Here is a 114,609-nt window from a genome sequence, read left to right as displayed (position 1 = left end):
TCCTACCCGCTGGACTCCACCCGCCGGCACGTCGCCCCCGGCGCGCTCGCCGACTTCCTCACCGAGCGGGCCGCCGACGCCTACGCCGAACTGCTGCGCGCCCGCGGCGGCGACCTCGGCTCGCTCGGCCTGGTGCCCGGACCGCTCGGCCGGGGCGCGCTGGACAACGCGCTGCGCGCCGCCGTGCTGTCCCGGCTGCCCGGGACGCCGTTCCTGCCGCACCCGGCGCCGGTCGAGGAGGGCACCCCGGCGTTGCGGCCCCGGGACGCGACCCTGCTGGAGGGCGCGGACGGATCGGTGGTCGAGGCGCTGGCACCGATCTTCCCCGGCCTGCTGCCGGCCGGTCTGGAACGCCGCACCGAGCTGCGGGTGCTGAACGTGCGCCGGGTCCCGCTCGCCGAGGTGGTCGACCAGCTGGGCGGCCTGGACCGGGAGCCGGCCTGGTGGCGCAACCTGTACGCGGCGCTCGGCGGCGCCGACCCGGAGGCGCTCGGCGCGCTGCCGGTGCCGCTCGCCGACGGGCGGACGGTGACCGGGCCGCGCCGGGTCCTGCTGCCCTCGGACGCCGCCGACTGGGCGGCCTTCCCCGGCTACCCGGAGGCGCTGGCCGACGCGCTCGCGGTGCTCGACCTGCGGCTCGCCCACCCGGAGGCCGCCCACCCGCTGCTGGCCAAGCTGGGCGCCGGTGCGGCCACCCCCGCCGGGGTGCTGGACACGCCCGAGGTGCGGGCCGCCGTCCTGCGCTCCTACGAGCTGGCCGAGGACGACCCGGACGCCGCCGCCGACCTCGCCGAGGCCGTCCTGGCGCTCGTCCGGGCGGCCGCCCCGGCCCCCGGCGAGCACCCGTGGCTGGCCCGGCTGGCCCTGCTCGACGACGAGGGCGAGCCCGCCCGGGCCGGTGAACTCCTGCTGCCCGACAGCCCGTTCGCCGCGCTGGCGCGCGAGGACGACGCCGCCTGGGTGGACGACGAACTGCTGGAGCGCTGGGGCCCCGAGGTGCTCGCCGCGGTCGGCGTGCTCGCCGGGTTCGTGCTGGTCCGGGCCGAGGACGTGGTGCTCGACCCGGACGACCTGGAGCGGCTCGACCCCACCGCGCCCGCCGACCGGGCGGCCGGCGGCCACCCCACCGGGCTGATCGACGAGGCACCGGACGGCCTGGCCGACTGGGCCGAGGACGCGCTGGAGGCCCTGCACGCCGATGACGCGGACGCGATCGGCGTGCCGCCGGTCGCCGCCGAGCTGCTCGCCGTCCGCGACCTGGACCTGGTGGACGACGACGCCTGGCCGCAGGCGCTGGCCACGCTGGCCCGCCCGCCGTACCGGGACGCCGTGGTCACCCCCGTGCGCACCCTGCTGCCGGACGGCTCGTACACCGACCTGCCGCCGTACACCGCCTGGTGGCTGCGCGACCACCCGGTGCTGGACGGCCGCGAGCCCGCCGGGCTGCGCGCGGCCGGTGCGGACCCGCTGCTGCGCGGTCTCTACGACGAGGCCCGCACCACCCTGGACGAGCAGTTCCTGCACGCGCTGGGCGTGCGCACCACGCTGACCGCACTGCTCGCCGAGCCGCACGGTCCCGACGAGGTGCTGGACCGGCTCACCGATCCGGACGCCGAGATCGGGCACCGCCAGCTGCACGGCATCCTCAGCGCGCTGGCCCGGGTCGGCACGGACCGGATCGAGGCGCTGGACGTGGTCAGGGCGGTCCCGCCGATGGACCGCGCCACCGGGCGGAGGCCGGACCGGACCGTGGTGGTGGACGCCACCGAGGCCGTCGTCGCGGACGCCCCCGACCTGGTCGAGCTGCTGCACGACCACCCGTTGCTGCCGGTCGCCCCGGCACTGGCGGCGGACCTCGCCGAGCGGCTGCACGTCTCGCTGGCCAGCGAGGTGGCCGGCGGGCGGGTGCTCTCCGAGGGCGCGCTGCACCGGGTGCCGGCGGTGGTGCGGGAGCTGCTGCCCGGCTGCCCGGTGGCGTACGAGGAGCACGAGGAGCTGCTGGTGGTGGGGCCGGACGGGGAGGAGGCGGCCGTCGACTGGCGTTGGGACGGCGCGGCGGACACCCCGGAGGCGCCGTACGACCCGGAGTCGGCCGAGGAGGCCGACGAGGACGACGAGTTCGAGCTGCCACCGGTGCCCGGGCTGCTGCACGCGGCGACCCCGGAGGGCCTGGCCGCGGGCCTGGCCTGGTCGGTGGGGCAGTGGCACCGCCGGTTCGAGGTGCTGGCCGCGCTGAGCGAGCCGGACCGGGCCTACGAGCTGTCCGCGGCGCGGGACTACGAGGGCTGACGGGGCGGCGGGGCCGGGCGCGGCGAGGAGCGTGCGTCCGGTCCCGGCCTCCGGTCCGTCCGGATCCCGTCGGTCAGGAGCGGGAGCCGGAGCGGGTCCGGCCGCGGGCGATCATCCGCAGGTAGAGCGCCAGGGTGCTCAGTACCCAGGTGGCGGTGAGCACCGCCGCCACCGCCTTGGTCAGCAGCGGACCGGCTTCGACGCGCGCGAGCGCACCGGCCCCCACCAGCAGCCCGGCCAGCAGCCCGGTGACCAGCAGTCCGCCCAGGAAGGCCGCGAAGGCCTCCAGTTCCCCGCCCCTGCGCCCCATCGCGGTACCCCCCGTCGTCCGAACCCCTCCGGTTCGTGGCTCAATCATCGAGCCGGCGCCGCATGATCCGCCAGACCACTTCCAGGACCAGTCCGGCGGTCACCGCGATGCCCACCCCGATCCACGGGTCCCGGGTGCCGGACAGCGAGAGCTGGAAGAAGTCGGAGAGCCACGGCACGGTCATCACCAGCGTGAAGCAGCCGCACATGGTGGCGATCAGCAGCACCCGCCACCAGTTGTAGGGGCGGGCGACGATCGCCAGCACCCAGATGGCGACCAGGAACAGCGTCAGGGTGGCCACGCTGGTGTCCGACTCGAGGTCGGTGGCGTGGTCGGCCCGGGCGAGCGCGTACGCGGTGAAGGTCGCCGTACCGGCGATGATGCCGCCCGGGACCGCCAGCCGCAGCACCCGGCGCACGAAGCCGGTGCGGGCGCGCTCGTTGTTGGGCGCGAGCGCCAGGAAGAAGGCCGGGACCCCGATCGTCAGGGTGGACAGCACGGTGGAGTGCCGGGGCAGGAACGGGTACGGCGAGTGGGTGAAGATCACCAGCAGTGCCAGCAGCACCGAGTAGACCGTCTTGACCAGGAACAGCCCGGCCACCCGCTCGATGTTGCCGATCACCCGGCGGCCCTCGGCGACCACCGAGGGCATCACCGCGAAGGAGTTGTTCAGCAGCACGATCTGGGCGACCGCCTTGGTCGCGTCGCTGCCGCTGCCCATCGCCACGCCGATGTCCGCGTCCTTGAGCGCCAGCACGTCGTTGACGCCGTCGCCGGTCATCGCCACGGTGTGCCCGCGCGACTGCAGCGCGCCGACCAGTTCGCGCTTCTGCTGCGGGGTGACCCGGCCGAAGACGGTGGTGCGCTCGGCGAGGTCGGCCAGCGCCTCCGGCTCGCCGGGCAGGGTGCGGGCGTCCACCGGGTGGTCGGCGCCGGGCAGCCCGAGGTGGGCGGCGACCGCGCCGACCGAGACGGCCGCGTCACCGGAGATCACCTTCGCCTCGACCTGCTGGCTCTCGAAGTAGCGCAGGGTGTCGGCGGCGTCCTCGCGCAGCCGCTGCTGGAGCACCACCAGGGCGAGCGGGCGCAGTCCGGCGGCCGGGTCCGGGGCGTCCAGCGGGACGGGCGTGCGGCCGAGCAGCAGGACCCGCAGGCCCTGGGCGCCCAGCTCGTCGACCTCGGCCAGGGCCGGGTGGCCGGCCGGCAGCAGGACGTCCGGCGCGCCGAGCAGCCAGCTGGCCTCGCCGCCGCGCGGCTCCAGCAGCTGGACCCCGCTCCACTTGCGGGCGGAGGAGAACGGCATCGCCTCGATCACCCGCCAGCCGCCCCGGGCCCCCGGGGCGCCCCGGCCGGCCTCCGGGCCGTCGCCGTCCGGGGACCGCGGGCCGCCGACCGCGGCGTCCCGGCCGTCGCCGTAGGCGTCGATGACGGCCTGCATGGACGCGTTGGGGCGGGCGTCGGCCCCGGCCATCACCGCCAGTGCCTGTTCGACGGTCTCCTCGAGGGTGCCCCGGTCGTCCAGCCTGCCGCGCTCGTCGGTGGCCCCGGCGTCCCCGCCGTCCGCGTCGGCTCCGAGGATCCGCAGGTCCACCAGGTCCATGCCGCCCTCGGTGAGGGTGCCGGTCTTGTCCAGGCAGACGGTGCTCACCCGGGCCAGGCCCTCGATCGCGGGCAGCTCCTGGACCAGGCACTGCTTGCGGCCCAGCCGGATCACCCCGATCGCGAACGCCACCGAGGTCAGCAGCACCAGGCCCTCGGGCACCATCGGCACGATCCCGGCGATCATCCGGCGGACCGCCTCGCGCCAGTCGCGGCCCTCCACGGCCAGCTGGCTGATGATCAGACCGACCGCGGTCGGGACCAGCAGCCAGGTGATGAACCGCAGGATGCTGTCGATGCCGCTGCGCAGCTCCGACTTCACCAGCGTGAACCGGCTGGCCTCCTCGGCCAGCTGCGCCGCGTACGCCTCGCGGCCGACCTTGGTGGCGGTGAAGGTGCCCGCGCCGGCCACCACGAAGCTGCCGGACATCACCTGGTCGCCGGGCTGCTTGAGGACCGGGTCGGGCTCGCCGGTGAGCAGCGACTCGTCGATCTCCAGACCGTCCGCCTCGGTGACCTCGCCGTCGACGATCACCTTGTCGCCGATGCCCAGCAACACGGTGTCGTCCAGCACGATCTCGCCGACGGCGATCTGTTCGACGGTGCCGTCCCGGCGGACCTGGGGTCTGGCCTCGCCGATCAGCGCGAGGCTGTCCAGGGTCTTCTTGGCCCGCAGCTCCTGGATGATGCCGATCGCCGTGTTGGCGACGATGACCAGTCCGAAGAGACCGTCCTGGATCGGGCCGACGACCAGGATGATCGCGAACATCACGCCGATGATCGCGTTGAAGCGGGTGAAGACGTTGGCCCGGACGATCTCCTTGGTGGAGCGGCTGGAGCGGACCGGTACGTCGTTGACGTCGCCCCGGGCGACCCGTTCGGCCACCTCGGCGGCGGTGAGCCCGCCGCGTCGGCCGGGCAGCAGCCCGAGCGGGTGGGCGCCGTCGGGCCTCTGCCCGTCGGGCTTCTCCCCGGTGGCCGGGGCCGCGGTCGGCCGGTCCTCGGCGGGCTGCGCAGGCTGCGTCATGGCACCGACTCTACGGGTGCCTTATGTCCGATGCGTGCTACTAAAGGACTATTCAGTCCGACTGGGTGGCAGGGCCCCCGCCGTTCCCCCCGGGGGCCGTGCGCGGCGCCCGCTCGGCCGCCTCCGCGGTGCCCGTCGGGCCCGTCGCCCCGGCCTCGGCGGCCCGGCTCCGGGCGATGGCGTCCCGGCGGGCCCGGCAGTACCAGAGGCCGATCAGACCGAGGCCGCCGCCGGCCAGGCAGATCCACGGCCAGTTGCCGTGGCCGTGGTCGGAGAGGGTCCCCCAGAAGGGGAGCAGGACGACGAACGCCACGAACCAGAGCACCGTCCCGCCGCCGACGATCGCGACGTCATTGGCCTCCAGCGGAGGTGGAGCGGGGTGCGTCGGCGTCTTGGGCATGGGCCCTAGGGTACGGGTGCGGCGGGCGTTCGATCGATTTCCTGCGCGGACTGTCCGGGGACGTTCCGGTCCCCTTCTGTCTACGCGCGAAGATAGCGAACGGGCGACAGCGGAACTCATACTTGTCATTCCGGTTGTTCGGGGCACGTCCAGGACATCGTGCTTCGTGCCCGTCCGACCGGATCGCCCGGCCACAGTCGCCCGGGCGGCTCCCCCTCTCTCCTCCGCCCCCACAGAGGACGCAGCATGCCCGTGGCCCAGCCGACCACCGAGTCGCCCGAGCCCGCCCAGCCCGACGCGCCGAAGCCCCCGACCGGCGCCCTGGACCGCTACTTCCGGATCGGCGAGCGCGGCTCCACCCTGCCGCGCGAGATCCGCGGCGGCATCGCCACCTTCTTCACCATGGCCTACATCCTGGTGCTGAACCCGATCATCCTGGCCAGCGCCACCGACATGACCGGCGCCCACCTGGACAACACCCAGCTGGTCACCGCCACCGCGCTCACCGCGGGTCTGACCACGCTGCTCATGGGTGTGATCGGCAACGTCCCGATCGGCCTGGCCGCCGGCCTCGGCGTCAACACCATCGTCGCCCTCCAGCTCGCGCCCAAGATGACCTGGCCGGATGCGATGGGCATGGTGGTGCTGGCCGGCTTCGCGATCATGATCCTGGTCGCCACCGGCCTGCGCGAGCGGGTGATGAACGCCGTCCCGCTCGGGCTGCGCAAGGGCATCGCCATCGGCATCGGCCTGTTCATCAGCCTGGTCGGCCTGGTCGACGCCGGCTTCGTCACCCGGATGCCCGACGCCGCCCACACCACCGTGCCGCTCCAGCTCGGCACCGGCGGCCACCTGCTCGGCTGGCCGGTCCTGGTCTTCGTGCTCGGCCTGCTGCTGACCCTGGTCCTGATCGTCCGCAAGGTGCCCGGCGCGATCCTGGTCTCCATCGCGGTGATGACCGTCGTCGCCGTGGTCATCGACAAGCTCGCCGACCTGCCCGACAGCGCCTGGGGCCTGACCGTCCCGGCCTGGCCCGGCAGCCCGGTCGCCAAGCCCGACTTCGGCCTGGTCGGCGAGGTCAGCCTGTTCGGCGGCTTCGGGAAGGTCGGCGTCCTGACCGGCGTCCTGTTCGTCTTCACCGTCCTGATGTCCTGCTTCTTCGACGCGATGGGCACCATCCTCGGCGTGGCCGACGAGGCCCACCTGCTGGACGCGAAGGGCGACCTGCCGGGCATCAACAAGGTGCTGATGATCGACGGCATCGCCACCGCGGCGGGCGGCGCGACCTCCTCCTCCGCGAACACCTGCTTCGTCGAGTCCACCGCGGGCGTCGGCGAGGGCGCCCGGACCGGCTTCGCCTCGATCGTCACCGGCGCCCTCTTCATGGTGGCGCTGTTCTTCTCCCCGCTCGCCAAGATGGTCCCCGCCCAGGCCGCCACCCCCGCCCTGGTCGCCGTCGGCTTCCTGATCCTGGCCAACTCGATCAAGGAGATCGACTGGGCCGACTACACGATCGCGATCCCGGCGTTCCTGACCATCGTGATGATGCCGTTCACCTACAGCATCACCAACGGCATCGGCTTCGGCTTCATCGCCTTCTGCGTGCTGCGCCTCGCCGCCGGCCGGGGCCGGGAGGTGCCGGTCGCGATGTACGCGGTGTCGGCGGTCTTCGCGTTCTACTACCTGATGCCCGCCCTCGGCCTGCTCTGAGGCCGGACGCCGCTTGGTCCCGGGCCCTCCCCGCACTGCGGGGAGGGCCCTCGGCTTTCCGTCCCCCCGGCCCCCCGGACCGGCCGGGGGGGCGAAGGTACGGACGCCGGAGAACCGGCCGGGGGGGGGCGACGGCGGTGCTCCCGTGCCGGAGCGGCGTGGAGCCCGCGGCCGCTTCCGGGTCCCGGGGCGGTCAGTCGGTCGGATCGGTCATGGGACGTGATTCTGCAGGTCACGCCCGCCCCTTGGTCGGGCGGGGCGGGGCGGGGCGGGCGCGGTGGGCGGAGGTCAGTGGACGCAGTACTCGTTGCCCTCCGGGTCCTGCATGACCACCCAGGAGCCGCCCGGTTCGGCGACCTCGCGCAGGGTGGTGGCGCCGAGGGACTCCAGGCGGGCGACGGTGGCGGCGCGGGCGTCCGGGCCGGGGTGGAGATCGAGGTGGAGGCGGTTCTTGCCCTGCTTCGGTTCGGGGACGCGCTGGAAGAGGATGCGGCGGCCGAGCCCGGTGCCGGAGGCGGGGTCGTGCGGGTCCTCGGGGTGGCGGACGGCGGCGAGGGTGAGCCAGGCGTGGCGGCCGTCGACCTCGGTGACCTGGGCCGGGGTGACCGCGTCGGCCGACAGCAGGTTGCCGATCAGCGTGCTGTGGTCCTCGACGGTGTAGTCCAGTGCGGCGCCCCAGAAGGCGGCCTGGCGGTGCGGGTCGGCGGCGTCGATGACGAGCTTCCAGTGCATGGGCATGTAACCAGTTATAGGGGTTGCCGGGCACCGGGGACAATAAGGGGCGTCAAGAGGCTCGCGGTGTAGCGGAGTTGACCGGGGGCATACTCCGGGCGAGACGGGGGAGGGGAGCGGTTCGATGGTGCGACAGGATCCGCCGACGGGGGTCGAGGCCCAGCTGCTGCCGGAGCTGTTCCGGACGGCCGACCGGGCGTCGATCGCGGGCCAGCAGGAGACGCTGCGCTGGTACCGGGGGCTCATCTCGATGCTGGTGGTCGCGGCGGTGGTCGGCTCGCTGCCCGGGCCGGACGACAAGGGGGCCGCCGATATCACGCCGCTGTTCTCGGTGGTGGCGTTCCTGGTGGCCGGGTACTTCTGGTCCCGGCTGCGCCGGGGCAATCCGCAGGCGCGGTGGTACGAGGCGCGGGCGGCGGCCGAGTCGGTGAAGACGCTGGCCTGGAAGTACTCGGTGCGGGCCCGCCCGTTCGAGGGCGAGGCGGAGTCGGCGGACGTCGACCGGGTCTACCTGCTCCAGCTGGAGGACGTGCTGCGGGCCTTCGAGGACCCGGCGATCGTGCCGCCGGACGCGGTCGCCGAGATCACCCCGGAGATGCGGCGGGTGCGGGCGGAGTCGCTGACCTCGCGCCGCACGCTCTACCTGCGCACCCGGGTGGAGGGGCAGCGGACGTGGTACCGCTCGCGCGCCGAGTCCTGCGAGTCGCAGGCGGTCACCTGGGGGCTGGCCGTCGCGGCGCTGATCATCGTCGGTGCGGCGGCGGCGATCGCGCAGGCGACCGGGGCGCTGCAGGTGCACGTCTTCGGGGCCACCTCGGCGGCGGCCGCGTCGGTGATCGCCTGGACCCAGCTGAAGCAGCTCCGCCCGCTGGCGGCCGCGTACCAGCTGGCGGCGCGGGAGCTGGAGAACGTCGGCAACCAGCTCTCCGACCTCGACCTGCGCGGGCCGGACGCCGAGCGGGGCTGGGCCCGGCTGGCGGCGGAGGCGGAGGACGCGGTGTCGCGCGAGCACACCACCTGGCGGGCCAAGCGGGCCTTCCCGCGCTGATCGGGGCCTGTCGGCGCCGGGCGGGGCGGGCGGGTGGTCCGGTGTCGCGCTCAGGCGTCCAGGGGTGCTAGTCCGAACGGGTGGCCGGCCGGGTCGATCAGCACCTTGAGCGTGCGCCCGTGCTGGTAGGTGGGCTCGGTCGCGCCCAGGGCCAGCGCGCGGGCGGTGGCCTCCTCCAGGTCGTCGACGTAGAAGTCCAGGTGGAAGTGCTTGCCGCCGTCCGGCTCGACCCAGGGCTCCGGCCGGTACCCGTTGACCCGCCCGAAGCCGAGCGGGCTGCCGCCCTCCGGGTTGTCCAGGATGGCGAACTGCTCGTCCACGTGCCGGGTCTCCCACCCGAGCAGCTCGCCGTAGAAGGCGGCCAGTGCGACCGGGTCGGCACAGTCGATGGTGACCATGGCGAGGCGGGCGAAGCCGGTGTCGGCCTGCGCGGCCTGCTCGGCGGCGACGTCGGTCATGTCTGCTCGGCCCTTCTGCTGAGGGGTGGTGCGGCGCCGGGGGTCCGCGTGGACCGGGCCCCACGATCCAGCATCGCACCGGGAGTCATCGGGGGCACGGCCAGAGATGTGGGGCGAATCGGTCTGGAACGTTCCGGATCGCTACAGAATCGGCACTTCTCGGGCATCGGACCACCAATGCTTAGTTGTATAAACTTTTGATCCAATCGAGGGATTGTTGGTTACGGGGGGTTTCTCGATGGCAATCGAACTGCCCGACGAAGTCGCGACGCTGCTGAACTTCATCGGCATCCGCTGGCCTTCGGTCAACGAGGACAGGGTCCGCGAATTCGGCGAGCACATCAAGGAGTTCGCCAAGGGCCTGGAAGAGGTGCACGCGGACTCGACCGCGACGGTCCATCAGCTCGGCGGCGCCTACGAGGGCGCGTCCTACCAGGCGCTGGCCGCCAAGTGGGCCCTGATGTCCGACAAGCACTTCAACGAGGTCGTCCAGGCGGCGCACGTGGTCGCGCAGGCGATGGACATCGCCGCCGACGCGATCGTTGCGATGAAGCTGGAGGCGCTCGGCGAACTCATCGTCCTGGCCGCCACCTTCGTCGCCGCCCAGGCCGCCGCGGTGGCGACGGCCGGGCTGGCGGAGGTCGGCGCGATCGCGGCCCAGCAGGCCGCGCGCAAGCTGATGTCCTACCTGGCGCACCAGCTGGAGGAGTACATCGTCGCCCAGGTGGTGGAGGCCGCGCTCAACCCACTGATCGAGGTCGTCGCGGAGGCGGTGTCCGGGCTGGTCTTCGAGGCGGCCGAGGCCGCGGTCGACGGCGGCTCGGTCGGCGCCGCGTTCAAGATCGATCCGGCCGCGGTGGAGGCGCACGCCCGCGCCCTGCACGAGCAGGCGGAGAAGGTCGCCCAGCACGCCCAGGTCTTCGGCGCCCGGGTGTCGGCGGTGAACTTCGAGTGAGCGATCCCACCGTCAAGGCGCTCAAGAACGTCGCGACCAAGCTCGGCAAGACCCTGTCGGACGACATGGGCAAGGCCGCGAAGAAGATGTACAAGCAGGCGGGCGACAACCTCAACAAGACCGCCAAGCACCACAAGGACAACGACCACCACACCGCCGACGACTTCGACGGCAAGGCCAAGGACAAGGCCGCCGAACCGCCCAAGACCGGTAGCGGCGCGGGCGGTGACGGGGCGAAGCCGGCGCCCCGGAAGTACTACATCCACGACGACGGCCGGGTCCAGGAGATCAAGGACGGCAAGCTGGTCGACCTGCAGAACCCGGACGCGTCCCTCAAGACCGTCCTGGACGGGACCAACGTCAAGGACCCGACCAAGGCGGAGCTGGACAAGTACCACAACGCGAAGAAGTACAAGAAGTCCGACACGGACGACGAGGGGAAGCAGAAGCAGGACGAGAAGGTCGTCAGCCAGCGGATCGACAAGCCGGACGAACTCTCCCGGGCGGTGGAGGAGGTCCGGCGGGCGCAGGGCGACTACGGCGGCAAGAACTACGCCTCGCTCCGGTACCGGGACGAGAAGGGCGAGTTCATCCTGGTCGGCCGGAGCGACTACAACCGGAGCCACTCGGAGCGCTCGATCGGGAAGCCGCTGCTCGGGGACAAGGCGGGCAACGTCCGGGAGCTCTACACCGAGCGGGAGCCCTGCCAGGCGGGCCCGAACTGCCAGCGTTGGCTGGGCCGGCACTTCGAGTCCCAGAACCCCGACCTGAAGGTCACCCACGGCGTCGCCTACGACAACAAGATCCCGGCGAACGACCGGGACTGGGCGCACAAGGCCTACCTGAAACAGCTCGAGCAGGACCACGCCGCAGGGCAGCACGGTGGCACGATGGGCAGCAAGGACTTCGACGCGCAGGGGCAGCAGGACAAGACGGCCTCGGCCGCGAAGAAGAAGGCCAAGGGTCTGTGACGGCCGGGAACGAAGGATGGACGAGGTGCTGGTAGGGATTGAGTGGCCCGTGGTCGTGGAGCGGGCCACGCCCGGCGACCTGCTGCGGTTCCGCCCCGAGGTGGCGGCGCGGATCTGGCCCGAGGGCGACGGCGCGCGCTTCGTGACCGAGATCGGGATCCCGTTCTCCAACGGGCTCTTCCGGATCCTGGAGGAGTTCGCGGACCGGGACCCGGCCACCCCGGCCCACGCCTTCGAGACCTGGGACTCCTCACCGGTCGACACGGAACACGGCCGGCTGCAGCCGCTGGGCAGCCTCTTCCAGGCGACGGTGTACGCGCACCTCGGCGACGGCACGATCTGGGTCTCGGACCCGGACGCCGAGATCGAGTACGAGCTGGTCCACGGGGACGTCTCCTCCCTGAGCTACCTCGTCTACAAGTTCGAGGTCGAGCGTCCGGGCCCCGACGAGCGCCCGGACCCCAACGACTGGGCCGCGGTCGAGGAGATCGTCCGGGAGGGCATGGAGCGCTGGGACGCGCTGCCGTTCAAGAGCGAGTTCTGGGCGATGTTCCTCGACACCTGGGCCACCCTGTGAGCGGGGGCCGGTAGGTGCTGGTGCCGATCGACTGGCGGGCGGTCGAGCGGGGCCTGCCGCCGGGTTCGATGCTGCGGTTCCGGCCCGAGGTGGCGGCCGAGCTCTGGTCCGGGGACGCGGACGCCGTGCGCTTCGTGACCGAGATCGGGGTGCCGTTCTCCAACGGGCTGTTCCGGATCCTGGAGGAGCTCGCGGACCGGCGTCCGGACAACCCGGACTGGGCGTTCGCCCGGCCGTTGACCGACTCGCTGGTCGAGACGGAACACGGGCGGCTGCGGCAGCTGGGTGAGCTGTACGGAGGGTTCGTCTTCCTCAACCTCGACGACGGGACGATCTGGGTCTGCGACCCGGACGCCGACGAGGAGTACGAGCTGATCCACCGGGACATCTCCTCGCTGTCCTACCTGGTGTACAAGATCGAAGTGGAGAAGCCGACGCCCGAGGAGCGGCCGACGCCCTACGACTGGGTCAACGCCGAGGAATGCGTCCGGGAGGGCATGGAGCGCTGGGACGAGGTGCCGTTCGGGGACGGCACGCAGTTCTGGAACGTCTTCATGGACTCCTCGTACCACATGACATGAGAGGGCCGGTTCGAACGTGAACGCGGACAGGGACGACGAGCTGGCGGCGGCGCTGCTGGCGCACTTCGGGCCGCGCGGGCTGCGGGCCCTGCCGATCGCGCCGGCCGGGCCGTTGCGGCATCCGGGGCTTCCGGTGCAGGTCGGGCCGTACTTCCGGGCGGCGGAGGAGGACGATCCGCTGTCGGTGGGGGAGTGGGCCGGGGCGGACGCCGGGCCGGCGGCGGCGCAGTTGCGGATCGGGACGGACGGCGGGGCCGAGCTGTACTTCGCGCCGGACCGGTCGGTCCGGGCGGTACTGCCGGGGGCCGAGCCGCTGGACCTGCCGGTGAGCGGCAGCGCGGCGGCGTTCGCGGCGGGACTGCTGCTGCTCGACCGGCTGCTGCCGGCGGTCGCCGGGGTGGACCGGCCGGACCTGGCGCTGGCGGCCTACCGGGAGCTGCGGCAGGGCCTGCTGGCCGCGGACCCGACCGCCTTCGACGACCGCGAGGGCTGGTGGCCGCGGGTGCTGGACGACCTGCGGCGGCCGTTGAACATCGACTCCTCGGCGGCGTTCGAGGTGGTGGACGGGCAGGGCGCGAAGCGGATCGTCACCGAGGTGGGCGGCCCCGGTCTGCTGCACCCCGAGGAGGCGCTCTGGCACCGGCTGCGGGCCGAGGGCGTGGAGGCCGAGCAGGTCGTCCGGGTGTACTGCGAGCTGGAGCCGTGCATGATGCCCGGCCACTACTGCGCGCGCTGGCTGGCGCGGGAGTTCCCGCAGGCGGAGTTCACCCACAGCTTCGACTACGGCGACACGGCCGAGTCCCGGGAGAGCGGGATCAAGGCACTGATGATCAGCGTGGCCGAGCGGCGAGGCTGAGCCGGGCACGGAGTTCGACGGGGCCGCACGGCAGTACGGCGGCACGGCAGCACGGGGAGAGGGAAGCAGGACATGGCGGGGAGCGGGCCGCGGATGCCGCGGCTGGGGGCGGGCCGCAGGCCGGCCGGGATGGCGTTGCTGGGCTGGCTGGACGACCCGCGGGCGCCGCGGCTGTGCCGGGTCGCCGGGCCGCCCGGGTCCGGCAAGTCGCACCTGCTGGCCTGGCTGGTGCGCGGCTGCACCGGGGCCGACACTCCGGGCGGGCGGCGGATCCACGCGGTGCTGCCCGCCGCCGGTGCCACCGTGCGGACGGCCGTCTGGTCGCTGGGGCAACAGCTCGACCTGGTCGCGCACGCCCCGGGCCCGCTGGTCGCGGCGATCGCGGCCGACGGCCGGCCGACCGTGCTCTGCGTGCCCGGGCTGGACCTGGCGGAGGACCCGGCCGCCCTGGTGACCGAGCTGCTCGACCCGCTGCTGCGGCTGCCCGGGGTGCGGCTGGTGGTCGGGGCGGCGACGAACGGCCCGGCCGCCCGGTCGTTCACCGCCGTGCCCGCCCCGGCCGTGCTGGACCTCGGCGAGCCGCAGTGGACGGACGCCGCGCGGTTCGCCGCCTGGGCGGTGGAGCGGGGCGGCGACCCGGCCGCCTACCCGCTGCCCGGACCGGTCCTCGGCGAGCCCGCCGTCCCGCCCGCCCCGTTGCCGCCGCCGCCCGGGACCGAGCTCCGCTCGCTCGGCGAGGAGGCCCTGTCGGCGCTCTGGACGACGGTGGCGGCGGACCCCGGCCCGCTGGCCGCCGACCCGCTGCTCTACGCGCTCGCCCGCCCCGTCCCGGTGACCGCGGCGGTCGAGCGGCGGGACGACGCGCTGGCCAGGGCCTGGCGGGCCGCCGGGCCGGCGGTGATCGAGGAGCCGGACCCGGCGGTGCGGGCGGCGGTGCTGCGCACCCGGCTGTTGGGCGGGGACACCGCCGCCGCGGCGGCCGCGGCCGTGCTGGCGCAGCTGCCCGGGCCCTGGGCCGGGCGCTGGGCCCGCTGGGAGGGCGTCGACCGGGACTGGCCGGGACCGGCGGTGGCACTCGCGGCCGGCGCGGGGCCGTACGCGGGGCAGGTGCTGGTGGCCGGTCCGACCGGTTCGGTGCGGAGCTTCGACGCCGCCACCGGCCGTCGCGTGGGCGCGCTGGTGGTGCCCTCGCCGCGCCCGCTGCGGGGGCTGGCGGTGACGGCGGGCGGTTCCGCGGTGCTGCTCGATGCCTGGGGGCGGCCGGAGCTGGTGGTGCCGGCCGAGCCCCGGCCGGGCCTGGAACCGTACGGGCTGACGGCGGCGCTGGACGCGGTGGGCGCGGCCGCCGGGGACCTGAGCGCGGTGGCGGCGGTCGGCGGTCTGGCGGACTCCGCGCCGGCCCTCGGCGACGCGGCCGGCGCGGTGCACTGGTTCGAGGACGGCAAGGTGCTGAGCGAGCGGCTGCACCACGGGCCGGTGACGGCCCTGGCCGGTACCGCGCTGGGCGGCGGGCCGCTGTCCGATCCGGAGATCCCGCTGCTGGTGAGCGGTGGTTTCGACGGCGCGGTGCGGCTCTGGGGGCCGCGTTCGGCGCCGATGCCCGAGCCGTCCGACCGCCGGGGCTGTCCGGTGACGGCGGTGGCGGCCGGGGCGACGGCGGCCGGTCCGGTGGTGGCGGCGGCCTGGTCGGACGGCTTCGTCCGGGTGCGGGACCTGGGGACGGGCGGGGTGCTGGACCTGCGGACCGGCTCGGAGGTGTGGTCGCTGGTGCTGGCCGGCACGCTGCTGGTGCTGGGCATGCCGGACGGTCTCGCGGCGGTGGACACCCGGCGCTGACCCGCTCTCGTCCCGCGCCCGTTCCCCGCGCGCCCACCCCGCTCTCGTCCCGCGCGGGCACCCCGTCCGCAACCTCGCGCGCGTACCCCGGTCGGGAGGCCGTGATGCGGGCGAACGGAAACCAATTTTCTTTAGCGAGAGTAATGACGTAAGCTAAACACCATGCCCGAGATGTCCGAGCAGGACCTCGCAGCCATCAGTCAGCTGCGATCGTCCGCCATGCGCCTCTCCCGTCGACTGCGTCACCAGCGGGTCGAGGAGTCGCTCAGCCCCACCGAGATCGGGGTGCTGGGCACCCTCGCCCGGTGCGGGAAGGCCACACCGGGCGAGCTCGCCCGGAAGGAGCACGTGCAGCCGCCCTCGATGACCAGGATCGTCGCGATGCTGGAGGAGAAGGGCCTGGTGCGGCGCGAGCCGCACCCGGAGGACCGCCGTCAGGTGGTCGTCAGCAGTACCGAGGAGGCCGAGACGATCCTGGCGGAGTCCCGCAGCCGCCGGAACGCCTGGCTCGCCGAACTCGCCGAGGGACTCGACGAGGAGGAGTGGGCGAAGCTCCGCGAGGCCGCGCCCGTGCTCTACAAGCTCGCACACCTCTAGGCAGATCGATTCCGGTAGCCGCCGGAGGACGAAGGAGAAACGCATTACCGCAGGACCCAGGACAGACACCAGGAGCGCGACGGCCGGAGCACCGGCCGCCGCGCCGCGAGGGGAGACCACTGTGACACCGCCGGCCGCCGCCACCGCAGCCGCCACCCGTACCCGGACCGACGAGCAGACCACCGACACCGCCGCGGCGAGCGCCGCGGCCGCCGAGACCCAGGCACCCGCCCCCACGGGGCTGCCGGGCAACGGCGACGACGACCCCGACGAACGCACCGCGGCGGAGGATCCCGCCGCTCCCGGCCGCAGCCGCGCGGCCACGTCCCCGAGGACGGCGGACTCGCCGACCGGAGCCCGGTTCACCAGGCCCGGGGGGATGTTCAGCTCACTGAGCGTTCGCAACTACCGCTACTACTTCGCCGGCCAGGTGGTGTCCAACACCGGGACCTGGATGCAGCGCATCGCCCAGGACTGGCTGGTCCTGAGCCTCACCGGCAGCCCGCTCGCGGTCGGCATCACCACCGCGATGCAGTTCCTGCCGATGCTGCTGCTCGGTCTCTTCGGCGGAGTGCTCGCCGACCGGCTGCCCAAGCGCAAGCTGCTGATCGCCACCCAGGGCGCGATGGGCCTGCTGGCCGCCGGCCTCGCCGTGCTGACCGTGGCCGGCGTCGTGACGCCGTACTACGTCTACGCGTTCGCGCTGCTGCTCGGCCTGGTCACCGTGGTCGACAACCCGGCCCGGCAGGCCTTCGTCTCCGAGATGGTCGGCCCGAAGCACCTCGCCAACGCCGTCAGCCTGAACGCCGCCAACTTCCAGACCGCCCGGCTGGTCGGACCCGCCGTCGCGGGCCTGCTGATCGCCGCGGTCGGCAGCGGCTGGGCGTTCGCGGTGAACGCGCTGTCCTTCGCCGCCGTCATCGGCGGACTGCTCGCCATGCGCGGGAGCGAACTGCGCCCGACCGAGCCGATCGCCCGGGAGAAGGGCCAGCTGCGGGAGGGGCTGCGGTACGTCAAGGAACGGCCGGAGCTGTTCTGGCCGATGGTGCTGGCCGGCTTCATCGGCACCTTCGGGTTCAACTTCCCGACCCTGCTGTCCGGTTTCGCCACGGAGTTCCACGTCGGCGCCGGGCAGTACGGCCTGCTGAACACCGCGATGGCGGTCGGTTCGCTGGCCGGTGCCCTGATCGCGGCCCGCCGGGGCGCGCCCAGGCTGCGCAGGCTCGTCGCCGCCGCCCTCGGCTTCGGCGCGCTGGAGGTGCTGGCGGCGTTCGCGCCCGGCTACTGGACCTTCGCGCTGCTGCTCACCCTGATCGGGGTGTTCGGGCTGAGCTTCAACACCTCGGTCAACGCCGCTCTGCAGCTGGGCACCGAGCCGGCGATGCGGGGCCGGGTGATGGGCCTGCTGGTGCTGGTCTTCACCGGCGGCACGCCGATCGGGGCGCCGATCGTGGGCTGGGTCACCGCCTCGTACGGGCCCCGGCTCGGGCTGCTGGCCTGCGGCCTGGTCTCGGCACTGGCGGCCACCGCGGTCGGCCTGGTGCTGGCCCGCAGCGCCGAGCTGCGGCTGCGGCTGGACCTGCACCCGGGGCGGGGCGGCCGCGTCGTCGCCCTGGTGCCGCGGACGCCCGTCGGCGTCACGCCGGAGCTGGCCACCGCCTGCTGACGACGGACCGGACCCGCTGACGGCGGGTCGGCCCCCGCTGACAGCGGATCGGCCCCGGAGCGCCAGGACGGCGCTCCGGGGCCGACGGCCGTTCCGGAGCCGGACCGGCGGCCCGTTCCGGAGCCGGACCGCCGATCCGGGTCAGAGCCGGATCGCCAGGATCTGCCCCTGCCAGAGCCCGGCCGGCTGCTCGACCTCGAAGGACTCGGTCTCGGTGAAGCCGAGCGCCCGGTACTGGCCGACCAGCTTGCGGTCGCCGCCCGCGAAGCAGTCCACCCGCAGCAGGCCGATGCCGCGCCGGCGCGCCTCGTCGAGGGCGTCGGCGATCAGCGCGGCGCCGATGCCGGAGCCCTTGCGGGACCGGTCGGTCACCAGGTTCCGGATGTACAGCTCGGGCTCGTCCACCGGGGTGGCGCACTCGGGCCGCTCCTCGGACAGCACGCAGGAGCCGACGGTGCGGCCCTCGTCGTCGACCGCGAGCCGGATCAGGAACGGCTCGCGGCCGTACTTGCCGATGCGCTCGACCCGGGCCGGGGTGCCGCTGAACGAGTGGTCGCCCCACTGGCGGGTACGGCCCTGGGCGGTCAGCCACTCCACGGCGCCGTCGAGCAGGGACAGGATGTCGGGGATGTCTTCGGGACCCCCGTTGCGGATCTTCATGGAAAACCGTTCTAGTCCAAACCGTCGCCCGGTGGAAGATGTCCCCATGAGGCTCTTCGTGGCGGTGCTGCCTCCGGTGGAGGCGTTGCAGGACCTGGTCGACGCGGTGGCGCCGGTGCGCGGGCTGCCCGGGGCGGACCGGCTGCGCTGGACGGCGGTCGAGGGCTGGCACCTGACCCTGGCGTTCCTCGGCGAGGTGCCGGAGGACCGGGTGCCGGAGCTGTCGGCCGGTCTGGCGGCGGTGGCGGCGGTGAATCCGGCGCACCCGTTGCGGCTGGCCGGGGCCGGCCGGTTCGGCGACAAGGTGCTCTGGGCCGGGGTGGAGGGGCGGGTGTGGGCACTGCGCGGGCTGGCCGAGGCGGTGGCCGGGGCCACCGCGGAGGTGGCGGGCGAGGCGGACGCGTTCAGCTTCCACCCCCATCTGACGCTGGCCAGGGCGGGGTCCTCACGGGGGCAGCGGCGCGCGGTGCAGCGGGCGGCCGCGGCGGAGCTGGACGGGCTGGCGCAGGCCCTGGAGGGGTACCGCGGGCCGGACTGGGAGGCCGCCGAGCTGCACCTGATGCAGAGCGAGCAGGGCGGCGGCTTCGCCCACTACGGCTCACTGGCCTCCTGGCCGCTGGCCCGCTGGGAGGGCTGAGCGGGCCGGTCCCTCGGTCGGGCCGGTGCTCCGGTCGGGCCGGTGCCTCGGCCGGGTCGGTGCTGCGGTCGGGCCGGTGCTCCGGTCAGGGCCAGATCCGCATGGCGTCCGCCGCGACCCGTTCCAGTTCGGCGCGGGTCGCGCCGTCGCGAGCGCGCTGCGACATGCCCTGGACCACGGCCGCGGTGAACTGCGCCAGGGCCGCCGGGTCCGTCCCGGCGGGCTCGTGACCGGCCGCGACGTCGGCGCGGATCAGTGATTCCAGGGCGCGGACATTGGCGTTGCGCATGTCCCGGACGGCCCCGGTCACCTCGGGCGAGGTGCAGTTGACCGTCGAGCTGATCAGCAGACAGCCCCACGGGTGGTCGGGGTCGGTCGCCATGGCGGCGGCCTCGCGCAGCATCCGGGCCACCCCGGCCCGGGCGGTGGGCTCCTCGGCGAGCGCGCGGGTCGCGTAGGCGCCGTGGCCCTCCCGGTACCGGTCGACCACCTCGCCGAAGAGGGCGCTCTTGTCGCCGAAGGCCGCGTAGAGGCTCGGCGGGCGGATGCCCATCGCGGTGGTGAGGTCGGCGACCGAGGTCGCCTCGTAGCCGCGTTCCCAGAACAGCCGCAGGGCCTGCTCCAGGGCGGCCTCGCGGTCGAAGGAGCGCGGGCGGCCGCGCTTCGCAGGGGTGGTGGCCATGCGCCGATTCTATATCGCCCACTACAGAAACCGTGCTACGGTCATTTCATTAGCGATCACTACAGAAATGGGTGCCGCCGGACCGGCGGCACCCGGAAGAAGGGGGCGGTCATGTCGAGGTTGACCGGGCGGACGGCGCTGGTGACGGGCGGCAGCCGGGGCATCGGGCGGGGCATCGCCGAGCGGCTGGCACGGGAGGGCGCGCTGGTCGCGGTGCACGGGCGGGACCCGGAGGCGGCCGGGCGGACGGCGAAGGAGATCGAGCGTGACGGCGGCCGGGCCTTCGCGGTCGCCGCCGAACTCGGTGTGCCCGGGGACGCCGAGGCGCTCTGGGCGGCCTTCGACGCCGGGCTGGCCGGGTACGACGGCGGCCACGGGCTGGACATCCTGGTGAACAACGCCGGGATCGGGCAGCCGGGGCGGATCCACGAGGTGGACGAGGCCGCCTACGACCGGGTCTTCGCCGTCAACACCCGGGCGCCGTTCTTCGTCGTCCGGCACGGCCTGGACCGGCTGCGCGACGGCGGGCGGATCGTGAACGTCTCCTCGGGCGTGACCCGGGTGGCGTTCCCGGAGGCCGTCGCCTACGCGATGACCAAGGGGGCGCTGAACACCCTGACGCTGACCCTCGCCCAGGAGCTGGGGCCGCGCGGGATCACCGTCAACGCGGTGCTGCCGGGCATCGTGGCCACCGACATCAATCCCTGGCTGGCGGATCCGTCGGCGCGGGCGCGGGCGTCCTCGTACTCGGTGTTCGACCGGGTCGCCGAGCCGGGCGACGTGGCGGACGTGGTGGCCTTCCTGGCCTCGGACGACGCCCGCTGGGTCACCGGCCAGAACCTCGACGCCAGCGGCGGATCCAACCTCGGCGTCTGAGCGCGGAGCGTGCGGGGGTACGCTCGTTGACCGTGGATCCCAAGACTCGCATGCGAATCGTGACCGGCGCGCTCGTCCTGCTGCTGGTGATCGTGCTGGCCAGTTCGCTGGTCGGCCGGTAGCAGCCGGGGCCGGCGGAACGGAGAAGGGCCACCGCCCGGAGGCGGTGGCCCTTCACACGTGCGGGTGCGGTCGGCCGGGACTGCCCGGCCGTGCAGCCGGTGCGGTCGGTCAGAGCCGCTCGACCACGTAGTCGATGCAGACCGTGAGCGCCTCGACGTCGGCCGGCTCGATCGCCGGGAACATCGCGACCCGCAGCTGGTTGCGGCCGAGCTTGCGGTACGGCTCGGTGTCGACGATGCCGTTGGCACGCAGCGCCTTGGCGACGGCGGCGGCGTCCACCGAGTCGTCGAAGTCGATCGTGCCGACGACCTGGGAGCGCTCGGCCGGGTTCGCCACGAACGGGTTGGCGAACGAGGACTTCTCGGCCCAGCCGTACAGCCGGGACGAGGAATCAGCCGTACGGGCGACGGCCCAGTCGAGCCCGCCGTTGCCGTTCATCCATTCCAGCTGGTCGGCCAGCAGGAAGAGGGTGGCGATGGACGGGGTGTTGTACGTCTGGTCCTTCGACGAGTTGTCGATCGCCGTCGGCAGGTCGAAGAACGGCGGGACGTACCGGCCGGAGCCGGCGATCTCGGCGGCGCGCTCCAGGGCGGCCGGGGAGAACGACGCCAGCCACAGCCCGCCCTCGGAGGCGAAGGACTTCTGCGGGGCGAAGTAGTAGACGTCGGTCTCGGTGATGTCCACCGGCAGGCCGCCGGCGCCCGAGGTGGCGTCGACCAGCACCAGCGAACCCTGGTCGGCACCGGCCGGGCGGGCGATCGGCATCGCGACGCCGGTGGAGGTCTCGTTGTGGGTGAGTCCGTAGACGTCCACCCCGGCCTCGGCGACCGGCAGCGGGTGGGTGCCCGGGGCGGTCTTGATCACGCTCGGCTCGGCGAGCCAGGGCGCGGCCTTCACGGAGGAGGCGAACTTGGAGGAGAACTCGCCGAAGTCGAGGTGCTGGGACTTCTCGCGTACCAGGCCGAAGGCCGCGATGTCCCAGAAGGCGGTGGACCCGCCGTTGCCGAGTACCACCTGGTATCCCTCGGGGAGGGAGAACAGGCTGCTCACGCCCTCGCGCACGCGCTTGACCAGGTTCTTCACCGGGGCCTGGCGGTGGGAGGTGCCGAGCAGGGAGGTCTCGGTGGCGGCGAGGGCACTCAGGGCCTCGGGGCGCACCTTGGAGGGGCCACAGCCGAAACGGCCGTCGGCGGGCTTGATGTCAGCGGGGATCTGGATCTGAGCCACGCGCCGCAGCCTACCGGCCGGGGCGCCCGCGGTTCGACGCCCGTCCGCCCGCTGAGATGCCCCGCACCCGCCCGCGAGCTGCGGAAACAGCGGGTCCGGTTCGGTATCCGGACCCGCTGTCGGGGGAGTGGCGACGGCGGTGTCAGCCGGCGATGGCCTCGAAGCCCTCGATGTCGCGGGGGCTGCGCGGGCCGGGGCCGATGTAGCGCGCGGCGGGGCGCACGAGGCGGCCGGTGCGCTTCTGCTCCAGGATGTGCGCCGACCAGCCGGCGGTCCGGGCGCAGGTGAACATCGAGGTGAACATGTGCGCCGGGACCTCGGCGAAGTCCAGCATGATGGCGGCCCAGAACTCGACGTTGGTGGCCAGCACGCGGTCGGGGCGGCGGTTGTGCAGCTCCTCCAGCGCGGCCTTCTCCAGCGCCTCGGCGACCTCGAAGCGCGGCGCGCCGAGCTCCTTGGCGGTGCGGCGCAGCACGCGGGCGCGCGGGTCCTCGGCGCGGTAGACGCGGTGGCCGAAGCCCATCAGGCGCTCGCCCTTGTCCAGGGCGTTCTTGACCCAGGCGGTCGCGTCGCCGGTGCGCTCGATCTCCTCGATCATGCCGAGCACGCGGGACGGGGCGCCGCCGTGCAGCGGGCCGGACATCGCGCCGACGGCGCCGGACAGGGCGGCCGCGACGTCGGCACCGGTGGAGGCGATGACGCGGGCGGTGAACGTGGAGGCGTTCATGCCGTGCTCGGCGGCGGAGGTCCAGTAGGCGTCGATGGCCTTGACGTGCTTCGGGTCCGGCTCGCCGCGCCAGCGGATCATGAACCGCTCGACCACGGTCTCGGCCTTGTCGATCTCGCTCTGCGGGACCATCGGCAGGCCCTGGCCGCGGGCGGACTGGGCGACGTAGGACAGCGCCATCACGGCGGCGCGGGCGAGGTCGTCGCGGGCCTGCTCGGCGTCGATGTCCAGGAGCGGCTTGAGGCCCCAGACCGGGGCGAGCATGGCGAGGGCGGACTGCACGTCGACCCGGATGTCGCCGGAGTGGACGGGGATCGGGAACGGCTCGGCGGCCGGCAGGCCGGGGTTGAACTTGCCGTCGACCAGCAGGCCCCAGACGTGACCGAAGGAGACATTGCCAACCAGGTCGTCGATGTCGACGCCTCGGTACCGCAGGGCGCCGCCTTCACGGTCGGGTTCGGCGATCTCGCTCTCGAAAGCGACGACGCCTTCGAGCCCGGGTACGAAGTCGGACATGCACGGCTCCTTCAGTTCTGCGATCGGCGGGCCTCCGTGGTGGGGAGGCACACCAGTGACCGAATGGTGGTTGGCACTCGGTGCCAGGGTGACAGGCACGGGGTGCATTGCGCCATACACCACCATGGTGATGTTTCCCGAGGGCCCGCTTGACTTTTCGCCCGAGGGCCGGTCGTGCCCGGGAAATCTCCGGAACCAAGGGTGCGGTTCAGGACAAATCACCGTACGACGGGCGGTCAAGCGGTGGCGAGTCACCTTATCTCCCACCGGGGTTTGTCCGGAGGTAGCGGTGCCGGTTGCTTGTCGTACGGGATGATGTTGACGTGCAGACCCCGGACCGCGCCCAGTCGACGCCCCTGCCCCCCGCCACCCGGATCCCGGCCGACGAGGCCCGACCCGGGCCGGACCTCGCCGTGATGCGCAAGCACTACACGCACGAGGGACTGGCCGAGGAGGACCTCGCCGCCGAGCCGATGGGCCAGTTCACGCGGTGGTTCCACGACGCGGACGACGCCGGGGTGGTGGAGCCCAACGCGATGGTGCTCTCCACTGCCGACGCCCAGGGGCGGCCCAGCTCGCGCACCGTGCTGCTCAAGGGGTTCGACGCCCGCGGCTTTGTCTTCTTCACCAACTACGGCTCCCGCAAGGGCACCGAGCTCGCGGCCAACCCGTACGCGGCGCTGCTCTTCCCGTGGGTCGCGCTGGCCCGCCAGGTGATCGTCCAGGGCCCGGTGGAGAAGGTCGGCCGGGACGAGACCGCCGCCTACTTCCGCACCCGCCCGCACGGCTCCCAACTCGGCGCCTGGGCCAGCGAGCAGTCCAGCCCGGTCGCCTCGCGGGAGGTGCTGGAGCAGCGCTACGCGGACCTCGAGCGGCGCTACCCGGAGGGCGAGGGCGTGCCGGTGCCGCCCTTCTGGGGCGGCTACCGGGTGGTGCCGGAGAGCGTGGAGTTCTGGCAGGGGCGGGAGAACCGGCTGCACGACCGGCTGCGCTACCTCGCCGACCCGGCTGCCCCGGCGGGCTGGCGGGTGGAGCGGCTCTGCCCGTGAGTCCGGCCGGGCGGTGCCCCCGAGTCCGGTCGACCCTGCCCGGGGAGCGGGCCGGGCCGTGCCCGCGGGGCCGGTCCGTCCGCGTCCGCGCCGTCGGTCCCGGGCCGCACCCGCACGCCCCCGACCAGGCCCGTAGCCCCGCGGGGTCGCACTTGTGACGACACCACTACACCTTCCTCCGCCCACCGGCTGACCTTGTGTCAGCCCGCCAGTAAGGTGGGGTCGTTCACCGGCAAGGTGGGGGGTTTTCTGGGTGCGGCCGTACTTCTTCTTCAGCTACGCGCGGCGGGACCACCTGGCCGGGGGTGCCTTCGTCGACCAGTTCTTCACCGACCTGCGGGACGAACTGGCCCGGATCGAGCCCGAGGCCGGACCGGGCGAACTCGCCTACCGGGACACCGAACGGCTGCGGATCGGCGACGACTGGGAGCGGCAGCTCTCCCGGATGCTCGGCGCCAGCCGCACCATGGTCGCCCTCTACTCGCCCGCCTACTTCGCCAGCCCCTACTGCGGCAAGGAGTGGACGGCCTTCGACGGCCGGACGCGGCGCCACGAGGAGCAGACCGGGGAGAGCGTCCCGGCCCTCATCCCCGTCCTGTGGGAGCCGCCGCCCGAGGACCTGCCCGCCGAGGTCCGGCGGATCCAGTACATGCAGCACGACTTCGGCGCCGAGTACGCCACCGGCGGGCTGCGCCACCTGCTGCGGACCGACCCGCAGGGCACCGCGTACCGCAAGGTGGTGCGGGTGATCGCCGAGCGGATCCGGGAGGCCGCCTCCTGGCGGGTCGCCGAGCTGCGCGACCTCGACCTCGGGCAGGTGGAGGGCTGCTTCCCGGTGGAGGAGGCCGCCCCGGTCGCCGCCCGCAGCAGCCTGGTCCGGCTCTTCGTCGCCGCCCGGCGGGCCGGCGACCCGCCCGCGGTCGTGGGCGGGGCCGGCGCGGTCAACGGCGACCGGTTCCCGGCGCAGCGCTCCGAGGCGGACAGCGTGCGGACCGACCGGGCCGCCGCGGGCGGCGACCTCGCCGACGGCCGTCCCGGCGGCCCGGACGGGCCCTACCAGGGCGGGTGGTACGGCGCGCACCCCCGCGACTGGGCGCCCTACCACCCGCCCCGGCTGCCCTCGTTGGCGGTCCAGGCCCAGCAGGTGATCACCCGGGCCGGGCACAGCACCAGCCTGGAGACCGTCGGCCCGGACCTCGCCGACGCGCTCGACCGGGCCCGGGAGAACAACGAGGTCAGCGTCCTGCTGGTGGACCCGTGGGCGGCCGGCGCCGAGCCCTTCCGGCAGGCGCTGCGCGACTTCGACCGGCAGAACCACCCGGTCACCGCCGTGCTGCTGCCCGACAGCACCGACGACCCGCCGGCCGGTCCGGCGCGCGCCCGGCTCTGGGAGGGGGTGCGCGAGGTGTTCGCGCGCACCTGGTTGCACCGGTCCGGTCCCGAGCCGCTCTTTCGCATCCACATCCGGCGGGAACGATTCGAGCGTGAGCTGCTCTCGACCGTGACCGTCGCCCAGAACCGCCTGCTCGACCAGCTGGACGACGACCCGGTCGCCGCCCGGGCCCAGTTCGGGCTCGGTCCGGACCCGCGACCGATGCCCGGCCTCACCATCCCGGCCTGGCCGCCCGTACCGCCGGAACCGCCCGCTTCCCCGGGCCCGCCCCTCCCGCGCCCGGGCAACGCCCCCGGAACGGGGAACACTCCCGGGGCGGGCGCCGGGGCCGGAGGCGCGCCGGGGCCGAGGGGCGCCCTGCGCGAGGAGACCGTGCCCCTGACCAACCGGGCGCCCAGTGAAGGAGAAGCGGACCGATGAGCGTTGAGCACGCCGCCCTCGCGGACCACGGGTCCGCGGCCCTCGCGACCCCCGGCACCGGCACGGTCGTCACCTTCTACTCCTTCAAGGGCGGCACCGGCCGCACCATGGCGCTCGCCAACCTGGGCTGGATCCTGGCCAGCCAGGGACTGCGCGTGCTGGTGGTGGACTGGGACCTCGAAGCCCCAGGCCTGCACCGCTACTACCACCCGCTGCTGGTCGACCCCGAACTCCACGGCACCGACGGGCTGATCGACATGCTCCGGGCCTACGTCGACGAGGCGCTGCCCGGACCGGACCGCCGCGGCCCGGGCCCCGACCCCCGGGAATGGCTGTCCGCGCCCGGCCGGCTCGAGCAGTACCTGTGCGGCCTGGCCCTCGACCTCCCCGACGGCGGCAAGCTCGACCTGATGCCCGCCGGCCGGCAGAACGCCGCCTACTCGGCCGCCGTCACCAGCTTCAACTGGCGCAGCTTCTACACCCGCGCCGACATCCGCGGCGCCGAGTTCCTGTACGCGCTGCGCGAGCAGTGGACCGGCAACTACGACTACGTGCTGATCGACAGCCGGACCGGGGTCAGCGACACCTCGGGCATCTGCACCGTGCTGATGCCCGACACCGTCGTCGACTGCTTCACCCTCGGCGCCCAGAGCATCCGCGGCGGCGTCGACGCGGCCCGCGCCATCGTCGACGCCGACGAGCGCGAGATCCGGGTGCTGCCCGTCCCGATGCGGGTCGAGGACGCCGAACGGGCCGGACTCGCCGCCGGGCGCGACCTCGCCCACGACGCCTTCGACCCCTACCTCGAGCGCTGGCTGAGCCCCGAACGACGGGCGGGGTACTGGCGCGACGTCGAGGTGCCGTACAAGCCGTTCTACGCCTACGAGGAGGTGCCGGCCACCATCGTCGACCGGCCGCAGCAGGGCCGCAGCCTGCTCGCCGCCTTCGAACGGCTGGCCGCCTGGCTCACCGACGGCCGGGTCAGCGCCCTGCGCCCGCTGCCCGACCTGGCCCGGCGCCGCCTCTACGCCGCCTACCTGCGCACCGGCCGCACCCGCTCCCGCCAGGTGCACGTGAGCTACGCCCCCAAGGACCGGGTGTGGGCCGAGTGGATCTCCGAGACCCTGCGCGGCTTCGGCTACCTGGTCAGCCTGCACAGCGCCGCCGTCCCGCTCGACCCGGGACCGGTGCACGCCGCCGCGCTGCCCGAGACCGCCGGACCGCTGGACGGCGACGGCCGGCTGCTCGCCCTGCTCACCCCCGAGTACACCGCCCTGCCGCGCGCCCGGGAGATCTGGCGCCGGCTCACCGGCCAGGCGCCGGTCGGCGACTCCGGCGGCCTGCTCGCGGTGCGGATCGGCGGGGCGGAGGGCATGGAGCCGCCGCAGTTCGCCGGACACCGGGCGCTGGACCTCGCGCTCGGCTCGGCGGAGCAGGCCGAGGCCCAGCTGTTCGAGCTGATCGGACCCGCACCCGGCGCCGGACGCTGGATGGAGACCGCCGGGACCGGCGAGACCACCGTGCCGCACCCGGCCCGGTTCCCGGACGGCCGCCCCCCGGTGCAGGAACTGCCGCCCCGGCTGCCGACCTTCACCGGCCGGATGCGCCTGCTGGAGGCCGTCCGCGACGGCTTCACCGCGGACAGCGACGCCGCGCCCGTCCAGGTGCTCTACGGCATCGGCGGGGTCGGCAAGTCCCAGGCCGCGATCGAGTACGCGCACCGCTTCGCGGCCGGCTACGACGTGCTGTGGTGGGTCCCGGCCCAGCAGCCCGCGGTGATCCCGCAGAAGCTCGCCGAACTCGCCCCCGGCCTCGGCCTGGAGACCGACGGCGACGTCACCAGGACGGCCCGCGCCGTCCTCGACGCGCTCGCCAGCGGCCGGCCGTACCACCGCTGGCTGCTGCTCTTCGACAACGCCGAGGACCCGGAGCTGCTGGACCCCTGGCTGCCCGCCGCCGGCCCGGGCGGCCACGTCCTGGTCACCTCCCGGGACCGGCGCTGGGCCCGCCGCCCGGGCCGCACCGAGGTCGAGGTGTTCGACCGGGCCGAGAGCGTCGAACTCGTCCGGCACTTCAACAGCGGGGTGGAGCGAGCCGACGCCGAACGGATCGCCGAGCTCCTCGGCGACCTGCCGCTCGCCGTCGGCCAGGCCGCCGCCTGGCTGCAGGAGACGCCGATGCCGGCCGCGACGTACGCGGACCTGCTGGACGAGACGCTGACCGACATCCTCGACCGCTCGGTGCGGGGGACGCCGGTGGCGGTGGCGGCGGAGGAGGAGGCCGACGACGGGGGCGGCCCGGCGGGACGCGGTGCTGCCGCGGAGGGCCTCAATGCCACCGCCACGGCAGCCACCTGGCGGATCGCCGGGTCCGACCTGCGGAGGATCAACGCTCCCGCCGCCCGTCTGCTCGAAGTCTGCGGCTTCCTCGGCCCCGAGGCCATCCCGATCCCCATCCTGTACAGCCCACCGGTGATCGAGGCGATCGGGCTCCCTCCGGGCACCTCCGACCACCGGCTCGAGGTCGGCGAGATCCTGCGCACCTGCAACCAGTTCAACCTGGCCCGCTACGACCACACGGCCGGGACGCTGGTGGTGCACCGGATCGTCCAGGCCCTGCTGCGCGAGCAGGTCGGCGAGGCCGACCGCGCACGGGTCCGCGGCGCCGCCCACCGCGCCCTCGCCCTCGCCGACCCCGGCGATCCGGACACCCCGCACCAGTGGCCCCGGTACGCCGAACTCCTGCCCCATCTGTGGCCCTCGGGAGCAGCCGATTCCACCGACCCGGCGGTCCGGCAGTGGATCGTCAACTCGGTCCGCTACCTGTGGCGGCGCAGCCTCCACGACGCCGGGCGCGAGCTGGCAGAAGGCGTGCTCGCCCGGTGGCGGGAGGCCGGACCGCAGGGCACCGAGGCGGACGTCAAGGTCCAGCTGCTGCGCGTCCAGCTCGGCAACATCCAGCGCAGCCTGGGCCTGGTCCGGGAGGCGTACGAGACGGACCGGGACGCCTTCGACCGGCTGACGGAGCTGGTCGGGCGGGACCACCCGGACACCTTTCCGGCGGCCACCAGCCTCGGCGGGGACCTCCGGCACCTGGGTCGCTACCAGGAGGCCCGGGAACTCGACGAAGTCACCTTGGCCGCCGCCCGTCGGGTGCTCGGATCCGACCACCGTCGCACCCTGATGGTCGAGAACAACCTCGCGGTCTCCATCATGCTGGTCGGGGACCTCGGCGAGGCGCTGGCGAGGCACGAGGTGCTCTACCACCGGAAGCTGGAGCTGTTCGGCAGGCGCAGCCCGTTCACGGTCCTCGACGGGCTCCTCCGCGGGCACCTGCTCCGCGAGGTGGGGCGGCCCGCCGAGGCCCTGTCGCGACTGGACAAGACGGTGCGCCGGAGCCGGGACGTGTTCGGCGAGCACCACGACGAGACCCTGCTCGCCCGGCGCTACCGCAGCGCCACCCTGCGTCGGCTGGGCAGGCTCCCGGAGGCCCTGGTCGAGGCGGAGGACGTCCACCGGCAGTTGTACGGGCGCTACGGGCTCGATCATCCCGGCACCGCCGGTGTGGCCGGGACCCTCGCGGCGGTCCTCGGTGCGCTCGGGGACGGCGGCCAGGCCGTCGTGCTCGCCGACGAGTCGTACCGGTACCACCGCGACCACCTCGGCGAGGGCCACCCCATGGAGCGTCTGGCGGCAGGCAACCTGGCCGTGGCGCTCCGGCGGGCCGGCCGGTCGGAGGAAGCCCGGTCGATGGCCGGCGAGGTGGCGGACGACCTGCTCAGACTGCTCGGCGACCGCCACCCGTGGGTTGCGGTCGCCCGGTTCAACCGGGCGAACGACTCGGCTCGTGAGGGGGCGTACGGCGAAGCGGTGACGCTCACCACGGCGGCCGTGCGCACCCTGGGCGGGCGACTCGGTCAGGACCACCCCGACACCCTGGCCGCCTCCGCGAACCTCGCCCTGGCGCTCACCGCGCTCGGCGACCCCGAAGGGGCGGTGCTGGGCGCGCGGACCCTCTCCCGGGCCCGCGCCGTGCCGTACCTCGGCGAGAACCACCCGCTCACCGAGTCGATCCGGGTGAAGGAGTGGCTGGACACGTCGATCGAACTGCCGCCGGCGTAGCCGCGGGCGGACGCCTGCCGAAAGGGAACTGACGATGGAGCCGACCGCAGAGACGTACACGGTGACCGAGCGGACCGAGGAACGCCTCGCCGGGCCGCGTCCCGGCCTCGCCGAACTGGCGGGGCTGGACGCCGGCGTGCTGGCGAGCCACCTCGAACTCGCGCTGCTCGGTGTCGGGGCCCGTCCGGTCTCACCGTTCGACTCTGCGATCTGAGCACCAGGATTAGCCCGGGTCGGCGGTTGGAAACGTGCCGTCATGACGTTTCCTCCGCCGCCGATCACGCAGTTCGTCCTCAAGGTCCACAGCCGGTGCGACCTCGCCTGCGACCACTGCTACGTGTACGAGCACGCCGACACCGGCTGGCGGTCCAGACCGCGTGCCGTCCCGGAGGCCGTGCTGGCGCGGGTCGCGGAGCGGATCGGGGAGCACGCGGCCGGGCACGGGCTGACCGCCGTCCGGGTCGTCCTGCACGGCGGTGAGCCGCTGCTGGCCGGGCCGGAGGTGTTCCGGCGGGCGGCCGGGCTGCTGCGGGCGGCGCTGCCCGAGGTGTGCGAACTCGACCTGAGGGTGCACACCAACGGCGTCCGGCTGGACGCGGCCTACTGCGAGCTGTTCGACGAACTCGGCATCCGGGTCGGCATCTCGCTGGACGGGGACCGGGCCGCCAACGACCGGCACCGCCGGTTCGCGGACGGCAGGTCGAGCCATCCGCAGGTGCTGCGGGCGGTCGGGCTGCTGCGCGAACGGCGGTTCCGGCACCTGTACTCGGGGCTGCTCTGCACCGTCGACGTGGCGAACGACCCGGTGGCCGTGTACCGGGCGCTGGCCGGACTGGAGCCCCCGGCCGTCGACTTCCTGCTCCCGCACGCCACCTGGGACCGGCCGCCGGAACGCCCGGACGGGCTCGGCCCGACGCCCTACGCGGACTGGCTGCTGACCGTGCACGGGCACTGGGAGGCGGACGGCCGTCCGTTCGCCGTCCGGACCTTCGACTCGGTGCACCGGACACTGTCGGGGCTGCCGGGCCTGAGCGAGGCGCTCGGGCTGGAGCCGGTGGACCTGGTGGTGCTGGAGACGGACGGTACGTACGAGCAGGCGGACAGCCTGAAGACCGCGTACGACGGTGCGCCCGCGACCGGGATGGACGTGTTCCGGCATGCGGTGGACGAGGTCGCCGGGCATCCGGGCATGGCGGCGCGGCAGTCGGGTCTGGAGGGGTTGAGTGCTACCTGCCAGGTCTGTCCGGTGGTGCGCTCCTGCGGGGGCGGGCTGTACGCGCACCGGTATCGGGAGGGTTCGTTCGACCACCCTTCGGTGTACTGCGCGGACCTGAAAGCGCTGATCGACGGGCTGGCGGCCCGGGCGGGGGCCGTGCGGCGGCCCGCCGCACCGACAGTCGACCTGGCCGGCCCGGGGCTCTCGGACGAGCAGATCGACGAACTGTCGCTCGGCTTGGGCGGCCCGGAGACCGTCCGTGCGCTGGCCCGGTCCCAACTCGCCCTCACCCGAACGATGCTGGCGGCGGTGCACGGCTCCTCGGGGGTGGCGCGCTCGGAGGCGTGGGAGCTGCTGGCCGACCTCGATTGCTCTGAACCGGCCGCCGTGGACGCGGTGTTCTCCCACCCGTACGTCCGGGCGTGGGCGGCGCGGCGGTTGAGCGGCGACCCGGCGGCGGGGCTCGGCACCCTGGCCGAGCTGGCGGCGGCCGCGGCGGTGCGGGCGGGGCGGGGGGACACGGTGGCGGTGCCGGTCCGGGACGGGGTGCTGCACCTGCCGACGCTGGGGCGGCTGGTGCTGGGCAGGGGCGTGCGGGAGGCGTCGGTGACCGGCGGGCGGGCCGGCTGGACGGCGCGCACCGAGGGCGGTGCGGTCGCCGGTCCGGGTGACGCGCGTTGGCAGCCGCTCCGGAGAGTCGGGAGGGGGATCGCGCTGGAGGACGTGGACCCGCAGCGGGGGGTGCACCGGTGGCCGGTGGAGGAGCGGTTGGCCGGTGCCGAGTACCGGCGCTGGGCCGGCGACTTCCGGGAGGCGGCGGACCTGCTGGACCGCGATCTGCCCGAGTACGCGGCCGGCCTGTGGGAGGGACTGACCACCGTCACACCGTTGCAGCGGAGATCTGACGGCCACGACGTCAGCTCGGCCGCCCGCCAGGCCTTCGGCGCGGTCGCGATCGCGCGGCCGCGCGGAGCGGAGACGCTGGCGTTGTTGTTGGTGCACGAGTTCCAGCACGTGAAGCTGGGCGCGGTACTGGACCGGGAGGAGTTGTACGACCGGGGCGACACCAGGTTGTTCGAGGCGTTCGGGCTGACGCCGAGACCGATCGGCTCCCTCTTCCAGGCCGTCTACGCCCACCTGGCCGTCACGGCGTTCTGGGGCACCCGAGCGCAGGACACCGAGCCGGCCCGCTCCCGGTTCGTCCACTGGCGGACCCTGACGGACGAGGCTGTGGATTTGCTGGCCGACAGCGGAGCGCTGACCCCGCTGGGAAAGCGCTTCGCCGACGGCGCGAGGGCGTCGGTGGATCCCTGGCTGCGGTCCATCGAGGGCTGATGCCGCCCGGCCGCTCCCGCGCGTCGCGGGAGCGGCCGGGGTGGGGTGTTCAGTGGGTGAGGTGGTCGAACTCGCCGGCCTTGGCAGCTTGGAGCCAGGCGGTGAGCTTGGCCTTGGTGGTGGTGATGGTTATGGCGGGTTCGTCGGATTCGCGGACGCGGATGAGTTCGCCGTCAGACGCGATCTCGACGCACTCGGCGGCGTCTCCGCTGAAACTTGACTTCTGCCAGTTGAGCTTCCGCATGGCTACCTCCCCAGGAGTTTGTAACGGACGTGCTGGATCATGCCCCACGAGTCGCGAAAGGCGGGAGAGGGCCCGGACACACTGGCATTCAGCGGAGGGAGCGCCATGCCCTTGAGCCGGTCGAACTTCCGTCGAAACGCGGCCACCCCCTCAGGGTCTCCCACGAACGTCGGGCCGTGCGGGTTTTCCAGCAGGATGGTGTCCAAGCGGGCGTGTGCGCCGTGCATCAACAGGAATGCCGTGTCGGTCGAGGCGTAGACCGTGGAGTCGAACGGAAGGATCTGGATTGTCACATGAGGTAGGTGTGCCATCTCGATCAGGTGGTTCAGCTGCTCTCGCATGACAGCCGGTCCGCCGTACATCATGTGCAGGGCCGCTTCATGGATGACCGCGTGGAAGGGCTGGGCGTTCTCCGCTGTAATCATCTGCTGACGTCGGAGCCGGAATTCGACCTTCTTCTCGGCGTATTCGTGGATCACTTCGATGTACGCCTTGGTCTGGAGGAAGCCGGGGATCAGGTGCGTCTGATAGTTGATGAACGCGGTCGCTGATGCCTCGAACTCGGCCAGGTCGAGAGCCTCCGGCACCACATGAGGCCGGTACTCGGTCCACCAGCCCTTCCCGTTGCTCTGACACATGGCGATGAGGCCCTCCCGGTACTCGGCGTCGTTGACGCCGCAGGTGTCGAGCCAGAGCGCGAGTCGCTCAAGGTTGAGGCCGAGCCTGCCGGCTTCGGTGTGGCTGACTGCCGGACCCTTCATCCCGAGAGCCTCGCCGATCTCGGCGGCGGACAGTCCTGCGGCGTTTCGGAGACGTCTGAGCTCATCGCCGAATCGGCGCTGCCGTTCGCTGATGTCGGTCCTGAATCCCACGTGCGTGCCTTTCTGTGCGGACGAGCGACCTCGAACCCGAAGCCTACGGAAAGTGTAGGGCTGATCGCAGAGCGTGTTGCACAGTTGAGGTGTTCTGGCCTACAGTTGCTAACGATCTCGCCGGAAGGTCTGTCAGTAGGTCTCATCTTCAAGGCAGTTGCTGTCGAGCTGCCCCGGAGCCGAAGAATTCACGGCGACAGACCCCAGGTGTGTCCGACCTACACCGCAGGGAGCATTCCCGTGTGTAACCCCGACCTCAACTCCCCCTCCCTCGCTCTCGCCCGGCAGTCGTTGCGCGACACGATGGTGCGCGCCGGGTGGGACGACCACCGCATCTTCGACGCCGAGCTCGCGCTCGCCGAACTCATCGTCAACGCCTGGCGGCACGGCCGCACCGCCGCTCCCGTCGTCCTCATCGCCACCCTCGGCCGCACCCTCCGGGTCTCCGTCGGGGACGAGAGCCACACCCTCCCCGAGCAGCACCTTTCCTCCGCACTCGGCGAACTCGCCGAGTGCGGACGGGGCCTCCAGCTCGTCGAGGGGCTCACCCACCGCTGGGGCGCCGACCCCCAGAAGAGAGGCAAGCTGGTCTGGTTCGAGCTGGACTCCGCCGCGTGACCGTGGCCCTCGCCCTGCTCCTCCTCGCCTCGGCGCTGGTCGGGGCGGTCGGCGAGGTGCTGACGCGATCGCTGCGGGACCGGGTCGAGCGAGCGGGCAGCACGCTCGACCCCTAGGTGCCATCTATGGCACCAAGCCCTCGCCCGAACCCCGGGCGAGGGCGCACCACGTAAACTCCGGCCCTGTGAACGAGCAGCCTCCGGTCCTGGTCACCCGTCGTCTCGCGCCCGGCGTCGTCGAGCGCCTCTCCGCGCAGCTCCCGGCTGCCCTGCACGACTCCGAACTGCCGATGAGCCGCGAGGACCTGCTCACCGCCGTCCGCGGCCGCCGGGCGCTGATCACCACCCTGGACGAGCGGGTGGACGCCGAACTCCTGGACGCCGCCGGGCCCGACCTCCAGGTCGTCGCCAACCACGCCGTGGGCTACCACAACGTCGACGTGGCGGCCTGCGCCGAGCGCGGCATCACCGTCACCAACACCCCCGGCGTGCTGACCGCCGCCACCGCCGACATGGCCTGGGCCCTGCTCCTGGCCGCCACCCGCCGGCTCGGTGAGGGCGAGCGACTGCTCCGCTCCGGCGAACCGTGGGCCTGGGCGCCGACCTTCATGCTCGGCATGGAGCTGACCGGCACCCAGCTGGGCGTGCTCGGCATGGGCCGGATCGGGCAGGCGGTGGCCCGCCGGGCCAAGGGCTTCGACATGCCCGTCCGCTACCACAACCGCAACCCGCTGGCCCCCGAGCAGGAGGACGGCGCCGAGTGGCTGCCGCTGGAGCAGCTGCTCTCCACCTCCACCGTCCTGGTGGTCACCTGCCCGCTGAGCGAGGCCACCCGGCACCTGCTGGACGCCCCCCGGCTCGCCCTGCTGCCGCCCGGTGCGGTGGTGGTGTCGATGACCGCCGGGGTGGTCGACGAGGTGGCGCTCGCCGCAGCCCTGGAGTCCGGCGCGCTGTTCGCGGCCGCCGTCGACAACTTCGAGCGCGAGCCCGCCGTCCCCGCCGCCCTGCTCGCCCAGGACCGCGCCGTGCTCGCCCCGCACCTGGGCAGCGCCACCGTCCGCACCCGCCAGGCGATGGGCAACCTGGCCGTCGACAACGTCCTCGCCGTCCTCGCCGGAAAGGACCCGCTCACCCCGGTGGCCCGGTAGCGGTCGCCCGGTTCGGGCCCGCCTCGCCGACCGGGGTCAGTCGCCGATGAATTCCAGGTAGCTGCCCGGCGTCGCCGCACATTGCGCGAGGAGTGCGTCGAGGTCGAGGAGGGCCGCCCGCTGCCGCTCGTCGGAGCATGCGCGGACGAGGGCGGCGACCTCCGCACGGGCGGCTCCGGCTTCCTGCTCGTTGAAGAGCGTGTCGCCGTACGGGTCCACCCGACCCAACCTGCCCGACCTGTCGAGGTCGAGCGTGCTCAGTGTCTGAGCGAGCGCCTCGCCGTGCCGGTACGACCCGCGCAGCAGTGTGGCCCGGGACGAGCCCTTGCCCGGCCTCCCGGAGTGCAGTTCCAGCTCGATGCCCACGAATCTCCCACCGTCTCGGCTGATACCGGCTGATATCAGCCGTCAAGCATCGCAGAGACCGCGTCCGGACCCGTTCAGTACTCCCGGTCGCCCGCGCCGTTCACGTCGCGGCGGGCCTGCCAGGTGGTGTGCTCGCGGGAGACGGCGTCCTCGGCGTCGCGGGAGAAGCGGGCCCAGAGCTCCTCGGCCTCGGGCGAGCCGACGTCGAGGCTCGCCAGCTGCGCCCGGATCAGGGCCAGTTCGTCGGCGGCCAGCCCGTACGCGGCGGCGAGCGGGCGGTACTGGCGCAGCTGGGCCCAGGCGGTGACGGAGGCGGCCACGGCGGAGACCGCGCCGAGGGCGTCGAAGGAGAACATCCCCAGCGCCCGCAGCACCGCGAGCACCAGCCCGAGCAGCGGCAGCACCACGCCCGCCACCCCGGTCCAGAAGCCGGCCCGGGCGCAGTAGCGGGACTTGGAGCGGTACCAGTCCTGCTGCACCTCGATCCGCTCGCGCAGGTAGACGTCCCGGCGCAGCGCGAGCGGCTGCTCGCGCAGGGCGCGCATCGCGGGGGTGATCTGGCTCCCGGCGGGCCGGCCGGCCAGGCCGGGGCCGATCGCGCGGCTGCCGCGGAAGGCGTGCAGCACCCGGCCGAGCTGGAGGCCGTAGAGGCCCTCGGCGTCCGGCAGCGGCCGGGGCGGCGGCTGGACGGCGTCGGCCCGGACGGCGAACTTCCAGGCGAGGGTCTTCACCGATTCGGCGGCGGCCCGGCCCTCGTACCAGAGGCCCTGCGGGTTCTGCCGGCTGGTGACGGCGGAGAGGCCGATCGCGCCGAGGTAGGCGACGGCGGCGAGCCAGGCCCACGGCCGGCCGTCGGCGGAGCCGGCCGTGGCGGCCGCGACCAGCAGCAGCAGCTCGGCGGCGGAGAGCCGGACGGCCCGGTGCTGCCCCTGCTGGGAGGCCGAGTCGGCCGCCCAGAACAACTCCGGCAGCAGCTCGCGCTCCCGCACCGAACGGCCCGCCCCACCCGTGCCCGACGTCATTCCGTCCCCCCGCCCGCAGCTCCACCACCCGCCCCGGCGGTTCTGCCCCGGCGGACGGCCCGGTACGCCTGGGCGGGCAGCCGGTTGCGCCCGGGTGGACAGGCCGGGACGGGAGGGTCGGGGCAGCCCGGCGCGGACGGGCCGGGGCGGGCCGGGGGCGGGCGGGGCACCGGGGCGGCGCGGCCGTCCAGGACGGTCGGCGCAACGGTCGGCCGGTCGGCGTAGCGGTCCCGGTACCGCCCGCCGCCTGCTCGTACGTCGATCGGACCGGCCGGGGCGGAGAAGCCCGGAAAGCAGTGGAAGGCCCCGGAAGGTCTCAGAACGTGTAGAAGATCCGGTCGGCGTTGTCGGCCATCTGCTTGGCGTTCCACTCGGTGCCGCCGGGCACGTTGCCGGAGCGGAACAGCGGCGGGGCGGCGCCCTCGCCGGCGAGGGCCGCGTCGGCCAGCCGCTCCACCGCCGAGGCGACCACGGCCTGCATCAGCGCGCTGGTGACGATGGTCGAGACCGGGCCGAAGGTGGTCTCGGCACCGGGGTGGGTCAGCTCGCCGTCGCCGACCGCGATCTTGTTGTCCAGGACGACGTCGCAGTGGTCCTTGAGGTAGGTGCCGGAGGAGTGCCCCGAGGGAACGGCCCCGGGGTAGGCCAGCGAGGTCAGCCCGACCACCTTGAGGCCCCGGGTCCGGGCGTACTGGGCCAGCTCCACGGGCATGGTCTGGCGGCCCGAGAGCGAGATCAGGAACAGCAGGTCGCCGCTGGTGGCGGGGGTGAGGTCGAGGGTGGTGGTGGCCAGTCCGGAGACCCGCTCCAGGGCGCTCGACAGCGGCGCCGGCATCACCGTGACCCCGGCCATGCCGGGGACCTCCAGCAGATTGATCGGCACCAGCCCGCCGGCCCGGTAGACCACGTCCTGGGCCGCCAGCGAGGAGTGCCCGGCGCCGAAGGCGAAGACCCGGCGGTTCCCGGCGATCGCCTCGGCGAGCAGCTCGGCGGCGGCCTCGATGTTCGCCGCCTCCTCGGTCCGCACCCGCTGGAGGTGGGCGATCGCGGCCTCGAAGTACCGGCCGACCAGCTCGCTCATCTGCTGCCTTCGCTCTCTGCCGGTGGGGGCCCCGGCCGGGTGGGGCGGCCGTGATGGTCCGGACCGCTGGTGGAGAAAGCTACGGCGAGCACCGTGCTGCCTCACCGGTGCCGCTGTCAACAGCCACGAAATGCCGCCCCCCGCAGCCCGGGGCGGGCCCGGTTGTCGTCGCGGTACGTCAGAATTGGCGGTGAGGACCCCGAGGAACGGAGCCAGCGGCGATGTCTGGGCTGATCGACACCACTGAGATGTACCTTCGCACCATCCTGGAGCTGGAGGAGGAGGGCATCACCCCGATGCGCGCCCGGATCGCCGAGCGCCTGGAGCAGAGCGGTCCCACGGTCAGCCAGACGGTCGGCCGGATGGAACGCGACGGGCTGCTCCGGGTAGCGGGCGACCGCCACCTGGAGCTGACCGAGGAGGGCCGCCGGCTCGCGGTGCGGGTGATGCGCAAGCACCGCATCGCCGAGTGCCTGCTGGTCGACGTGATCGGGCTGGAGTGGGAGCAGGTGCACGAGGAGGCCTGCCGCTGGGAGCACGTGATGAGCGAGACGGTCGAGCGCAAGGTGCTCGCGATGCTCGGCCACCCGACCCAGTCCCCGTACGGCAACCCGATCCCGGGGCTGGACGAGCTGGGCGACGCCAAGGCCGAGGGCGAGGGCTTCGACGCCGGGCTCGTCGCACTGGACACGGTGCTGCCGGGCGAGGACGGCGCTGACGTGGTGGTCCGCCGGATCGGCGAGCCGATCCAGACCGACGGCGACCTGATGCGCACGCTGCGCCGGGCCGGGGTCCGTCCCGGCTCCACGGTGCGGGTGACCGCCGGGGTCGGCGGGCTCATGGTGGGCTCCGGCGACAACGCGGCCGAGCTCGGCAAGGACATCGCCGCGCACGTCTTCGTCGCACAGGGCTGAGGGCGGCCGCCCGGGGGCCGAGGACGGACGCCCGGGCCGGGGGACGGTCCGCGCCCCGCGCTGGACGAGAACGGCCGGAAGGGCCCGGTGCTCCCCGTGCACCGGGCCCTTCCGCCCTCCCCGTTCCCTCCCGCTCCCGCGGCACCGGCCTCCCCGAACCCGGCCGGTACCGCGGCCCCCGCCCTTCCCCCCGTCCCCTCCGGTTCCCCTCCGTCCCTCCCGTCCGCCCCGCCCGGCTTCCCCGACCGAGCGCCCCTTCCGGCGGCCCCTCACAGGGGAATTCCTGCCACTCGGCCGATCATGGCAATCCTTGAGCGTTGTCACTCGTACGAGGGGCTTTCGCCGTTGACCAGCGGGTACACCGAACCCTTATCCGCACATGCGTATGACGGGCCCGGTCTCCGGTGGGAGACCGGGCCCGTCACTCGCGCGCGGGGTGTCGCGCGTGGCACGCCCCTCACCCGATCGGCGTAGGGCGGCAGTCCTCGGAAGGGTCGGCCGTTCGTCGGTTCCCCGGTTTCCCGGTTCGGCCGTTCGGCGGTTCGGCCGTTCAGCGGGTCGAGGGGGCGGCCGTTCGGCGGGTCGCCGGCGGGGCGGCCCGGGCGGCGGTCAGCGCACCGCCGCGGGCTGGGCCGGTTGCGCCGCGGCGGCCGGCGCCTCGCGCCCGCAGGCGTAGGCCAGCGGATTGATCAGCTCGGCGGCGTCCGGCAGCCAGCGGTTGAGCGCGGAGGGCGAGCGGGCCCACTGGGCGAAACCGGTCGGGCCGACCCGGGACGGCGGGGCCACCGTCCAGTCGCCCTCGCCCCGGGCCACCAGGTCCAGCCGGGCCGGCGGCCAGCCCAGCTTGCGGAGCATCTCCGGCAGCTTGGCCGACACCCCGGGCAGCACCAGGAAGTGCAGCCGCCGCCCCGCCCGGCCCTGCGCGGCGGGAACGACCGCCACCGGGCCGAGCTGCAGGCCCATCCGCTCCATCCGGGCCAGCGCCAGGCAGCCCGCCACCTCCGGCACGTCCAGGACGTCGAAGGACCTGCCGGTCGGCAGCAGGATCGACGCCTCCGGCCGCTCCGTCCACCAGCGCCGTACCGCGCCCGGCCCCGCGCTCGCCTTGCGCGCCCAGTCCGAGTCGATCGGGTGGGCACCGGGCAGCGCGCAGCGCGGCTCGCCGCACGAGCAGCGGGCGGGGCCGTCGCCGTCGATCAGCCAGGCGCCCGGGGCGACCTCCCAGTGACGGGTCTCGGCGTAGCTGACGGCTTCGACGAGCAGCGGGGGCAGTCCTGCGTCGGAGCCCTGGTCGGGGGAGTCGGGGGTGTCTTCCACGGGCTGCTCAACTACCGTGCGTGAGGCGGGTTACGGTCGGGTCCCGGCCGTTCCGCCACGCGGTGGCAATTCACCCGAACCGGTGAGGCGGACCGTGCGGGAGCGCGCCGGGGGGAGGCAGGGTGGGCGCAATGGGGGCGCACGGGAGCATTTTGCCGGGCGCGTGGGGGGTGGGGATCGTCACCGTGGGTATCCCGCTGGCGTTGCTGATCGCTAACCTGGTGTCAGTTTCCTTGAACGGTCGGACAGTCGGCAACTCGGCAACAGAGATCAGCAGAAAGCGTCGCCCGCCGGCCGGGACCGGAGGGTGTGGGGAGGCGAAGCCCATGGCCGCGAGACCACTTGTCGCACGACAGCCCAACGAGCGCCTGCAGCAGCTGATCCAGGAGGCCAGCTGCTCCAACGCCGGTCTGGCACGGAGAGTGAACCTCTGCGGTGCCGAGCACGGTCTTGACCTGCGCTACGACAAGACCTCCGTCGCACGCTGGCTCCGCGGCCAGCAACCGCGCGGACAGGCGCCGGCGGTGATCGCCGAGGCGCTCGGACGCAAACTCGGGCGCAGTGTGTCGGTCGAGGAGATCGGCATGGCGGACGGCAAGAACCTCAGCTCCGGCATCGGGCTGCAGTTCGCGCCGACACTGGGCGCCGCACTCGAGCAGGTCTGCGAACTCTGGCGCAGCGACGTCGGGCGCCGGGACTTCCTGACCGGGGCGACCGTGGCGGCCTCCGCCCTGGTCGAGCCCAGCCGGGACTGGCTGATCACCCCGCCGGACCCGGTGGTGGCCCGCAGCGGCGGCACCCGGGTCGGCCCGACCGATGTCGCCGCGATCAAGGCGACCACCGCGATGCTGGTCGACCTGGACCACCGGTTCGGCAGCGGCCACGTCCGCCCGGTCGTGGTGCACTACCTCAACAGCGTGGTCTCCGGCCTGCTCGGCGGCTCCTACCGGGAGGAGACGGGCCGCCAGCTCTTCGCGGCCGTCGCCCGCCTGACCGAGCTGGCGGGCTACATGGCGGTGGACACCGGACAGCCCGGCCTCGCCCAGCGGTACTACATCCAGGCGCTGCGCCTGGCCCAGGCCGCCGACGACCGGGGCTACGGCGGGTACGTGCTGGCGGCCTCGATGAGCCACCTGGCGGCGACCCTGGGCAACCCGAGGGAGATCGCCCAGCTCGCCCGGGCCGCCCAGGAGGGGGCCAGGACGGTCGCTACCCCGACCGCGATGGCGATGTTCTACGCGGCCGAGGCGCGCGGCCACGCCCTGCTCGGCGACGCCCGGGCGTGCGAGGCGGTGGCCGCCAAGGCGCTGGAGATGATGGAGAAGCGCCGCCCGGAGGACGACCCGGACTGGATCGTCCACTTCGACGACGCCTACCTGGCCGACGAACTGGCCCACTGCCACCGGGACCTCGAACAGGCGGGCCAGGCCGAGCACTACGCCCGCCGGGCGCTCGACCTGCACCCGCCGACCCGGGTGCGGCGCCGGGCGGTGGACCTCGTCCTGCTGGCGACGGCTCAGCTCCAGCAGCGGGACGTGGAACGGGCCTGCGAGACGGGCGCGCAGGCGGTCCGGCTGCTGAGCGGTCTGCGTTCCAACCGGGGCGTGGAGTACCTGGACGAGTTCCGCCGGCGGCTGGAGCCGTACCGGGAGCAGCGGGTGGTCCGCGAGTTCCAGGCCAGGGCGGAGGCGGAGGCGGCCTGATCGGCCCTGGTGGCGCGGTGGCGGGGAGCGTGCGGGGACGGTGGAGGACGGACCGCCCACGTGGTCGGCCGGTTCGGTGAACCGGTAGCGTGGGCGCGACGTCCAAGGAACTGTGATGCTCCCAAGAACCGACGAGATGTGGTCCGCCGTCAGCGCGCGGTCGTGCACAGGTGAGGAATCGCGTTGAGCCAGCGCCGCTCGTACCCCAACTCCGGTGACTTCAATCTGGACGACCTGTTCCGTCCGGAGCCGGGACAGCAACCGGCCCAGCAGCCACCTCAGCAACCGGGGCAGCAGCCGCCTCAGCAACCGGTCCAGCAGCCCGGGCCGCCGTACGGTCAGCAGCCGGCCGCGCCGCCGTACCCGGGCCCGCCGCCCGGCCCGCAGCCCGGCCCCTACCCGGGCCAGGCCTCCGGGCAGCCCGAGTACTTCGGCGACAGCGTGCTGCCCACCCAGGCCATGCCGGTCCAGCAGCAGGGGATGCCCGCGCCCGGCTGGGGCGGCGCGGCGCACCCCGGTCACCCGGCCGACCACAGCCAGGCCACCCAGTACCTGCCGCAGTACCCGGCGGCCGACCCGCAGGGCGCAGGCGGTTATCCCCCGGCCCGGCCGGGGTACGCCGACGGCCCCGCGCCGGACTACCCGGACCGGTCCGGCGCGGCCCCGGCCGGGCGCGGCGGCGGCCGCTCCTCCGGCAAGCTGGTGATCGGCGGCGTGGTGATCGGGGGCATCGCCGCGGCCGCCCTGGTCGCGGTGCTGATGAGCGGCGACGACAAGGGCGGGTCGAAGCCGCAGGCCGCCCCGGCGACCACCGGCGGTTCCACCACCGCCACCACCGCGCAGCAGGGCCCGGGCCCGACCACCGCCTCCGTCAACCCGGAGGTCAAGGCGCAGGCCCAGGCGCTCTCCGACCTGCTCGGCACCGCCAGCGACAGCCGGCAGGCGGTGATCGGCGCGGTCGCCTCGGTGCAGAAGTGCGAGAAGCTCCCCGAGTCGCAGCAGGCGCTGACCGCCGCGGCCGGCCAGCGGCGGGAGCTGCAGACCAAGCTCGCCGCGCTGAAGACGGACAAGCTGGCCGGCGGTCCGCAGCTGGTCGAGCAGCTGAACGCGGCGTGGGCGGCCTCGGCGTCCGCCGACGACGAGTACGCGGCCTGGGCCGGGGACGCGCAGAGCGGCTGCGACCCCAAGAAGAACGACAACCAGCACTACAAGAACGCCGTCGCCGCGAGCGGCACCGCCACCACCGCCAAGAAGCAGGCGTCCGGCCTCTGGAACACCGTCGCGGGCCAGACCGCCCTGCCCACCCGTACCGACGGCGACCTCTGAGTCCTCCCCGCCGGGGCTCGGCGGGGAACAACGGCGGAGGGCCCGACCACAGACCGTGGTCGGGCCCTCCGCCGTTCCCGGGGTGCGTGGGCGCGTGGGCGCGTGGACGCGTTCGCGGGGAGCGGGTCGGCTCAGGCGGGCGGCTTGCCGCCGGTGAGCACCCAGCGCACATCGACGAAGCCGGGCCGCTGCAGGGTCATCTGGCCGCCCTTGACCACCTGGAAGGTGACCCAGGTGTTCACCAGCCGGGGCGACTCGGTGCTCGGCAGCATGTTGGTGGTGGCCCAGTTCAGCGGCGGGGTGAGCCCGACGTCGATCGGCTCGCCGCCGTCCAGCAGGGTGGTCACGGCCTTGCTGGTGATCGTCTGCCCGGCCGCGGCCAGACGCTCGGAGATCTGCTTGAACACCTCGTAGGCGACCCAGGTGGTCTGCACCCCCGGGTCGGCGGCGTCGATGTGCCGATCGGAGTCGGCGCGGATCACCGTGCGCAGGCCGTCCCAGATCTTGGCCGACTCCGGCGGGTACCAGCCGGTCACGAACGCGCCGGAGAGCGGGCCGCTGTCGCCGCCGGTGGAGTCCACCACCGACTGCTGCACGCTGCCGATCACCGAGGCGATCCTGGTGTTCTTCGCACCGGTCCGGCGGAAGGCGTCGAGCAGGTTGCCGGTCGGCTCGGCGCCGAGCGCGCTGGTGACGCAGTTGCCGGCCTGGTCGGTGCCGATCGCCTTGCGGACCACCGGGCTGTAGTCGTTGGACTTCTCCGGTGCCTTGACGTCCAGCAGCTTGATCCCGGCCGGCTTGAGCGCGTTGCCGAGGTAGCCGAGCAGGTTGTCGCCGGCCGGGGTGTCCGGGCGGATCAGCGAGACGGCCTTGCAGCCGGCCTCCACCAGCTGGCGGCCGCTGCCGCCGATCAGGGCGGGCATGCCGCCGCCCACCGGGTAGGACAGCGGGCTGCTGAACTCCGGCTGGGACAGGCCGTAGCCACCGATCAGCGGGATGCCGGCGCGCTCCAGGACCGGCATGAAGTCGTCGCCGAACTGGCTGTAGGAGCCCAGCACCGCGACCGCCTTGGCGTCCACCGCCTGCTGGGCGCAGGTCCGGGCGCCGTCGGAGGTGTTGTGCTCGTTGCAGGTGATGACGTTGAGCCGACGGCCGTTGAGGCCGCCCTTGACGTTGAGGTCCTTGCCGATGGCCTCGGCCAGGGCGGTCATGCCGGGACGGTCGGCCGAGCCGGTGCCGGACGGTGCCCAGGTCATGACGGTGAGGTCGCCGCTACCGGTGGCGGCGTCGGCCGGTCCGCCGCACGCGGAGGCCGAGAAGAGGGTGGGAAGCAGCGCCGCGGCGGTCGCGACGGCCGCGATCGGGCGCCGGTTGCGCCGTCCTGCGATCGGGTTCATGGCCTGGGACGAGCCCCTTCGGCTGGTCATGGGTCTATCCCTCCCGGGGCGCTCTCTGCTGCGCACCTGGTCCAGCCAATCCCCGGTGCCGCAAGCCGAGAGGGCCGTAAAGCCAACAAACGACCAACGGCGGAGGAACTCCGGGCGTGAACGCGTGTAGATCGGGAGTGGAGCACGAACGGTAGGGGAACGTACGATCCATCTCCATGTCCGCCAGCACAGAATCTTCGTATCGGTCTGCCCGAAACCCTTCTCGTCCGGGCCACCGCTCCAGCACGATGGGCGGCATGCCGCTCAACGACCTGCCCTGGTGGCGCTGGCGGGCCCGACTCCGCTCGGCCCTGCACATGCTCTCCGACCCCGGGTTCCAGCGGGAGGCCTGGCTGGCCGGCCGCGAGGGGTACGGCGATGTGACCGATGCCGTCTACCGGCTGGTCGAGGACACCTGGCTGGACCGCTGGTCCGCCGAGAAGTACATCGGCACGATCTTCCGGGACCCGGCCGAGGCCACGCTGGTGGACCTCGCGGTGCTGCGGGTCGTGCAGATCCTGCACGAGGTCGGTGCGGACGCGCCGGCCGCCGCCTACCTCGGGCACCAGGACTGGCCGGAGGCGGTCCGGGCGGCCCGGGAGGCGCACGTCCTGCTGGCGGCCAACGACGGCGAGGACCCGGACGCGCCGCCGCGCTCGCTGGACATCCTGCGGATCCTGACCCAGGTCTGACCGGTCCGGCGGGCGGCCGACCTGCTGCTGGGCGGCGACCGACCGGCGGCCGGCCGGTCGGTCCGGGGCCGGTGCCCCGGTGCGGGCCGGTCCGTCCCGGAGTGCGGGCAGTCCGGCTGGGGGTGTCCCGGAGTGTGAAACGCTGGAGCATTCACACCAGCACGAGTTCAGGACGGGATACCCCCACGTGGAACAGCAGCCGGCCAGCGCCCAGTACGTCCTCACGCTGTCCTGCCCCGACAAGCAGGGCATCGTCCACGCGGTCTCCAGCTACCTCTTCATGACCGGGTGCAACATCATCGACAGCCAGCAGTTCGGTGACGGGGACAGCGGGCTGTTCTTCATGCGGGTGCACTTCTCGGCGGTCGAGCCGGTGACCGTCGACAAGCTGCGGGCCAGCTTCGCCGCGATCGGCGCCTCGTTCGGGATGGACTGGCAGATCCACCCGAGCGAGCAGAAGCTGCGGATCGTCCTGATGGTCAGCAAGTTCGGCCACTGCCTCAACGACCTGCTGTTCCGCACCCGGATCGGCGCGCTGCCGGTGGAGATCGCCGCGGTGGTCTCCAACCACACCGACTTCCGCGACCTCACCGAGGGCTACGGCATCCCGTTCCACCACATCCCGGTGACCAGGGAGAACAAGGCCGAGGCCGAGCAGCAGCTGCTGGACCTGGTCGCCAAGGAGAACGTCGAGCTGGTCGTGCTGGCCCGCTACATGCAGGTGCTGTCGGACAACCTCTGCACCGCGCTGTCCGGCAAGGTGATCAACATCCACCACTCCTTCCTGCCGAGTTTCAAGGGCGCCAAGCCGTACCACCAGGCGCACACCCGGGGCGTGAAGCTGATCGGCGCCACCGCGCACTACGTCACGGCCGACCTGGACGAGGGCCCGATCATCGAGCAGGAGGTGGCCCGGGTGACCCACGACATCACCCCGGACCAGCTGGTCGCGCTCGGGCGGGACGTCGAGTGCCAGGCGCTGGCGCGCGCGGTGAAGTGGCACAGCGAGCACCGGGTGCTGCTGAACGGCAGCCGGACGGTCGTCTTCGCCTGAGCCGTCCGTAGCGCCTGAGCCGTCCGTAACGGCCGGGCCGTCCGTAGCGCCCGAGCCGTCCGTCACGGACGGGCCCTCCGTCACGGACGGGCCTCCGTTACGGCCGGGACAGCAGGGGCGTCGCGCGCAGCACCTCGCGGATCGCGGCCCGGTCGCCGTGCTCGCCGACCGGCACCCGGTCCGGGTCGCGGTGCGCGGCGGCCAGCTGGCAGAACTCCAGCCCGTCCAGCACCATCGCGGCCACCGGCTCGCCGCCGGGCGGACCGGCGGACGGGCCGTCCAGCGGTATCAGCCACTCGCCGGCCGCCGGACCGTCGATCACCAGCCGGATCCGGCGGCCGGTCCTGCGCCCGGCTCCGGCACCGGTCCCGGTCCCTGAGCCGTCCGGCCGCGCGTCGGTGCCGCCGAGCGCCGCGCCGGCCGGTTCGGGGCGCGCCGCCCGCTGTCCGGCCAGGGCCAGCGGCAGCATCCGCACCGCCAGGTCGATCATCTGCCGCAGGTGCTGCGGGGCGGGCGGGTCGTACGGGTAGGCGACCGCCCGGGCGATGTCCTCGCCGTGCACGTAGCACTCGAAGGCCCGGTCGACGAAGGCGTCCCGCAACGGGACGGTCGCGAAGCCGAAGTCCACCGGGGTGTTGCCCTGCGGGGCGAGCGCGGCCGAGCGGACCAGTTCGTGGCAGTGCCGGCGCCACCGGGCGCGGATCCGCTGGGGCGGCTGGCCGGCCTGCTCGGCGGTGAGCCGGGCGGTGCGTTCGGCGATCCGGGCCCAGGGCGGGCCCGCCTGCGGCGGCACCCGGGGCACCGCGCCGGTGACGGCCTCCTGCGGCGGGACCCGGCGCGCGGTGGCCTGCCCGCCGTCGGCGACCGGGCCGCCCGGCACCGGGTCGGGCAGGCCGAGGGCGACGGCCAGATAGCCGTCCACGGCGGCCAGATGGCACAGGACCTCGGCCGGGCGCAGGTACTCGGTGCCGCCGTGCCAGGGGAGTTCGGCCACCTCCTGCCACTCCTCGGGGCCGAGGTCGCGCAGCAGGGCGTCGAGCTTGGCGGTCTCGGCGGTGTACGGCATGCCCCAGGCGGGAACCGGGAGTTCGGCGGGGCGGCGGGTCAGGCACCAGTCGAGCACCTGCTGACGCAGGGCGCCGGGCTGGTCCAGCGGCTCCTCGACGGAGAGCCAGCCGGCCGCCTCGCGGAGCCGTCCGGCCTCCTCCGCGCACTGCGGGCAGCCGGTCAGGTGGAGTTCGAGCTCGGCGGCCTCGGCGGCGGGGACGGCTCCGAGGGCCCAGGCGCCGAGCAGTGAGCGCAGCGCCTCGTGCCGCTCGTCGGTGGTCGTCACGTCCCTCCGCCCTCCGTCCGTCGCCCGGCCTCCCCGGCCCCCGATCCGTCCGCGCTCCCGGCGCCCGGGGCCGGGAGCCCGTCGCGCGGACCGCCGGCCGGCGGCGCGGCGGACCGGTGCCGCGCGTGCTCCTGCTCCAGTTCGGTGGCCAGCAATGCCAGCCCCAGTCGCATCCGCTGTTTGGCGGCCTGTTCGCTGATTCCGAGCCGACGGGCCGTCTCCTGGTAGGTGCGGCCGTCGTAGTAGGACTCCGTGATCGTCTCACGCAGCGGTTCCGGCAGGGCGGAGACCACGTACTGGACCCGGGCGGCCGTGGCCACCGTACGGATCTCGTCCTCCTCGGCGGGCCCGGCGTAACCCGCCGCCTCGGCGCGGCGGGCGCGCAGCCGGTCCACCGCGCGACGGTGGGTCAGCGCGCCGAGCCAGGAGCGGAGCGAGCCGCGGGACGGGTCGAAGGTCTCGGGGTGTTCCCAGACGTGGGCGAAGATCTCCCGGGTGAGTTGGGCCGCGGCGGTCTGGTCGGCCAGTATCCGGCCCGCCAATCCGTGCACCATCGGCGCGAGTTGGTCGTACAGCTCGCCGAGGGCGGTCTCCTCGCCCCGGGCCAGGCGCCGTTGCAGCTGCTCGTCCCGGCGCGGGGCGTCGTCGGTGGTGGCCACCGGTCACCACCCCTCCTGCCGGACCGACCGCTGACGCGTCCACGGTATCCCGGGCCGTTCGGGCGGCGGAGCGATTCGGGGAAGAACGGAGTCCGGTGCTTCGGATGGTCCGATCGTGGGATCTGCCGTCGATCCCGCTGTTGCGCTGTTCGAAGGTGGTTGGACATATGTCGCACGGGTGGTTCGCGAGTGGCGGGCGCGGCACGAGGGGCGGACGGCGGTAGGTTCGCCTCTGCGTCCGGGGCCGGTCGGAGCGGCCGGGCGATCGCCGGTCCGAGGCTCGCCAGAGTGAGCGGGACAGTATGCCCTGCGCCGTCCCCCGATCGCTGGAATATGCCCGAAGCGCTTGCTGCGGTCCGCCGGCCGACTCATCCTGAGGCGTATTCGCGTCGTGGTCGACGAGCGACGGACGAGCCGGTGCGGGCGCACCGCACCGGGTGTGACGTGCGGTGGCCCGGCGGACAGCGGCCCGGAGGACGGCGGCCCGGTGCGTACCCGGGCCGGCCGGGCGACCAGGGCCCGGTCGAGACGGTGCCGAACTGCGAGTGCGGGTGGTGGAGCGGTGCAGGTTCTTCAGGTACAGCTGGCGGTGCAGGCGGACCCCGCCGAGGTCGGCCGGGCCCGCCGGTGGGTCCGCTCGCGGCTGCTCAACCACGGGGTGGACCCGGACGCGCCGATCGCCGAGACGGTGGTGCTGGTGGTCTCCGAGCTGGTCACCAACGCCGTGGTGCACACCGGCTGTCCGGCCGTGCTGCGGCTCTGCTTCCCGCTGGGCGACTTCCCGGGCGTGCCGCCGGACGGCTCCGCGTCGGACCCGTCGGCGTTCACCTCGGCGGCGGCCGGCCCGTCGGGGGCCGGTGCGAGCGGCTCCCCGTCCTCGGGCGCGCTCCCGGCCGCGGGTGGTGAGGTGCGCGAGGCGGCGACGGTCGGCCCGCTGCGGGTCGAGGTCGCCGACGCCAGCCAGGTCGCCCCCGCGCCCCGGCACGCGGGCGCGGACGTCGACGCCACCAACGGGCGCGGGCTGGAGCTGGTCGAACTGCTCTGCGACCGGTGGGGCTGGTACCCGGACGGCTCGGGCAAGCGGGTCTGGTGCGAGATCAGCCCCGACGCCCGGCCGGTGGACCCGCTGAGCACCGTCGACTGGGCGGCGCTCGCGCAGTAGGGGCGGGCCTCGGACGGGCCTCGGACCCGCTTCGAACCGGGTTCCGGACCGGCCGCGGGCAGTTCCGGGCGGCTCCGGGCGGGGCGTCGGCGGGTGTGGTGATCACCGGGCCGAAAGCTGACGCAACCATTCCGAATTTCCGACAACCCATTGACGTGACGTATCCGACTGATCACGCTTGGGTGCAGCTCTCCGTCGCGAGGGGACGCCGAGGGACACCGAACGCCGCCGCGGTGCTGCTGTCCAGGGGGATCACGTCAGCAGGGGGGCCGCAGGCAGGGCCGATCGGATGACCGTTCCTCGGCGAGTGCGGAGGGCGTCGCACGGGTTCAGGGCCCGTGCACCGGGGTTGGATGGCGGTCGGCCGTGCCGTGCTCGGGGTGCGTGCGGCCCGCCGCCATCCGATCCGCCCGCCGCGGGCGGGCCTTTTCGGCCACCGGCCCCGTTCACCGGGCGCCCGGACCTCCGTCGGCCGGTTCCCGCTCCCCGGTTGGCCCGATTCCGACGAAAGCTGGCAGCCCCGCCCCTCGTCGTGCCGAGGCCCCTTCGGGAGACTCGGCCGCGTGAACGAAGCGAACGCCCCCACCGGCACGGCGGCTCCGGCCGGAACCGCCGACCCTGTCGGATCTGCCGACCCTGCCGCAGCTGCCGCCCCTGCCGACCGTTCCGGACTTGCCGATCCCGCCGGGCCGGCCCGCGCCCCCCGGGTCCACTACGCCTGGGTGGTGGCCGGGGTCGCCCTGCTGGTGCTGCTCGGCTCGGCCGGATTCCGCTCCACGCCCAGTCTGATGATGGACGCGCTGCACACCGAGTTCGGCTGGTCGATGGGCACGATATCCAGCGCCACTTCGGTGAACCTCACCCTCTACGGCCTCACGGCGCCGTTCGCCGCCGCGCTGATGGACCGGTTCGGCGTCCGGTTGGTGGTGGTCTGCGCGCTGCTGACCATCTCGGTCGGCTCCGGCCTCACCATGCTGATGCGCGAGCCCTGGCAACTGGTGCTGTGCTGGGGCGTACTGGTCGGTCTCGGCAGCGGCTCGATGGCCGGGGCGTTCGCGACCACCGTCACCGGCCGCTGGTTCCGGGCCCGGCAGGGCCTGGTGACCGGGGTGCTGACGGCCGCCGGGGCGGCGGGCAACCTGGTCTTCCTCCCGCTCGGCGCCTGGCTGGTCGAGCAGCACGGCTGGCGCTCGGCGGTCGTGGTGGTCTCGCTGGCGGCCAGCGCGGTGGCCGTCCCGGTGCTGCTGCTGATGCGCGAGCGGCCCGCCGACCTCGGCCTGTTCCCGTACGGCGCGACCGAGCCGCCGCCCGCCCCGGCGGTCGGGGGGCGTGCGCTGGCCCGTTCGCTGCGGGTGCTCAGGGACGCCGCCCGCACCCGGGCGTTCTGGCTGCTGGCCGCGTCCTTCGCGATCTGCGGAGCGACCACCGCCGGGCTGGTCGGCACCCACTTCATCCCGGCCGCCCACGACCACGGCCTGCCGGTCACCACCGCGGCGAGCCTGCTCGCACTGATCGGTGTCTTCGACGTGATCGGCACCGTCGCCAGCGGCTGGTTCACCGACCGCTTCGACGCCGGACGGCTGCTCGTCGTCTACTACGCGCTCCGCGGACTCTCGCTGCTCCTGCTGCCGCAGCTGTTCGCCGGCTCGCTGGAACCGCCGATCCTGGCGTTCGTGATCTTCTACGGCCTCGACTGGGTGGCCACCGTCCCGCCGACCGTCGCGCTCTGCCGGCAGTACTTCGGGGAGGACGCGCCGATCGTCTTCGGCTGGGTGCTGGCCTGCCACCAGATCGGTGCCGCGGTGGTGGCCGGTCTGGCCGGGGTCGCCCGGGACGCGCTCGGTGACTACGACCTCGCCTGGTACGTGGCGGGCGGGCTCTGCGCCGTCGCGGTGCTGCTCTGCCTGGCCCTGCGGACCCCCGGGCGGCGGACGGGGCGCGCGGTCCCGGTCCCTGGCTGAGCACCGGAGTGTCGTAAGGGGTGGCTAGGCTCCGGAGCCATGACGCTGAGTTTCACCCTGGACCCCGGATTCGGCCCCGAACTGCGCGCCGAGGTCACCGGCCTGTGGACGGCCGCCAGCAACGCCGGCGGGGCCGTCGGCTTCGTCCACCGGGTGACCGAGGAGGAGGTCGGGGCCGCCGGGGCGGCACTGTTCGCCGGGCTCGCCCCGGCCGGACCGCACCGGCTGCTGATCGCCCGGGAGACCGGGACCGGGCGGCTGGCCGGGCTGCTGTTCCTGGAGTCGATGCGGTTCGGGCCGATGGACCACTGGCGGCTGGTCACCAAGGTCATGGTCCACCCCGCGCTGCAGGGGCGCGGGTACGGTGCGGCGCTGCTGGCCGAGGCCGAGCGGATCGGCCGGGAATGGGGGCTGGCCGGGTTGAAGCTCCAGGTGCGGGGCGGCCTCGGCCTGGAGGCCTTCTACCTCCGCAGCGGCTATGTCGAGGTCGGCCGGGTGCCCGGTGCCATCCGGGTCGCCCCCGGTGACGACCGGGACGATGTCGTCATGTGGCGCGACCTGCGCTGATCATGCCCGCGCCGGGGCGGTCCGGGGCGGGACCCGTTCCCCGCCGGGCCCGTCGGGCATGCTTCACTGGGAGACCGGCCGGTCCCAGCGCAGTGAAGGATGTGTCCCCGGTGAGCAGCAAGGTGAGCAAGAAGTCGCACGCCACACTCCGCTACACCTCGATGCGGGTCTCCGTCTTCCTGGCCTGCCTGCTGGTCGCGCTGATCCTCGGCCACTTCCAGGTGATCCCGGTCTCCGGCGAGGCCGGGGTGATCTTCCTCTTCCTGCTGGCCGCCGTCGTCTCGGCGCCGCTCAGCTATGTGCTGCTCAGCCGGCAGCGTGACGAGATGTCGGTCGAGATCTCCGGCCGGGTGGACGGCATCCGCACCCGGACGGCCTCCCGGATCGCCGCGCAGAACGCGGAGGAGGACGCGGTGGACGACGCGCTGCGCGCCGCGACCACCAAGTCGCCCGCCGGCCCCGCCGCCTCGGCCCCGCAGAACTGACCCGCGCCACCGTGCCGGAGAAGGCCGCACCGGAGGACGCGGAGCCGGGGGACGGCGCGCCGGAGGACGCCGTACCCGGGGACGCCGTCGCCGAGGACGCGGAGCCGGGGGACGGCGTTCCGCCGGGCCGCCCCGAACCGGCCGCCGGGACCTGGCCGGCCCCGGTCCGCCGCCCGACCGGTCGGGACGTCGCCCGCCTGGCCGGGGTCTCGCAGGCCACCGTCTCGCTGGTGTTCTCGGGCTCCGAGGCGGGCCGCCGGGTCTCCGACGCGACCCGCGAGCGGGTCCGCGAGGCCGCCCGGGGCCTCGGCTACCGGCCGCAGGCCGCCGGACGCCAACTCCGGCTGGGCCGCAGCGGCATGATCCTGCTGGCCGTGCCGAACATCCTCGGCCCGTTCTTCGGCCGGGTGCTGGAGGGCGTCCACGAGGAGGCCGGCAAGCACGGTCTGGCCGTCGTGGTCAGTTCGGGCTGGGGGAGTGCCACCCTCGCCGAGGCCGCCACCACCAGCCGCTTCGACGGCCTGCTGATCTGCTCCCCGGACGACAGCCAGCTCGGCGAACTGCCCGCCGACACCCCCGTCGTCTTCCTGGACGCCGACCCCGACCCCGGTGGCGGTCTGGCCCGTCCGACGGTCGAACTGGACGTGGGCGGCGGGATGCGCGCCGCCGTCGCCCATCTCGCCGCCCTCGGCCACCGCCGGATCGCCAGGCTGCGGTCCACCCACGCCGCGTACACCTTCCGGGTCCGCCAGGCGGCCTTCGAGGAGACGGTGCTGGAGCTGGGTCTGGACGCGGTCGAACTCGGGGTCAGCCTGAACGAGGGCCAGGCCGCCGCACGCGAGGTCGCCCACCGGCTGCTGGACCTGCCGGACCGGCCGCACGCGGTGATCTGCGACGACGACGTGGTCGCCGCCGGCGTCTACCAGGCCGCCGCCGAGCGGGGTCTGCGGGTGCCCGCCGACCTCTCCGTGGTCGGGATCGACAACGTCCCGGTGGCCGCGCTGCTCACTCCGCCGCTCACCACGGTCGACCTGCCCGGTGAGGAGCTGGGCCGGGCCGGGGTGGCGGCGCTCGCCGGACTGCTCCGGGGCGAGGCGGTCGCACCCGTGCCGCCGCTCGCCACCTCGCTGGTGCTGCGCTCCTCCACCGCCCCGGTGTCCCCGGAGCACTGACAGGTCTTCCCGGAGCACCGACGGGTCTCCCTCGAGTACCGACACCGACACCGACACCTACCGACACCGACACCGGCGGCCGCCGGGCTCCCGGCCCGTGGTCGCCGCTTCCCGGGCTCGTGCCGGACGGGCGCACGGGCGCACGGGCGGGGCGGACGGGCGCGCGGTTCCGGCGCGGTCCGGGGCGGGGACGACGAAGTGGCTGCGCCCGTCAGCCAGACCACCGGCCCGACGGGCGCAGCCACGTCCATGGGGATGCGGCGGGCGTCAGCCCACCGGCACCGGCTCGGCGGCGGGCAGCGGGTGCGCCCCGGCCGAGGTCCCGCCGACCGGGTGGAACCAGCGGCGGGCGCCGAACAGCAGCAGCCCGCCCAGACCGATCCCGCCGGCCGCGCAGAGCGCCACCGAACGCAGCGATCCCTCCGCGAGGTGGCCGGAGACCGCGTAGCCCAGCGAGTTCCCGGTCGCGAAGAGCGTGACCAGCCAGGCGAAGGCCTCCGTCACGGTGCCCTGCGGGGCCAGTTCGGCGACCAGCACGAAGGCCGCCGCCAGCAGCGGAGCCAGCGCGATCCCGGAGACGAATGCGAGAGCGGCCATCGCGGCCGGTCCCGGGACCAGCACCAGCGGCAGGTAGCTGACGGCCATGCCGAGCGCCATCAGCCAGGTCCGGGTGGCCGTCGAGCTGCGCCACCGCACCGCGCCGTAGGCGAGCGCGCCGAGCAGACCGCCGAGCGCCGCGAGGGCCAGCAGGCTCCCGGCGCCACCGGGCAGGCCCTTCCCGTGCTGGGCCTCGGCGTAGGCGATGAACAGCACGTTCTGCGCGCCGACCGCCCAGCCGGCACCGGCCAGGCCGATCAGCAGCAGGACCAGGCCGGGGGAGCGGAGCGGCCCGAGCAGGCCGGCCGAGTGCGCGCGCGGCGGCGCCTGCCAGGCGCGGGCCGGTGCGGTGGTGGCGACCACCAGTGCCCCGACCAGGCCGAGTCCGGCCGCCACCCAGAGCGCCGTGACCGGGCCCGCCGTGCCCGCGATGCCGGCCACCGCGAGCGGCCCGGCGACGTAGAGGATCTGCTGCGAGGCGGAGTCGAAGGCGTAGGCGGTGTCGAGCTGCTTCTCCTCGACGACGTCCGGCCAGAGCGAGCGCAGGCAGGGTTCGAGCGGGGGCATCGCCAGTCCGGCGACCGCCGCGCCGACGGTGGCGGCGAGCGCGGACGCCGGGGCCAGCGCCAGCAGGGCGTACCCGCCACCGGCGATCACCGCCGAGACGAGCAGGACCCGCGGCTGGCCGGTGCGGTCCACGATCCGGCCGAGCACCGGCCCGCCGATGGCCGCCGCGATCGCGTACGCGGCGGTGGCCAGCCCGATCCGGCTGTACGGCGCGCCGGCGTCGCGCAGCGCGAGGGCGATCACCAGGGCGGTCATGCCGGCCGGGAGGCGGCCGAGCAGGGTGCCGAAGAGCAGTCGGCCGACGTGCGGGGCGCGGAGCAGGGCGAGGTAGCCCATGGGCGGGATTCTCCGGTCTGGGCAGGGGGCGGGCGGGGGTGCTCACCAAGTTATACGTATAACTGCTGGGCGGTCAATCGGGTCCGCCCGGAGCGTCCGCCGGGGGCCGTCGAGGCCCGTGGGTGTCGCGCCGGGATCCTTCGCACCCGGAACTCAAACAACTACTTTGAACATCTCAAACCTTTACTGCTAACGTGTCGCCCATGACCACCTCAGACGCACGTTCGGCGCACGGCCTGGGCTCGCAGCCCGGTGCCGCCCGCGGGCGTCTGTCCGGTGCTGTGGACAGCCCGCGCCGTTGTCGCGCCATGAGCTGTATTCAGGCGGCACGCCCCTGATCGGGGCCGGTTCCCTTCCCGTCCGGCTCCCGCCCCGTGCCGCCTTTCCCGCCCCCCGACACACCGTCAGTCACGCCTCCCCCGGAGCCGCACCGTCATGTCCACAGCGCCCGAGGCGACCTCGTCGCCGTCCGTGCTCGCCAGTCTGCGTAATTCCAAGCTGGGCAAGACGCCCTTCTGGGCCCAGATCGTCGCCGGCCTCGTGCTCGGCGTCGCCCTCGGTTACCTGGCCCGCGCGGCCGACATCTCCTGGCTGGCCACCACCCTGGAGACCATCGGCCGGATCTTCGTCCAACTGCTGAAGCTCGCCGTCCCGCCGCTGGTCTTCACCGCGATCCTGGTCAGCGTCGCCAACCTGCGGAACGTCACCAACGCCGCCCGGCTGGCCGTCCGCACCCTGCTCTGGTTCGCGATCACCTCGCTGATCGCGGTGGCCATCGGCCTCGGCCTCGGCCTGCTCACCAGCCCGGGCGAGGGCACCGACCTCAAGACCGAGGGCCTCAAGGCGCCGAAGTCCACCGGCAGCTGGATCGACTTCCTCACCGGGATCTTCCCGACCAACATCGTCACCGCCTTCACCGAGGTCGAGGTCCTGCAGATCGTCTTCCTGGCGATCGTCGCCGGCGCCGCGATCATCAAGCTCGGCGCCAAGGCCGAGCCGGTGCTCAAGCTCAGCGAGTCGGTGCTCGAGCTGATCCAGACCGCCCTCTGGTGGGTCATCCGGCTCTCGCCGATCGGCACCCTCGGTCTGATCGGCAAGTCCGTCGCCAAGTACGGCTGGGACCTGCTGGAGCCGTTCGCGACCCTGACCGTCGACGTCTACGTCGGTTGCGCGCTGGTGCTGTTCGGCGTGTACTCGCTGCTGCTGAAGTTCGCCGCCGGCCTCAACCCGGTCAACTTCTTCAAGGGCGCCTGGCCCGCCATCCAGCTGGCCTTCGTCTCCCGCTCCTCGGTCGGCACCCTGCCGGTCACCCGCCGGGTCACCGAGCGGCTCGGCGTCCCGGGCGAGTACGCCTCCTTCGCCGTCCCGTTCGGTGCCACCACCAAGATGGACGGCTGCGCCGCGATCTACCCCTCGCTGGCCGCGATCTTCGTCGCCCAGGTGTACGGCATCGACCTCGGCATCAAGGACTACCTGCTGATCGCCTTCGTCTCGGTGATCGGCTCGGCCGCCACCGCCGGTCTGACCGGTGCGATCGTGATGCTGACGCTGACCCTCTCCACCCTGGGCCTGCCGCTGGAGGGCGTCGGTCTGCTGCTGGCCATCGACCCGATCCTCGACATGATCCGCACCGCGACCAACGTCGCGGGCCAGGCCCTGGTGCCGGTCGTGGTCGCGGCCCGCGAGAAGACGCTCGACCTGGTCGCGTACAACAACCCGGCCGGTGACCTCTACGACGACGCCCCGGCCAAGGCCGCCGTTCCGGCCCAGGCCGGTGGCCAGGCTCCCGCGACGGTCTGACGTCCGCCCGCACGACGCGGCCCCCTCTCCCGTTCCACCGGGGAGAGGGGGCCGTTCGTCGTGCGCGCCCCGGGCGGCCTGCGGGGCTGCGGGCCTTCGGGGCCGCGGCGCGGCGTCCCGGGCCGGGCCGGGAAAAGGCAGGGGGCCCGCCGAAAGGCGGGCCCCCTTGGGTACTGCTGCTCTTGTGCTCACCGGGACGGCCTCGCGGCCGCCGGCGGACCCGACGGGTCCCGAGCGATCAGATCCTCATCGAGGATGATTCAGACAAGGGTGACGTTCTCCGCCTGCGGGCCCTTCGGACCCTGGGTGACGTCGAAGCTGACCGCCTGGTTCTCCTCCAGCGAGCGGAAACCGCTCGCGTTGATGGCGGAGTAGTGGACGAAGACGTCGGGGCCGCCGCCATCCTGGGCGATGAAGCCGAAGCCCTTCTCAGCGTTGAACCACTTGACGGTTCCCTGAGCCATGCCGTTCTCCTTGCGAGGGACGTGTCGGGGGCCACACCGTGTGGCGCCCGGTCCGCTGCGCTGATCGCCCTGCCTCCGGACGGGTCCGGAGTTTTCGATATTGCTGAAAAACTACAAAAAGCCTGCGGTTACATGCTCCGCAGGCTTCAAGTACTGCAAGGGGAATCAAACTGCAACTGAGGGCAACGCTAGCATGCGGCTGCTGTGACGACCAGGGGTGACTTGCGTGCTGGACACCGCGTGTCGTAAGGCGGTTGCGGTGATCGGCGCGGTGCGTCGCGGAAGGGTGGTGCGGGGCTTCCCGACCAGCAGGCATACCCTGCGGGGAGGCGCACGAACAGCAAGGGAGCGGCGCGGTGGCAGTACCGGACGAGGAAACACGGGAGGCCCGGGAGAACACCCCGGTCCGGCCCCGCGTGGGGCATATTCAGTTCCTGAACTGCGTGCCCCTCTACTGGGGGCTGGCCAGGACCGGCAATCTGCTCGACCTGGACCTCACCAAGGACACCCCGGAGAAGCTCAGCGACCAGCTGGTCGCGGGGGCGCTGGACATCGGTCCGATCACCTGCGTGGAGTACCTGCGCCACGCGGACGAACTGCTCGTGCTCCCCGACATCGCGGTGGGCAGCGACGGCCCGGTGATGTCCTGCGTGATCGTCAGCAAGGTGCCGCTCGCCGAGCTGGACGGCCGGAAGGTCGCCCTCGGCTCCACCAGCCGGACCTCCGTCCGGCTCGCCCGCCTGCTGCTGGAGGAGCGGGAGGGCGTGCGGCCGGAGTACTACAGCTGCCCGCCGGACCTCGAGGCGATGCTCGCCGAGGCCGACGCCGCCGTGCTGATCGGTGACCCGGCGCTGCGCGCCTACCTGGGTCAGGCCGCCGACCGCGGCCTGACCGTGCACGACCTGGGCGAGATGTGGAAGGAGTGGACCGGGCTGCCGTTCGTCTTCGCCGTCTGGGCCGCCCGCCGCGACTTCGCCGAGCGCCGGCCCGAACTGACCGCGGCCGTCCACCGGGCCTTCCTGGAGTCCCGGGACCTCTCGCTGGTCGAGGCCCGCGAGGTGGCGACGCACGCGGCCCGCTGGGAGGCCTTCGACGCGGACGTGCTGGAGCGGTACTTCAGCGAGGCCCTGGACTTCTCGCTCGGCGAGCGGCAGTTGGCCGGGGTGGCCGAGTTCGCCCGGCGGGTCGCGCACGACAGCGGCTTCGCACCCGATGTGGCCGTCCGGCTGCTGGAGCCGGTGCCGCTGGAGCCGCTTCCGCCGCTGGATCCGGCGCTGCTGGAGCCCGCGCCGCTGGTGGTCTGAGCCCGTTCCGGTCGCCCCTCCGCTTCCCCCCGGCGTCCTCCCGGCTTCCCCGCTCGCCTTCTGCCGGGACGGCGTTCCGCTCCGGGAGGAAGCGGGTTGCGGCGCGGCGTCCGCCCGCCGCCCGATAGCGTCTGCACGCGAGCGGGCCCCGGCGGCGGGCCGGGCGGGTGACGGGAGCGTGCGGGGGATGCAGGCACTGGGATCGGACGACCCGCGCCAGGTGGGCGCGTACCGGTTGCTGCGACGGCTCGGCGCGGGCGGTATGGGCCGGGTCTACCTCGGCCGGACGGCGGGCGGACGCACCGTGGCGGTCAAGGTGGTCCGCGGCGAGCTCGCCGAGGACGCCGAGTTCCGCGCCCGGTTCCGGCAGGAGGTGGCCGCCGCCCGCCGGGTCGGCGGGACGTGGACGGCTCCCGTCCTGGACGCCGACACCGAGGGCGCCCACCCCTGGGTGGCCACCGGCTACGTGGCCGGCCCCGCGCTGGGCGGCGCCGTCCGGGAGTACGGGCCGCTGACCGACCCCGCCGTCCGGACCCTGGGCGCCGTCCTGGCCCAGGCGCTGGAGCACGTGCACGGGCTCGGCCTGGTGCACCGGGACGTCAAGCCGTCCAATGTGCTGCTCACCCTGGACGGCCCGCGGCTGATCGACTTCGGCATCGCCCGCGCCCTCGACGCGGCCACCGGGCTCACCCAGTCGGGATTCGTGGTCGGATCACCCGGCTTCATGTCCCCGGAGCAGGCGAACGGCCGCCCGGTCGGGCCGCCCGGCGACGTCTTCTCGCTCGGCGCGGTGCTCGCGTACGCGGCCACCGGGGTGCACCCGTTCGGCGAGGGGGTGAGCGCGGCCGTCCTGCTCTACCGCGTGGTGCACGAGGAGCCGGACCTGACCGGGCTGGCCCCCGGTCCGCTGCGCTCGATCGTGCTCGACTGCCTGGCCAAGGACCCGGCGGTCCGGCCGACGCCGCGGCGGCTGCGGGAACTGCTGGACCCCGACGGCTCGGCGGTCGGCCGGCTGGGGCAGGGCGGCGGCTGGCTCCCGCCGGCGTTGGCGGCCGCGGTCGGGCGCAGTGCGGTGCAGCTGCTGGACCTGGAGGGGGAGGAGGACGGCTCCGTCGGCGGGGCCGGGGCGGGAGCGGGGGCTGCCGCCGGGGGCTGGGGCGTGGCGGAACGGACGCCGACCTCGGTGACGGGTGGCGGCGGGGCGCCGGTCGGGACGTCGGGCGGGGCGTCCGGCGGGGCGTCGGGCGGGGCGTCGGGCGGGGCGTCCGGCGTGACGTCCGGCGGGGTGTCGGGATCTGGCGAGGCAGCGGGGTCTGTCGGGGCTTCCGGGGCTGCGGGGCCGCGGGTACTGCCGTCGGTGCCGCCGGTGCCGCCTCGACCCGGGGCCGAGGACGGCGCGCGGCGGCGAGGGCGGGGCGTGGCGGTGCTGGTGGCCGCCGCGGTGCTGGTGGTGCTCGCGGGCGGGGGGTACGGGGCGTACCGGGCATGGGGACCGCAGGAGCCGGGCCCGACGGCACCGACGACAGCGACGGCGGCGGCGTCAGGCGGGAGCACGACGGGGGCGCAGACCGCGACGCCGGGTGCGACACCGTCCGGGGGAGGCGCCACGAGTGCGGCCACGGGCGGGGCCACCCAGGCGCCGCCCTCGCCAGCGACGGCGGCGCCGTCGGGGCCGAACGTCGTGCCCGAGGCGTTCCTCGGTACCTGGCGCGGGGACATGACCACCCAGAAGGGGGTGCCCGCCGGTACCACCACCCTGGTCATCGGCCGGGCCGCGATCGGGCAGGAGGCCACCACCAGCCGCAACGAGCTGACCGGCCTGCTCTCGATCACCTGCGAGGGCGCCTGGACGCTCACCGCGGCCGAGCCGGAGAAGCTGGTCTTCACCTCCCGCCTCGTCCGCTCCTCGCTGCCCGGGGCGTGCACCGGCGGTTCCTACTCCGAGACGCTCACCCTGCAGAAGGACGGCACCGTCCGCTTCGGCTCCGCCGACTCCAGCGCCGGGAACCCGAGCGGGACGCTGCGGCGGACGGGCTGACGCAGGGCGTCGAGGGCCCTGGCGTAGGCTGATCCGGATGCGACCCGGTGCCGCGGCACGGAGTCGCCGCACGTCGTAGTACCCGGAGCGGTCGGCACCGCCGAACGGCCCGGAGCACGCGAACTACCGGTAGTACCGGATGTACCGGATGTACCCGAGAGAGAGAAGGCGGCAAGGTGTCCGAGCTCGCAGCGACCACCCTCGATGCGCCCAGCACCGACCTGCAGGCCGTCCTCGACCGGGCCGCCGGCGGTGGCCGGATCAGCCCGGAGGAGGCGCTGGAGCTCTACCGCTCGGCCCCTCTGCACGCGCTGGGCTCGGCGGCCGACACCGTGCGCCGCCGCCGCTACGCCGGTACCGAGCACATCGCGACGTACATCATCGAGCGCAACATCAACTACACCAACGTCTGCGTGACGGCGTGCAAGTTCTGCGCCTTCTACGTGCCGCCGAAGAGCGACAAGGGCTGGTCCCGCGACCTCGAGGAGATCCTGCGCCGCTGCGCGGAGACCGTCGAGCTGGGTGGCACCCAGATCATGTTCCAGGGCGGCCACCACCCGGACTACGGCGTCGAGTACTACGAGCGCGCCTTCTCGGCGATCAAGGCGGACTTCCCGCAGCTGGTGATCCACTCGCTGGGCGCCTCCGAGGTCGACCACATGGCCCGGATCTCCGGCGTCTCGATCGAGGAGGCCATCACCCGGATCCACCGGGCGGGCCTGGACTCCTTCGCCGGTGCCGGGGCCGAGCTGCTGCCCGAGCGCCCGCGCAAGGCGATCGCGCCGCTCAAGGAGTCGGGCGAGCGCTGGCTGGAGATCATGGAGGCCGCCCACAAGCTGGGTGTCGAGTCCACCTCCACCATGCTGATGGGCACCGGCGAGACCAACGCCGAGCGGATCGAGCACCTGCGGATGATCCGCGACGTGCAGGACCGCACCGGCGGCTTCCGCGCCTTCATCCCGTACACCTACCAGCCGCAGAACAACAAGCTCCAGGGGTCGACCCAGGCGACCGTCTTCGAGTACCTGCGGATGATCGCCATCGCCCGCCTGTTCCTCGACAACGTCGCCCACATCCAGGGGTCCTGGCTGACCACCGGCAAGGAGGCCGGCCAGCTGTCGCTGCACTACGGCGCGGACGACCTCGGCTCGGTCATGCTGGAGGAGAACGTGGTCTCGGCGGCCGGCGCCAAGCACCGCTCCAACCTCACCGAGCTGATCCACCTGATCCGGGCCGCCGACCGCGTCCCGGCCCAGCGCTCGACCACCTACCAGCACCTGCGGGTGCTGGACGACCCGGCCAACGACCCGGTCGACCCGCGGGTCGCCTCGCACATCGCCTCCACCGCGATCGAGGGCGGCACGGCCCACCCCGAGCTGAAGATCCTCGACAACCGCTGACCGCCGACTGCCACCGCTGACTGCTGCTGAGGCTCCCGCACCGCCGTGCTGACCCTGCACCGGGCCGCTCTCGTGCTGCCCGACCCGGCCGATCCCACCGCCCCGTCCCACGTCGACGGGGCGGTGCTGGTGCGCGACGGGCAGGTCGAGGCGGTCGGCCCGTACGCGGAACTGGCGGCGGCACTGCCGACGGCCCGGGTCCGTGACTGGGGCGACGCGCTGATCGCCCCCGGGCTTCGGCACCCGGACGGGCACCGGCTGCTGGAGCGGGCGTACCACCCGGACCCGCGTGAGGAGATCGGGGAGGCGCCGGTGCCGGACGGCCTGGCGGGGGAGGCGGACGAGGCGCGGTGCGGGGCGAGCGCGCGACGCGGGCTGCAGCGCATGCTCGGCTTCGGGGTGACGGCGGTGGCCGGGCCGTTCGAGCGTGCCTCGGTGCGGACGGCGGTGGCCCGTTCGGGGCTCGTCGTGCTGCCGGGGGCGGGTTCTGCGGGCGCGGTTGGGGCGGTGGGGGCGGCGGGCGCGGTGGGGGCGGCATGGTCGCTGGATCCGCTGGTGGGGCTGCCGTTCGCCGAGGCCGTGCACGGGCGGCTGACGGTGGGCGGGCGGGCGGACTTCGCGGTGTTCGCCGCGGGGGCGGACGGTCCGCGAGCCGGCGGGTGCCGCGCGGCGGTGCTCGGCGGGCGGCTGGTGTTCCGGCGGCGCTGAGCGCTGCCGACGTTCCGTCCACGTCCGCCGCACGTCCTCTTCGCGACTCCTCCGCGGCCTCTGCGCGGCTCCTCCGCGTCCTTGCTCCCGCCCCGGTCCACGGCCGGGCGCTCTCGTGGTGCGGGCCGGCTACTCGTCGGTAGGCGTTCGATTTACTTCGGTCGGACCGTACTCCCGTGCGGCACAGGGGACTTGCTTCGTATGCCGCCGAACTTGCGCTCCGTCCTGGTGGCCTGATTCCCCCTTCGCCGTGACCTGAGGGCCTGCCAGCGGATAGCATCCGGCTCAGCTCAGTCCGTACCCTCACCACACTTCGCCCGTTCCCCGCGGGCGGCGGGGCCCCGTCCCAGGCCCCGAACGCACGCCAGGACAGGAACCATGCGATCCGCGACCGTCCCCCCGCAGCGATCCCCGCGGTTGGGCCGTGGCTGGTACATCACCGCCGTGCTCAGCGCCGTGCTGGCCCTCGGGATGTGCCTGCTGGGGTGGCGTCAGGCCGAGCAGGCCGACCGGATCGGAGCCCACCCGGTGCGGGTCGAGGGTCTGGTGACCCAGCTTCCGGGCGGCGGTGGCTCCTACAGCACCGTCAGCTACCAGGCCGCGGGCCAGCACCACACCGCCACCGCGCTGCCGCTGGCCGACGGCGCCAAGGTCGGTGACGGGGTCTGCCTGGAACACGCGGCCGACGACCCGGGCGCGGTGCGGATCTGCGGCGACACCTATCCGCAGCCGGTCGGCGTCGGCCTGGCCCGGTTCAGCGTGCCGGTGGCCGTGCTGCTGTTCGTCGTCTGCATGCTGCGGATCCGTCGGCACCGGCGGGCAGTGGCCGTGCGGAGCGGGCAGAACCGGTTCGCCACCACGGTCGCCCTGGCGACCGGTGCGCTGGCCGACGGGATGCCCGCGATAACCCAGGGCAAGCGCTCGCGCCGTCGGCGCCGCTCGGGCGGACGGCGCGCTCTGCACTGAGGGTGTGCGGGCCGGCCGGTTCCGGAGGAGCCGGCTTGCGGAGGGGGGTCGGGTTCCCGGGCAGGTCGGGTTCCGGTGCGTGTCGGGTTCCGGAGGGGGAGTCCGGTGCGGGCGCGGTCGGGATTCCGGGGGCGTGAGGGCGGATCCTGCGCGCCCTCCGAGCGCTTCGAGAGCGGGGCCACGGCGGGCCGATGGCGATCCCGGACCGTCCGTAAGGCGCCCCCTTGCCCGGATCGCCGGAGCCAGGGTGAACAATGGGGTGCGTGACCCGAGCCTCCCTGGACAAGCAGCCGCACGAAGTCGCCGCGATGTTCGACGACGTCGCGGCCAAGTACGACCGCACCAACGACGTGCTCTCGCTCGGCCAGGCCCGCGCCTGGCGCCGCGCGGTGGCCGAGGCGGTGGACGCCGGGCCGGGGGACGTCGTGCTCGACCTCGGGGCCGGCACCGGCACCTCCTCGCTCCCCTTCGCGGAGGCCGGGGCCAAGGTCGTCCCGTGCGACTTCTCGGTCGGCATGCTCGCCGAAGGCAAGCGCCGCCACCCCGAGCTGGCGCTGACGGCCGGGGACGCCACCCGGCTGCCGTTCGCCGACGACACCTTCGACTCGGTGACGATCTCGTTCGCGCTGCGCAACGTCCACGACACCGGGGCCGCGCTCAGCGAGATGCACCGGGTCACCAAGCCCGGCGGCAAGCTGGTCATCTGCGAGTTCTCCACGCCGACCTGGACGCCGTTCCGGACCGTCTACACCGAGTACCTGATGCGCGCGCTGCCCCCGGTCGCCACCGCGGTGAGCAGCAACCCGGACGCCTACGTCTACCTCGCCGAGTCGATCCGGGAGTGGCCCGACCAGCCCGCGCTGGCCGCCCGGCTCCAGGAGGCCGGCTGGTCCAAGGTGGCCTGGCGCAACCTGACCGGCGGGATCGTCGCTCTGCACCGGGCCCACAAGGTCTGATCGGTCGCCGGTCGCTGCTCCCCGGTTTCCGGTCGGCCGGGCCCGCCGGCACCGCCGCCCGGACCGGTCGAAGCGCCGTCCGCAGCTCATAGACTCGTCCAAGCCCAGCCGCGCCGGCCCCCGCCGGCCGGTCGACCCCCAGCAGGAGTGTGCCCACCGTGTCCGAGACCGCCGTTGACCTGAGCGCAGGCGTTGTGGAGAGCACCGCGGACGTCATCGTGGTCGGCGCGGGCCCGGCCGGCGCCACCACCGCGTACTACCTCGCGCAGGCCGGTCTGGACGTGCTGCTGCTGGAGAAGACCAGCTTCCCCCGGGAGAAGGTCTGCGGCGACGGCCTGACCCCGCGGGCCACCAAGCAGCTGGTGGACATGGGCATCGACGTGTCGACCGAGAACGGCTGGCTGCACAACAAGGGGCTCCGGATCATCGGCGGCGGGATCCGACTGGAGCTGGACTGGCCCGAGCTGTCGGCCTTCCCGGACTACGGTCTGGTCCGCAAGCGCGCCGACTTCGACGAGCTGCTCGCCCGTCAGGCGGAGAAGGCCGGAGCCAGGCTCTACGAGCGCTGCAACGTCAGCGGCCCGGTGCTGGACGAGCGGACCGGCCGGATCGTCGGTGTCGCCGCCAAGCTCGGCGACGAGAAGCGGCCGGTGACCTTCCGGGCCCCGCTGGTCGTGGCGGCCGACGGCAACTCCACCCGGCTCTCGCTCGCCATGGGTCTGCACCGCCGTGAGGACCGCCCGATGGGCGTCGCCTACCGCACCTACTTCACCTCGCCGCGCCACGACGACGACTACCTCGAGTCCTGGCTGGAGCTGTGGGACACCCGGGCCGGGGAGCGGAAGCTGCTGCCCGGTTACGGCTGGGTCTTCGGCATGGGCGACGGCACCTCCAACGTCGGTCTCGGCATTCTCAACTCCTCGCCCGCCTTCGGTGAGCTCGACTGGCGCGAGGTCCTCAAGGCCTGGTGCGCGAGCATGCCGGAGGAGTGGGGCTACACCCCCGAGAACATGACCGACCCGATCCGGGGTGCGGCGCTGCCGATGGCCTTCAACCGGCAGCCGCACTACACCCGCGGCCTGCTGCTGGTCGGCGACGCCGGCGGCATGGTCAACCCGTTCAACGGCGAGGGCATCGCCTACGCGATGGAATCCGGTCAGATCGCCGCCGGGGTGATCGTCCAGGCCCATGCCCGGGTGACCGAGTCCGGCCGGGAGCGCGCGCTCCAGGCCTACCCGCGGATCCTCAAGGACGTCTACGGCGGCTACTACACGCTGGGTCGCGCCTTCGTGAAGCTCATCGGCAACCCGAAGGTCATGCAGCTCGCGACCCAGCGCGGGCTGACCCACCCGATGCTGATGAAGTTCGTCCTCAAGCTCCTCGCCAACCTCACCGACCCGCAGGGCGGCGACGCGATGGACCGCGTCATCAACGGCCTGGCCAAGGTCGCGCCCAACGCCTGACCGGCACGGCCCGGGCCCTTCCGGGGCCGTCCCGGGTCCGTCCTCGTCCGTCCTGGCCACGCCCCGGGCCTGCCCGGGGCGTGGCCCCAGGCTGTCCGGCGGCCAGCTTCCGGGCGGCGGTGTGAGGGTCTGGTCCGTCCTGGGGCCTACGGCTCGCGGCGGCTGGCCGCGGAGCGGTTCTCGACGTACGCGAGACGGTCGGCGAAGACCTGGGAGGCGTCGGGGGTGAGCGTGCGGAGGGCGACCAGCGCGGAGAAGACCACGTCGCAGAGCTCGTGCTGGACGTCCTCCCAGGTGTGGGTCACGCCCTTGCGCGGATTCTGACCGGTCGCACCGATCACGGCGGCGCTGACCTCGCCCACCTCTTCGGAGAGCTTGAGGATCCGCGCCAGCCGCTCCTCCTGCGGGGGGAGCGGGCTCTCCTCGTCCAGCCAGGCGACCATGTGGTCGACGCTTTCCCAGATCCTGCTGTCCATCGGCACCATCGGCACGGCTCCCGTACGGCTCGCGGTCGTGCTGACCACCGTACGGGAGCCCGAAGGACCCCGAGGGTGGCTCAGCGGGTGGAGATCTTCACATTGCGGATGTTCACGGGCAGGGTCGGGAAACCGTCGCCGGGGTTGTTCTGGTCGTCCTCCCCGCCGGCGGCGATCTTCTGCAGGACGTCCAGGCCTGCGGTGATCCGGCCGAAGGGCGTGTAGGCGGGGGAGAGCTTGGTGTCCTTCCAGACGAAGAAGAACTGGCTGCCGTTGGTGTTGGGGCCCGCGTTCGCCATCGCGACCGTGCCGGCGGGGTAGGTCGCGCCCTCCAGGTTCTCGTCCGGGAAGGAGTAGCCGGGGCCGCCGCTGCCGGTGCCCGTCGGGTCGCCGCACTGCAGGACGAAGATCCGCTGGGTGGTCAGCCGGTGGCAGTGACTGCGGTCGAAGTAGTCGCGCTCGGCGAGGAAGCGGAAGGAGAAGGTCGTGCAGGGCGCCTTGTCGGTGAGGGCCTGGAAGGTGATCGCCCCCTGCGAGGTCTTCAGGGTCGCGCTGTAGGGCTTGGCGGCCTTCCTGGCGTCGAAGACCGGGATGCCCTTGAAGTTGTCGGCGGGAACCGCCGGGCTGTAGGTGCAGGTGGTGCCGGCCGCGCCGGTCCCGGCCCCGGTCGACGGGGTGTCCGCGACGGCGGTGCCGGTGCTCACCACGATCGGCAGAACGGTGGCTGCGGCGATCAACGCCCAGTGCTTCCGGGTCACTTGGCTGGCCTTCCGGTCCGTGGGGGGCAACTGCATTGTCATGGCGACATCATCCATGCCGGGGTGGAGATCCGGTAGGGGTCGGTGGGAAGGGTTCGGTGGGCGGGGTTCGACAGACAGGCTGCGGCGGGAGCGACGTGACGGGTGCGGGGCGAAAACCGTTGATCGGGAACGCTTCGGTGCGCGAGGATGACGCTCGCCTGCTCAACTCCGGGATCCGTCCGACGACGTGCGCGACTCTCGCTTGTCGCTTCCGTTCGTCCTGAGAGGGTCCCGCCCATGCGCGCATCGTCGTCCGTCCTTCTGCGTGATCTTCCGGTACTTCTGGTCGCGGTGGTGTGGGGGTCGAGCTTCCTGGCCGTGCAGCGGGTGGCCGAGCCCGACACGGTGGTGGCGATGCTGGCCCTGCGGTTCGGTCTGGTCCTGCCCGTGCTCGGACTGTTCGCCTGGCGGGCGCTGCGGCGGCTGAGTCGTGCCGAGTGGCTGGGCGGGGCCGCCCTTGGGCTGGTGCTCGGTGCGATCTTCCTCCTGGAGACCTTCGGTGCGGTGCACACATCGGCGACCAATGCGGGTCTGATCATCAGCCTCACGATCGTGTTCACCCCGCTCGCGGAGAGCGCACTTGCCCGGACGCCGTTGCCGCGCCCCTTCCTCGCGGCAGCCGGTCTGGCGGTGGTGGGCATCGCGCTGCTGACCGGCGACGGTGGGCTGCGGGCCCCGTCGGCCGGGGACCTGCTGGTGCTGGGTGCCGCCGTTGTGCGGACGGTCAATGTGCTGGCCACCGCCCGCGTCCGGGCGATCCGGGAGACCGACACGCTGGCCGTCACCTGGGTCCAACTGGCCACCGCGACGCTGGTGTTCGCCGCTGTCGCACCGTTTGTCGGTCCGCTGCCCTGGACGGTCGCGGCCACCTACGGGCCGGCGCAGTGGGGCTGGCTGCTCCATCTGACGCTGCTCTGCACGCTGTTCGCGTTCTTCGTGCAGATGTGGGCCGTCCGCACCACCTCGCCCTCCCGGGTCAGCCTGCTGCTGGGCACCGAACCGCTGTGGGCGGCGGTGTTCGGCATCACCCTGGCGGGTAACCACCTCGGACCGCTCGCCCTGCTGGGCGGTGCCCTCGTCCTGGTCGGCACCGAGTGGGGCCGCCGGACCGCCTCGGCACCGCGCCGGGAGGCCGATCCGGTGGAGCCGGTGTCCGTCCCGGCGTGACCGCGGGCCGGGCCTCCGGTACGGGCGGTCCTGATTCCGGCCGCCGTCGGCCCGGTCACCGCCGCCGCCCCAGGGTGCGGCGGGCGTAGGCGAAGGTGACCGCGGCGACCAGCGGACCCCAGGCGACCATGGGCAGGTAGCAGAGGGTCATGATCACTGCGGCGAGGCCCTGGGGCGCCTCGGGAACGCTCAACTGCTCGGCCCAGCCGCCGAACAGCGCGCTCGTCCCGAGGCAGGTCAGTACGGTCGAGCCGATCGCGGCGGGAACGATCGCGGCGAGCGGCCGGACGGTCCGGCCGCCGATCAGCGGGATCCAGGACGGGACCACCTCGCCCCAGGGCCGGACCAGCCCCAGGGTGAGGAAGGCCACGAACTCGGCCGGTCCGCTCAGCGCGACGAGGTACGCGGTGCCCCAGCCGGGGGTGTTGTTCCGGAACACCGCGGCCAGCTCGCCGCTGAAGCCGACCGGGACGCCGACGCCGAGGGCGAGCCGCCAGAGCCCGGACGGCACGGTGGTCCAGACGGTGGCCCTGGCGGCCAGCTCGGCCCAGCGGGGGGTGCCGTCCGGACGGTCGGCGCGCTTCCGGGCGGCCCGGGGGCCGGCGGCGGTGGTGGTGGCCGGACGGACCTCAACGCCTGTGCCGGGTGCGGCGGGTGCGACGGACGCGGTGCTGGACATGGTGGCCGACTCCTTCCCGGCCGGCCCTCGTGGCCGGTCCGACGGGATCAAGACTGGCCGTCCGACCGGGCCCGCCGTCAGTGCCGATCGGGCTGTTTCGACTGCTCGAATCAGGTGCGGATATGTGCCGATCGGCAGAGGCGGGGACCTCCGACGATCCGTAGGCTGCTCGCAGGAAGGAGGCGATGATGAGTCAGATGCTGGCGTTGGCAGCCCCGGCTGCGATTCTCTGCGGGTGGTTCCTTCGTTCCCGGTTCGGGATCGCGACGGTGTGCCTGGCAGCCGCCGTGGTGTCGATCGGGGCCACGTTCGGTGCCTGGGCGGCCGGCCGCTGGGCCGAGTCCGAGCGCTGGACGGGTCTGGTCGGCATGCTCGAACTCGCCTCCCTGCTGGCACTGGTGGTCCTGACGCTGCGAGCCGAAGGTGGTCGGCGCGGAGCCGTCGCGGTCTGGACGATCGGCGGCGCGGTCGCGCTCTGGCCGTCCCGTTTCCAGGACGCGGCCGGCGCGGTGGGTGCGCTGACCCTCTTCGGCTTCGGTTCGGCCCTCACGCTGCCGCCCGTCCTGATCGGGCTCTACCTGCGCGGTCTGGACGAGGGGCGACGGCGCTCGGTGGCCGCGGCCAGGCGTGCCCAGCGACTCGAACTCGCTCACGATCTGCACGACTTCGTCGCTCACGACGTCAGCGGCATGGTCGCCCAGGCGCAGGCGGGCACAGTACTGGCGGCCTTCGACCCGGTTCGGGCAGCGGCTCTGTTCGAGCGGATAGAGCAGGCCGGGTTGCAGGCCCTGGCCTCGCTCGACCGGACGGTCCACCTGCTCCGCAGTGAGGACGGGGACGGCCCGGAGCGTGCCCCGCAGCCCGGCCTGGCCGAACTGGCCGAGCTCACCGCGCGGTTCACAGGCTCGGGTGATGTGGTGGCGCGACTGGACGCTCCGGCCGAGGAACCGACGGTCCCCCGGGAGGTGGCGGCCACCGCGTACCGGATCGTGGTCGAGGCCCTGACCAATGTGCGGCGGCATGCTCCCGCCGCCCGCGTGGTCGACGTCCGGGTGCGGAGCGAGGGGCGGCGGTTGACAGTACGGGTCCGGGACGACGGTGGTGGGGCCGTATCGCCGTCCGGGTCGAGGCGGGGCGGGGGCGGCAGTGGACTGGCAGGCCTGTCCGCCCGGGTGGAGGCGCTGGGGGGCACGCTGAGCGCCGGCCGCGAGGGCAACGGTTGGCAGGTGGTGGTCACCATGCCCTTGAAGATCGGTTAGCGGCCCCGGGGTTAAGGGAGACCCGCACCGCTTCGAGGCGGGAGCGGGACCACCGTGACGGCGGAATCGACAGGCGGAACGGGAGCGGCAGGCGCGGCACAGACGCCCTGCCGGGGAACGGAAGGAGGATCGGCCGATGAGCATCCGGGTGCTCCTTGCCGACGACGACGAGGCGATCCGCAGCGCGTACCGGATCATTCTCGACGCGCAGCCCGACATCGAGGTGGTCGACGCGGCCGCGGACGGCGAAGTGGCCGTCGCCCTGGCCGAGCGGCTGCGTCCGGACGTGATCCTCGCCGATATCCGGATGCCGAGGCTGGACGGCCTGGAGCTGACCCGGCGGCTGGGCGGGGAGTTCCGGGTGGTCGTGGTGACCACCTTCGATCTGGACGAGTACGTGCACGAGGCGCTTCGCGCCGGGGCGGCGGGCTTTCTGCTCAAGCGATCGGGGCCCGCGCTGCTCGCGGAGGCGGTCCGGTCCGCCGTGGCGGGGGACGCGTTGATCAGCCCGCAGATCACCGTCCGCCTGCTCCGCCAACTCTCCGGCGGCGGTAGCGGTAGCGGTGGCGGGCCCGGGTTCGGAGGAAGCACCGGAGGACTCACCGGAGGCAGCGCCACCGGCGGTGCCGCCGGTCAGGGGCAGCGGCGACCCCTGGGCGGGCGGATCGCGGAGAGCGAGCGGATCGGCCCGGTCGAGGAACTCACCGCACGTGAGAAGGAGATCGCGCGGCTCGTCGCGGACGGTGCCACCAATGGCGAGATCGCGGAGCAACTGTTCATCAGCGCCGGCACGGTGAAGAACCACCTGGCCTCGGTCCAACGGAAGCTCGGCGCGCGCAATCGGGTCGGCATCGCCGCATGGGCCTGGGAGAGCGGAGCCTGAGCCGCTCCGACCCGGCGGGGTACTGCCCGGACGTACCCCGCCCCACCCCTGGCAGTCGACCCTACCCACGGCCGGACCGAGGCACCGTGGTCCACCGCCGGGGCGTACCCCCTACTCACCGCCGAGAGGCGCCCCGGCCCGTTGCCGGGAGACGCTCCGGCCTGCGCTCGGCGTGCTTGTGAACGAAGGGTCAAGCGGGCGTTCGCGGTACCGCCACCCCTGAGGGTGAGCCGCTATAACACGTCAACATGACGCCCGGAAATTTGCCTTCCGCTAGACGAAGTTGATATAGGACTACACCCCTGACCAGCCGCTTCGCAGATAAATGCGACTGCTTGTGACCATTTGACTTCTTTGCGTTGACAACTCTCGTCATGCTCACCTTCATCACGATTCACAAGGTGGCGGAGATCACAAAGATCGTCTTGAACTGCGTGTCGCAGATCACAAGCCGACGGGCATAGGATGCGCTCGTTCCAGGCTTTGTGAACTGCCTCACATGGGGTGGATCCCGGGAACTGGAACGCCGGGTTCACCGCAGTGTGACCCGACGGTTCCGATCTGCAGTCAAGGACGACTGGACGGAGGGAGCGGGGGCTATGAATGCCTACGCGCCGATCCTCGTACTCGGTGCCATCGCGGCGGCGTTCGCGGTCGGCTCCGTCGTGATGGCCTCACTGACCGGGCCCAAGCGGTACAACCGGGCCAAGTTGGAGGCGTACGAGTGCGGCATCGAGCCGACCCCGCAGCCCGTGGGCGGCGGTCGGTTCCCGATCAAGTACTACCTGACGGCGATGCTCTTCATCGTCTTCGACATCGAGATCGTCTTTCTCTATCCGTGGGCGGTGAGTTTCGACGCCCTGGGGATCTTCGGACTGGTCGAGATGCTCCTGTTCATCGCCACTGTCTTCGTCGCGTACGCCTACGTCTGGCGTCGCGGCGGCCTGGAGTGGGACTGAGTCGGGGGAGGGGCCGGAGACCGGGCCTCCGTCGGACCTTGTGAACGGGCGGACAAGCCCGAGCGGGCGCAGGCCCGGGCGGACGGACAGGCCCGAACGAGCGGACAGGCCCGAACGGGTGGGCGAACCACAGGACTTGAGGGCATTGAGAGGGATCTGATGGGAATCGAGGAGAAGCTGCCGAGCGGCTTTCTGCTCACGACCGTGGAGACAGCGGCCGGCTGGGTACGCAAGGCGTCGCTCTTCCCGGCCACCTTCGGGCTGGCCTGCTGCGCGATCGAGATGATGACCACCGGTGCGGGCCGCTACGACCTGGCGCGCTTCGGCATGGAGGTGTTCCGGGGCTCGCCCCGGCAGGCCGATCTTATGATCGTGGCGGGCCGGGTGAGCCAGAAGATGGCCCCGGTGCTGCGCCAGGTCTACGACCAGATGGCCAACCCGAAGTGGGTCATCTCGATGGGCGTCTGCGCCTCCTCGGGCGGGATGTTCAACAACTACGCGATCGTGCAGGGCGTCGACCACATCGTCCCGGTGGACATCTACCTGCCCGGCTGCCCGCCGCGTCCGGAGATGCTGATGGACGCGATCCTGAAGCTGCACGACAAGATCCAGCACGAGCCGCTCGGCGTGAACAAGCGCCGTGCCGAGGAGCTGGGCGAGGCGCTCGCGCTGCAGGCCACCCCGGTGAGCGAGATGCGGGGGCTGCTGCGATGAACGACCAGGTACCCGAGACCCGCCGCGAGCAGCCGCACCGCGAGATCCCGGTCGAGGTGGTCGGCCGTCGGCAGGGCATGTTCGGTGCCCAGGGCAGCGGCGACACCTCCGGCTTCGGCGGCCTGGTCGCCCCGGTCGTCCTGCCGGGAGCCACCGAGCGCCCGTACGGCGGCTGGTTCGACGAGGTCGCCGACGAGTTGGAGGGCGCCCTGGAGGAACAGGGCCTCGACCCGGCCGAGGTGATCGAGAAGACCGTCGTCGACCGCGCCGAGCTCACCTTCCGGATCGCCCGCGAGCACCTCCTCCGCACCGCGCGCACCCTGCGCGACGATCCGGCGCTGCGGTTCGAGCTCTGCCTCGGCGTGAGCGGCGTGCACTACCCGGGCGACAAGGGCCGCGAACTGCACGCGGTCTACCACCTGCGCTCGATCACCCACGGCCGGCTGATCCGGCTGGAGGTCACCGCGCCGGACGCGGATCCGCGCATCCCGTCCGTGGTGAGCGTCTATCCCACCAACGACTGGCACGAGCGCGAGGCCTACGACTTCTTCGGCCTGGTCTTCGAGGGGCACCCGGCCCTCACCCGGATCATGATGCCGGACGACTGGCTGGGACACCCGCAGCGCAAGGACTACCCGCTCGGCGGCATCCCCGTCGAGTACAAGGGCGCCCAGATCCCGGCGCCCGACCAGCGGAGGTCGTACAGCTGATGAGCACCCAGCACTACGAGGAGACGAACCAGGGCGGCGCGGCCGAGGCGGGCGCCCGGGAAACCACCGAGGGCCGCGTCTTCACGGTCACCGGCGGCGACTGGGGCGAGGTGGTCGACGCCGTCGCCCGGGCCGACGACGAGCGCATCATCGTCAACATGGGCCCCCAGCACCCCTCCACCCACGGGGTGCTCCGGCTGATCCTGGAGATCGACGGCGAGACGGTGACCGAGGCCCGCTGCGGCATCGGCTACCTCCACACCGGCATCGAGAAGAACATGGAGTTCCGCAGCTGGGTCCAGGGCACCACCTTCGTGACCCGCATGGACTACCTGACCCCGCTGTTCAACGAGACCGCCTACTGCCTGGCGGTCGAGAAGCTGCTCGGCATCACGGACGACATCCCGGAACGGGCCGATGTCATCCGGGTGCTGATGATGGAGCTCAACCGGATCTCGTCCCACCTGGTCTGCCTGGCCACCGGCGGTATGGAGATCGGCTCCACCACCCTGATGATCTACGGCTTCCGCGACCGCGAGCTGATCCTGGACGTCTTCGAGCTGGTCACCGGCCTGCGGATGAACCACGCCTACGTCCGCCCGGGCGGCCTCGCCCAGGACCTCCCGCCCGGCGCGGTCGACCAGATCCGCGAGGCCGTGAAGACCATCCGCTCCCGGATGCACGAGTACGACAAACTCGCGACCGGCAACCCGGTGTTCAAGGCCCGCCTGGTCGACGTGGGCTTCCTCGACCTGCCCGGCTGCCTCGCCCTCGGTGCCACCGGTCCGATCCTGCGCGCCACCGGCCTGCCGCACGACCTGCGCAAGACCGACCCGTACTGCGGCTACGAGAACTACGACTTCGAGGTCGCGGTCGCGGACGGCGCCGACTCCTACGGCCGCTTCCTGATCCGGCTGGAGGAGATGAAGCAGTCGCTGCGGATCGTCGAGCAGTGCCTGGACCGGCTGCGCCCCGGTCCGGTCATGGTGGCGGACAAGAAGATCGCCTGGCCGGCCCAACTCGCGGTCGGCCCGGACGGCATGGGCAACTCCCTGGACCACATCCGGAAGATCATGGGCACCTCGATGGAGGCCCTGATCCACCACTTCAAGCTGGTCACGGAGGGCTTCCGGGTCCCGGTCGGCCAGGCCTACGCGGCGGTCGAGTCGCCCAAGGGCGAGCTGGGCGTGCACGTGGTCAGCGACGGCGGGACCCGCCCTTACCGGGTCCACTTCCGGGACCCGTCGTTCACCAATCTGCAGACGATGGCGGCGATGTGCGAGGGCGGCCAGGTGGCCGACGTCATCGTCTCGGTGGCCGGGATCGACCCGGTGATGGGAGGCGTGGACCGGTGACAGACGTCCAACTGGGGATGCCGGCGCTGCCGGCCAGGCCGTACCCCGAGGAGGTGCACGCCCGGCTGGCCGCCGACGCCGCCGAGCTGATCGGCCGCTACCCGGTGGCCCGGTCCGCGCTGCTGCCGCTGCTGCACCTGGTGCAGGCCGAGGAGGGCTTCGTCAGCCCGACCGGCATCCGGTTCTGCGCGGAGCAACTGGAGCTCACCACCGCCGAGGTCACCGCCGTCGCCACGTTCTACACCATGTACCGGCGCCGGCCCGCGGGCGAGTACCACGTCGGGGTCTGCACCAACACCCTGTGCGCGGTGCTCGGCGGCGACCAGATCTTCGCCGAGCTCCAGGAGCACCTCGGGATCGCGAACAACGAGACCACCGAGGACGGCCGGATCTCGATCGAGCACATCGAGTGCAACGCCGCCTGCGACTACGCGCCGGTGGTGATGGTCAACTGGGAGTTCTTCGACAACCAGACGCCGGAGAGCGCCAAGCTGCTGGTCGACGACCTGCGCGCGGGCCGCGAGGCCGTCCCCACCCGGGGCGCCCGGCTCTGCTCCTTCAAGGACTCCGCGCGGATCCTGGCCGGCTTCCCCGACGAGCGCCCCGGCGCCGTCGACGAGTCGGGCGCCGGCGGCGCTGCCTCGCTGGCCGGTCTGCGGCTGGCCCGCGGCGAGGCACTGCCCGGCACCGGCGGCACCCGCGTCGTCTCCCCCCGCCACGAGGGCGCGCGCCACGAGGGCGGGTCCGCCGAGGGCACCGGCCAGGAAGGGACGGAAGCGTGATGACCTCCGCCGAGCCGGCCGAGAAGCTGCTCACTCCCGTGCTGTCGGCGTTCTGGGACGACAACCGCCCCTGGACGCTCGCCACCTACCGCCGCCACGCCGGCTACGAGGGCCTCGAGGCCGCCCTCGCGATGCCCCCGGACGACGTGATCGCCCTGGTCAAGGACTCCGGTCTGCGCGGTCGCGGCGGCGCCGGCTTCCCCACCGGTCTGAAGTGGCAGTTCATCCCGCAGAACGACGGCAAGCCGCACTACCTGGTGGTCAACGCGGACGAGTCCGAGCCGGGTACCTGCAAGGACATCCCGCTGCTGTTCGCCAACCCGCACTCGCTGATCGAGGGCATGATCATCGCGTCCTACGCGATCCGCTGCGACCACGCCTTCATCTACCTGCGCGGCGAGGTCGTCCCGGTGCTGCGCCGGCTCCAGGCCGCCGTCGCCGAGGCCTACCAGGCCGGGCTGCTCGGCCGGAACATCCTCGGTTCCGGACTCGACCTCGACATCACCGTCCATGCCGGCGCCGGCGCCTACATCTGCGGCGAGGAGACGGCGCTGCTGGACTCGCTGGAGGGACGCCGGGGCCAGCCCAGGCTGCGCCCGCCGTTCCCGGCCATCGCGGGCCTCTACGCCTGCCCGACCGTGGTGAACAACGTCGAGTCGATCGCCTCGGTGCCGCCGATCCTGGCCCGCGGCAAGGAGTGGTTCAAGGGCCTGGGCACCGAGAAGTCCCCCGGCTTCACGCTCTACTCGCTCTCCGGCCACGTCACCAACCCCGGCCAGTACGAGGCCCCGCTCGGCATCACCCTGCGCCAGCTGCTCGACATCAGCGGCGGCATCCGGGCCGGCCACCAGCTCAAGTTCTGGACCCCGGGCGGCTCCTCCACCCCGATGTTCACCGCCGAGCACCTCGATGTCCCGCTGGACTACGAGGGCGTCGGCGCGGCCGGCTCGATGCTCGGCACCAAGGCCCTGCAGATCTTCGACGAGACGACCTGCGTGGTCCGCGCCGTCACCCGCTGGACCGAGTTCTACGCCCACGAGTCCTGCGGCAAGTGCACCCCCTGCCGCGAGGGCACCTACTGGCTGGTCCAGCTGCTCAAGCGGATCGAGGCCGGCCAGGGCGTCGAGGGCGACCTGGAGAAGCTCCTCGACATCGCCGACAACATCAACGGCAAGTCCTTCTGCGCCCTGGGCGACGGCGCGGCCAGCCCGATCGTCTCCTCGCTCCAGTACTTCCGGGCCGAGTACGAGCAGCACCTCGCCGAGCGTCGCTGCCCGTTCGACCCGGCCGCCTCCACCGTCTGGGCCGACGGCCCCCGCCCCGGCCACCAGTCCGCCACCGAAAGGGAGGTGCACGCGTGACGATCACAGAGCCATCCACCTCCACGGGCGACAAGGCCGCGGTAGAGCTGGTCACGCTCACCATCGACGGCGTCGAAGTGCAGGTCCCCAAGGGGACCCTGGTGATCAGGGCCGCCGAGCAGATCGGCACCCAGATCCCGCGCTTCTGCGACCACCCGCTGCTCGACCCGGCCGGCGCCTGCCGGCAGTGCATCGTCGAGATCGAGGGCCAGCGCAAGCCGGTCGCCTCCTGCACCATTCCGGTCGCCGAGGGCATGGTGGTGCGCACCCACCTCAGCTCGCCGGTCGCCGAGAAGGCCCAGCGCGGTGTGATGGAGCTGCTGCTGATCAACCACCCGCTGGACTGCCCGGTCTGCGACAAGGGCGGCGAGTGCCCGCTGCAGAACCAGGCGATGTCCACCGGTGACACCGACTCCCGCTTCGAGGGCATGAAGCGCACCTACGAGAAGCCGGTGCCGATCAGCAGCCAGGTGCTGCTGGACCGCGAGCGCTGCGTGCTCTGCGCCCGCTGCACCCGGTTCTCCCAGCAGATCGCCGGAGACCCGTTCATCGACCTGGTCGAGCGCGGGGCCCTCCAGCAGGTCGGCACCGGAGAGGGCGACGACTTCGAGTCGTACTTCTCCGGCAACACCATCCAGATCTGCCCGGTCGGCGCCCTCACCTCGGCGGCTTATCGTTTCCGCTCCCGCCCGTTCGACCTGACCTCCTCACCGAGCGTCTGCGAGCACTGCTCCGCCGGCTGCGCCCAGCGCACCGACCACCGCCGCGGCAAGGTGCTGCGCCGACTGGCCGGCGAGGACCCGGCGGTCAACGAGGAGTGGAACTGCGACAAGGGCCGGTTCGCCTTCCGCTACGCCCAGCAGCGGGACCGGATCACCACCCCGCTGGTCCGGCGGGACGGCGAACTCGTCGCCGCCTCCTGGCCGGAGGCGCTGGCCCGGGCGGCCGAGGGGCTGCGCGAGGCCCGCACCGGCGTGCTCACCGGCGGCCGGGTCACGGTCGAGGACGCCTACGCGTACGCCAAGTTCGCCCGGGTCGTGCTCGACACCAACGACGTGGACTTCCGGGCCCGCCCGCACAGCGGCGAGGAGGCGGAGTTCCTGGCCGCCGAGGTCGCGGGGCAGGGCGTGGACATCGGCGGCAGCGCCCCCCTCGACTACGAGGCACTGGAGGCCGCCCCGGCGGTCCTGCTGGTGGCGCTGGAGCCCGAGGAGGAATCGCCGATCGTCTTCCTGCGGCTGCGCAAGGCCAACCGCAGCAGCGGTCTCGCGGTCTTCTCGATCGCCGCGCACGCCTCCCGGGGCCTGGCCAAGCTGCACGGGTCGCTGCTGCCGGCCGCCCCGGGCACCGAGGCCGAGTGGCTGGCCGCGCTCGCCGACGGCGAGCCGCTCACCGACGACGCCGGCCGCGCCGCCGAACTGCTCCGCACCCCCGGAGCGGTGATCCTGGTCGGCGAGCGGGCGGCCACCGCCCCCGGCGCGCTGTCGGCCGTGCTGCGGCTTGCCCACGCCACCGGTGCCCGGCCGGCCTGGATCCCCCGGCGGGCCGGCGAGCGCGGAGCGGTCGAGGCGGGCGTCCTGCCCGGCCTGCTGCCCGGCGGCCGTCCGGTCAACATCCCGGCCGCCCGGGCCGAGGCCGCCGCGGCCTGGGGCGTGGCCGAACTCCCGGCCCGGCCCGGCCGGGACACCGAGGACATCCTTTCCGCGGCCCTCGGCGGTGAACTCGGCGCGCTCCTGATCGGCGGCGTCGACCCGGAGGACCTGCCGGACCCGGCGCTGGCCGAGGCGGCGCTGGCCGCCGTCCCGTTCGTGCTCTCGCTGGAGCTGCGCCCGTCCGCGGTCACGGCCCACGCCGACGTGGTGCTGCCGGTGGCCGCGGTCGCCGAGAAGGCCGGCACCTTCCTGGACTGGGAGGGCCGGGTGCGGATGTTCGAGGCCGCGCTCAAGCCGGACCAGCAGATGGGCCGTCACCTGCACCCGGACCTGCGGGTGCTGAACATGCTCGCGGACGCCCTGGGCCACCGGCTGGGTCTGCCCGACGTCCGCGCCGCCCGGCAGGAGCTGGACCGGTTCCTGCCCTGGACGGGCGACCGTCCGGCCGCGCCAGCCGCCCACCCCGGTCTGCTGCCCCGCCCGGCCACCGGCCAGGCGGTCCTGGCCGGCTGGCGGCTGCTGCTCGACCGGGGCTCGCTCCAGCAGGGCGACCCGCACCTGGCCGGCACCCGGCACCCCGCGGTCGCCCGGATCTCGCCGACGACCGCGGCGGAGATCGGTGCCGCGACCGCGCCGGCGCTGCGGCTGACCGGCCCGGCCGGCTCGCTCACGCTGCCGCTGGAGATCAGCAAGGAGATGCCGGACCGCACGGTCTGGATCCCGCTCAACTCCACCCCGGGCGGCGCCCACCGGACGCTCGGCACCACCGTCGGCCACCTGGTCACCATCGCCGCCGCCGAGGCCACCGCGCCGGCCGGGACGGCCGGGCCCGAGGAGGAGGAGAAGTGACTCCGAACCCGCACCCGCTCGCCGGACACGGCCCGGCCGCGCTGGCCGAGCTCGCCGCGAACGAGACGCTCGGCTTCTTCGGCCGGGATCCGTGGTGGCTGGTCCTGCTGAAGGCGGTGTTCTGCTTCGGCTTCCTGGTCGGCACGGTCCTCGTGGCGATCGTCTGGGAGCGCAAGGTGGTGGCCTGGATGCAGCTGCGCATCGGGCCCAACCGGCACGGCCCGTGGGGACTGCTGCAGTCGCTCGCCGACGGCGTGAAGCTGGCGCTCAAGGAAGACCTGGTGGTCAAGGGCGCCGACAAGGCGGTCTACATCCTGGCCCCGATCGTCTGCGCCATCCCGGCGTTCATGGCCTTCGCGGTGATCCCCTTCGGCCCGGCCGGCGACGAGATCTCGATCTTCGGCACCCGGACGCCGATGCAGCTGACCGACTTCCCGGTGGCGCTGCTCTACATCCTGGCCACCGCCTCGGTCGGCATCTACGGCATCGTGCTGGCGGGCTGGTCCTCCGGCTCGACCTACCCGCTGCTCGGCGGGATCCGCTCCTCGGCCCAGATGATCAGCTACGAGATCGCGATGGGCCTGTCCTTCGCGGCGGTCTTCATCTACTCCGGCTCGATGTCCACCTCGGAGATCGTCTCCTCGCAGCAGCCGACCTGGTTCGCGGTACTGCTGCCGGTGTCGTTCATCGTCTACATCGTCGCGATGGTCGGTGAGACCAACCGCGCGCCGTTCGACCTCCCGGAGGCCGAGGGCGAGCTCGTCGGCGGCTTCAACACCGAGTACTCCTCGCTGAAGTTCGCGATGTTCATGCTGGCCGAGTACGTCAACATGGTCACCGTCTCGGCGGTCGCCTCCACCCTGTTCCTGGGCGGGTGGCGGGCCCCGTGGCCGGTCTCCACGTTCTGGGAGGGCGCCAACCACGGCTGGTGGCCGCTGCTCTGGATCACGCTCAAGATCCAGCTGCTGCTGTTCTTCTTCATCTGGCTGCGCGGCACCCTTCCTCGGTTCCGCTACGACCAGTTCATGAAGCTCGGCTGGAAGGTGCTGATCCCGGTCTCGCTGGCCTGGCTGGTCATGGTGGCGAGCGTCCGGGCCCTGCGCAACGAGGGCTACGGCTTCGGCGAGGTGGTGCTGTACGTCGGCGCCCCGGTCGGCGCGCTGCTGCTGCTCGGTCTGCTGCGGGACGTCCTGAAGCGCAAGCCGGAGCCCGGGTCCGAGGCACCGCACGGGGAGTTCGACCCGATGGCCGGTGGCTACCCGGTGCCCCCGCTGCCCGGCCAGCAGCTCCCGCCGGTCCCGCGCCGGCGCAGCCGCGCCCCGAAGCAACTGCAGGACGCCCTCAACGGGGCCGACCATTCCGAAGGGAGCTGAACCGAGATGTCGTCCGACCAGAACGCCCGGAACGACCGGCCCGAGCGGGCCGACAAGCCGTCCATCCTCGGACCGGCCGCCGGCTTCGGCGTGACCTTCAAGGCCATGTTCAAGAAGCGGCTCACCGAGCAGTACCCGGAGCAGAAGAAGCCCACCGCTCCGCGTTTCCACGGCCGCCACCAGCTGAACCGGCACCCGGACGGCCTGGAGAAGTGCGTCGGCTGCGAGCTGTGCGCCTGGGCCTGCCCGGCCGACGCGATCTACGTCGAGGGCGCGGACAACCGTGACGACGAGCGCTACTCGCCCGGTGAGCGGTACGGGGCGGTCTACCAGATCAACTACGCCCGCTGCATCCTGTGCGGGCTCTGCATCGAGGCCTGTCCGACCCGCGCGCTCACCATGACCAACGAGTACGAGCTCGCGGACTCCTCCCGCCAGGACCTCATCTTCACCAAGGAGCAGCTGCTGGTCGGCCTCTCCGAGGGCATGGTCGACAGCCCGCACTCGATCTTCCCCGGCGCCGACGAGGGCGCCTACTACCGGGGCGAGATCACCGCGGCGGCGCCGGGCACGGTCCGTCAGGAGTCCACCGAGCGGGAGAAGGAGGCCCGGTCGTGAGCGCCGCCACCTCGCTGAACCTCGCGGCCGTCACGGGCGCGACCTCCACCGGTGAGGCCGTCCAGTTCTGGGTGCTCGCGGTGATCGCCGTCGGCGGCGCGCTCGGGACGCTGCTGATGCGCAAGGCGGTGCACAGCGCGCTCTGCCTGGCCGCCACCATGCTCGCCCTGGCGGTCTGTTACATGGCCCAGGGCGCGGTGTTCCTGGGCGTGGTGCAGATCGTGGTCTACACCGGCGCGATCATGATGCTCTTCCTGTTCGTGGTGATGCTGGTCGGTGTGACCAGCGCGGACTCGCTGAAGGAGCAGCTGAAGGGCCAGCGGTTCGCCGCCGCGCTCTGTGGGCTGGGCTTCGGTGTGCTGATGGTCGCCGGGATCGCCAACGCCAAGCTGGACACCTTCGCCGGTCTCGGCGAGGCCAACGCCGAGGGCAATGTCCAGGGTCTGGCCCGGCTGATCTTCACCAAGTACGTGTGGGCCTTCGAGGTCACCGGGGCGCTGCTGATCACGGCCGCGATCGGGGCCATGGTGCTGACCCACCGCGAGCACGTGAAGGCCCCGAAGACCCAGCGCGAGCTGGCCGCCCAGCGGGTCGCCGACAACATCCAGGTCCCGCCGCTGCCCGCGCCCGGCATCTACGCCCGGCACAACGCGGTGGACATCCCGGCGCTGCTGCCGGACGGCTCGATCGCCGAGGACTCGGTGATGGCGACCCTGCGCGAGCGCGGCCAGATCCGGGACGTCAGCCAGGAGATGCTGGCCCGGATGGCCGAGCTGGAGTCCACCACCGCCGACTGGCTGGGCCGCCCGCCGTCCGAGCGCCCGCCGGTGACCGGCCCGCGCAAGGCCCTGGAGCCGGTGGCCGCCAACCACCCGGCGCCGGCGAACCGCCCGGCGTCCGACCACGACGAGGAGGGGGCGGAGTGAATCCGGTCAACTACCTCTATCTCTCCGCCCTGTTGTTCACCATCGGCGCCTCCGGTGTGCTGATCCGGCGGAACGCGATCGTCCTGTTCATGTGCGTCGAGCTGATGCTGAACGCCTCCAACCTGGCGCTGGTCACCTTCGCCCGGATGCACGGGAACCTGGACGGCCAGATCATCGCGTTCTTCACCATGGTGGTGGCGGCGGCCGAGGTCGTGGTGGGCCTCGCGATCATCGTCTCGATCTTCCGGACCAGGCATTCCGCTTCGGTCGACGACAGCAACCTGATGAAGCTGTAGGCGGAGGACCTCGGTGAACTCTCTCATTCCCCTGCTGGTCGCGGCCCCGCTGGCCGGCGCCGCCCTGCTGCTGCTCGGCGGCCGGGCCTTCGACCGCCTGGGCCACTGGCTGGCCACCGCGCTCGCCGCGCTCTCCTTCGGCTTCGGCCTCGCGCTGTTCTCGGACATGCTGGGCCGGGACGCGGAGGACCGCGCACTGACCCAGCACCTGTTCAGCTGGATCCCGGTGAACGGCTTCCAGGCCGACATCTCCTTCCGGCTCGACCAGCTCTCGATGACCTTCGTCCTGCTGATCACCGGCGTCGGCACCCTGATCCACCTCTACTCGGTGGGCTACATGGCGCACGACGAGCGCCGGCGCCGCTTCTTCGCCTATCTGAACCTCTTCCTGGCGGCCATGCTGCTGCTGGTGGTGGCCGACAACTACCTGCTGCTGTACTTCGGCTGGGAGGGCGTGGGTCTCGCCTCCTACCTGCTGATCGGCTTCTGGCAGCACAAGCCGAGCGCCGCCACCGCGGCGAAGAAGGCGTTCATCGTCAACCGGGTCGGCGACATGGGCCTGTCCATCGCGATCATGCTGATGTTCGTCGAGTTCGGCTCCTTCGCCTTCGAGCCGGTGTTCGGCGCGGCCGGCAGCGCGAGCGAGGGCAAGCTGACCGCGATCGGCCTGATGCTGCTGCTCGCCGCCTGCGGCAAGTCCGCGCAGGTGCCGCTGCAGTCCTGGCTCGGGGACGCGATGGAGGGCCCGACCCCGGTCTCCGCGCTGATCCACGCGGCCACCATGGTCACCGCCGGCGTCTACCTGATCACCCGCTCCGGGGCGATCTTCAACCTGGCGCCGGACGCCCAGACCGCGGTGGTGGTGGTCGGCGCGGTCACCCTGCTCTTCGGTGCGATCGTCGGTTGCGCCAAGGACGACATCAAGAAGGCGCTGGCCGGCTCGACCATGTCGCAGATCGGCTACATGATCCTCGCGGCGGGCCTCGGCCCGATCGGCTACGCCTTCGCCATCATGCACCTGGTGACCCACGGCTTCTTCAAGGCCGGGCTCTTCCTCGGTGCCGGGTCGGTCATGCACGGCATGAACGACGAGGTGAACATGCGTCACTACGGCGGCCTGCGGAAGTACATGCCGGTCACCTTCGTCACCTTCGGCCTCGGTTACCTGGCCATCATCGGCTTCCCCGGGCTGTCCGGCTTCTTCTCCAAGGACAAGATCATCGAGGCGGCCTTCGCCAAGGGCGGCACCGAGGGCTGGATCCTCGGCCTGTGCACCCTGGTCGGCGCCGCCGTCACCGCGTTCTACATGACCCGGGTGATGATCCTGACCTTCTTCGGCGAGAAGCGCTGGCAGCCGGACGCCGAGGGCCACGACCCGCACCCGCACGAGTCGCCGAAGACCATGACCGTTCCGATGATCGTGCTGGCCTTCGGCTCGGTCTTCGCCGGCGGGCTGTTCGCCTTCCACGAGTCCTTCCTCACCTGGCTGGAGCCGGTCACCGGGCACGCGGAGGGCAACTCCCCGCTCACCCCGCTGGTGGTCACCCTGCTCACCACCGCCTGCATGCTGGCCGGCGTCGCGCTCTCGTACCTGATGTACGGCCGCTCCGCCGTCCCGGTGGTGCCGCCGTACGGCTCCCCGCTCACCCGGGCCGCCCGCCGGGACCTCCTCCAGGACGACTTCAACCACGCCGTCCTGGTCCGGCCCGGTTCGGCGCTGGCCGCGGCGCTGGTCTACTTCGACAGCCGCGGCCTGGACGGTTTCGTCAACGGCCTGGCGGCCACCATCGGCGGCGTCTCCAGCCGGCTGCGGCGGATCCAGAACGGCTACGTCCGCACGTACGCGCTCTCCATGTTCGGCGGCACGCTGGTGCTGGTCGCCACGACTCTCCTGATGAGGTCCGTCTGATGCACCCGGATTACACACATCGTGGGGAGGCCGAGGCATGAGCGTCCTCCTCACCGCCACCTGCGCCGTCCCGGCGGTCGGCGCGGTGGTCACCGCCGCCCTGCCCGCCGGGTCCACCGAGGCGCGGCGGCGGAACACCAAGATCGTGGCGATGGTCTTCTCCGCCGCCACCCTGGCCCTGGCCGGCGCGGTGGCCGCGCGCTTCGACCCGGACGGCGCCCGCTACCAGCTGACCGAGTCGTACAGCTGGATCCGTTCCTTCGGCATCACCTTCGCGCTCGGGGTGGACGGCATCGGCGCCGTCCTCGCCCTGCTCACCGCCGTCCTGGTCCCGGTCGTGCTGCTCGCGTCCTGGCACGACGCGGACCCGGCCGCCGCGCCCCCGGAGGGGTCGTTCGAGAACAGGCGGCGCACCCAGGCGTTCTTCGCCCTGGTGCTGGCGGTGGAGGCGATGGTGATCGTCTCCTTCTACGCCACCGACGTCTTCCTCTTCTACGTCTTCTTCGAAGCCATGCTGATCCCGATGTACTTCCTCATCGGCGGCTTCGGCGACCGGGCGGGCGGCCCCGAGTCCGCCCGCCAGCGCTCCTACGCGGCGGTCAAGTTCCTGCTCTACAACCTGCTCGGCGGCCTGGTCATGCTGGCCGCCGTGATCGGCCTGTACGTCATCGCGCAGGATCAGGGCCTGGGTACCTTCGACCTGCAGACGCTCACCGCGGCGGTCGCCGACGGCCGGCTGCAGATCGGCGGCACCGCGGAGAAGGCGCTGTTCCTCGGCTTCTTCTTCGCCTTCGCGGTCAAGGCCCCGCTCTGGCCGCTGCACACCTGGCTGCCGAACGCGATGGGCGAGGCCACCGCCGGCACCGCGGTGCTGATCACCGCCGTGGTGGACAAGGTCGGCACCTTCGCGATGCTCCGCTTCTGCCTCGGGCTGTTCCCGGACGCCTCGAAGACCTTCGCCCCGGCAATCCTGGTGCTCTCCCTGGTCGGGATCGTCTACGGCGCGCTGCTGGCCATCGGCCAGAAGGACATCAAGCGGCTGGTGGCCTACGCCTCGATCTCGCACTTCGGCTTCATCATCATGGGCATCTTCGCGATGACCAGCCAGGGCCAGAGCGGTGCCACCCTCTACATGGTCAACCACGGCATCTCCACCGCCGCGTGGATGCTGGTGGCCGGCTTCCTGATCTCCCGCCGCGGCTCCCGGCTGATCGCCGACTACGGCGGCGTGCAGAAGGTCGCCCCGGTGCTCGCCGGGACCTTCCTGATCGGCGGGCTGGCGACGCTCTCGCTGCCGGGTCTGGCGCCTTTCGTCAGCGAGTTCCTGGTCCTGGTCGGCACCTTCAGCCGCTACCCCGCGGTCGGCATCGTCGCCACCTTCGGCATCGTGCTCGCCGCGCTGTACGCCCTGCTGCTCTACCAGCGCACCATGACCGGCCCGGTCAAGGAGGAGGTCCGCGGCATGCCGGACCTCAAGGTCCGCGAACTCGCCGTGGTCGCCCCGCTGGTGGCACTGACCGTGCTGCTCGGTGTCTACCCGAAGCCGCTCACCGACCTCGTCAACCCGTCGGTGAACGCGACCCTCTCGCAGGTGCACCAGACCGACCCGGCGCCGGCACATCCGGTGTCCGCCGACCACGGGACCGCCCAGGACGGGACCGCCCGCTCAGGAGGTGAGCACAAGTGAGCAGCACCGGATGGCTCGCCGCCGCCGGCGGCAGCACCCAGAGCATCCCCGCGCCGCACATCGAGTACGGCCAGCTGTCGCCGATGCTGGTGGTGTTCGGCGCCGCGGTGGTCGGCATCCTGCTGGAGGCCTTCCTGCCCCGGCGGCTGCGGCACTGGGCCCAGGTGGTCACGGCACTGGTCGGCCTGGCCGGGGCCTTCGTCGCCGTCCTGGTGCTCGCCGCGCAGGGCTACGGCACCACCAAGGTCGAGGCGGTCGCGATGGGCGCGGTCGCCCTGGACGGCCCGACGCTGTTCCTGCAGGGCGTGATCCTGCTGGTCGCGGTGGTCGCGGTGCTGACCTACGCCGAGCGCCGGCTGGAGCCCAAGGCCGGCGGCGAGCCGGCCGACGCCTTCGCCGCCCAGGCCGCCGCCACCCCCGGCGGCGAGCAGGAGCGCAGCGCGATCCGGGCCGGCTTCACCACCAGTGAGGTCTTCCCGCTCACCATGTTCGCGGTCGGCGGCATGCTGCTGTTCCCCGCGGCCAACGACCTGCTGACCATGTTCGTGGCGCTGGAGGTCTTCTCCCTCCCGCTCTACCTGCTCTGCGCGCTGGCCCGGCGCCGCCGACTGCTCTCCCAGGAGGCGGCGGTCAAGTACTTCCTGCTCGGTGCCTTCGCCTCGGCGTTCTTCCTGTTCGGCACCGCGCTGCTGTACGGCTACGCGGGCACGGTGCGGCTCGGCGAGGTCGCCGAGGTCATCTCCGGGAACGCGCTGCCCACCCCGGCGCTGGTCTCCTCGACCCAGAACGACGCCCTGCTGCTGGTCGGCCTGGCGATGCTGACGGTCGGTCTGCTGTTCAAGGTCGGCGCGGTGCCGTTCCACTCCTGGACCCCGGACGTCTACCAGGGCGCGCCGACCCCGGTCACCGGCTTCATGGCGGCGGCGACCAAGGTGGCCGCGTTCGGCGCGGTGCTGCGGCTGTTCTACGTGGCCTTCCCGGCGCTGCGGCTGGACTGGCGGCCGGTGCTCTGGGGTGTGGCGATCCTCACCATGGTGGTCGGCGCGGTGCTGGCCGTCACCCAGCAGGACGTGAAGCGGCTGCTCGCCTACTCCTCGATCGCGCACGCCGGGTTCATCCTCACCGGTGTGATCGCCAGCAACCGGCAGGGCGTCGGCTCGGTGCTGTTCTACCTGCTGGCCTACTCCTTCGTGACGCTCGGTGCCTTCGCCGTGGTCACCCTGGTGCGGGACTCCAAGGGCGAGGCCACCCACCTGTCCAGCTGGGCCGGCCTCGGCCGGCGCTCCCCGCTGGTCGCGGCGGTGTTCGCGCTCTTCCTGCTGGCCTTCGCGGGCATCCCGCTGACCTCGGGTTTCACCGGCAAGTTCGCGGTCTTCCAGGCCGCGGCAGCAGGCGGCGCCACCCCGCTGGTCATCGTGGGTGTGCTCAGCTCGGCGGTGGCGGCGTTCTTCTACATCAGGGTCATCGTGCTGATGTTCTTCTCCGACCCGCAGCCGGGCGGCCCGACCGTCGCCGTCCCGAGCGCCTTCACGGCGACCGCGATCGGTATCGGCGTGCTGGTCACGATCGGGCTCGGACTGCTGCCGCAGTACTTCCTCGATCTCGCCTCGAAGGCAGTGTTCTTCGTCGGCTGACCGTCCGCCGACGGCCCGGCCGAACGCCCCGGCGGCGGCCCGGTCCGACCGCTCCGACGACCGTCCGGGTCGCGCCCCGCGCGCGGCCCGGACGCTTCGTTCGGGCATCCCCGCTGGCCAGCGGGGACGCCCCGCGCATGACAGAGCCGCACGCCCGTGCAGTGATCCACTCGTGACCGGATACCCTGCCTGTATGGCCAGCGGCGGCACTCAGGGACCGGGCCGCTAGATCGACCAGGGACAGAGGAGTGGTCTTCGTGACCGTCGTGGGACCCTTTGGGCTCAGCGTGCAGGACCGCGATCTGACCCGTGACGTCCAGGCCGGGATGGACGCGGTGGAGATCGCGCTCGCCGAGGCCGTCAAGAGCGACGTCCCCTTCATCACCGTCACCGCCAGCCATCTGATGGCCGCGGGCGGGAAGCGCTTCCGTCCGCTGCTGGTCCTGCTGTCCGCCCAGTTCGGCGACGCCGGGGCGACCGGCGTGATCCCGGCCGCCGTCGTGGTCGAGCTCACCCACCTCGCCACGCTGTACCACGACGACGTCATGGACGAGGCCCCGGTGAGACGCGGCGCCCCCAGTGCCAACTCGCGCTGGGACAACTCGGTCGCCATCCTGACCGGCGACTTCCTCTTCTCCCGTGCCTCCCAGGTGCTGGCCGACCTCGGCCCGGAGGCCGTCCGGCTGCAGGCCGACGCGTTCGAGCGGCTGGTCACCGGCCAGATCCTGGAGACCGCCGGACCGGGCCCGGACGACGACCCGCTCGACCACTACCTGGGTGTACTGGCCGGCAAGACCGGTTCGCTGATCGCCGTCTCCTGCCGGATAGGAGCACTGGCCGCCGGCGCCGAGCCGTGGGTGATCGACATCCTCAGCTCCTTCGGCGAGCGGATCGGCATCGCGTTCCAGCTGGCCGACGACGTGCTCGACATCGCCAGCGACGGGCACGAGTCCGGCAAGACCCCCGGCACCGATCTGCGCGAGGGCATCGAGACCCTGCCGACCCTGCTGCTGCGGCAGATGCCGGCCGATCCGTCCGACCCCTCGGACACCCGGCTGCGGGAGCTGCTCCGCCAGGACCTCGCCGACGACGAGCTGCACGCCGAGGCGCTGCGGCTGCTGCGCCGCCACCCGGCCCTGGAGCACGCCCGCCGGGAGACCCTGCGCCACGCCGAGGAGGCCCGCGCGATGCTGGACCCGCTCCCGGAGGGGCCGGCCAAGGACGCGCTCCAGGCGCTCTGCGACTCGGTGGCCATCCGCACCATGTGACGCCCGCGGGCGGGCGGCGCGAATCGCCGACCGGCGTCCCGGCGGCCACCCGGATGGGGGAGACTGACACCCGTCAGCACCGTGTCCGCGCTCCGCCCACCCGGAAGGCCGCCATGCTTCGCGTCGTCATCGCCGAGGACTCCGTACTGCTGCGGGAGGGCCTGACCCGGCTGCTCACCGACCGGGGCCTGGAGGTCGTGGCGGGCGTCGCGGACGGTGACGCGCTGATCAAGACCATCCACGACCTGGCCGCCGCCGACGCGCTGCCCGACGTGGTGGTGTCGGACGTGCGGATGCCCCCCACCCACACCGACGAGGGCCTCCGGGCCTGTGTCACGCTCCGTGGCCGCTATCCGCAGCTCGGTGTGCTGGTGCTTTCCCAGTTCGTCGAGGAGCGCTACGCCTCCGAACTGCTGGCCGGATCCACCCGTGGTGTCGGTTACCTGCTGAAGGACCGGGTCGCCGAGGTGCGCGAGTTCGTGGACGCGGTGGTCCGGGTCGCCGAGGGCGGTACCGCGCTGGACCCGGAGGTCGTCCAGCAGCTGCTCAGCCGCAGCCGCAAGGGCGATGTGCTGGCCGGGCTGACCCCGCGCGAGCGCGAGGTGCTGGGGCTGATGGCGGAGGGCCGGACCAACACCGCGGTGGCCAAGCAGCTGGTGGTCTCGGAGGGCGCGGTGGAGAAGCACGTCAGCAACATCTTCCTCAAGCTCGGCCTGGAACAGAGCCGCGGCGACCACCGACGGGTCCTTGCCGTGCTCACTTATCTGAATTCCTGACCGGCTCGCCGACGGGCTGCTCGCAGCCTGTATTCGTATTCGAACCAAGCTTCCCCGGCCGGGTACGGTTCCGGTCGTCCACGGCGTTGTTTATGGGTGCGGCGGTGATTTTCCGCCGCATCGGGGAGTTCCGTCCAAGGCAATCCTTACCCGCATAGGATGCGAGAGGTGCACCAGGCGGACGGGGCACACGGCTCACGCCCGCGGCTGGTGCCCACGAGGAGGTCCGCGGCAGTGACCAGTCAGGTCGATCAGTCAGAAGCAGTGGACGGCTCGGACGGCGACGAGGGCGGGTCCGGGCCCGGCGGGGGCCGCTCCGGCCCTGCCGTGCCGGTCGGTCCGCAGCACCGTGGCGCCAAACCGATCCGCAGGCTGGACCGGGTGATCATCAGATTCGCCGGTGACTCCGGCGACGGCATGCAGCTCACCGGTGACCGCTTCACCTCGGAGACGGCGTCCTTCGGCAACGACCTCTCCACCCTGCCCAACTTCCCGGCCGAGATCCGCGCTCCCGCCGGAACGCTGCCGGGTGTCTCGTCCTTCCAGCTCCACTTCGCCGACCACGACATCCTGACCCCGGGGGACGCGCCCAACGTCCTGGTGGCGATGAACCCCGCGGCACTCAAGGCCAATCTGCCCGACCTCCCGCGCGGCGCGGAGATCATCGTCAACACCGACGAGTTCACCAAGCGCGCGCTGGCCAAGGTCGGCTACGGCGCGGACCCGCTGGGGGACGGCTCCCTGGAGGGCTACCACCTGCACAAGGTGCCGCTCACCACGCTGACCCTGGAGGCCCTCAAGGAGAGCGGCCTCGCCCGCAAGGACGCCGAGCGGGCGAAGAACATGTTCGCGCTGGGCCTGCTCTCCTGGATGTACCACCGCCCGACCCACGGCACCGAGACGTTCCTGCGCACCAAGTTCGCCAAGAAGCCGCAGATCGCCGAGGCCAACATCAGCGCCTTCCGGGCGGGCTGGAACTTCGGCGAGACCACCGAGACCTTCGCGGTCTCCTACGAGGTGCCGCCGGCCAAGCTGCCGCCGGGCCGCTACCGCAACATCTCCGGCAACCTGGCACTGTCCTACGGCCTGATCGCCGCCTCCCGCCGCTCGGGGCTGCCGCTCTACCTGGGCTCCTACCCGATCACCCCGGCCTCCGACATCCTGCACGAGCTGAGCCGGCACAAGAACTTCGGCGTGCGCACCTTCCAGGCCGAGGACGAGATCGCGGGCATCGGCGCGGCCCTGGGCGCGGCCTTCGGCGGCGCGCTCGGCGTGACCACCACCTCCGGCCCGGGCGTGGCCCTGAAGAGCGAGACGATCGGGCTCGCCGTCTCGCTCGAACTCCCGCTGCTGGTGGTGGACATCCAGCGCGGCGGTCCGTCCACCGGCCTGCCGACCAAGACCGAGCAGGCCGACCTGCTGCAGGCCATGTTCGGGCGCAACGGCGAGGCCCCGGTGCCGATCGTGGCCCCGGCCACCCCGGCCGAGTGCTTCGACGCGGCACTGGAGGCGGCCCGGATCGCGGTCACCTACCGCACCCCGGTCTTCCTGCTCTCGGACGGCTACCTGGCCAACGGCTCGGAGCCCTGGCGGATCCCGAAGGTGGACGAACTGCCGGCCATCGAGCCGGACTTCGCCACCGAGCCGAACCGCGAGGACGGCGCCTTCTGGCCGTACCTGCGCGATCCGCAGACGCTCGCCCGCCCGTGGGCGGTGCCCGGCGTACCCGGTCTGGAGCACCGGATCGGCGGCATCGAGAAGCAGGACGGCACCGGCAACATCTCCTACGACCCGGCCAACCACGACTTCATGGTGCGCACCCGGCAGGCCAAGGTGGACGGCATCGAGGTGCCGGACCTGGAGGTCGACGACCCCTCGGGCGAGGCCCGGGTCCTGGTGCTCGGCTGGGGTTCGACCTACGGCCCGATCACCGCGGCGGTCCGCCGGGTCCGGGCGGACGGCGGCGAGGTCGCCCAGACGCACCTGCGCAACCTCAACCCCTTCCCGGCCAACCTCGGCACGGTGCTGCGGGGTTACGACAAGGTCATCGTCCCCGAGATGAACCTCGGCCAGCTGGCGCTGCTGCTGCGGGCCAGGTACCTGGTGGACGCGCAGTCCTACAACCAGGTGCGCGGCCTGCCGTTCAAGGCGGCGCAGCTGGCGGACGTGCTGTGGGCGGCGATCGGCAACCTGGACGAGGAGGACAACCGATGAGCGAGCAGTTCCCCTCGTTGAAGCTGGTCCCGAAGGCCGACGCGCCGCAGAGCGCCAAGGAGTTCAAGACCGACCAGGAGGTCCGCTGGTGCCCGGGCTGCGGTGACTACGCGATCCTCGCCGCGGTACAGGCCTTCATGCCGGAGCTGGGGATCAGACGGGAGAACACCGTCTTCGTCTCCGGTATCGGCTGCTCCTCCCGTTTCCCGTACTACATGAACACCTATGGAGTGCACTCGATCCACGGCCGGGCCCCGGCGATCGCCACCGGGCTGGCGTCCTCCCGGCGGGACCTCAGCGTCTGGGTGGTGACCGGCGACGGCGACGCGCTGTCGATCGGCGGAAACCATCTGATCCACGCGCTGCGCCGGAATGTGAATCTGAAGATCCTGCTGTTCAACAACCGTATCTACGGGCTGACCAAGGGGCAGTACTCGCCGACGAGCGAGATCGGCAAGATCACCAAGTCCACCCCGATGGGTTCACTGGACGCCCCGTTCAACCCGCTCTCGCTGGCCATCGGCGCGGAGGCCACCTTCGTCGCCCGGACCATCGACTCCGACCGGCAGCACCTCCAGTCGGTGCTGCGGGCGGCGGCCGAGCACGAGGGCACGGCGCTGGTCGAGATCTACCAGAACTGCAACATCTTCAACGACGGTGCCTTCGAGGTGCTCAAGGAGCCCGGCACCCGGGACGAGGCGCTGATCCGGCTGGAGCACGGCGCGCCGATCCGGTTCGGGACCGACCTGGCCCGGGGCGTCTTCCGCGGCGCCGACGGCGAACTGACCGTCGGTGAGGTCACCGCCGACAACGAGTCGGCGGTCCTGGTCCACGACGCGCACGCGGCCGGCCCGGCGACGGCGTTCGCGCTCTCGCGGATCGCCGACGCGGACACCCTGCACCACACCCCGATCGGGGTGCTGCGCGCGGTCCGGCGGCCGGTCTACGACGAACTGATGGCCGACCAGCTGGACACCGCCGTCGCCGACCGGGGCGAGGGGGACCTGGCGGCGCTGCTCGCGGGCGGTGACACCTGGGCGGTCGACTGATCCCGACCGCCCGAAAGGCGGCGCCCCCGGCCGGGAACGGCCGGGGGCGCCGCCTTTCGCGGTGCTGTCAGTGCTGCTGCTCCGCCCATTCCACGAGCTGGACCACGACCCCGTTCGGGTCGGTGACCTGGAACAGCCGCTCCCCCCACGGCTCCTCGCGCAGCGGCATGGTGATCTCCACCCCGGAGACCCGCAGCCGGGCTTCCTCGGCGGCCACGTCGCCGACCACGAAGGCGAGGATCAGCCCGTCGGCGACCCGGTCGCGGAACCCCTCGGGCAGGACCTCGGTCCCGCGCCGCAGGAAGACCACGTTCACCCCGGCGCTCTCGTGCCCGAGTGACGCGAACCCGTCCGCCGCCATCTGCTCGGCGAACCCGAAGTGCTCCCGCAGGAACGAGGCGGACGCCTCGACGTCCTCGACGGTGAGTGAAACGGCGGAGGAAGTGATCTGCATGTCCGATGGCCCTCTCGTCGACCTTTATCCCGTACGCAGTACACTATACACAGTACGGAGAATGAGGCCGCGGTGATGCCCGTCACAGTGGCGGTCGCACTCGAAGCGGGGCGCATCGGAGCGCCCGGAGCGCCCGGAGCGCCGAAGCGCCGGAAGGGTCGAGGCGCCGCAGGCGTCCGGAGCTAGGGCGCGCCCCGGTCCAGCCCGGGCAGGGCGTCCTGCTCGACCTCGTGCCGGGCGACCCGCTCGGCCGGGTCCCGGCACTCGGGGCCGAGGCGCAGGATGCGCGACTCCGGGTCGTGCAGCGGTCGGTGGCAGCGGCGGCAGGTGACCCGGGGGCGGACGACCTCGCGGGTGTCGGTGCCCGGCAGCGGGTCGGGGTCGGCGGTGGTCATGGCTCCGACCGTACCGGCGGGCGGCGCGGCTCCGGCGTGAAAGGATCGGTCCATGGCCAGTGACCGCAGCAGTGCCGGGGACCCGGCGCGCACGCTCGCGCTGCTCTGGGGCGTGTCGGCGGAGGAGAAGCCCGGCCGGCGCGGGCCCCGGCAGGCGAAGTCCCCGGCGGAGATCGCCGCCGCCGCGATCGGGATCGCCGACGCCGAGGGGATGGACGCCGTGACCATGCGGCGGGTCGCCCAGGAGCTCGGCGTCTCGGCGATGGCGCTCTACACCTACGTGCCCGGCAAGGCCGAACTCGTCGACCTGATGCTGGACACCGCCTACGCGGACATGCCCCGCACCGTGCCGGCCGGGGACGGCTGGCGGGCCCGGGTCGCCGCCGTCGCCGAGGACAACCGCGCGCTCCACCGGGCCCACCCGTGGACCGCCGTCGTCGCCACCGGCCGCCCGCCGCTGGGGCCGGGCCTGATGGCCAAGTACGAGTACGAGCTGCGCGCCTTCGAGGACTCGGGCCTGTCCGACCTCGATCTGGACGCCGCGCTGACCCATCTGCTCGGCTTCGTCCAGACCTGCGCCCGGGCGGCCGCCGACCAGCGCGCCGCGCGGCAGGACAGCGCGATGACCGACGCGCAGTGGTGGGAGGCCAACGGCGAGCTGCTCGCCCGGGTCCTCGATCCCGAGCGCTACCCGGTCGCGGCACGGGTCGGCACCGCCGCCGGCGAGGCGCACGGCGCCGCCCACGACCCCGACCACGCCTACACCTTCGGGCTGGCCCGGGTGCTGGACGGCCTGGCGGCGCTGATCACGAACGGCTAGGGCGCGCGTCGTACTCCTCGCGGGCGCCCTGGACGGCGCACATCCGGTTCTCCACCCAGTGCGCGAGCGCCGACACGAACGTGGCCGCCTCCTCGCCGAGCGGAGTGAGGCTGTAGTCGACCCGGGGCGGGATCACCGGGTGCGCCTCGCGGAGCACGAAGCCGTCCCGTTCCAGGGTCTGCAGGGTCTGCGCGAGCATCTTCTCGCTGACGCCCGCGACCCGGCGGCGCAGCTCGCTGAAGCGGTAGCCGCGCTCCTGCAGGGCGGCCAGCACCAGCACGCCCCAGCGGCTGGTGACGTGCTCCAGCACGCCTCGGGAGGGGCACATCCGGTCGTAGACGTCGGGCATCCGGTCGAGCAGCGGCGAGTCCTGAGTCATTACCTCCATGTCAGTACCCTACTTCAAAGTGCGTACTTTCCAGAAGTTAGTGCCGTTCCTAGAGTGAGTGTCGAAGCAACCGCGACATCACGAGGAGCAGGACATGTACGTCGTCACCGGAGCCACCGGACAGCTCGGCCGCCTGGTCGTGGAGGGGCTGCTGGCAGCCGTTCCGGCGAACGAGATCGCGGTGCTGGTGCGTTCCGCCGCCAAGGCCGAGGAGTGGGCGAAGCAGGGCGTGCGCGTCCACGAGGCCGACTACAACCGCCCCGAGACGCTCGCCGGGGTCTTCGCCGCCGGTGACCGGGTGCTGCTCATCTCCGGGAACGAGTTCGGTCGCCGGGCGGCCCAGCACGGTGCGGTGATCGACGCGGCGAAGGCCGCCGGGGTCGCGCTGCTCGCATACACCAGCATTCTGGGCACGGCCACCTTCGGGCTGGCCGACGAGCACCGGGCGACGGAGGAGGTGCTGGTCGGCTCCGGCCTGCCGCACGCCCTGCTGCGCAACGGCTGGTACACCGAGAACTACCTCGGTGACGCCGCCGGCACGGTCGAGCGCGGCGCGGTGGTCGGCAGCGCCGGCGCCGGCCGGGTGGCCACCGCCCCCCGCCGCGACTACGCCGACGCCGCGGTCGCCGTCCTGGTCGGCGAGGGCCACGAGAACAAGGTCTACGAGCTGAGCGGCGACGTCGCCTGGAGTCTGACCGAGCTGGCCGCCGAGCTGGCCCAGGCCTCGGGCCGTCCGGTCGAGCACCGGAACGTCACCCCGGCCGAGCACCGGGAGGTGCTGATCGGCGCGGGCATGCCGGAGGGCTACGCCGATGTGTTCGTGGACGTGGACGCCGGTATCGCGCGCGGCGAGCTGGCCACCGCTCCCGGTGACCTGGCCCGGCTGATCGGCCGCCCGACCGTGCCGCTGGCCACGACCGTCCGGGCCGTCCTGGGCGCCTGATCCCCGGACGCCCGGTCCCGGGGCGACCGGTCCCCGGACGCCCGGTCCCGGCTCCCCGCCACTCCCGGCCCCGCCCGCGACGGTCCGTCGCGGGCGGGGCCGGGAGCATGTCATGACCAAAAACCGCGTACGGAGATGACAGGCGTGCCCGCGCCCGCTACCGTCGGCTCGACACTCGCGCGCGGAGGGCAGACGGTCCATGCCAGACACAACCCAGCAGGAGGCCGGTCGCGGCCTCTGGTGCGGATTCGCCGCCTACGGCATATGGGGGCTCTTCCCGCTGTTCTGGCCGTTGCTGGAGCCCGGCGCCGCCGACGACATCCTGGCCAACCGGATGGTCTGGTCCCTGGTCGCGGTGGTCCTGCTGCTGGTCGCCCAGCGGCACTGGGGCTGGATCCGCCCGCTGCTCCGCCAGCCCCGCCGGCTCGCCATGCTGGGCGCCGCCGCGACGGTGATATCGATCAACTGGGGCGTCTACATCTGGGGCGTCAACACCGGGCACGTGGTGGAGACCAGCCTCGGCTACTTCATCAACCCGCTGGTCACCATCGCCTTCGGCGTGCTGGTGCTCAAGGAGCGGCTGCGCCGGGCCCAGTGGGCGGCGGTCGGCATCGGCGCGCTCGCGGTGGCGGTGCTGGCCGTCGGCTACGGACGGCCGCCGTGGATCGCGCTGACCCTGGCGTTCTCCTTCGCCACCTACGGGCTGCTGAAGAAGAAGGTCGGGCTGAGCGGGCTGGAGAGCCTGGCCGCCGAGAGCGCCTTCATGTTCCCGTTCGCCCTCGGTTACCTGGTGTACCTGGAGGCCGCCGGCCGCGGCACCTTCGGGCACACCGCGGCCGGGGAGTACGGCTGGGGCCACAGCGGACTGCTCATGCTCAGCGGGGTGATCACCGCCGTCCCGCTGCTGCTCTTCGGCACGGCGGCCGTCCGGGTGCCGTTGAGCGTGCTCGGGCTGCTCCAGTACCTGGCGCCGGTGTTCCAGTTCCTGATCGGCATCGCGGTCTTCCACGAGTCGATGCCGCCCGCCCGCTGGGCCGGGTTCGCCCTGGTGTGGGCCGCGCTCGTGGTGCTCACCTGGGACGCCCTGCGGCGGGTCCGGGCCGACCGGGCCCGGACCGCCGCCACTGCCGCCGCCGCCACTGCCGCCACCCCTGCCGCCGGAGCGAGCGGGGCCGCCGCGGTGGCCGGGACGGCCGACGCCGTGCCGGTCAGGCCGTGATGTCCCGCGCGGTGAACCGGGACCAGGCCGCCGAGCCGAACACCGCCACATAGGCGGCCTGCAGCCCGAGGTTCTTCAGCACCCCGTCCCACTCCATCGGCGCCCGCAGCAGATCGCCGAAGGTGAGCCAGTGGTGGGTGAAGAGGAACGGCTGGATCGCGTGCAGCTGCGGGAAGCTGTCCAGGATCTGCACCGTGATCACCAGGCCGACCGTCGCCGCCATCGCCGCGATGCCGCTGCCGGTGAGGGTGGAGACGAACAGCCCGATCGCGACCAGCCCGGCCAGCGAAGCCGCCACCACCCCTGCCACCAGGACCGCCCGCAGCAGCGCCGACCCCAGGCCGATGGTCTCACCGGAGATCAGGGTGACATCGCCGACCGGGAACAGCGCCGCCCCGGCGATCACCGCCGCCGTGGCGACGGTGACCGTCGCCGCCAGGCAGAACACCAGCCCGGCGGTGAACTTGGCGGCCAGCAGCCTGGTCCGTCCGGCCGGTGCCACCAGCAGGTAGCGCAGGGTGCCGGTGGCCGCCTCGCCCGCCACCGAGTCCCCGGCGACCACGCCGACCGTCATCGGCAGGAACACCGGCAGCGCCACCGCGAGGGCCGTGAACACCAGGAACAGGCCGTTCTGGGTGACCTGGGCGATGAACGCCGGCCCCTCGCCGCCGCGCGGCCCGTCCGTCTCGATCCGGACCACCACGCCGATCAGGATCGGCAGCAGGGCCAGGATCCCCAGCAGCACCATGGTCCGCAGCCGGCGGAAGGTCAGCACCAGCTCGTTGCGGAACAGCGCCAGGAACCCGGCCGCCGTCTGCGGGCGCCGTCCGGTCGCCGCCGCGACCGCCGGCACCGCCCCGGTCGCCGCCGCCTCAGCCCGCGACATCGAAGCCCTCCCCGGTCAGCGCCACGAAGGCGTCCTCCAATGTGCCCCGCTCCACGCCGAAGCCGTGGACCCGGACCTCCGCCGCGACCAGCGCCGCGCACAGCCCGGGCAGCGCGTCCTCGGCGAGCGCGCCCAGCTCGCCGTCCACCCGGTTCTCGGCGATCCGGAGCTCGGTGACCTTGTGCGCGAGCAGCACCTCGCCCGCCCGGTGGGTGTCGGGCGTCCGCACCACCAGCCGGCCCCGGGCCCGGGCGGCCAGCTCGGCGACGGTGCCCTGCACCAGCAGCCGGCCGCGCGACATCACGGCGGCATGGGTGCACACCTGCTCGATCTCGTCCAGCAGGTGCGAGGAGAGGAAGACCGTGGTGCCCTCGGCCGCGACCTCGCGGATCAGGGCCCGGATCTCCCGCATGCCCTGCGGGTCCAGGCCGTTGGTGGGCTCGTCCAGGACGAGCAGCTCGCGCGGCTGGAGCAGTGCCGAGGCCAGGCCGAGCCGCTGCTTCATGCCCAGCGAGTAGGCGCGGGCCTTCTTGCCGGCCGCGGCGGTCAGACCCACCCGGTCCAGGGCCTCGGCGACCCGCCGCTGCCGGGTCCGCGGGTCGGCGGTCGGGTCGGCGGCGTCGAACCGGGCCAGGTTGTCCCGGCCGGGGAGGAAGCCGTACAGCGCGGGCCCCTCGATCAGCGCGCCGACCCGGGGCAGCACCGAGGACACCGACTGCGGCATCGGCTCGCCGAGCACCGAGGCGACCCCGGAGGTCGGGGCGATGAGCCCCATCAGCATCCGGATCGTGGTGGTCTTGCCGGAGCCGTTCGGCCCGAGGAAGCCGAAGACCGAGCCCCGGGGCACGCTCAGGTCCAGCCCGTCCACGGCGAGCTGGCCGCCGCGGAACCGCTTGGTCAGGCCCCGGGTGCTGATCACGTCGTCGGACCGGTGGGAGGTCGAAGCGGCACGGGGGGCCGGGCGCGTCACCGCGCCCGGCCCCCCGGCCGGCTCCGTAACGTCCCCCGTTACGGAAGCCCGGGCCACTACTTCACCCCGGCCGCACTCTGCAGCACCGGCAGGGTCACCGCACCGGCGAACACCCGGCCGTCGTCGGTGACGAGCACGTTCAGCACCTTGGTGCTGATCAGCGAGCCACCGGCGACCGGCTTGCCGAGCGACTTGACCAGCGCGAGCGGGTTCTGCAGCTTGCCACCGCCGCCCGGGCCGTGCCCGCCCTTGCCGCGCGGACCCTTGCCCTCGGCCGGGACGAACACGTCGTCGGCGGGCAGCTCGGCGGAGAGGACCGCCGTCCAGCCCTCGCCGATCACGTTCAGACCCTCGGCGGCGGCCTTGGCCTCCTCCGGGGTCACCTCGGCGCGCGGCGCGGAGTCGGCCTTGCGCTCCGTCACCTTGGCGCCCTTGGGCACGGTGAACTCGAAGGTCTTCGCGGACGGTGCCGCGAACGAGACATCGGTGAAGTGGACGTCCAGCACGGTGCTGCCGTCCGTCCCCCTGACCACGACCGACAGCGGCACGCCGTTGTCGGCGGCCACCGCGATCCGGACCTCGCCGATCGTCGAACCGGAGCCGGTCGGCTTCACGCTCAGCCGGTAGGCCTTCTGCCCGGCCACGTTCACGGTGCCGTCCACGGTGACCGAGGTGGTGCCCGCGCTCGCGCCCAGGAACTGCTGCGCCGCCTCCTGCGGAGTGGTCGGCACCCCGGTCAGCGGGCCCTTGCCCGGGTGGCCGTCCGCCTTCGCGTCCGGCCGGGCCCCGGTCAGGTGCACGGCCTCGTTGCTGCTGCTGTCCCAGGTCCACACCTGGTCGCCGTTGCGGATCATCTCGTAGCCGGCCAGCTGCTCCAGCAGGCCGATCCGCTGCCGGTCGGGCCCGTCCACCGCGACCCGCAGCCGGTGCTCGCCGCCGAGCAGCCCGGTCAGCTTGGCCGTCGGGTCGGCGCCCGAGGACCTGCCCCCGGAACCGCCGCCCGGCGCGCCGCCGGCGAGGCCGCCGGCCGCGGCGCCCAGCAGCTGGCTCGGCACACCGAGGTCCGCCGAGAGCGACACCGTCCCGGTCAGCGTCTGCGCCTGGGAGCCGAGCACCTTCGCCACCACCTGCTCCGCCGTCAGCGCGGGCAGCTCCGGCGGCGAGGTGTCCGCCAGCGCCGGTACCAGCCCGACCCCGGCGGCGATCGCGGCCGTGACCGCCAGCGGCACCGCGACGCGTACCAGCGTGCGCCGGCGGGACCGGTAGGGAGCCCCGTCCTGCCACTCGTCCGCCGGGCCGCCGCCCGCGGTCGCCCTGTCGTCCGTCATCCGTCCAACCCCTCCGTCAGTGACCGACTGTCCCTGGGTATCCATTAGACGTTCCCGCGTCGCCCGCGTCATCGCCCTGCAGGGTTGGATCCGGCTCGACCTCGCGACGCAGCCGACCCTGATGCCCCCTCAGGGTCGTCTCCTCCGAACGTACGAGGAACGTACGTGAACTGGCGTAGGGTCGCGGCATGGACGCATCCAACACTCCGACCGCCAACGCGATGCGCCGCGCCCTGCGCCGCGCCCGGGACGGTGTCGCGCTGGACGCGACCGAGGCGGCGGTCCTGCTCCGGGCCAGGGGCGAGGACCTGCGCGACCTCTGCGCCTCCGCCGCCCGGGTCCGCGACGCCGGCCTCGAAGCGGCCGGCCGCCCCGGCGTCATCACCTACTCCAAGAGTGTGTTCATCCCGCTCACCCGGCTCTGCCGGGACAAGTGCCACTACTGCACCTTCGTGACCGTCCCCGGGAAGCTCCGCCGGGCCGGCCACGGGATGTACATGTCCCCGGACGAGGTGCTGGACGTCGCCCGCAGGGGCGCCGCGCTCGGCTGCAAGGAAGCGCTCATCACCCTCGGCGACAAGCCCGAGGACCGCTGGCCCGAGGCCCGCGAGTGGTTGGACGCGCACGGCTACGACGACACGATCGCCTACGTCCGCGCCATGTCGATCCGGATCCTGGAGGAGACCGGGCTGCTCCCGCACCTCAACCCCGGGGTGCTGAGCTGGACCGACTTCCAGCGGCTCAAGCCGGTCTCCGCCTCGATGGGGATGATGCTGGAGACCACCGCCACCCGGCTCTGGAGCGAGCCCGGCGGCCCGCACCACGGTTCGCCCGACAAGGAGCCGGCCGTCCGGCTCCGGGTGCTGGAGGACGCCGGCCGCAGCTCGGTGCCGTTCACCAGCGGTCTGCTGATCGGCATCGGCGAGACGTACGAGGAGCGCGCCGAGTCGCTGTTCGCGCTGCGCCGGGTCTCCCGGGCCTACCACGGCATCCAGGAACTGATCCTGCAGAACTTCCGCGCCAAGCCGGACACCGCGATGCGCGGCATGCCGGACGCCGAGCTGGACGAGCTGGTCGCCACCGTCGCGGTGGCCCGGCACATCATGGGCCCCTCCGCCTGTCTGCAGGCCCCGCCGAACCTGGTGGACGGCGAGTACGAGCGACTGATCGGGGCCGGTGTCGACGACTGGGGCGGCGTCTCCCCGCTGACCCCCGACCACGTCAACCCGGAGCGCCCCTGGCCGCAGATCGACAAGCTGGCCGAGCGTTCGGCGGCGGCCGGCTTCGAGCTGCGCGAGCGGCTCGCCGTCTACCCCGAGTACGTGCGGCACGGCGAGCCCTGGCTGGACCCGCGGGTGCTGCCGCACGTCCGGGCACTGGCCGACCCGGAGACCGGGCTGGCCCGCCCGGACGCGGTGGTCACCGGACGTCCCTGGCAGGAGCCGGAGGACCTGCCGGAGTCCTACGGCCGCACCGATCTGCACAGCACCATCGACACCGAGGGCCGGACCGGTGACCGGCGGGCCGACTTCGAGGACGTCTACGGCGACTGGGAGGTGCTGCGGGAGCAGGCCGCCTCGGCCGCCCCGGGCCGGACCGGGGCCCCGGAGCGGCCGGACGGCGAGGTCAGGGCCGCCCTCGCGGTGGCGGCCGACGACCCGACCCGGCTCACCGACGAGCAGGCGCTGGCGCTGTTCCAGGCGGACGGCCCGGCCCTGGACGCGCTGTGCCGGATCGCCGACGCGGTCCGCCGGGACGCGGTCGGCGACGAGGTCACCTACTGCGTCACCCGGAACATCAACTTCACCAACGTCTGCTACACCGGCTGCCGGTTCTGCGCCTTCGCCCAGCGCCGCACCGACGCCGACGCCTACAGCCTCTCGCTGGACCAGGTCGCCGACCGGGCCGCGCAGGCCTGGGAGGTCGGGGCCACCGAGGTCTGCATGCAGGGCGGCATCCACCCGGATCTGCCCGGCACCGCCTACTTCGACATCGCCCGGGCGGTGAAGGAGCGGGTCCCGGGCATCCATGTGCACGCCTTCTCGCCGATGGAGGTGGTCAACGGCGCGACCCGGACCGGTCTGTCGATCCGGGACTGGCTGCAGCGGGCCAAGGAGTCCGGTCTGGACACCATCCCGGGCACGGCGGCCGAGATCCTGGACGACGAGGTCCGCTGGGTGCTCACCAAGGGCAAGCTGCCCGCCGCGACCTGGGTCGAGGTCGTCAGCACCGCGCACGAGCTGGGCATCCGCTCCTCCTCCACGATGATGTACGGGCACGTGGACACCCCCGCGCACTGGGTCGGCCACCTGCGGCTGCTTGCGGAGATCCAGCAGCGCACCGGGGGCTTCACCGAGTTCGTGACGCTGCCGTTCATCCACACCAACGCCCCGGTCTACCTGGCCGGGATCGCCCGGCCGGGACCGACCGCGCGGGACAACCGGGCGGTGATCGCGATGGCCCGGCTGCTGCTCCACCCGCACATCCCCAACATCCAGACCAGCTGGGTGAAGCTGGGCGCCGAGGGCGCGGCGGAGATGCTCCGCTCGGGCGCCAACGACCTCGGCGGCACGCTGATGGAGGAGACCATCTCGCGGATGGCCGGTTCGGCCTACGGCAGCTACAAGTCGGTCCGCGACCTCCAGGCGATCGCCGAGGCGGCCGGGCGGCCGCACCGCCAGCGGACCACGACCTACGGGGAGGTGCCGGCCGAGCGGCTGGCCGCCGCGCTGGCCTCGGACGGACACCTGCCGGACCTGCTGCCGCTGGTCGACTGAGCCGCCGACCGTGCCGCCGGGCTCCGGCCGCCGGGCTCCGGCCACCGGTGGCCGGAGCCCGGCGGCCGACCGGGGCCGGGCGGAACCCGGGGAGTCCGGCGGTCGGCGGAACATCCGGTGGTGATCCGGTGGAGCGGGAACCCTGCCGGGCTGTTCGGGCATTCGAATACAGTGCGAGGGCGCGCGACCGGCCGTGCGTCGCGCGTCCCTCCCGCTCCCGGACGAAAGGCGCTTGCCGTGATGCCACTGTGGTCCCGCGCCCAGCAGCAGGACTTCCGCAGCCGGGTGCGGGGATGCCTGCTCGGCGGCGCGATCGGTGACGCACTCGGCGCGGGCGTGGAGTTCGAGTCCCTGGAGAAGATCCGGGCCGTGCACGGCCCGCTCGGCGTCACGGGTTACGTCCCCGCGTACGGGCGGCTGGGCGCGGTCACCGACGACACCCAGATGGTGCTGTTCACCCTCGACGGGCTGATACGCGCCCACATCCGCCGGGACACCGGCAGCTGGCACCCGCCCACCGACGTCCACCGCGCCTATCTGCGCTGGGCCGTCACCCAGCGGGACTGGGGCCCCGACGAGCGCCGGGACGACCTCGGCTGGCTCGGCCGGGAGGAGTGGCTGTACGCGCAGCGGGCGCCGGGCCAGGCCTGCCTGTCCGGCCTCTCCGGTCCGGGCGCGGAGCGGCTGGGCACCCTGGAGGCGCCGAAGAACCCGCACTCCAAGGGCTGCGGCACGGTGATGCGGGCGGCGCCGTTCGGGCTGCTGACCACCTGGGAGCCGGGCCTGGTGTTCCAGCTGGCGGTGGAGTGCTCGGTACTGACCCACGGCCACCCCACCGGTTACCTCTCGGCCGGGGCGCTCGCGGTGATCGTCCAGACCGTGGCCCGGGGCGGCACCCTGGAGGAGGGCGTGCACCTGGCGCTCGCGCTGCTGTCGGAGCGGCCGGCGCACGAGGAGACCACGGCGGCCCTGCGGGCCGCGCTAGACGCGGTGCGGGCGGGGGAGCCGTCCGCCGAGCGGGTCGAGGCGCTGGGGGAGGGCTGGGTCGCCGAGGAGGCGCTGGCGATCGGGGTGTACTGCGCGCTGGTCGCGCACGACGTCCGGTCCGGGCTGCTGCTGGCGGTGAACCACTCGGGGGACAGCGACTCCACGGGTGCGGTCTGCGGCAACCTGCTCGGGGTGCTGCACGGTGACACCGCGCTGCCGCCCGGCCTGGTGGCGGGGCTCGAGGGGCGCGGGGCGCTGCTGGAGCTGGCCGACGACTTCGTGCTGGAGCTGATGCACGGGCCCGAGCTGCACAGCCGGGACACCGCGGAGGGCGCGGCCTGGGCGGCCCGTTACCCGGTGCTCGGCTGATCCTCCGCCGTCGGGCCCGGGACCGCTTGTCGGGGGCATGCCCCGGGACGCCGAGATGCCCGTAGCGGTGGCCGCCGCCCCGGGGGAGGGCGACGGACACCGCTACGGGCACCTGGGCCGGGAACCGGCACGAGGTCGGTCAGAGGCTGTCGAACGCTCCGGCACCCGCGGCGGCGGCGAACGCGTTCCAGGCCTCGGGGGAGAAACTCAGCTGCGGTCCCTCCGGGTCCTTGGAGTCACGGACGGCCACCCGGTCGGCGGCCGGCACCCTGATCTCCACGCACGCGCCGTTGCCGCCGCTGTGACTGCTCTTGCGCCAGCTCGTCCTGTTCTCGAAGGTGGTGCTCATCGGTGGTATCCCTCTTCAATGTCGGCTATCAGTGAGCGGGTCTCCGCCACCCCGAGCGCGGCCGCCCGCAGGTGGTCGTAGAGACTGGTATAGCGGCGCACGTCGGCCTCCTTCTCCAGGTAGAGATCGCTCGTCACCCCTTCGAAGTAGACAACCGTCGAATCGGCTGACTCCGGGAACTCCAGCAGGGAGAATGTCCCGGTCATTCCGGGGTGGGCACCGTGCGAGAACGGTATGACCTGGATCGTGATGTTGGGGCGCTGGCTCAGCTCCAGCATGTGCTTCAGCTGGTGGGCCATCACCTCCTTGCTGCCGACCTCCCGGCGCAGCACCGCCTCGTCTATCACCGTCCACAGACTGCCCAGCGGGTTCTCGCCGTTGACCCGGTCCTGGCGCTTCATCCGGACCTGCACCCGGCGCTGGACGGAGAGCGCGTCGGTGTCCGGCTGGGTGCCCTCGACCACGGCCTGGGCGTACTGCTCGGTCTGCAGCAGCCCGGGCACGAAGGAGGACTCGTACGCGCGGATCGACGAGGCCTCGGCCTCCAGCCCGATGTAGACGCTGTACGGGGTGGGCATGTCGTTGAAGTCGTGCCACCAGCCGCGCTGGCGGGACTCCCGGGCCATCTCCATCAGACTGGCCCGCATCGCCTCGTCGGTGACGCTGTAGACGTCGCACAGGTCGCGGACGTCGCGCTGGCTGATGCTGCGGCGGCCGTTCTCCAGGCGGCTGATCTTGGACTGGGAGACCATCAGCCGGCCGGCGACCTCCTCCGCGGTCATCCCCGCCGCGTCCCGGAGCTTGCGCAGCTCCGAGCCGAGGCGTCGACGGCGCACCGTGGGATTGATGTTCGCGGACACGTCGACCTCCGGTCGGACCTCTGGTGATCGTTGGAACGGAAGTCCTCGGAACACGGTGGAAATCTGGATCAACCCCCTGACGTTGTGCAGCATGTCACCCCGGATCAGGTCGGCGCCGGGAAATCCCCGGAGCGCAGTAGAACAGATCATCGGAAAAGCGCTTCGGCGAGACAGCGGACGCCTCCGGGTGGTAGAGGCGCCGCGGCCCGGTCCGGTGGCGGGGTGACGGCGTGGCGGACGTGGTGCGGATGCGGCTCGGGGCCGCGCAGGTGCTGGTGGCACGTGCGGGGGCGGTATGCGGCCGGGGGTCCGGGTGGGGGGTGGACCGACTCGGGGGACGGCGGAGGGGCGGTCGCCCGGCGACTTCCGTCGCGGGCGACCGCCCCTTCTCACTGCCTGGTGGTGCCGGGTGCTCGGCGCCCCTGTGGGGCGTGAGCTGTTCGGCGTGCGCTGCTGTTCGCGCTGGTACGCGCTCGGCGCACCGGACGGTTCGGGTGCCCGCGGGACCGCGGGCCGAGCGGGGGGCCCGGACCGGAGTCCGGGCCCGTCTCCTGGCGAGGGCCCCGGTGCGGCCCCCGGCGCCGGCCCCGTCGGGCGTCCGGCCCCGGTGGGAGCCTCAGCGGACGCCGACGCGGGACGCCGCGACCCGGCCGCCGCCGCTGCCGCGCCCGGCCACCGAGCGCTGACCGGCCCGGCCTCCCGAGCCCGACGGCGCCGCAGTTGCCTGGGCGGAACGGTTCTGCTGGCTCGGCAGACCGTTCTGCACGTCCATCACGGCGTGCGCGACCATCCCGCCCAGCGGGTCGTAGCGGATCAGATCGCGCAACCTGGACCGCGAGGACCGGCCCTCGTTGCCCGGGTACAGGTGCTTGCCCAGACCGACCGAGTGCGCCAGGGCGGCGAGCGCGGCCGTCCGCGGGTCCGGCGGCACGCCGGTGCGGATCGCGGTGTCCAGTCGCTGCTTGATCGCGGCGTTGGTGCAGTCGTCCGACGCCTGGTAGCGGATCGTGGGCAGCACCCCGCACACCTGACCGGGCACGGCGGTCACCATGCCGCAGCGCTCCAGGTGTGCCAGGTAGGTCTGCCGCAGCCCCAGCCGGGGCCCGCCGATCCAGTGCGTGGCGCGGACCGGGCTGCCGCGTCGTCGCAGCAGCTCGAGTGCGTGGTCGAGTGTCGGGTCACCGGTCGGCCGTGGGAGCACCACGGCGATCCGGTCACCCTCAGGAACGATCCGTCCGGCCAGGGACAGCTCGACGAGCTGTGCCCCGGCGAGTCCGAGGTCGAGGGTCTGCGGCTGCGCAGTGGTGCCCGTGGCCGGGTCCAAAGCGAGCAGCAAGAGTTCCTCGGGAACAGTTCTGCGGCTCTTGCCCATCCAAGCCTCCCCGCGTGGATGGGAAACAGCGTGACGCCTCTCACACGGGCTTGTCGAGTACGCCTCCGAATCGTGACCTTGCGATCGAGCGGGGGAACCGCCCGTGGCGGGCCCGGCGTCTGACCGTTGAACAGGCCGCGGCGCGGCCGCGCCGCGCCAATAACCGCCGGTCGGGCGGGGTGTGGGCGACCGGATCGGTCGCCGGTGGCGGAGACTGTACAGGTACACGGGGCGGGGTACCGGCTTCCCGAAATCGGGTCGGCCGGTGCCCCGCCGGGCGTTGAGGAGGCTGGGTTACGTGGGCGAGTCCCCCGACAGGGTGCTGCGGGACGGCGATCGGGCGCGGGAGCGGGACGGCGAACCGGCCGACTCCGCCACGGCCGAGAAGGCGGCCGCGCCGGCGGTGGACCGGGCGGCGGACGGCGTGACGGGCCGGGCGGCGGACGGCGTGGCGGGCCGGGCGGCCGAGCCGGAGCCGGGCACCGTCGCCGAGCCTGCGGACGCCGGGGACGCTCCGTCTGGCGATGCTCCGTCCGGTGACTCGGGCGATGCCCGGTCGGGGGACTCGTCCGGTCGCTCGCCCCGTCACTCGTCCGATGAATCGGACGAGTCGAACGAACCGGACGGCGCCCCGGATCCCGCCGACGGCGGACCGGGCCGGCCGGCCAAGCCCGCCACGGTGCAGCTGCGCGTCCGGGATTCGGACACCCGGACGACCGCGCTGCGGATGCCCGTGGACCAGGCGACCACGGCGTTGCGGATGCCGTCCGACGATGCCACCACGGCGTTGCGGATGCCGTCCGACGACGCGACCACGGCGCTGAGGATGCCGTCCGACGACGCCACCACCGCACTTCGCCTGACCGAGGAGTCGCGCAGGCCGTCCGGGGCCACCGCGATCGGTTCGGCCGGGCGGGAGGAGGAGGTCGGCGGCGCCGCGGCCGACGCACCGGGGCGCCCGACCGGAACCGACCCCCGTCTCGCCATTCGGACGCCGTCGCCGTCGCCGACGGCGGCCGGGCCCACCGGTCGCACAGAGCCCAAGGCCAAGGCCAAGGCAGAGGCAGAGGCCGAAGCCGAGCCCGCCGGGAACGACACGGACACCGACGGGCAGCCGGCGTCCTCCTCCGCGTCCCCGGTGACCGCGGCGGCCGAACCGGCGGAACCGGCGGAACCGGCCGAACCGGCCGCCGCGGCCGCGCGGGCCGAGAAGTTCGAGAAGCGGGAGGACGCCGAACGGACCCGGATGCTGCGCCTCCCCACGGCCGCCGGCACCGTCCCGAAGCCGCCCGCCCCCGAGCCCGTTCCGGAGCCCGAGCCGGTCCCCGCCCCCGAACCCGGGCCGGCCCCGGAGCCGCGCCCCGCCCCGGCCCCCGCGCCGCCGCCCGCGCCCGAACCGCTGCCCCTGCCCGAACCCGCGCCGCTGCCGTTCCCGGAGTCCACCTCCGAGGCGATGGACGTGCTGGCCACGCTCAACGGTCGGCCGGTCTCCCCGCTGCGTCGCGCGCTCAAGCGGATCACCATCTGGACGGCCTTCCTCGCCGTCGTCCTCGGCGCGGTGGTCACCGCCCAGCTGCTCCGCCCGCTGCCGGACGCCAAGGTGCGGATGACCGCGGCCGGCGGCTTCGGTTTCCCCGGTGACCCGCTCGACCTGGCCTGGCCCGCCAAGGGCCAGTCGGCCGCCGGGGTGGTCGGGGTCGGCAGCCTGGGCAGCTCGGGCCCGGAGACCCCGGCCTCGATCGCCAGTGTCACCAAGGTGATGAACGCCTACCTCATCCTTCAGGCGCACCCGCTGAAGAAGGGCGAGGGCGGTCCGAAGATCACCGTCGACAAGCAGGCCGCCCAGGAGTCCGGCAACGTCGACGAGTCCCGGGTCACCCTCACCGAGGGGCAGCAGCTCAGCCAGTACCAGGCGCTGGAACTGCTGATGCTGCCCTCCGCCAACAACGTGGCCCGGCTGCTGGCGCGCTGGGACGCCGGATCGGAGGAGGCGTTCGTCAAGAAGATGAACGACACCGCCGCCGCGTTCGGCATGACCAACACCACCTACACCGACCCGGCCGGCTTCAACGCCGAGACCAGGAGCACGGCCAAGGACCAGCTGAAGCTGGCCGAGCAGGTGATGCAGGACGAGATCTTCCGGCAGATCGTGTCGACCCCGGACACCACCTTCAACAACCAGAAGATCTCCAACACCAACACGCTGATCTCGCCCAAGAACGGCATCATCGGCGTCAAGACCGGCTCCAGCACCCCGGCCGGCGGCTGCCTGATGTGGGCCGCGTTCAAGGACGTCGCCGGTGTGCGGCGGCTGATCCTGGGCGTCACCCTGGGGCAGCCGGCGACCGCCGCCGAGCCCAGCATCCTCAAGGTGGTGCAGAGCGTCAGCGCCAAGCAGATCCAGGCGGCGCAGAACGGGCTCACCGCTCAGACCCTGGCCAAGCAGGGCGACGTGGTCGGTCGGATCGACGACGGCCTCGGCGGTTCGGTCCCGGTCGTCGCCGCGCAGGACCTCTCGGTGGCCGGCTTCCCCGGCATCACCGGCACCCTGGTGCTGGACCCGCAGAAGGTCGGGCACCGGGTGACGGCCGGGACCCAGGTCGGTGTGCTGCGGTCCGGTGAGGGCGCCAACAAGGTCGAGGTGCCGGTCGTGCTGAAGTCCGACCTCGCCCCGCCGTCCATCCTGGACCGGCTGACCCGGGCGCTCTGAGGTCCGCCGCGGCCCGGGCACACCGCCCGGGCCGCCGCCCGGGCGCGTCGGTACGGCCACACCGCCGAGGCTCGTCGGCACCGGCACACCGCACACCGCCCGGGGCCTCGGTCGGGGCGGTCCGCGTTCAGGAGCGCGGACCGCCCCACCGGCCCGGTTCGGTGCGCGAGCCCAGCAGCTCGGCGATCGGCTCCTCCTCGGCGACCACCCGGCCCAGCGCGATCGCCAGGGTCACCCCGGTGAAGCCCACGATCAGCCAGGACAACGAGGTGAACACCACACCGTAGGGGCCGAACTGGCCGATGCTGCGACTCATCGCGCTCGGCAGGTAGATCCGCGAGGCCACCCCGATCACGACCACGGCCACCCCGCACAGCAGCGCCCCCGGCAACAGCGGCAGCCAGCGCACCCGGGCGCCCAGCAGCAGGTGCTGGGTCCACCACCAGAGCACCGTCGACGCCAGGAAGATCAGCGGGACGCCGAGCCAGGCGCCCAGGCCGAAGCCCTCCCGGACCGGGGTCTGGAACACCAGGTAGACCAGCCAGACCAGCAGCCAGACCAGCCAGCGCCAGGCCGCCACCCTGGTGCCCGACTTGGGCAGCTCCCAGCAGCGCTCGCAGACCCGCTGCATCGCCCGGCTGAGGGCCGTCGCCGAGAGCAGGGTCACCAGCGCGCCGATCACCCCGAAGCCGGTGTCCTCGTGGTGGGCCGTCCCGAGCAGCTGCTGGACGGACTGCGCGGCCGCGCCCTGGAGCCCCAGCTCCTTGCGCAGCGAGCGCACCAGCCCGTCCCGGACGGCCGCGGGGGTGAACACCGCGACCACGAACAGTGCGGGCAGGGCGCTCAGGAAGGCCTGGGCGGCCAGCCGGGTCGCGCAGTCGAGCAGGTTCACCCGGAGCAGCTGGCGCAGGGCGCGGCCCACCAGCGGGACCTGTTGGGGCAGCTCGCGCGCCGAACCGGCCAGGGCGGTCGACCGCTGCTTCCACCGGTCCGTCCGCCGGGGTGCCGGACCTTCCGGCGGAGGGGTCCGCCGCTCGGGAGGCTGCTCGCTCGGCTGCTCGCTCACGGACGGTCCTCCCGACCTGGTCGCCGTGATCCATGGTCGCCCGAGCCCCGGCGCGCCGCATCCGGGCTGCCTCCCGTCCCGCGGGCCCGCCGGCCCGGGCGGGGGTCAGCGGCCGGCGCCGGCGCCGTCCAGCAGCGCGAGCGTCATCCCGCCCAGCGGCGTCACCTGCTGCGGCGGGCCGAACCGGCTCCGCAGGGCGGCCGCCTCGCCGGCGGGCACCTCGGCGAGCGGATCGGCGGTGTCGCCCAGCACGACCAGCCAGGTCCGGGTCCCGGACCCGGTGCAGTCCGCGGGCTTCGGGCACGGTATCGGGAAGAGGTCCCCGGCCGGGACGGCTCCGCTCGCCACGAACAGGGGGTACGGCCGTATCGCGTCCGGCAGGTAGTAGGAGACACCGGGGCCGACCATCGACCAGGCCTGGCCGCCGATCGGCACGGCCAGCCCGTCCCCGGGCCGGTAGCCGGCGGTGATCAGCCGGGCCACCGCCTGGTACGGCTCCTTGGACTGCGCGTGCGATCCCGGGTAGCGCACCAGCGACTGCCGGGGCAGCGCCGTGGCCCCGGTCACCGCCACCACACCGACCGCGAGCACCAGCCCCGCCGCCCGCAGCTCCGGATTGGTCCGGCCGGGCTTGGCCGCCGCCGTCACGGCCGCGTACACGGCGCCGACCCCGCAGCCGGCCAGCGCGGCCCAGGCGGGGACCGTGAACAGCAGGTACCGGTCGAGGAAGTACGAGGTGGTGCCGCGCGAGAGCACCCAGACCGCCAGCACCGGCAGCACCGCGAGCAGCAGCAGCCGCAGCGCCGGACCGCGCCGCCCGGGCAGCACCAGGGCCAGCACCGCCAGCACCAGGAAGACGTCGAACACCCGGGCCGAGCCGAACAGCGGCTCGCCGAAGTGCCACAGCTGGTCCACGCTCGGCCGGGCGAGCCAGCCCAGCTGCCGCTCCGACTGCTGACGGCCGAGGAGCGCGACCGGCAGCACCGCCACCACCACGGCGGTCAGCACCGCCGCCAGGCCGACGAGCAGCCGCCGCAGGTCCGGACCCCGGGCCGCCCACAGGTGCGGCGCGACCAGGGCCGCCTGCCCGACCAGAGCGCTCAGCGAGACCAGGTGCGCGGCGCCGGCCACCGCCATCGCCAGGCCGTACGCGATCCACCGCCACGGCGTCGACCGGTCCAGGGCGCGCAGCAGGAACCAGGTCGCGGCCGCGACGGCGCAGGTCACCAGCGCGTAGGAGCGGGCCTCCTGCGCGTACCGGGAGACCAGTGGCACGGTCGCGAAGAGGAGCCCGGCACAGGTGCCCGCGACCCGGCCGCCGAACAGCCGTGCGGCGGTCAGCGCGGTGAACGCGGCCGCGCCCGCCATGGCCAGCACCGACGGCAGCCGCAGCATCGTCACCGAGTCGCCGAACAGCGCGATCCAGCCGTGCAGCAGGATGTAGTAGGCGCCGTTGCTGGCGTCGACGTGCTGCAGCATCCGCAGCAGTTCACCGAGCGGGCGGACGGCGGAGGTCCAGGTCGCCACCTCGTCCCGCCACAGGGTCGGGGTCCCCAGCCGGTAGCCGCCGACCGCCAGCATCACCAGCGCCGGGGCCAGCCAGGTCGCCGGCCCGGCCACCCGTGCCGCCCGGCGGACGGATCTCCCGTACCACCGCTCGCCCGCCGTCATCTGCCGCCCCCGCCTCTGTCCACCGGCCCCTCGGGCCCGGGGCCGAGGGGCCGTCGAGTCCCGTCCTCCCAGGCTAACCGGCGTTCCTTCCGCAGGTCGGGCCGCCCCCGGCCGCGCTGACCCACCGTCGGCCCGCCCACCCCGGGCCCGTCCCCGCCCAACCCTCTCCACCGATCCGCTAGGCTGTCAGCGGTCTTCCCCGCCTCAGTAGCTCAGGGGATAGAGCACGGCTCTCCTAAAGCCGGTGTCGCAGGTTCGAATCCTGCCTGGGGCACAGTAAGAACGCAGCAAAGGCCCAGGCCGGCGGGTGAATCCCGCCGCCCTGGGCCTTCGCCGTTCAGTCCTGTCGGTCACCCCGTGCGGCCCGGTGCGGCGGAGATCGTGGAAGCGCGCCTCCATCGGGATGCCCGTGCGGACCTTCGCGGCGGTCCCGTCGTCCCGGAAGTCGCTGCGGCGCAGCCGGTCGCGGCGCGGCCCGATGAACATGCGGCCCTCCGACTCTGCCCCCGCGAAGTGCTCCAGGTGGTGCCGGAGGGCATCCACGACCGAGTCCGGGAACACGACCGGACGGGAACCCCGTACGGCTCTTCGGCGCCTGGTCCTACGGCGGGAAGCTGTACGGCGCCGCGCGTCGCGGTGGGCGGTGGCCGGCCGAGGTGATCGTCGGCGCGGTCGTTCGCGGGTGCGGCGGCCCTCAGCGCAGGAGGCCGTCGGGACGGTCGGGGACGGGGTCGGTGGCCGGCCCGGCGGCGGTGCCGGGGGTGTCGGAGGCGCGGACCGGGGCGTCGACCGAGGGTGCGTCCGGGAGGTCGTCGGCGGGGTCGTCCGCGGGGCCGGTGTCGCGGGGCGGTCGGGCGGAGGAGACGAGGACCCGCTGGACGCGGGGGCGGGTGCGCCAGTCCACCCGGCGGAAGTCGCGGGCCAGGGCGCCCGGGCGGGAGAGCTCCACGATGACGGTGACGGCGCCGAGGACGATTCCGGCGGCGAGCCAGCCGGCCAGGACATCGGTGGTCCAGTGCAGACCGAGGAAGACCCGGGAGGCACCTATCGCGAGAACGGTCAGCGCCGCGGTGGTGCAGGCGGTGCTCCGGCCGGCGCGGCGGGCCCGGGGCCAGAGCAGGCCGACCAGTACCGCACAGGTGATCGCGGAGGCCATCGCGTGTCCGGAGGGGAACGCGGGACCGGAGGCGTGCGCGACCGGGTCGGAGAAGGCCGGGCGCTGGCGGCCGAAGGAGAGCTTCAGCACCCACTGGCCGCCCCAGCCGATCAGGGTCTGGGCCGCGACCCAGCCGGCCAGGGTCCGGGCGCCGATCAGCCAGAGCCAGAGCGCGACG

General features: G+C 73.2%; 100 protein-coding genes and 1 tRNA gene (2 of these 101 only partly in view). 66 read left to right on the top strand and 35 right to left on the bottom strand.

Annotation, left to right across the window (positions count from 1 at the left end; all coding sequences use genetic code 11):
* Window positions 1-2,289, top strand: partial view of a sacsin N-terminal ATP-binding-like domain-containing protein gene (locus BLU95_RS17855; RefSeq protein WP_231978616.1) — the 3' portion only. It extends 1,056 nt beyond the left edge of the window; only the last 2,289 of its 3,345 coding nucleotides appear in the window; its start codon lies off the left edge, out of view; it ends in the stop codon at window positions 2,287-2,289.
* A gap of 73 nt (window positions 2,290-2,362) precedes the next feature.
* Here the strand turns inward: BLU95_RS17855 and BLU95_RS17850 are convergent, their stop codons facing one another.
* The 3 genes from BLU95_RS17850 to BLU95_RS17840 are packed head-to-tail and all read right to left on the bottom strand — an operon-like array spanning window position 2,363 to window position 5,625.
* Window positions 2,363-2,599, bottom strand: a complete 237-nt coding sequence (locus BLU95_RS17850) for a hypothetical protein (RefSeq protein WP_093860901.1) — start codon at window positions 2,597-2,599, stop codon at window positions 2,363-2,365.
* Window positions 2,600-2,639: 40 nt separating this feature from the next.
* Window positions 2,640-5,225, bottom strand: coding sequence for an HAD-IC family P-type ATPase (locus BLU95_RS17845; protein ID WP_093860900.1), 2,586 nt, complete (start codon window positions 5,223-5,225; stop codon window positions 2,640-2,642).
* A gap of 52 nt (window positions 5,226-5,277) precedes the next feature.
* Complete coding sequence (locus BLU95_RS17840) at window positions 5,278-5,625, bottom strand: DUF2530 domain-containing protein (RefSeq protein WP_093860899.1); 348 nt, start codon at window positions 5,623-5,625, stop codon at window positions 5,278-5,280.
* A 246-nt stretch (window positions 5,626-5,871) separates the two neighbouring features.
* Between BLU95_RS17840 and BLU95_RS17835 the strand changes: the two genes are divergently transcribed.
* The gene (locus BLU95_RS17835) at window positions 5,872-7,335 is read left to right on the top strand and encodes an NCS2 family permease (RefSeq protein ID WP_093860898.1); all 1,464 of its coding nucleotides are present in this window, start codon (window positions 5,872-5,874) and stop codon (window positions 7,333-7,335) included.
* A gap of 288 nt (window positions 7,336-7,623) precedes the next feature.
* Here the strand turns inward: BLU95_RS17835 and BLU95_RS17830 are convergent, their stop codons facing one another.
* Window positions 7,624-8,067, bottom strand: coding sequence for a VOC family protein (locus tag BLU95_RS17830; protein ID WP_093860897.1), 444 nt, complete (start codon window positions 8,065-8,067; stop codon window positions 7,624-7,626).
* A gap of 124 nt (window positions 8,068-8,191) precedes the next feature.
* Between BLU95_RS17830 and BLU95_RS17825 the strand changes: the two genes are divergently transcribed.
* Entirely contained in the window at window positions 8,192-9,115 is a 924-nt protein-coding gene (locus BLU95_RS17825; RefSeq protein WP_093860896.1) for a DUF4231 domain-containing protein, read from the top strand.
* 50 nt (window positions 9,116-9,165) lie between these two features.
* Here the strand turns inward: BLU95_RS17825 and BLU95_RS17820 are convergent, their stop codons facing one another.
* Complete coding sequence (locus tag BLU95_RS17820; protein ID WP_045937644.1) at window positions 9,166-9,573, bottom strand: VOC family protein; 408 nt, start codon at window positions 9,571-9,573, stop codon at window positions 9,166-9,168.
* 238 nt (window positions 9,574-9,811) lie between these two features.
* Here BLU95_RS17820 and BLU95_RS17815 point away from each other — a divergent pair, with 238 nt between their 5' ends.
* The 8 genes from BLU95_RS17815 to BLU95_RS17780 all read left to right on the top strand — a co-directional run bounded on the left by BLU95_RS17815 (window position 9,812) and on the right by BLU95_RS17780 (window position 17,612).
* Entirely contained in the window at window positions 9,812-10,528 is a 717-nt protein-coding gene (locus tag BLU95_RS17815) for a WXG100-like domain-containing protein (RefSeq protein ID WP_093860895.1), read from the top strand.
* Complete coding sequence (locus BLU95_RS17810) at window positions 10,525-11,499, top strand: nucleic acid/nucleotide deaminase domain-containing protein (protein WP_093860894.1); 975 nt, start codon at window positions 10,525-10,527, stop codon at window positions 11,497-11,499. The genes BLU95_RS17815 and BLU95_RS17810 overlap by 4 nt, the downstream gene beginning before the upstream one ends.
* Window positions 11,500-11,524: 25 nt before the next feature.
* Complete coding sequence (locus tag BLU95_RS17805) at window positions 11,525-12,076, top strand: SUKH-4 family immunity protein (RefSeq protein WP_159424919.1); 552 nt, start codon at window positions 11,525-11,527, stop codon at window positions 12,074-12,076.
* Between the two features lie 14 nt (window positions 12,077-12,090).
* Complete coding sequence (locus BLU95_RS17800; RefSeq protein WP_093860892.1) at window positions 12,091-12,657, top strand: SUKH-4 family immunity protein; 567 nt, start codon at window positions 12,091-12,093, stop codon at window positions 12,655-12,657.
* A 16-nt stretch (window positions 12,658-12,673) separates the two neighbouring features.
* Entirely contained in the window at window positions 12,674-13,513 is an 840-nt protein-coding gene (locus tag BLU95_RS17795) for a nucleic acid/nucleotide deaminase domain-containing protein (protein ID WP_231978615.1), read from the top strand.
* Window positions 13,514-13,585: 72 nt separating this feature from the next.
* Window positions 13,586-15,349, top strand: a complete 1,764-nt coding sequence (locus BLU95_RS42320; protein WP_159424918.1) for a hypothetical protein — start codon at window positions 13,586-13,588, stop codon at window positions 15,347-15,349.
* Between the two features lie 162 nt (window positions 15,350-15,511).
* Window positions 15,512-15,946, top strand: coding sequence for a MarR family winged helix-turn-helix transcriptional regulator (locus tag BLU95_RS17785; RefSeq protein ID WP_093860890.1), 435 nt, complete (start codon window positions 15,512-15,514; stop codon window positions 15,944-15,946).
* A gap of 121 nt (window positions 15,947-16,067) precedes the next feature.
* Entirely contained in the window at window positions 16,068-17,612 is a 1,545-nt protein-coding gene (locus BLU95_RS17780) for an MFS transporter (RefSeq protein ID WP_231978614.1), read from the top strand.
* 141 nt (window positions 17,613-17,753) lie between these two features.
* Here the strand turns inward: BLU95_RS17780 and BLU95_RS17775 are convergent, their stop codons facing one another.
* Window positions 17,754-18,272: a GNAT family N-acetyltransferase gene (locus tag BLU95_RS17775; protein ID WP_173862070.1), complete on the bottom strand. Its 519-nt coding sequence runs from the start codon at window positions 18,270-18,272 to the stop codon at window positions 17,754-17,756.
* Between the two features lie 46 nt (window positions 18,273-18,318).
* On the opposite strand from BLU95_RS17775, the gene thpR reads away from it, so the two are divergent.
* Entirely contained in the window at window positions 18,319-18,909 is a 591-nt protein-coding gene (gene thpR / locus BLU95_RS17770) for an RNA 2',3'-cyclic phosphodiesterase (protein ID WP_159424917.1), read from the top strand.
* An 85-nt stretch (window positions 18,910-18,994) separates the two neighbouring features.
* Here thpR and BLU95_RS17765 read toward each other — a convergent pair whose 3' ends face one another.
* Window positions 18,995-19,591 carry a TetR/AcrR family transcriptional regulator gene (locus BLU95_RS17765; protein ID WP_093860888.1) on the bottom strand — a complete coding sequence of 199 codons (597 nt, stop codon included), beginning with the start codon at window positions 19,589-19,591 and terminating at the stop codon, window positions 18,995-18,997.
* A gap of 111 nt (window positions 19,592-19,702) precedes the next feature.
* Between BLU95_RS17765 and BLU95_RS17760 the strand changes: the two genes are divergently transcribed.
* Window positions 19,703-20,467 carry an SDR family NAD(P)-dependent oxidoreductase gene (locus BLU95_RS17760; protein ID WP_093860887.1) on the top strand — a complete coding sequence of 255 codons (765 nt, stop codon included), beginning with the start codon at window positions 19,703-19,705 and terminating at the stop codon, window positions 20,465-20,467.
* 231 nt (window positions 20,468-20,698) lie between these two features.
* On the opposite strand, the gene serC is transcribed toward BLU95_RS17760, so the two are convergent.
* Window positions 20,699-21,817, bottom strand: coding sequence for a phosphoserine transaminase (gene serC / locus BLU95_RS17755; protein ID WP_093860886.1), 1,119 nt, complete (start codon window positions 21,815-21,817; stop codon window positions 20,699-20,701).
* 142 nt (window positions 21,818-21,959) lie between these two features.
* Window positions 21,960-23,060 (bottom strand): citrate synthase 2, encoded by a 1,101-nt coding sequence (locus BLU95_RS17750; RefSeq protein WP_045937634.1) that lies wholly within the window; start codon window positions 23,058-23,060, stop codon window positions 21,960-21,962.
* Window positions 23,061-23,476: 416 nt separating this feature from the next.
* On the opposite strand from BLU95_RS17750, the gene pdxH reads away from it, so the two are divergent.
* The 5 genes from pdxH (at window position 23,477) to BLU95_RS17725 (ending at window position 32,594) form a co-directional block, all read left to right on the top strand.
* The gene (gene pdxH, locus BLU95_RS17745) at window positions 23,477-24,109 is read left to right on the top strand and encodes a pyridoxamine 5'-phosphate oxidase (protein WP_093864944.1); all 633 of its coding nucleotides are present in this window, start codon (window positions 23,477-23,479) and stop codon (window positions 24,107-24,109) included.
* Between the two features lie 253 nt (window positions 24,110-24,362).
* The gene (locus BLU95_RS17740; RefSeq protein WP_093860885.1) at window positions 24,363-25,922 is read left to right on the top strand and encodes a TIR-like protein FxsC; all 1,560 of its coding nucleotides are present in this window, start codon (window positions 24,363-24,365) and stop codon (window positions 25,920-25,922) included.
* Window positions 25,919-30,043, top strand: coding sequence for an FxSxx-COOH system tetratricopeptide repeat protein (gene fxsT / locus BLU95_RS17735; RefSeq protein WP_093860884.1), 4,125 nt, complete (start codon window positions 25,919-25,921; stop codon window positions 30,041-30,043). The genes BLU95_RS17740 and fxsT overlap by 4 nt, the downstream gene beginning before the upstream one ends.
* 34 nt (window positions 30,044-30,077) lie before the next feature.
* Entirely contained in the window at window positions 30,078-30,257 is a 180-nt protein-coding gene (locus BLU95_RS17730) for a hypothetical protein (RefSeq protein WP_093860883.1), read from the top strand.
* A gap of 42 nt (window positions 30,258-30,299) precedes the next feature.
* Window positions 30,300-32,594, top strand: coding sequence for an FxsB family cyclophane-forming radical SAM/SPASM peptide maturase (locus BLU95_RS17725; protein WP_093860882.1), 2,295 nt, complete (start codon window positions 30,300-30,302; stop codon window positions 32,592-32,594).
* A gap of 49 nt (window positions 32,595-32,643) precedes the next feature.
* Here the strand turns inward: BLU95_RS17725 and BLU95_RS17720 are convergent, their stop codons facing one another.
* Together BLU95_RS17720 and BLU95_RS17715 are read right to left on the bottom strand one after the other, a co-directional pair.
* Window positions 32,644-32,838 (bottom strand): DUF397 domain-containing protein, encoded by a 195-nt coding sequence (locus BLU95_RS17720; RefSeq protein ID WP_093860881.1) that lies wholly within the window; start codon window positions 32,836-32,838, stop codon window positions 32,644-32,646.
* Window positions 32,839-32,840: 2 nt separating this feature from the next.
* Window positions 32,841-33,710: a helix-turn-helix domain-containing protein gene (locus BLU95_RS17715; protein WP_159424916.1), complete on the bottom strand. Its 870-nt coding sequence runs from the start codon at window positions 33,708-33,710 to the stop codon at window positions 32,841-32,843.
* A 240-nt stretch (window positions 33,711-33,950) separates the two neighbouring features.
* On the opposite strand from BLU95_RS17715, the gene BLU95_RS17710 reads away from it, so the two are divergent.
* Both BLU95_RS17710 and BLU95_RS17705 read left to right on the top strand, forming a co-directional pair.
* The gene (locus tag BLU95_RS17710; RefSeq protein ID WP_159424915.1) at window positions 33,951-34,328 is read left to right on the top strand and encodes an ATP-binding protein; all 378 of its coding nucleotides are present in this window, start codon (window positions 33,951-33,953) and stop codon (window positions 34,326-34,328) included.
* 184 nt (window positions 34,329-34,512) lie between these two features.
* Entirely contained in the window at window positions 34,513-35,475 is a 963-nt protein-coding gene (locus BLU95_RS17705) for a 2-hydroxyacid dehydrogenase (protein WP_093860879.1), read from the top strand.
* 36 nt (window positions 35,476-35,511) lie between these two features.
* Here BLU95_RS17705 and BLU95_RS17700 read toward each other — a convergent pair whose 3' ends face one another.
* From BLU95_RS17700 to BLU95_RS17690, 3 genes are all read right to left on the bottom strand, one after another.
* Window positions 35,512-35,841, bottom strand: a complete 330-nt coding sequence (locus BLU95_RS17700; protein WP_093860878.1) for a hypothetical protein — start codon at window positions 35,839-35,841, stop codon at window positions 35,512-35,514.
* Window positions 35,842-35,915: 74 nt separating this feature from the next.
* Window positions 35,916-36,863: a DUF4231 domain-containing protein gene (locus tag BLU95_RS17695; protein WP_093860877.1), complete on the bottom strand. Its 948-nt coding sequence runs from the start codon at window positions 36,861-36,863 to the stop codon at window positions 35,916-35,918.
* Between the two features lie 316 nt (window positions 36,864-37,179).
* The gene (locus BLU95_RS17690) at window positions 37,180-37,944 is read right to left on the bottom strand and encodes an SIS domain-containing protein (RefSeq protein ID WP_093860876.1); all 765 of its coding nucleotides are present in this window, start codon (window positions 37,942-37,944) and stop codon (window positions 37,180-37,182) included.
* 221 nt (window positions 37,945-38,165) lie between these two features.
* Between BLU95_RS17690 and BLU95_RS17685 the strand changes: the two genes are divergently transcribed.
* Window positions 38,166-38,858: an iron-dependent transcriptional repressor DtxR gene (locus BLU95_RS17685; RefSeq protein ID WP_093860875.1), complete on the top strand. Its 693-nt coding sequence runs from the start codon at window positions 38,166-38,168 to the stop codon at window positions 38,856-38,858.
* A 609-nt stretch (window positions 38,859-39,467) separates the two neighbouring features.
* On the opposite strand, the gene BLU95_RS17680 is transcribed toward BLU95_RS17685, so the two are convergent.
* Complete coding sequence (locus BLU95_RS17680; RefSeq protein WP_093860874.1) at window positions 39,468-40,175, bottom strand: bifunctional DNA primase/polymerase; 708 nt, start codon at window positions 40,173-40,175, stop codon at window positions 39,468-39,470.
* 326 nt (window positions 40,176-40,501) lie between these two features.
* Here BLU95_RS17680 and BLU95_RS17675 point away from each other — a divergent pair, with 326 nt between their 5' ends.
* Both BLU95_RS17675 and BLU95_RS17670 read left to right on the top strand, forming a co-directional pair.
* Window positions 40,502-41,878, top strand: a complete 1,377-nt coding sequence (locus BLU95_RS17675) for an NsdA family TPR-like regulatory protein (protein ID WP_030393555.1) — start codon at window positions 40,502-40,504, stop codon at window positions 41,876-41,878.
* Window positions 41,879-42,061: 183 nt separating this feature from the next.
* Window positions 42,062-43,204 (top strand): hypothetical protein, encoded by a 1,143-nt coding sequence (locus BLU95_RS17670; RefSeq protein WP_093860873.1) that lies wholly within the window; start codon window positions 42,062-42,064, stop codon window positions 43,202-43,204.
* A gap of 131 nt (window positions 43,205-43,335) precedes the next feature.
* Here BLU95_RS17670 and BLU95_RS17665 read toward each other — a convergent pair whose 3' ends face one another.
* Window positions 43,336-44,631, bottom strand: coding sequence for an ABC transporter substrate-binding protein (locus tag BLU95_RS17665; RefSeq protein ID WP_093860872.1), 1,296 nt, complete (start codon window positions 44,629-44,631; stop codon window positions 43,336-43,338).
* A gap of 176 nt (window positions 44,632-44,807) precedes the next feature.
* On the opposite strand from BLU95_RS17665, the gene BLU95_RS17660 reads away from it, so the two are divergent.
* Window positions 44,808-45,323 (top strand): SCO4402 family protein, encoded by a 516-nt coding sequence (locus BLU95_RS17660; protein WP_093860871.1) that lies wholly within the window; start codon window positions 44,808-44,810, stop codon window positions 45,321-45,323.
* A gap of 187 nt (window positions 45,324-45,510) precedes the next feature.
* Entirely contained in the window at window positions 45,511-46,377 is an 867-nt protein-coding gene (purU, locus tag BLU95_RS17655; RefSeq protein ID WP_093860870.1) for a formyltetrahydrofolate deformylase, read from the top strand.
* A 97-nt stretch (window positions 46,378-46,474) separates the two neighbouring features.
* Here the strand turns inward: purU and BLU95_RS17650 are convergent, their stop codons facing one another.
* Together BLU95_RS17650 and BLU95_RS17645 are read right to left on the bottom strand one after the other, a co-directional pair.
* Window positions 46,475-47,710 carry a zf-HC2 domain-containing protein gene (locus BLU95_RS17650; RefSeq protein ID WP_093860869.1) on the bottom strand — a complete coding sequence of 412 codons (1,236 nt, stop codon included), beginning with the start codon at window positions 47,708-47,710 and terminating at the stop codon, window positions 46,475-46,477.
* Complete coding sequence (locus tag BLU95_RS17645; protein ID WP_093860868.1) at window positions 47,707-48,369, bottom strand: RNA polymerase sigma factor; 663 nt, start codon at window positions 48,367-48,369, stop codon at window positions 47,707-47,709. The genes BLU95_RS17650 and BLU95_RS17645 overlap by 4 nt, the downstream gene beginning before the upstream one ends.
* Before the next feature lie 562 nt (window positions 48,370-48,931).
* Between BLU95_RS17645 and BLU95_RS41530 the strand changes: the two genes are divergently transcribed.
* The 5 genes from BLU95_RS41530 (at window position 48,932) to BLU95_RS17620 (ending at window position 53,716) form a co-directional block, all read left to right on the top strand.
* A complete protein-coding gene (locus tag BLU95_RS41530; RefSeq protein ID WP_107452573.1) occupies window positions 48,932-49,531 on the top strand; it encodes an ATP-binding protein in 600 nt (199 codons plus the stop codon).
* A 563-nt stretch (window positions 49,532-50,094) separates the two neighbouring features.
* Entirely contained in the window at window positions 50,095-51,492 is a 1,398-nt protein-coding gene (locus tag BLU95_RS17635; protein WP_502689851.1) for an MFS transporter, read from the top strand.
* Window positions 51,493-51,531: 39 nt separating this feature from the next.
* Window positions 51,532-52,059: a GNAT family N-acetyltransferase gene (locus BLU95_RS17630; RefSeq protein WP_093860867.1), complete on the top strand. Its 528-nt coding sequence runs from the start codon at window positions 51,532-51,534 to the stop codon at window positions 52,057-52,059.
* A gap of 110 nt (window positions 52,060-52,169) precedes the next feature.
* On the top strand, window positions 52,170-52,544 hold the full coding sequence (locus tag BLU95_RS17625; protein ID WP_231978613.1) for a DUF4229 domain-containing protein: 375 nt from the start codon (window positions 52,170-52,172) through the stop codon (window positions 52,542-52,544).
* 11 nt (window positions 52,545-52,555) lie between these two features.
* Window positions 52,556-53,716, top strand: a complete 1,161-nt coding sequence (locus BLU95_RS17620; RefSeq protein ID WP_093860865.1) for a LacI family DNA-binding transcriptional regulator — start codon at window positions 52,556-52,558, stop codon at window positions 53,714-53,716.
* A 267-nt stretch (window positions 53,717-53,983) separates the two neighbouring features.
* Here BLU95_RS17620 and BLU95_RS17615 read toward each other — a convergent pair whose 3' ends face one another.
* Window positions 53,984-55,216 (bottom strand): MFS transporter, encoded by a 1,233-nt coding sequence (locus tag BLU95_RS17615; protein ID WP_093860864.1) that lies wholly within the window; start codon window positions 55,214-55,216, stop codon window positions 53,984-53,986.
* A gap of 435 nt (window positions 55,217-55,651) precedes the next feature.
* Here BLU95_RS17615 and BLU95_RS17610 point away from each other — a divergent pair, with 435 nt between their 5' ends.
* Complete coding sequence (locus tag BLU95_RS17610) at window positions 55,652-57,016, top strand: dicarboxylate/amino acid:cation symporter (protein ID WP_093860863.1); 1,365 nt, start codon at window positions 55,652-55,654, stop codon at window positions 57,014-57,016.
* 260 nt (window positions 57,017-57,276) lie between these two features.
* On the opposite strand, the gene BLU95_RS17605 is transcribed toward BLU95_RS17610, so the two are convergent.
* Window positions 57,277-57,480, bottom strand: coding sequence for a cold-shock protein (locus tag BLU95_RS17605; protein ID WP_030393541.1), 204 nt, complete (start codon window positions 57,478-57,480; stop codon window positions 57,277-57,279).
* Between the two features lie 356 nt (window positions 57,481-57,836).
* Here BLU95_RS17605 and BLU95_RS17600 point away from each other — a divergent pair, with 356 nt between their 5' ends.
* The 7 genes from BLU95_RS17600 (at window position 57,837) to BLU95_RS17570 (ending at window position 66,315) form a co-directional block, all read left to right on the top strand.
* Window positions 57,837-58,784 (top strand): menaquinone biosynthetic enzyme MqnA/MqnD family protein, encoded by a 948-nt coding sequence (locus BLU95_RS17600; protein WP_093860862.1) that lies wholly within the window; start codon window positions 57,837-57,839, stop codon window positions 58,782-58,784.
* 187 nt (window positions 58,785-58,971) lie between these two features.
* Window positions 58,972-60,822: a serine/threonine-protein kinase gene (locus BLU95_RS17595; protein ID WP_093860861.1), complete on the top strand. Its 1,851-nt coding sequence runs from the start codon at window positions 58,972-58,974 to the stop codon at window positions 60,820-60,822.
* A gap of 176 nt (window positions 60,823-60,998) precedes the next feature.
* The gene (gene mqnC, locus BLU95_RS17590) at window positions 60,999-62,222 is read left to right on the top strand and encodes a cyclic dehypoxanthinyl futalosine synthase (protein ID WP_093860860.1); all 1,224 of its coding nucleotides are present in this window, start codon (window positions 60,999-61,001) and stop codon (window positions 62,220-62,222) included.
* Window positions 62,223-62,267: 45 nt separating this feature from the next.
* Entirely contained in the window at window positions 62,268-62,930 is a 663-nt protein-coding gene (locus tag BLU95_RS17585) for an amidohydrolase family protein (RefSeq protein WP_093860859.1), read from the top strand.
* A 378-nt stretch (window positions 62,931-63,308) separates the two neighbouring features.
* A complete protein-coding gene (locus BLU95_RS17580; protein ID WP_159424914.1) occupies window positions 63,309-63,896 on the top strand; it encodes a hypothetical protein in 588 nt (195 codons plus the stop codon).
* Window positions 63,897-64,159: 263 nt separating this feature from the next.
* On the top strand, window positions 64,160-64,852 hold the full coding sequence (locus tag BLU95_RS17575) for a demethylmenaquinone methyltransferase (RefSeq protein ID WP_093860857.1): 693 nt from the start codon (window positions 64,160-64,162) through the stop codon (window positions 64,850-64,852).
* Window positions 64,853-65,031: 179 nt separating this feature from the next.
* A complete protein-coding gene (locus tag BLU95_RS17570) occupies window positions 65,032-66,315 on the top strand; it encodes a geranylgeranyl reductase family protein (RefSeq protein WP_093864941.1) in 1,284 nt (427 codons plus the stop codon).
* A gap of 146 nt (window positions 66,316-66,461) precedes the next feature.
* Here the strand turns inward: BLU95_RS17570 and BLU95_RS17565 are convergent, their stop codons facing one another.
* Window positions 66,462-66,791 (bottom strand): MazG-like family protein, encoded by a 330-nt coding sequence (locus BLU95_RS17565; protein WP_093864940.1) that lies wholly within the window; start codon window positions 66,789-66,791, stop codon window positions 66,462-66,464.
* 80 nt (window positions 66,792-66,871) lie between these two features.
* Window positions 66,872-67,549, bottom strand: coding sequence for a peptidylprolyl isomerase (locus tag BLU95_RS17560; protein ID WP_231978612.1), 678 nt, complete (start codon window positions 67,547-67,549; stop codon window positions 66,872-66,874).
* A gap of 279 nt (window positions 67,550-67,828) precedes the next feature.
* Between BLU95_RS17560 and BLU95_RS17555 the strand changes: the two genes are divergently transcribed.
* On the top strand, window positions 67,829-68,758 hold the full coding sequence (locus BLU95_RS17555) for a DMT family transporter (RefSeq protein WP_093860855.1): 930 nt from the start codon (window positions 67,829-67,831) through the stop codon (window positions 68,756-68,758).
* A gap of 55 nt (window positions 68,759-68,813) precedes the next feature.
* Here the strand turns inward: BLU95_RS17555 and BLU95_RS17550 are convergent, their stop codons facing one another.
* Window positions 68,814-69,437 carry a hypothetical protein gene (locus BLU95_RS17550; protein WP_286158637.1) on the bottom strand — a complete coding sequence of 208 codons (624 nt, stop codon included), beginning with the start codon at window positions 69,435-69,437 and terminating at the stop codon, window positions 68,814-68,816.
* Window positions 69,438-69,706: 269 nt separating this feature from the next.
* On the opposite strand from BLU95_RS17550, the gene BLU95_RS17545 reads away from it, so the two are divergent.
* From BLU95_RS17545 to BLU95_RS17450, 20 genes are all read left to right on the top strand, one after another.
* Complete coding sequence (locus BLU95_RS17545) at window positions 69,707-70,696, top strand: sensor histidine kinase (RefSeq protein WP_159424913.1); 990 nt, start codon at window positions 69,707-69,709, stop codon at window positions 70,694-70,696.
* 136 nt (window positions 70,697-70,832) lie between these two features.
* Window positions 70,833-71,579 carry a response regulator gene (locus BLU95_RS17540; RefSeq protein WP_093860853.1) on the top strand — a complete coding sequence of 249 codons (747 nt, stop codon included), beginning with the start codon at window positions 70,833-70,835 and terminating at the stop codon, window positions 71,577-71,579.
* Window positions 71,580-72,178: 599 nt separating this feature from the next.
* A complete protein-coding gene (locus BLU95_RS17535) occupies window positions 72,179-72,538 on the top strand; it encodes an NADH-quinone oxidoreductase subunit A (RefSeq protein ID WP_014137597.1) in 360 nt (119 codons plus the stop codon).
* A gap of 159 nt (window positions 72,539-72,697) precedes the next feature.
* A complete protein-coding gene (locus BLU95_RS17530) occupies window positions 72,698-73,252 on the top strand; it encodes a NuoB/complex I 20 kDa subunit family protein (protein ID WP_030300882.1) in 555 nt (184 codons plus the stop codon).
* Complete coding sequence (locus BLU95_RS17525) at window positions 73,249-73,962, top strand: NADH-quinone oxidoreductase subunit C (protein WP_093860852.1); 714 nt, start codon at window positions 73,249-73,251, stop codon at window positions 73,960-73,962. Before BLU95_RS17530 ends, BLU95_RS17525 begins: the two co-directional genes overlap by 4 nt.
* Entirely contained in the window at window positions 73,962-75,317 is a 1,356-nt protein-coding gene (locus BLU95_RS17520) for an NADH-quinone oxidoreductase subunit D (protein WP_093860851.1), read from the top strand. Before BLU95_RS17525 ends, BLU95_RS17520 begins: the two co-directional genes overlap by 1 nt.
* Window positions 75,318-75,334: 17 nt before the next feature.
* Entirely contained in the window at window positions 75,335-76,099 is a 765-nt protein-coding gene (gene nuoE / locus BLU95_RS17515; RefSeq protein ID WP_093860850.1) for an NADH-quinone oxidoreductase subunit NuoE, read from the top strand.
* Window positions 76,099-77,460 carry an NADH-quinone oxidoreductase subunit NuoF gene (nuoF, locus tag BLU95_RS17510; protein WP_093860849.1) on the top strand — a complete coding sequence of 454 codons (1,362 nt, stop codon included), beginning with the start codon at window positions 76,099-76,101 and terminating at the stop codon, window positions 77,458-77,460. Before nuoE ends, nuoF begins: the two co-directional genes overlap by 1 nt.
* Window positions 77,457-79,961, top strand: a complete 2,505-nt coding sequence (locus BLU95_RS17505) for an NADH-quinone oxidoreductase subunit G (RefSeq protein ID WP_093860848.1) — start codon at window positions 77,457-77,459, stop codon at window positions 79,959-79,961. The genes nuoF and BLU95_RS17505 overlap by 4 nt, the downstream gene beginning before the upstream one ends.
* Window positions 79,958-81,334, top strand: a complete 1,377-nt coding sequence (gene nuoH / locus BLU95_RS17500; RefSeq protein WP_093860847.1) for an NADH-quinone oxidoreductase subunit NuoH — start codon at window positions 79,958-79,960, stop codon at window positions 81,332-81,334. The genes BLU95_RS17505 and nuoH overlap by 4 nt, the downstream gene beginning before the upstream one ends.
* Window positions 81,335-81,340: 6 nt before the next feature.
* Window positions 81,341-81,952 carry an NADH-quinone oxidoreductase subunit NuoI gene (nuoI, locus tag BLU95_RS17495; RefSeq protein WP_093860846.1) on the top strand — a complete coding sequence of 204 codons (612 nt, stop codon included), beginning with the start codon at window positions 81,341-81,343 and terminating at the stop codon, window positions 81,950-81,952.
* Window positions 81,949-82,878: an NADH-quinone oxidoreductase subunit J gene (locus BLU95_RS17490; RefSeq protein WP_400745834.1), complete on the top strand. Its 930-nt coding sequence runs from the start codon at window positions 81,949-81,951 to the stop codon at window positions 82,876-82,878. The genes nuoI and BLU95_RS17490 overlap by 4 nt, the downstream gene beginning before the upstream one ends.
* On the top strand, window positions 82,875-83,174 hold the full coding sequence (gene nuoK, locus BLU95_RS17485) for an NADH-quinone oxidoreductase subunit NuoK (RefSeq protein ID WP_093860845.1): 300 nt from the start codon (window positions 82,875-82,877) through the stop codon (window positions 83,172-83,174). The genes BLU95_RS17490 and nuoK overlap by 4 nt, the downstream gene beginning before the upstream one ends.
* A gap of 13 nt (window positions 83,175-83,187) precedes the next feature.
* Window positions 83,188-85,083, top strand: a complete 1,896-nt coding sequence (gene nuoL / locus BLU95_RS17480; RefSeq protein ID WP_093860844.1) for an NADH-quinone oxidoreductase subunit L — start codon at window positions 83,188-83,190, stop codon at window positions 85,081-85,083.
* Window positions 85,084-85,120: 37 nt separating this feature from the next.
* Complete coding sequence (locus tag BLU95_RS17475) at window positions 85,121-86,770, top strand: NADH-quinone oxidoreductase subunit M (protein ID WP_093860843.1); 1,650 nt, start codon at window positions 85,121-85,123, stop codon at window positions 86,768-86,770.
* A complete protein-coding gene (gene nuoN / locus BLU95_RS17470) occupies window positions 86,767-88,404 on the top strand; it encodes an NADH-quinone oxidoreductase subunit NuoN (RefSeq protein WP_093860842.1) in 1,638 nt (545 codons plus the stop codon). Before BLU95_RS17475 ends, nuoN begins: the two co-directional genes overlap by 4 nt.
* Before the next feature lie 257 nt (window positions 88,405-88,661).
* Entirely contained in the window at window positions 88,662-89,672 is a 1,011-nt protein-coding gene (locus tag BLU95_RS17465) for a polyprenyl synthetase family protein (RefSeq protein ID WP_093864938.1), read from the top strand.
* Between the two features lie 113 nt (window positions 89,673-89,785).
* The gene (locus BLU95_RS17460; RefSeq protein ID WP_093860841.1) at window positions 89,786-90,448 is read left to right on the top strand and encodes a response regulator transcription factor; all 663 of its coding nucleotides are present in this window, start codon (window positions 89,786-89,788) and stop codon (window positions 90,446-90,448) included.
* A gap of 234 nt (window positions 90,449-90,682) precedes the next feature.
* Window positions 90,683-92,662 carry a 2-oxoacid:acceptor oxidoreductase subunit alpha gene (locus tag BLU95_RS17455; protein ID WP_502689850.1) on the top strand — a complete coding sequence of 660 codons (1,980 nt, stop codon included), beginning with the start codon at window positions 90,683-90,685 and terminating at the stop codon, window positions 92,660-92,662.
* Complete coding sequence (locus tag BLU95_RS17450) at window positions 92,659-93,711, top strand: 2-oxoacid:ferredoxin oxidoreductase subunit beta (RefSeq protein WP_093860840.1); 1,053 nt, start codon at window positions 92,659-92,661, stop codon at window positions 93,709-93,711. Before BLU95_RS17455 ends, BLU95_RS17450 begins: the two co-directional genes overlap by 4 nt.
* A gap of 67 nt (window positions 93,712-93,778) precedes the next feature.
* Here the strand turns inward: BLU95_RS17450 and BLU95_RS17445 are convergent, their stop codons facing one another.
* A complete protein-coding gene (locus BLU95_RS17445; protein ID WP_093860839.1) occupies window positions 93,779-94,165 on the bottom strand; it encodes a VOC family protein in 387 nt (128 codons plus the stop codon).
* A gap of 182 nt (window positions 94,166-94,347) precedes the next feature.
* Complete coding sequence (locus BLU95_RS17440; RefSeq protein WP_093860838.1) at window positions 94,348-94,560, bottom strand: DUF6011 domain-containing protein; 213 nt, start codon at window positions 94,558-94,560, stop codon at window positions 94,348-94,350.
* Between the two features lie 52 nt (window positions 94,561-94,612).
* On the opposite strand from BLU95_RS17440, the gene BLU95_RS17435 reads away from it, so the two are divergent.
* Entirely contained in the window at window positions 94,613-95,380 is a 768-nt protein-coding gene (locus BLU95_RS17435) for a TetR/AcrR family transcriptional regulator (RefSeq protein ID WP_093860837.1), read from the top strand.
* Here the strand turns inward: BLU95_RS17435 and BLU95_RS17430 are convergent.
* Window positions 95,367-95,768, bottom strand: coding sequence for a winged helix-turn-helix transcriptional regulator (locus BLU95_RS17430; RefSeq protein ID WP_173862066.1), 402 nt, complete (start codon window positions 95,766-95,768; stop codon window positions 95,367-95,369). The genes BLU95_RS17435 and BLU95_RS17430 overlap by 14 nt on opposite strands.
* A gap of 94 nt (window positions 95,769-95,862) precedes the next feature.
* Between BLU95_RS17430 and BLU95_RS17425 the strand changes: the two genes are divergently transcribed.
* On the top strand, window positions 95,863-96,711 hold the full coding sequence (locus BLU95_RS17425; protein ID WP_093860835.1) for an SDR family oxidoreductase: 849 nt from the start codon (window positions 95,863-95,865) through the stop codon (window positions 96,709-96,711).
* Between the two features lie 199 nt (window positions 96,712-96,910).
* A complete protein-coding gene (gene rarD, locus BLU95_RS17420; RefSeq protein WP_093860834.1) occupies window positions 96,911-97,930 on the top strand; it encodes an EamA family transporter RarD in 1,020 nt (339 codons plus the stop codon).
* Here the strand turns inward: rarD and BLU95_RS17415 are convergent.
* From BLU95_RS17415 to BLU95_RS17405, 3 genes are read right to left on the bottom strand one after another with little or no spacing between them, the layout of a single operon-like run.
* Window positions 97,920-98,816, bottom strand: a complete 897-nt coding sequence (locus BLU95_RS17415) for an ABC transporter permease (protein ID WP_093860833.1) — start codon at window positions 98,814-98,816, stop codon at window positions 97,920-97,922. The genes rarD and BLU95_RS17415 overlap by 11 nt on opposite strands.
* Window positions 98,803-99,843 carry an ABC transporter ATP-binding protein gene (locus BLU95_RS17410; protein ID WP_502689849.1) on the bottom strand — a complete coding sequence of 347 codons (1,041 nt, stop codon included), beginning with the start codon at window positions 99,841-99,843 and terminating at the stop codon, window positions 98,803-98,805. The genes BLU95_RS17415 and BLU95_RS17410 overlap by 14 nt, the downstream gene beginning before the upstream one ends.
* Window positions 99,843-101,114, bottom strand: a complete 1,272-nt coding sequence (locus BLU95_RS17405) for a LolA family protein (protein ID WP_197698768.1) — start codon at window positions 101,112-101,114, stop codon at window positions 99,843-99,845. The genes BLU95_RS17410 and BLU95_RS17405 overlap by 1 nt, the downstream gene beginning before the upstream one ends.
* A 188-nt stretch (window positions 101,115-101,302) precedes the next feature.
* On the opposite strand from BLU95_RS17405, the gene BLU95_RS17400 reads away from it, so the two are divergent.
* Window positions 101,303-103,891 carry a bifunctional FO biosynthesis protein CofGH gene (locus BLU95_RS17400; protein ID WP_093860831.1) on the top strand — a complete coding sequence of 863 codons (2,589 nt, stop codon included), beginning with the start codon at window positions 101,303-101,305 and terminating at the stop codon, window positions 103,889-103,891.
* A gap of 240 nt (window positions 103,892-104,131) precedes the next feature.
* Entirely contained in the window at window positions 104,132-105,247 is a 1,116-nt protein-coding gene (locus tag BLU95_RS17395) for an ADP-ribosylglycohydrolase family protein (RefSeq protein ID WP_093860830.1), read from the top strand.
* A gap of 139 nt (window positions 105,248-105,386) precedes the next feature.
* Here BLU95_RS17395 and BLU95_RS17390 read toward each other — a convergent pair whose 3' ends face one another.
* From BLU95_RS17390 to BLU95_RS17380, 3 genes are all read right to left on the bottom strand, one after another.
* Window positions 105,387-105,596: a DUF397 domain-containing protein gene (locus BLU95_RS17390; protein WP_053650576.1), complete on the bottom strand. Its 210-nt coding sequence runs from the start codon at window positions 105,594-105,596 to the stop codon at window positions 105,387-105,389.
* Window positions 105,593-106,456, bottom strand: a complete 864-nt coding sequence (locus tag BLU95_RS17385) for a helix-turn-helix domain-containing protein (protein WP_030393501.1) — start codon at window positions 106,454-106,456, stop codon at window positions 105,593-105,595. The genes BLU95_RS17390 and BLU95_RS17385 overlap by 4 nt, the downstream gene beginning before the upstream one ends.
* Before the next feature lie 616 nt (window positions 106,457-107,072).
* Window positions 107,073-107,828, bottom strand: coding sequence for a GOLPH3/VPS74 family protein (locus BLU95_RS17380; protein WP_093860829.1), 756 nt, complete (start codon window positions 107,826-107,828; stop codon window positions 107,073-107,075).
* Window positions 107,829-108,126: 298 nt separating this feature from the next.
* On the opposite strand from BLU95_RS17380, the gene BLU95_RS42895 reads away from it, so the two are divergent.
* Window positions 108,127-110,538 carry a hypothetical protein gene (locus BLU95_RS42895; RefSeq protein WP_093860828.1) on the top strand — a complete coding sequence of 804 codons (2,412 nt, stop codon included), beginning with the start codon at window positions 108,127-108,129 and terminating at the stop codon, window positions 110,536-110,538.
* Window positions 110,539-110,665: 127 nt separating this feature from the next.
* On the opposite strand, the gene BLU95_RS17370 is transcribed toward BLU95_RS42895, so the two are convergent.
* Entirely contained in the window at window positions 110,666-111,604 is a 939-nt protein-coding gene (locus tag BLU95_RS17370; protein ID WP_093860827.1) for a YhjD/YihY/BrkB family envelope integrity protein, read from the bottom strand.
* Between the two features lie 105 nt (window positions 111,605-111,709).
* Window positions 111,710-113,275, bottom strand: coding sequence for a glycosyltransferase family 39 protein (locus tag BLU95_RS17365; RefSeq protein WP_093860826.1), 1,566 nt, complete (start codon window positions 113,273-113,275; stop codon window positions 111,710-111,712).
* Between the two features lie 201 nt (window positions 113,276-113,476).
* Between BLU95_RS17365 and BLU95_RS17360 the strand changes: the two genes are divergently transcribed.
* Window positions 113,477-113,549, top strand: a tRNA-Arg gene (locus BLU95_RS17360).
* A 420-nt stretch (window positions 113,550-113,969) separates the two neighbouring features.
* Here the strand turns inward: BLU95_RS17360 and BLU95_RS17355 are convergent.
* Window positions 113,970-114,609 carry the 3' portion of a phosphatase PAP2 family protein gene (locus tag BLU95_RS17355; RefSeq protein WP_159424911.1) on the bottom strand. Its footprint extends 263 nt past the window's final position, so the window shows 640 of its 903 coding nt (coding positions 264-903); its start codon lies beyond the right edge, outside the window — the gene reads right to left on this strand; the stop codon is at window positions 113,970-113,972.

Origin of the sequence: Streptomyces sp. TLI_053 (assembly GCF_900105395.1) — a bacterium.
Taxonomy (GTDB): Bacteria; Actinomycetota; Actinomycetes; order Streptomycetales; family Streptomycetaceae; genus Kitasatospora.
Note: the sequence above shows the minus strand (reverse complement) of the source record. Positions and strands in the feature narration are given on the sequence as shown.

Excerpts from the sequence above, each read along its gene's own strand:
- BLU95_RS17460 (WP_093860841.1), top strand. The coding sequence starts at position 89,786 with ATGCTTCGCGTCGTCATCGCCGAGGACTCCGTACTGCTGCGGGAGGGC.
- nuoE (WP_093860850.1), top strand. The coding sequence starts at position 75,335 with ATGCCGGCGCTGCCGGCCAGGCCGTACCCCGAGGAGGTGCACGCCCGG.
- BLU95_RS17695 (WP_093860877.1), bottom strand. The coding sequence starts at position 36,863 with ATGACGTCGGGCACGGGTGGGGCGGGCCGTTCGGTGCGGGAGCGCGAG.
- BLU95_RS17580 (WP_159424914.1), top strand. The coding sequence starts at position 63,309 with ATGCGATCCGCGACCGTCCCCCCGCAGCGATCCCCGCGGTTGGGCCGT.
- BLU95_RS17405 (WP_197698768.1), bottom strand. The coding sequence starts at position 101,114 with ATGACGGACGACAGGGCGACCGCGGGCGGCGGCCCGGCGGACGAGTGG.
- BLU95_RS17445 (WP_093860839.1), bottom strand. The coding sequence starts at position 94,165 with ATGCAGATCACTTCCTCCGCCGTTTCACTCACCGTCGAGGACGTCGAG.
- BLU95_RS17365 (WP_093860826.1), bottom strand. The coding sequence starts at position 113,275 with ATGACGGCGGGCGAGCGGTGGTACGGGAGATCCGTCCGCCGGGCGGCA.
- BLU95_RS17720 (WP_093860881.1), bottom strand. The coding sequence starts at position 32,838 with ATGCGGAAGCTCAACTGGCAGAAGTCAAGTTTCAGCGGAGACGCCGCC.
- pdxH (WP_093864944.1), top strand. The coding sequence starts at position 23,477 with ATGCGCAAGCACTACACGCACGAGGGACTGGCCGAGGAGGACCTCGCC.
- BLU95_RS17765 (WP_093860888.1), bottom strand. The coding sequence starts at position 19,591 with ATGGCCACCACCCCTGCGAAGCGCGGCCGCCCGCGCTCCTTCGACCGC.
- BLU95_RS17525 (WP_093860852.1), top strand. The coding sequence starts at position 73,249 with ATGAACGACCAGGTACCCGAGACCCGCCGCGAGCAGCCGCACCGCGAG.
- BLU95_RS17450 (WP_093860840.1), top strand. The coding sequence starts at position 92,659 with ATGAGCGAGCAGTTCCCCTCGTTGAAGCTGGTCCCGAAGGCCGACGCG.
- BLU95_RS17610 (WP_093860863.1), top strand. The coding sequence starts at position 55,652 with ATGTCCACAGCGCCCGAGGCGACCTCGTCGCCGTCCGTGCTCGCCAGT.
- BLU95_RS17840 (WP_093860899.1), bottom strand. The coding sequence starts at position 5,625 with ATGCCCAAGACGCCGACGCACCCCGCTCCACCTCCGCTGGAGGCCAAT.
- nuoF (WP_093860849.1), top strand. The coding sequence starts at position 76,099 with ATGACCTCCGCCGAGCCGGCCGAGAAGCTGCTCACTCCCGTGCTGTCG.
- rarD (WP_093860834.1), top strand. The coding sequence starts at position 96,911 with ATGCCAGACACAACCCAGCAGGAGGCCGGTCGCGGCCTCTGGTGCGGA.
- BLU95_RS17815 (WP_093860895.1), top strand. The coding sequence starts at position 9,812 with ATGGCAATCGAACTGCCCGACGAAGTCGCGACGCTGCTGAACTTCATC.
- BLU95_RS17605 (WP_030393541.1), bottom strand. The coding sequence starts at position 57,480 with ATGGCTCAGGGAACCGTCAAGTGGTTCAACGCTGAGAAGGGCTTCGGC.
- thpR (WP_159424917.1), top strand. The coding sequence starts at position 18,319 with ATGAGGCTCTTCGTGGCGGTGCTGCCTCCGGTGGAGGCGTTGCAGGAC.
- BLU95_RS17390 (WP_053650576.1), bottom strand. The coding sequence starts at position 105,596 with ATGAGCACCACCTTCGAGAACAGGACGAGCTGGCGCAAGAGCAGTCAC.
- BLU95_RS17380 (WP_093860829.1), bottom strand. The coding sequence starts at position 107,828 with ATGGGCAAGAGCCGCAGAACTGTTCCCGAGGAACTCTTGCTGCTCGCT.
- BLU95_RS17395 (WP_093860830.1), top strand. The coding sequence starts at position 104,132 with ATGCCACTGTGGTCCCGCGCCCAGCAGCAGGACTTCCGCAGCCGGGTG.
- BLU95_RS17530 (WP_030300882.1), top strand. The coding sequence starts at position 72,698 with ATGGGAATCGAGGAGAAGCTGCCGAGCGGCTTTCTGCTCACGACCGTG.
- BLU95_RS17845 (WP_093860900.1), bottom strand. The coding sequence starts at position 5,225 with ATGACGCAGCCTGCGCAGCCCGCCGAGGACCGGCCGACCGCGGCCCCG.
- BLU95_RS17775 (WP_173862070.1), bottom strand. The coding sequence starts at position 18,272 with ATGAAGATCCGCAACGGGGGTCCCGAAGACATCCCCGACATCCTGTCC.
- BLU95_RS17555 (WP_093860855.1), top strand. The coding sequence starts at position 67,829 with ATGCGCGCATCGTCGTCCGTCCTTCTGCGTGATCTTCCGGTACTTCTG.
- BLU95_RS17665 (WP_093860872.1), bottom strand. The coding sequence starts at position 44,631 with ATGACCAGCCGAAGGGGCTCGTCCCAGGCCATGAACCCGATCGCAGGA.
- BLU95_RS17660 (WP_093860871.1), top strand. The coding sequence starts at position 44,808 with ATGTCCGCCAGCACAGAATCTTCGTATCGGTCTGCCCGAAACCCTTCT.
- nuoI (WP_093860846.1), top strand. The coding sequence starts at position 81,341 with ATGTCGTCCGACCAGAACGCCCGGAACGACCGGCCCGAGCGGGCCGAC.
- BLU95_RS17430 (WP_173862066.1), bottom strand. The coding sequence starts at position 95,768 with ATGGAGGTAATGACTCAGGACTCGCCGCTGCTCGACCGGATGCCCGAC.
- BLU95_RS17825 (WP_093860896.1), top strand. The coding sequence starts at position 8,192 with ATGGTGCGACAGGATCCGCCGACGGGGGTCGAGGCCCAGCTGCTGCCG.
- BLU95_RS17690 (WP_093860876.1), bottom strand. The coding sequence starts at position 37,944 with ATGAGCGAGCTGGTCGGCCGGTACTTCGAGGCCGCGATCGCCCACCTC.
- BLU95_RS17565 (WP_093864940.1), bottom strand. The coding sequence starts at position 66,791 with ATGGACAGCAGGATCTGGGAAAGCGTCGACCACATGGTCGCCTGGCTG.
- BLU95_RS17725 (WP_093860882.1), top strand. The coding sequence starts at position 30,300 with ATGACGTTTCCTCCGCCGCCGATCACGCAGTTCGTCCTCAAGGTCCAC.
- BLU95_RS17595 (WP_093860861.1), top strand. The coding sequence starts at position 58,972 with ATGCAGGCACTGGGATCGGACGACCCGCGCCAGGTGGGCGCGTACCGG.
- BLU95_RS17475 (WP_093860843.1), top strand. The coding sequence starts at position 85,121 with ATGAGCGTCCTCCTCACCGCCACCTGCGCCGTCCCGGCGGTCGGCGCG.
- BLU95_RS17850 (WP_093860901.1), bottom strand. The coding sequence starts at position 2,599 with ATGGGGCGCAGGGGCGGGGAACTGGAGGCCTTCGCGGCCTTCCTGGGC.
- BLU95_RS17400 (WP_093860831.1), top strand. The coding sequence starts at position 101,303 with ATGGACGCATCCAACACTCCGACCGCCAACGCGATGCGCCGCGCCCTG.
- BLU95_RS17675 (WP_030393555.1), top strand. The coding sequence starts at position 40,502 with ATGGCCGCGAGACCACTTGTCGCACGACAGCCCAACGAGCGCCTGCAG.
- BLU95_RS17535 (WP_014137597.1), top strand. The coding sequence starts at position 72,179 with ATGAATGCCTACGCGCCGATCCTCGTACTCGGTGCCATCGCGGCGGCG.
- fxsT (WP_093860884.1), top strand. The coding sequence starts at position 25,919 with ATGAGCGTTGAGCACGCCGCCCTCGCGGACCACGGGTCCGCGGCCCTC.
- BLU95_RS17630 (WP_093860867.1), top strand. The coding sequence starts at position 51,532 with ATGACGCTGAGTTTCACCCTGGACCCCGGATTCGGCCCCGAACTGCGC.
- BLU95_RS17830 (WP_093860897.1), bottom strand. The coding sequence starts at position 8,067 with ATGCACTGGAAGCTCGTCATCGACGCCGCCGACCCGCACCGCCAGGCC.
- BLU95_RS17415 (WP_093860833.1), bottom strand. The coding sequence starts at position 98,816 with ATGTCGCGGGCTGAGGCGGCGGCGACCGGGGCGGTGCCGGCGGTCGCG.
- BLU95_RS17540 (WP_093860853.1), top strand. The coding sequence starts at position 70,833 with ATGAGCATCCGGGTGCTCCTTGCCGACGACGACGAGGCGATCCGCAGC.
- BLU95_RS17820 (WP_045937644.1), bottom strand. The coding sequence starts at position 9,573 with ATGACCGACGTCGCCGCCGAGCAGGCCGCGCAGGCCGACACCGGCTTC.
- BLU95_RS17835 (WP_093860898.1), top strand. The coding sequence starts at position 5,872 with ATGCCCGTGGCCCAGCCGACCACCGAGTCGCCCGAGCCCGCCCAGCCC.
- BLU95_RS17730 (WP_093860883.1), top strand. The coding sequence starts at position 30,078 with ATGGAGCCGACCGCAGAGACGTACACGGTGACCGAGCGGACCGAGGAA.
- BLU95_RS17425 (WP_093860835.1), top strand. The coding sequence starts at position 95,863 with ATGTACGTCGTCACCGGAGCCACCGGACAGCTCGGCCGCCTGGTCGTG.
- BLU95_RS17550 (WP_286158637.1), bottom strand. The coding sequence starts at position 69,437 with ATGTCCAGCACCGCGTCCGTCGCACCCGCCGCACCCGGCACAGGCGTT.
- BLU95_RS17685 (WP_093860875.1), top strand. The coding sequence starts at position 38,166 with ATGTCTGGGCTGATCGACACCACTGAGATGTACCTTCGCACCATCCTG.
- BLU95_RS42320 (WP_159424918.1), top strand. The coding sequence starts at position 13,586 with ATGGCGGGGAGCGGGCCGCGGATGCCGCGGCTGGGGGCGGGCCGCAGG.
- BLU95_RS17615 (WP_093860864.1), bottom strand. The coding sequence starts at position 55,216 with ATGGGCTACCTCGCCCTGCTCCGCGCCCCGCACGTCGGCCGACTGCTC.
- BLU95_RS17440 (WP_093860838.1), bottom strand. The coding sequence starts at position 94,560 with ATGACCACCGCCGACCCCGACCCGCTGCCGGGCACCGACACCCGCGAG.
- BLU95_RS17750 (WP_045937634.1), bottom strand. The coding sequence starts at position 23,060 with ATGTCCGACTTCGTACCCGGGCTCGAAGGCGTCGTCGCTTTCGAGAGC.
- BLU95_RS17520 (WP_093860851.1), top strand. The coding sequence starts at position 73,962 with ATGAGCACCCAGCACTACGAGGAGACGAACCAGGGCGGCGCGGCCGAG.
- BLU95_RS17785 (WP_093860890.1), top strand. The coding sequence starts at position 15,512 with ATGCCCGAGATGTCCGAGCAGGACCTCGCAGCCATCAGTCAGCTGCGA.
- BLU95_RS17435 (WP_093860837.1), top strand. The coding sequence starts at position 94,613 with ATGGCCAGTGACCGCAGCAGTGCCGGGGACCCGGCGCGCACGCTCGCG.
- BLU95_RS17760 (WP_093860887.1), top strand. The coding sequence starts at position 19,703 with ATGTCGAGGTTGACCGGGCGGACGGCGCTGGTGACGGGCGGCAGCCGG.